This window comes from Candidatus Poriferisodalis sp., from assembly GCF_965208555.1.
Taxonomy (GTDB): Bacteria; Actinomycetota; Acidimicrobiia; order Acidimicrobiales; family Poriferisodalaceae; genus Poriferisodalis.
The window spans coordinates 171,265-284,790 of sequence record NZ_OZ242342.1 but is presented as its reverse complement, the minus strand read 5'-3'; the positions used below and the strand labels follow the sequence as shown (position 1 = coordinate 284,790).

The 113,526-nt window shown below is 66.6% G+C and carries 105 protein-coding genes and 1 pseudogene (2 of these 106 cut by a window edge); 56 read left to right on the top strand and 50 right to left on the bottom strand.

The genetic code is table 11. The annotated features are described in order from the left end of the window. A protein-coding gene (locus ACOGXE_RS01615; RefSeq protein ID WP_419932216.1) for a hypothetical protein crosses the window boundary here: on the top strand, positions 1-644 show its 3' portion. The gene continues 397 nt to the left of window position 1, outside the view; 644 of the gene's 1,041 nt are visible here — the last part of the coding sequence; its start codon lies beyond the left edge, outside the window; it ends in the stop codon at positions 642-644. Continuing rightward, the gene (locus ACOGXE_RS01610) at positions 634-1,458 is read left to right on the top strand and encodes a nucleotidyl transferase AbiEii/AbiGii toxin family protein (RefSeq protein ID WP_419932215.1); all 825 of its coding nucleotides are present in this window, start codon (positions 634-636) and stop codon (positions 1,456-1,458) included. Before ACOGXE_RS01615 ends, ACOGXE_RS01610 begins: the two co-directional genes overlap by 11 nt. A gap of 362 nt (positions 1,459-1,820) precedes the next feature. Here ACOGXE_RS01610 and ACOGXE_RS01605 read toward each other — a convergent pair whose 3' ends face one another. After that, the gene (locus ACOGXE_RS01605) at positions 1,821-2,663 is read right to left on the bottom strand and encodes a phytanoyl-CoA dioxygenase family protein (protein ID WP_419932214.1); all 843 of its coding nucleotides are present in this window, start codon (positions 2,661-2,663) and stop codon (positions 1,821-1,823) included. A 136-nt stretch (positions 2,664-2,799) separates the two neighbouring features. On the opposite strand from ACOGXE_RS01605, the gene ACOGXE_RS01600 reads away from it, so the two are divergent. The 3 genes from ACOGXE_RS01600 (at position 2,800) to ACOGXE_RS01590 (ending at position 6,308) form a co-directional block, all read left to right on the top strand. After that, the gene (locus tag ACOGXE_RS01600) at positions 2,800-4,101 is read left to right on the top strand and encodes a Rieske 2Fe-2S domain-containing protein (protein ID WP_419932213.1); all 1,302 of its coding nucleotides are present in this window, start codon (positions 2,800-2,802) and stop codon (positions 4,099-4,101) included. A 3-nt stretch (positions 4,102-4,104) separates the two neighbouring features. After that, a complete protein-coding gene (locus tag ACOGXE_RS01595; RefSeq protein ID WP_419932212.1) occupies positions 4,105-5,511 on the top strand; it encodes a glutamine synthetase family protein in 1,407 nt (468 codons plus the stop codon). A gap of 113 nt (positions 5,512-5,624) precedes the next feature. Beyond that, positions 5,625-6,308 (top strand): O-methyltransferase, encoded by a 684-nt coding sequence (locus ACOGXE_RS01590; RefSeq protein ID WP_419932211.1) that lies wholly within the window; start codon positions 5,625-5,627, stop codon positions 6,306-6,308. Here the strand turns inward: ACOGXE_RS01590 and ACOGXE_RS01585 are convergent. From ACOGXE_RS01585 to ACOGXE_RS01575, 3 genes are read right to left on the bottom strand one after another with little or no spacing between them, the layout of a single operon-like run. Further along, positions 6,305-7,891: an AMP-binding protein gene (locus ACOGXE_RS01585; RefSeq protein WP_419932210.1), complete on the bottom strand. Its 1,587-nt coding sequence runs from the start codon at positions 7,889-7,891 to the stop codon at positions 6,305-6,307. The two genes, ACOGXE_RS01590 and ACOGXE_RS01585, sit on opposite strands and share 4 nt — an antisense overlap. 12 nt (positions 7,892-7,903) lie before the next feature. Next, positions 7,904-8,434: a nitroreductase/quinone reductase family protein gene (locus ACOGXE_RS01580; RefSeq protein ID WP_419932209.1), complete on the bottom strand. Its 531-nt coding sequence runs from the start codon at positions 8,432-8,434 to the stop codon at positions 7,904-7,906. Positions 8,435-8,452: 18 nt separating this feature from the next. Continuing rightward, positions 8,453-9,622 carry a mandelate racemase/muconate lactonizing enzyme family protein gene (locus tag ACOGXE_RS01575; RefSeq protein WP_419932208.1) on the bottom strand — a complete coding sequence of 390 codons (1,170 nt, stop codon included), beginning with the start codon at positions 9,620-9,622 and terminating at the stop codon, positions 8,453-8,455. A 116-nt stretch (positions 9,623-9,738) separates the two neighbouring features. Between ACOGXE_RS01575 and ACOGXE_RS01570 the strand changes: the two genes are divergently transcribed. After that, positions 9,739-10,500, top strand: coding sequence for an SDR family NAD(P)-dependent oxidoreductase (locus tag ACOGXE_RS01570; protein ID WP_419932207.1), 762 nt, complete (start codon positions 9,739-9,741; stop codon positions 10,498-10,500). Between the two features lie 25 nt (positions 10,501-10,525). On the opposite strand, the gene ACOGXE_RS01565 is transcribed toward ACOGXE_RS01570, so the two are convergent. After that, on the bottom strand, positions 10,526-11,563 hold the full coding sequence (locus tag ACOGXE_RS01565) for an LLM class flavin-dependent oxidoreductase (RefSeq protein WP_419932206.1): 1,038 nt from the start codon (positions 11,561-11,563) through the stop codon (positions 10,526-10,528). Then, entirely contained in the window at positions 11,560-12,072 is a 513-nt protein-coding gene (locus tag ACOGXE_RS01560; RefSeq protein ID WP_419932205.1) for an SRPBCC family protein, read from the bottom strand. Before ACOGXE_RS01560 ends, ACOGXE_RS01565 begins: the two co-directional genes overlap by 4 nt. Before the next feature lie 101 nt (positions 12,073-12,173). On the opposite strand from ACOGXE_RS01560, the gene ACOGXE_RS01555 reads away from it, so the two are divergent. Then, the gene (locus ACOGXE_RS01555) at positions 12,174-13,418 is read left to right on the top strand and encodes a cytochrome P450 (RefSeq protein ID WP_419932204.1); all 1,245 of its coding nucleotides are present in this window, start codon (positions 12,174-12,176) and stop codon (positions 13,416-13,418) included. On the opposite strand, the gene ACOGXE_RS01550 is transcribed toward ACOGXE_RS01555, so the two are convergent. Beyond that, a complete protein-coding gene (locus ACOGXE_RS01550) occupies positions 13,403-14,401 on the bottom strand; it encodes an SDR family NAD(P)-dependent oxidoreductase (protein ID WP_419932203.1) in 999 nt (332 codons plus the stop codon). The genes ACOGXE_RS01555 and ACOGXE_RS01550 overlap by 16 nt on opposite strands. 165 nt (positions 14,402-14,566) lie before the next feature. Continuing rightward, positions 14,567-14,803 carry a type II toxin-antitoxin system HicB family antitoxin gene (locus ACOGXE_RS01545; protein WP_419932202.1) on the bottom strand — a complete coding sequence of 79 codons (237 nt, stop codon included), beginning with the start codon at positions 14,801-14,803 and terminating at the stop codon, positions 14,567-14,569. Between the two features lie 201 nt (positions 14,804-15,004). Here ACOGXE_RS01545 and ACOGXE_RS01540 point away from each other — a divergent pair, with 201 nt between their 5' ends. The 4 genes from ACOGXE_RS01540 (at position 15,005) to ACOGXE_RS01525 (ending at position 19,854) form a co-directional block, all read left to right on the top strand. Further along, entirely contained in the window at positions 15,005-16,180 is a 1,176-nt protein-coding gene (locus tag ACOGXE_RS01540; RefSeq protein ID WP_419932201.1) for a Fic family protein, read from the top strand. Continuing rightward, complete coding sequence (locus ACOGXE_RS01535) at positions 16,177-17,778, top strand: GMC family oxidoreductase (protein WP_419932200.1); 1,602 nt, start codon at positions 16,177-16,179, stop codon at positions 17,776-17,778. Before ACOGXE_RS01540 ends, ACOGXE_RS01535 begins: the two co-directional genes overlap by 4 nt. A 73-nt stretch (positions 17,779-17,851) precedes the next feature. Continuing rightward, a complete protein-coding gene (locus tag ACOGXE_RS01530; RefSeq protein ID WP_323673294.1) occupies positions 17,852-18,835 on the top strand; it encodes a GTP-binding protein in 984 nt (327 codons plus the stop codon). Beyond that, complete coding sequence (locus ACOGXE_RS01525; protein WP_419865046.1) at positions 18,832-19,854, top strand: WD40 repeat domain-containing protein; 1,023 nt, start codon at positions 18,832-18,834, stop codon at positions 19,852-19,854. Before ACOGXE_RS01530 ends, ACOGXE_RS01525 begins: the two co-directional genes overlap by 4 nt. Before the next feature lie 9 nt (positions 19,855-19,863). Here the strand turns inward: ACOGXE_RS01525 and ACOGXE_RS01520 are convergent, their stop codons facing one another. The 4 genes from ACOGXE_RS01520 to ribA are packed head-to-tail and all read right to left on the bottom strand — an operon-like array spanning position 19,864 to position 23,614. Further along, positions 19,864-20,499 carry an alpha/beta hydrolase gene (locus ACOGXE_RS01520; RefSeq protein ID WP_419865045.1) on the bottom strand — a complete coding sequence of 212 codons (636 nt, stop codon included), beginning with the start codon at positions 20,497-20,499 and terminating at the stop codon, positions 19,864-19,866. Between the two features lie 36 nt (positions 20,500-20,535). After that, a complete protein-coding gene (locus tag ACOGXE_RS01515; protein ID WP_419932199.1) occupies positions 20,536-21,714 on the bottom strand; it encodes a M20 family metallopeptidase in 1,179 nt (392 codons plus the stop codon). A gap of 51 nt (positions 21,715-21,765) precedes the next feature. Further along, positions 21,766-22,953: an iron-containing alcohol dehydrogenase family protein gene (locus ACOGXE_RS01510; protein WP_419932198.1), complete on the bottom strand. Its 1,188-nt coding sequence runs from the start codon at positions 22,951-22,953 to the stop codon at positions 21,766-21,768. After that, the gene (gene ribA, locus ACOGXE_RS01505; protein WP_419932197.1) at positions 22,934-23,614 is read right to left on the bottom strand and encodes a GTP cyclohydrolase II; all 681 of its coding nucleotides are present in this window, start codon (positions 23,612-23,614) and stop codon (positions 22,934-22,936) included. Before ribA ends, ACOGXE_RS01510 begins: the two co-directional genes overlap by 20 nt. 119 nt (positions 23,615-23,733) lie before the next feature. Here ribA and ACOGXE_RS01500 point away from each other — a divergent pair, with 119 nt between their 5' ends. Further along, a complete protein-coding gene (locus ACOGXE_RS01500) occupies positions 23,734-24,522 on the top strand; it encodes an alpha/beta hydrolase (protein WP_419933460.1) in 789 nt (262 codons plus the stop codon). Between the two features lie 52 nt (positions 24,523-24,574). After that, positions 24,575-25,018, top strand: a complete 444-nt coding sequence (locus tag ACOGXE_RS01495) for a Fur family transcriptional regulator (RefSeq protein WP_419865041.1) — start codon at positions 24,575-24,577, stop codon at positions 25,016-25,018. A gap of 329 nt (positions 25,019-25,347) precedes the next feature. On the opposite strand, the gene ACOGXE_RS01490 is transcribed toward ACOGXE_RS01495, so the two are convergent. From ACOGXE_RS01490 to ACOGXE_RS01480, 3 genes are read right to left on the bottom strand one after another with little or no spacing between them, the layout of a single operon-like run. Beyond that, complete coding sequence (locus ACOGXE_RS01490; RefSeq protein WP_419932196.1) at positions 25,348-26,127, bottom strand: ABC transporter ATP-binding protein; 780 nt, start codon at positions 26,125-26,127, stop codon at positions 25,348-25,350. 7 nt (positions 26,128-26,134) lie between these two features. Continuing rightward, entirely contained in the window at positions 26,135-27,136 is a 1,002-nt protein-coding gene (locus ACOGXE_RS01485; protein WP_419932195.1) for an ABC transporter substrate-binding protein, read from the bottom strand. Between the two features lie 31 nt (positions 27,137-27,167). After that, positions 27,168-28,247, bottom strand: coding sequence for a FecCD family ABC transporter permease (locus ACOGXE_RS01480; protein ID WP_419932194.1), 1,080 nt, complete (start codon positions 28,245-28,247; stop codon positions 27,168-27,170). Between the two features lie 118 nt (positions 28,248-28,365). On the opposite strand from ACOGXE_RS01480, the gene mog reads away from it, so the two are divergent. From mog to ACOGXE_RS01465, 3 genes are all read left to right on the top strand, one after another. Then, positions 28,366-28,950, top strand: a complete 585-nt coding sequence (gene mog / locus ACOGXE_RS01475) for a molybdopterin adenylyltransferase (protein WP_419932193.1) — start codon at positions 28,366-28,368, stop codon at positions 28,948-28,950. 95 nt (positions 28,951-29,045) lie between these two features. After that, positions 29,046-29,837 (top strand): uridine phosphorylase, encoded by a 792-nt coding sequence (udp, locus tag ACOGXE_RS01470; protein WP_419932192.1) that lies wholly within the window; start codon positions 29,046-29,048, stop codon positions 29,835-29,837. After that, positions 29,834-30,997: an enolase C-terminal domain-like protein gene (locus ACOGXE_RS01465; RefSeq protein ID WP_419932191.1), complete on the top strand. Its 1,164-nt coding sequence runs from the start codon at positions 29,834-29,836 to the stop codon at positions 30,995-30,997. Before udp ends, ACOGXE_RS01465 begins: the two co-directional genes overlap by 4 nt. Positions 30,998-31,016: 19 nt before the next feature. Here ACOGXE_RS01465 and ACOGXE_RS01460 read toward each other — a convergent pair whose 3' ends face one another. From ACOGXE_RS01460 to ACOGXE_RS01420, 9 genes are all read right to left on the bottom strand, one after another. Continuing rightward, a complete protein-coding gene (locus tag ACOGXE_RS01460; protein WP_419932190.1) occupies positions 31,017-31,802 on the bottom strand; it encodes a hypothetical protein in 786 nt (261 codons plus the stop codon). 18 nt (positions 31,803-31,820) lie between these two features. Next, positions 31,821-32,189, bottom strand: a complete 369-nt coding sequence (locus ACOGXE_RS01455) for a hypothetical protein (protein ID WP_419932189.1) — start codon at positions 32,187-32,189, stop codon at positions 31,821-31,823. Positions 32,190-32,275: 86 nt separating this feature from the next. Continuing rightward, positions 32,276-32,941 (bottom strand): maleylpyruvate isomerase N-terminal domain-containing protein, encoded by a 666-nt coding sequence (locus ACOGXE_RS01450; RefSeq protein ID WP_419932188.1) that lies wholly within the window; start codon positions 32,939-32,941, stop codon positions 32,276-32,278. A gap of 54 nt (positions 32,942-32,995) precedes the next feature. Beyond that, on the bottom strand, positions 32,996-34,354 hold the full coding sequence (locus ACOGXE_RS01445) for an LLM class flavin-dependent oxidoreductase (protein WP_419932187.1): 1,359 nt from the start codon (positions 34,352-34,354) through the stop codon (positions 32,996-32,998). A gap of 18 nt (positions 34,355-34,372) precedes the next feature. After that, entirely contained in the window at positions 34,373-34,771 is a 399-nt protein-coding gene (locus ACOGXE_RS01440) for a twitching motility protein PilT (RefSeq protein WP_419932186.1), read from the bottom strand. Then, complete coding sequence (locus tag ACOGXE_RS01435) at positions 34,768-34,992, bottom strand: hypothetical protein (protein WP_419932185.1); 225 nt, start codon at positions 34,990-34,992, stop codon at positions 34,768-34,770. The genes ACOGXE_RS01440 and ACOGXE_RS01435 overlap by 4 nt, the downstream gene beginning before the upstream one ends. Positions 34,993-35,097: 105 nt before the next feature. Continuing rightward, entirely contained in the window at positions 35,098-35,511 is a 414-nt protein-coding gene (locus ACOGXE_RS01430; RefSeq protein ID WP_419932184.1) for a DUF1330 domain-containing protein, read from the bottom strand. Between the two features lie 125 nt (positions 35,512-35,636). After that, a complete protein-coding gene (locus tag ACOGXE_RS01425; protein WP_419932183.1) occupies positions 35,637-36,470 on the bottom strand; it encodes an aspartate dehydrogenase in 834 nt (277 codons plus the stop codon). Continuing rightward, positions 36,467-37,630: an acyl-CoA dehydrogenase family protein gene (locus ACOGXE_RS01420; RefSeq protein ID WP_419932182.1), complete on the bottom strand. Its 1,164-nt coding sequence runs from the start codon at positions 37,628-37,630 to the stop codon at positions 36,467-36,469. Before ACOGXE_RS01420 ends, ACOGXE_RS01425 begins: the two co-directional genes overlap by 4 nt. A gap of 294 nt (positions 37,631-37,924) precedes the next feature. Between ACOGXE_RS01420 and ACOGXE_RS01415 the strand changes: the two genes are divergently transcribed. From ACOGXE_RS01415 to ACOGXE_RS01405, 3 genes are all read left to right on the top strand, one after another. Then, complete coding sequence (locus ACOGXE_RS01415) at positions 37,925-43,963, top strand: alpha-2-macroglobulin family protein (RefSeq protein WP_419932181.1); 6,039 nt, start codon at positions 37,925-37,927, stop codon at positions 43,961-43,963. Between the two features lie 44 nt (positions 43,964-44,007). Then, on the top strand, positions 44,008-44,760 hold the full coding sequence (locus ACOGXE_RS01410) for a maleylpyruvate isomerase family mycothiol-dependent enzyme (protein WP_419932180.1): 753 nt from the start codon (positions 44,008-44,010) through the stop codon (positions 44,758-44,760). Positions 44,761-44,855: 95 nt separating this feature from the next. Next, a complete protein-coding gene (locus tag ACOGXE_RS01405; protein WP_419932179.1) occupies positions 44,856-45,773 on the top strand; it encodes an isocitrate lyase/PEP mutase family protein in 918 nt (305 codons plus the stop codon). 39 nt (positions 45,774-45,812) lie between these two features. Here ACOGXE_RS01405 and cysC read toward each other — a convergent pair whose 3' ends face one another. From cysC to ACOGXE_RS01365, 8 genes are all read right to left on the bottom strand, one after another. Then, on the bottom strand, positions 45,813-46,427 hold the full coding sequence (cysC, locus tag ACOGXE_RS01400; protein WP_419932178.1) for an adenylyl-sulfate kinase: 615 nt from the start codon (positions 46,425-46,427) through the stop codon (positions 45,813-45,815). Then, positions 46,424-48,292 (bottom strand): sulfate adenylyltransferase subunit CysN, encoded by a 1,869-nt coding sequence (gene cysN, locus ACOGXE_RS01395; protein ID WP_419932176.1) that lies wholly within the window; start codon positions 48,290-48,292, stop codon positions 46,424-46,426. The genes cysC and cysN overlap by 4 nt, the downstream gene beginning before the upstream one ends. Then, positions 48,292-49,215 (bottom strand): sulfate adenylyltransferase subunit CysD, encoded by a 924-nt coding sequence (gene cysD / locus ACOGXE_RS01390; RefSeq protein WP_419932175.1) that lies wholly within the window; start codon positions 49,213-49,215, stop codon positions 48,292-48,294. Before cysD ends, cysN begins: the two co-directional genes overlap by 1 nt. Next, complete coding sequence (locus ACOGXE_RS01385) at positions 49,212-51,509, bottom strand: SDR family NAD(P)-dependent oxidoreductase (protein ID WP_419932174.1); 2,298 nt, start codon at positions 51,507-51,509, stop codon at positions 49,212-49,214. The genes cysD and ACOGXE_RS01385 overlap by 4 nt, the downstream gene beginning before the upstream one ends. Before the next feature lie 24 nt (positions 51,510-51,533). Beyond that, positions 51,534-52,730, bottom strand: coding sequence for a DUF1214 domain-containing protein (locus ACOGXE_RS01380; protein ID WP_419932173.1), 1,197 nt, complete (start codon positions 52,728-52,730; stop codon positions 51,534-51,536). A gap of 39 nt (positions 52,731-52,769) precedes the next feature. After that, positions 52,770-53,519, bottom strand: coding sequence for a sulfotransferase family protein (locus ACOGXE_RS01375; protein ID WP_419932172.1), 750 nt, complete (start codon positions 53,517-53,519; stop codon positions 52,770-52,772). Next, a complete protein-coding gene (locus ACOGXE_RS01370; protein ID WP_419932171.1) occupies positions 53,510-54,475 on the bottom strand; it encodes a sterol desaturase family protein in 966 nt (321 codons plus the stop codon). The genes ACOGXE_RS01375 and ACOGXE_RS01370 overlap by 10 nt, the downstream gene beginning before the upstream one ends. Before the next feature lie 79 nt (positions 54,476-54,554). Further along, on the bottom strand, positions 54,555-55,121 hold the full coding sequence (locus ACOGXE_RS01365) for a TetR/AcrR family transcriptional regulator (protein WP_419932170.1): 567 nt from the start codon (positions 55,119-55,121) through the stop codon (positions 54,555-54,557). Between the two features lie 71 nt (positions 55,122-55,192). On the opposite strand from ACOGXE_RS01365, the gene ACOGXE_RS01360 reads away from it, so the two are divergent. The 4 genes from ACOGXE_RS01360 to ACOGXE_RS01345 all read left to right on the top strand — a co-directional run bounded on the left by ACOGXE_RS01360 (position 55,193) and on the right by ACOGXE_RS01345 (position 57,697). Then, a complete protein-coding gene (locus tag ACOGXE_RS01360) occupies positions 55,193-55,648 on the top strand; it encodes a cupin domain-containing protein (protein WP_419932169.1) in 456 nt (151 codons plus the stop codon). Then, positions 55,648-56,037, top strand: a complete 390-nt coding sequence (locus tag ACOGXE_RS01355) for a hypothetical protein (protein ID WP_419932168.1) — start codon at positions 55,648-55,650, stop codon at positions 56,035-56,037. The genes ACOGXE_RS01360 and ACOGXE_RS01355 overlap by 1 nt, the downstream gene beginning before the upstream one ends. Before the next feature lie 15 nt (positions 56,038-56,052). Next, entirely contained in the window at positions 56,053-57,183 is a 1,131-nt protein-coding gene (locus tag ACOGXE_RS01350; RefSeq protein WP_419932167.1) for a methyltransferase domain-containing protein, read from the top strand. 91 nt (positions 57,184-57,274) lie between these two features. Then, positions 57,275-57,697 carry a DUF1330 domain-containing protein gene (locus tag ACOGXE_RS01345; RefSeq protein WP_419932166.1) on the top strand — a complete coding sequence of 141 codons (423 nt, stop codon included), beginning with the start codon at positions 57,275-57,277 and terminating at the stop codon, positions 57,695-57,697. Between the two features lie 30 nt (positions 57,698-57,727). Here ACOGXE_RS01345 and ACOGXE_RS01340 read toward each other — a convergent pair whose 3' ends face one another. Continuing rightward, positions 57,728-58,831 (bottom strand): zinc-binding dehydrogenase, encoded by a 1,104-nt coding sequence (locus tag ACOGXE_RS01340; protein WP_419932165.1) that lies wholly within the window; start codon positions 58,829-58,831, stop codon positions 57,728-57,730. Positions 58,832-58,902: 71 nt separating this feature from the next. On the opposite strand from ACOGXE_RS01340, the gene ACOGXE_RS01335 reads away from it, so the two are divergent. The 3 genes from ACOGXE_RS01335 (at position 58,903) to ACOGXE_RS01325 (ending at position 62,450) form a co-directional block, all read left to right on the top strand. Continuing rightward, complete coding sequence (locus ACOGXE_RS01335; protein ID WP_419932164.1) at positions 58,903-59,304, top strand: heavy metal-responsive transcriptional regulator; 402 nt, start codon at positions 58,903-58,905, stop codon at positions 59,302-59,304. 70 nt (positions 59,305-59,374) lie between these two features. Continuing rightward, a complete protein-coding gene (locus tag ACOGXE_RS01330) occupies positions 59,375-61,531 on the top strand; it encodes a heavy metal translocating P-type ATPase (RefSeq protein WP_419933459.1) in 2,157 nt (718 codons plus the stop codon). Positions 61,532-61,535: 4 nt separating this feature from the next. Next, complete coding sequence (locus ACOGXE_RS01325; protein ID WP_419932163.1) at positions 61,536-62,450, top strand: oxidoreductase; 915 nt, start codon at positions 61,536-61,538, stop codon at positions 62,448-62,450. A gap of 83 nt (positions 62,451-62,533) precedes the next feature. On the opposite strand, the gene ACOGXE_RS01320 is transcribed toward ACOGXE_RS01325, so the two are convergent. Further along, positions 62,534-63,910, bottom strand: coding sequence for a hypothetical protein (locus ACOGXE_RS01320; RefSeq protein WP_419932162.1), 1,377 nt, complete (start codon positions 63,908-63,910; stop codon positions 62,534-62,536). A gap of 88 nt (positions 63,911-63,998) precedes the next feature. Next, a complete protein-coding gene (locus tag ACOGXE_RS01315) occupies positions 63,999-64,409 on the bottom strand; it encodes a rhodanese-like domain-containing protein (protein ID WP_419932161.1) in 411 nt (136 codons plus the stop codon). Between the two features lie 101 nt (positions 64,410-64,510). On the opposite strand from ACOGXE_RS01315, the gene ftrA reads away from it, so the two are divergent. Further along, complete coding sequence (gene ftrA / locus ACOGXE_RS01310) at positions 64,511-65,488, top strand: transcriptional regulator FtrA (protein ID WP_419932160.1); 978 nt, start codon at positions 64,511-64,513, stop codon at positions 65,486-65,488. Here the strand turns inward: ftrA and ACOGXE_RS01305 are convergent. Continuing rightward, a complete protein-coding gene (locus tag ACOGXE_RS01305; RefSeq protein ID WP_419932159.1) occupies positions 65,483-66,250 on the bottom strand; it encodes an SDR family oxidoreductase in 768 nt (255 codons plus the stop codon). The two genes, ftrA and ACOGXE_RS01305, sit on opposite strands and share 6 nt — an antisense overlap. A 211-nt stretch (positions 66,251-66,461) precedes the next feature. Here ACOGXE_RS01305 and ACOGXE_RS01300 point away from each other — a divergent pair, with 211 nt between their 5' ends. Continuing rightward, positions 66,462-66,905, top strand: a complete 444-nt coding sequence (locus ACOGXE_RS01300) for an SRPBCC family protein (RefSeq protein ID WP_419932158.1) — start codon at positions 66,462-66,464, stop codon at positions 66,903-66,905. Positions 66,906-66,918: 13 nt separating this feature from the next. Here ACOGXE_RS01300 and ACOGXE_RS01295 read toward each other — a convergent pair whose 3' ends face one another. From ACOGXE_RS01295 to ACOGXE_RS01285, 3 genes are all read right to left on the bottom strand, one after another. Beyond that, positions 66,919-67,518: a dimethylsulfonioproprionate lyase family protein gene (locus ACOGXE_RS01295; protein ID WP_419932157.1), complete on the bottom strand. Its 600-nt coding sequence runs from the start codon at positions 67,516-67,518 to the stop codon at positions 66,919-66,921. A gap of 79 nt (positions 67,519-67,597) precedes the next feature. Next, positions 67,598-69,940, bottom strand: a complete 2,343-nt coding sequence (locus ACOGXE_RS01290; RefSeq protein ID WP_419932156.1) for an FtsX-like permease family protein — start codon at positions 69,938-69,940, stop codon at positions 67,598-67,600. A gap of 50 nt (positions 69,941-69,990) precedes the next feature. Beyond that, positions 69,991-70,677 (bottom strand): ABC transporter ATP-binding protein, encoded by a 687-nt coding sequence (locus ACOGXE_RS01285; RefSeq protein WP_419932155.1) that lies wholly within the window; start codon positions 70,675-70,677, stop codon positions 69,991-69,993. Between the two features lie 67 nt (positions 70,678-70,744). Here ACOGXE_RS01285 and ACOGXE_RS01280 point away from each other — a divergent pair, with 67 nt between their 5' ends. The 8 genes from ACOGXE_RS01280 to ACOGXE_RS01245 all read left to right on the top strand — a co-directional run bounded on the left by ACOGXE_RS01280 (position 70,745) and on the right by ACOGXE_RS01245 (position 78,199). Then, positions 70,745-71,269 (top strand): PadR family transcriptional regulator, encoded by a 525-nt coding sequence (locus ACOGXE_RS01280; protein ID WP_419932154.1) that lies wholly within the window; start codon positions 70,745-70,747, stop codon positions 71,267-71,269. Then, positions 71,269-71,955, top strand: coding sequence for an ABC transporter ATP-binding protein (locus ACOGXE_RS01275; RefSeq protein ID WP_419932152.1), 687 nt, complete (start codon positions 71,269-71,271; stop codon positions 71,953-71,955). The genes ACOGXE_RS01280 and ACOGXE_RS01275 overlap by 1 nt, the downstream gene beginning before the upstream one ends. A gap of 123 nt (positions 71,956-72,078) precedes the next feature. Next, positions 72,079-72,531, top strand: a complete 453-nt coding sequence (locus ACOGXE_RS01270) for a Fur family transcriptional regulator (protein WP_419932151.1) — start codon at positions 72,079-72,081, stop codon at positions 72,529-72,531. Next, positions 72,528-74,741 carry a catalase/peroxidase HPI gene (katG, locus tag ACOGXE_RS01265; RefSeq protein ID WP_419932150.1) on the top strand — a complete coding sequence of 738 codons (2,214 nt, stop codon included), beginning with the start codon at positions 72,528-72,530 and terminating at the stop codon, positions 74,739-74,741. The genes ACOGXE_RS01270 and katG overlap by 4 nt, the downstream gene beginning before the upstream one ends. Positions 74,742-74,788: 47 nt before the next feature. Continuing rightward, positions 74,789-75,622: a phosphate/phosphite/phosphonate ABC transporter substrate-binding protein gene (locus ACOGXE_RS01260; RefSeq protein WP_419932149.1), complete on the top strand. Its 834-nt coding sequence runs from the start codon at positions 74,789-74,791 to the stop codon at positions 75,620-75,622. 24 nt (positions 75,623-75,646) lie between these two features. Continuing rightward, positions 75,647-76,672: an LLM class flavin-dependent oxidoreductase gene (locus ACOGXE_RS01255; protein WP_419932148.1), complete on the top strand. Its 1,026-nt coding sequence runs from the start codon at positions 75,647-75,649 to the stop codon at positions 76,670-76,672. Between the two features lie 69 nt (positions 76,673-76,741). Next, on the top strand, positions 76,742-77,356 hold the full coding sequence (locus ACOGXE_RS01250; RefSeq protein ID WP_419932147.1) for a hypothetical protein: 615 nt from the start codon (positions 76,742-76,744) through the stop codon (positions 77,354-77,356). A gap of 225 nt (positions 77,357-77,581) precedes the next feature. Continuing rightward, the gene (locus tag ACOGXE_RS01245) at positions 77,582-78,199 is read left to right on the top strand and encodes a hypothetical protein (protein WP_419932146.1); all 618 of its coding nucleotides are present in this window, start codon (positions 77,582-77,584) and stop codon (positions 78,197-78,199) included. Between the two features lie 13 nt (positions 78,200-78,212). Here ACOGXE_RS01245 and ACOGXE_RS01240 read toward each other — a convergent pair whose 3' ends face one another. The 3 genes and pseudogenes from ACOGXE_RS01240 to ACOGXE_RS01230 all read right to left on the bottom strand — a co-directional run bounded on the left by ACOGXE_RS01240 (position 78,213) and on the right by ACOGXE_RS01230 (position 80,312). Continuing rightward, on the bottom strand, positions 78,213-79,118 hold the full coding sequence (locus ACOGXE_RS01240; protein WP_419932145.1) for an aminotransferase class IV: 906 nt from the start codon (positions 79,116-79,118) through the stop codon (positions 78,213-78,215). 12 nt (positions 79,119-79,130) lie between these two features. After that, a pseudogene (locus ACOGXE_RS01235) lies at positions 79,131-80,042 on the bottom strand (redoxin domain-containing protein); the annotation flags it as partial. A gap of 12 nt (positions 80,043-80,054) precedes the next feature. Next, complete coding sequence (locus tag ACOGXE_RS01230; protein ID WP_419932144.1) at positions 80,055-80,312, bottom strand: hypothetical protein; 258 nt, start codon at positions 80,310-80,312, stop codon at positions 80,055-80,057. Between the two features lie 62 nt (positions 80,313-80,374). On the opposite strand from ACOGXE_RS01230, the gene ACOGXE_RS01225 reads away from it, so the two are divergent. After that, a complete protein-coding gene (locus ACOGXE_RS01225; RefSeq protein WP_419932143.1) occupies positions 80,375-82,639 on the top strand; it encodes a xanthine dehydrogenase family protein molybdopterin-binding subunit in 2,265 nt (754 codons plus the stop codon). Between the two features lie 48 nt (positions 82,640-82,687). Here ACOGXE_RS01225 and ACOGXE_RS01220 read toward each other — a convergent pair whose 3' ends face one another. From ACOGXE_RS01220 to ACOGXE_RS01210, 3 genes are read right to left on the bottom strand one after another with little or no spacing between them, the layout of a single operon-like run. Then, entirely contained in the window at positions 82,688-83,899 is a 1,212-nt protein-coding gene (locus ACOGXE_RS01220; RefSeq protein ID WP_419932142.1) for an LLM class flavin-dependent oxidoreductase, read from the bottom strand. Positions 83,900-83,948: 49 nt separating this feature from the next. Beyond that, on the bottom strand, positions 83,949-84,692 hold the full coding sequence (locus tag ACOGXE_RS01215; protein WP_419932141.1) for an SDR family oxidoreductase: 744 nt from the start codon (positions 84,690-84,692) through the stop codon (positions 83,949-83,951). Then, positions 84,682-85,890 (bottom strand): CaiB/BaiF CoA transferase family protein, encoded by a 1,209-nt coding sequence (locus ACOGXE_RS01210; RefSeq protein WP_419932140.1) that lies wholly within the window; start codon positions 85,888-85,890, stop codon positions 84,682-84,684. The genes ACOGXE_RS01215 and ACOGXE_RS01210 overlap by 11 nt, the downstream gene beginning before the upstream one ends. Before the next feature lie 79 nt (positions 85,891-85,969). Between ACOGXE_RS01210 and ACOGXE_RS01205 the strand changes: the two genes are divergently transcribed. From ACOGXE_RS01205 to ACOGXE_RS01175, 7 genes are all read left to right on the top strand, one after another. After that, the gene (locus ACOGXE_RS01205) at positions 85,970-87,187 is read left to right on the top strand and encodes a Rieske 2Fe-2S domain-containing protein (protein WP_419932139.1); all 1,218 of its coding nucleotides are present in this window, start codon (positions 85,970-85,972) and stop codon (positions 87,185-87,187) included. Between the two features lie 43 nt (positions 87,188-87,230). After that, entirely contained in the window at positions 87,231-87,971 is a 741-nt protein-coding gene (locus tag ACOGXE_RS01200) for a class II aldolase/adducin family protein (RefSeq protein WP_419932138.1), read from the top strand. A gap of 20 nt (positions 87,972-87,991) precedes the next feature. Beyond that, positions 87,992-89,371 (top strand): aromatic ring-hydroxylating oxygenase subunit alpha, encoded by a 1,380-nt coding sequence (locus ACOGXE_RS01195; RefSeq protein WP_419932137.1) that lies wholly within the window; start codon positions 87,992-87,994, stop codon positions 89,369-89,371. Beyond that, complete coding sequence (locus ACOGXE_RS01190) at positions 89,368-89,898, top strand: 3-phenylpropionate/cinnamic acid dioxygenase subunit beta (RefSeq protein ID WP_419932136.1); 531 nt, start codon at positions 89,368-89,370, stop codon at positions 89,896-89,898. Before ACOGXE_RS01195 ends, ACOGXE_RS01190 begins: the two co-directional genes overlap by 4 nt. A 34-nt stretch (positions 89,899-89,932) precedes the next feature. Then, positions 89,933-90,709 (top strand): SDR family oxidoreductase, encoded by a 777-nt coding sequence (locus tag ACOGXE_RS01185; protein ID WP_419932135.1) that lies wholly within the window; start codon positions 89,933-89,935, stop codon positions 90,707-90,709. Between the two features lie 73 nt (positions 90,710-90,782). After that, a complete protein-coding gene (locus ACOGXE_RS01180) occupies positions 90,783-91,622 on the top strand; it encodes a TauD/TfdA dioxygenase family protein (RefSeq protein WP_419932134.1) in 840 nt (279 codons plus the stop codon). Positions 91,623-91,716: 94 nt separating this feature from the next. Next, complete coding sequence (locus tag ACOGXE_RS01175; protein ID WP_419932133.1) at positions 91,717-93,978, top strand: arylsulfatase; 2,262 nt, start codon at positions 91,717-91,719, stop codon at positions 93,976-93,978. A gap of 6 nt (positions 93,979-93,984) precedes the next feature. Here the strand turns inward: ACOGXE_RS01175 and ACOGXE_RS01170 are convergent, their stop codons facing one another. Genes ACOGXE_RS01170 through ACOGXE_RS01160 form a run of 3 tightly spaced genes read right to left on the bottom strand, consistent with a single transcriptional unit; the run spans position 93,985 to position 98,378 of the window. Beyond that, a complete protein-coding gene (locus tag ACOGXE_RS01170) occupies positions 93,985-95,886 on the bottom strand; it encodes an alkyl/aryl-sulfatase (RefSeq protein WP_419932132.1) in 1,902 nt (633 codons plus the stop codon). A 17-nt stretch (positions 95,887-95,903) separates the two neighbouring features. After that, positions 95,904-97,142: a cytochrome P450 gene (locus ACOGXE_RS01165; protein WP_419932131.1), complete on the bottom strand. Its 1,239-nt coding sequence runs from the start codon at positions 97,140-97,142 to the stop codon at positions 95,904-95,906. A gap of 54 nt (positions 97,143-97,196) precedes the next feature. Further along, a complete protein-coding gene (locus ACOGXE_RS01160; RefSeq protein ID WP_419932130.1) occupies positions 97,197-98,378 on the bottom strand; it encodes a TetR/AcrR family transcriptional regulator in 1,182 nt (393 codons plus the stop codon). Between the two features lie 64 nt (positions 98,379-98,442). Between ACOGXE_RS01160 and ACOGXE_RS01155 the strand changes: the two genes are divergently transcribed. The 8 genes from ACOGXE_RS01155 (at position 98,443) to ACOGXE_RS01120 (ending at position 109,307) form a co-directional block, all read left to right on the top strand. Next, entirely contained in the window at positions 98,443-99,288 is an 846-nt protein-coding gene (locus ACOGXE_RS01155; RefSeq protein ID WP_419932129.1) for a TauD/TfdA dioxygenase family protein, read from the top strand. A gap of 52 nt (positions 99,289-99,340) precedes the next feature. Continuing rightward, positions 99,341-100,552, top strand: a complete 1,212-nt coding sequence (locus tag ACOGXE_RS01150) for a cytochrome P450 (RefSeq protein WP_419932128.1) — start codon at positions 99,341-99,343, stop codon at positions 100,550-100,552. A 148-nt stretch (positions 100,553-100,700) separates the two neighbouring features. Then, on the top strand, positions 100,701-102,377 hold the full coding sequence (locus tag ACOGXE_RS01145) for an ABC transporter substrate-binding protein (RefSeq protein ID WP_419932127.1): 1,677 nt from the start codon (positions 100,701-100,703) through the stop codon (positions 102,375-102,377). A 141-nt stretch (positions 102,378-102,518) separates the two neighbouring features. Beyond that, positions 102,519-103,463, top strand: coding sequence for an ABC transporter permease (locus ACOGXE_RS01140; RefSeq protein WP_419864947.1), 945 nt, complete (start codon positions 102,519-102,521; stop codon positions 103,461-103,463). Continuing rightward, entirely contained in the window at positions 103,460-105,544 is a 2,085-nt protein-coding gene (locus ACOGXE_RS01135) for a dipeptide/oligopeptide/nickel ABC transporter permease/ATP-binding protein (protein ID WP_419932126.1), read from the top strand. The genes ACOGXE_RS01140 and ACOGXE_RS01135 overlap by 4 nt, the downstream gene beginning before the upstream one ends. Next, entirely contained in the window at positions 105,541-106,617 is a 1,077-nt protein-coding gene (locus tag ACOGXE_RS01130; protein ID WP_419932125.1) for an ABC transporter ATP-binding protein, read from the top strand. The genes ACOGXE_RS01135 and ACOGXE_RS01130 overlap by 4 nt, the downstream gene beginning before the upstream one ends. Continuing rightward, on the top strand, positions 106,610-107,983 hold the full coding sequence (locus ACOGXE_RS01125; RefSeq protein WP_419932124.1) for an arylsulfatase: 1,374 nt from the start codon (positions 106,610-106,612) through the stop codon (positions 107,981-107,983). Before ACOGXE_RS01130 ends, ACOGXE_RS01125 begins: the two co-directional genes overlap by 8 nt. 19 nt (positions 107,984-108,002) lie before the next feature. Then, the gene (locus tag ACOGXE_RS01120) at positions 108,003-109,307 is read left to right on the top strand and encodes a CaiB/BaiF CoA transferase family protein (RefSeq protein ID WP_419932123.1); all 1,305 of its coding nucleotides are present in this window, start codon (positions 108,003-108,005) and stop codon (positions 109,305-109,307) included. Positions 109,308-109,353: 46 nt separating this feature from the next. Here ACOGXE_RS01120 and ACOGXE_RS01115 read toward each other — a convergent pair whose 3' ends face one another. Continuing rightward, positions 109,354-109,749, bottom strand: coding sequence for a nuclear transport factor 2 family protein (locus tag ACOGXE_RS01115; RefSeq protein WP_419932122.1), 396 nt, complete (start codon positions 109,747-109,749; stop codon positions 109,354-109,356). An 82-nt stretch (positions 109,750-109,831) separates the two neighbouring features. Between ACOGXE_RS01115 and ACOGXE_RS01110 the strand changes: the two genes are divergently transcribed. Further along, on the top strand, positions 109,832-110,221 hold the full coding sequence (locus ACOGXE_RS01110) for a RidA family protein (RefSeq protein ID WP_419932121.1): 390 nt from the start codon (positions 109,832-109,834) through the stop codon (positions 110,219-110,221). Between the two features lie 7 nt (positions 110,222-110,228). On the opposite strand, the gene ACOGXE_RS01105 is transcribed toward ACOGXE_RS01110, so the two are convergent. Then, positions 110,229-110,861, bottom strand: a complete 633-nt coding sequence (locus tag ACOGXE_RS01105; RefSeq protein ID WP_419932120.1) for a GNAT family N-acetyltransferase — start codon at positions 110,859-110,861, stop codon at positions 110,229-110,231. Between the two features lie 157 nt (positions 110,862-111,018). Here ACOGXE_RS01105 and ACOGXE_RS01100 point away from each other — a divergent pair, with 157 nt between their 5' ends. From ACOGXE_RS01100 to ACOGXE_RS01090, 3 genes are all read left to right on the top strand, one after another. Next, positions 111,019-111,906: a phytanoyl-CoA dioxygenase family protein gene (locus ACOGXE_RS01100; protein ID WP_419932119.1), complete on the top strand. Its 888-nt coding sequence runs from the start codon at positions 111,019-111,021 to the stop codon at positions 111,904-111,906. 122 nt (positions 111,907-112,028) lie between these two features. After that, entirely contained in the window at positions 112,029-112,448 is a 420-nt protein-coding gene (locus tag ACOGXE_RS01095) for a nitroreductase family deazaflavin-dependent oxidoreductase (protein WP_419932118.1), read from the top strand. Between the two features lie 99 nt (positions 112,449-112,547). Continuing rightward, positions 112,548-113,526: the 5' portion of an aminomethyltransferase family protein gene (locus ACOGXE_RS01090; RefSeq protein WP_419933458.1), read on the top strand. Its footprint extends 212 nt past the window's final position; only the first 979 of its 1,191 coding nucleotides appear in the window; its start codon is at positions 112,548-112,550; the stop codon falls past the right edge of the window.

The following is a 113,526-nucleotide window of genomic DNA, read 5'->3' as shown; positions in this document are numbered from 1 at the left end:
GCAGCCAGGTGGCCAAGGAGGCCGCCATAGCGTGCCTTGCGACGCCTGATCGGGGGCACGGCGTGCGTGAGGTCGCACGCTGGATCGACCGCTCGGCGAGCTCGGTATCCGACGCGATGCGCGGGCTGCGCGACGCCGGGCTGGTTACGGCAAGCGGCAAGCCGCTGTGCCCTGAGCTGTTCTTCGAGCTGCTGGGCGTCTGGCATTCGAGCCCGGTCAGGTTGGCGGCCGTTCCGGACACGACGTCGCAGCGGGTCGTCGAGCGGCTTGGGCTCGGCCTCGAGGACGTCGAAGGCAGCGTGGGGTGGGCGCTGACCGGCACCGTTGGGGCGGCGCTGTGGGGCATCCCGATCGTCGCACGCGGCGACTACCCGCCCGACTTTGTGGTGCCCGACGCGGTTGCGCTGCGCGCAGCACGGCTCATGCTGCGACCAGCCGAGGACCCCGAGACGCGGGGCTGCACGGTCGCGGTGGCGCCGGTGCGACTGGCGTGCCTTCGGCGCGTGGACCGCGGCGGTCTGGGCGGCGTCGGGTGGCCGGTCGTGAACCACATCTTGGCTGCGCTCGATATCGGCCAGGACGCTGCTCGCGGCCTCGAGGCCATCAACCGCTGGCGACCTGAGGGGATCGTGCGTGCCTGGTGACCATGTCGTTCTCCACGACAGCCCGGACGGATCCATCGGAGCGTTCGTCGAGACCCTGGCACAGTTCCCGGCCGAGCCTCAGTGGGCGGTGATCGGCGGCTTTGCGGTCAATGTGCGTATCGCCGGTTTGCATCGAATCACCAACGATGTCGACGCTGTCAGCGCCGATCCGCTGCGGCTGGTGGAGGTTCTGGTCGGGCTCGGCGCGCAGCGCACCAGGACGGCAGAGCTTGTGATGGGATCGGCGGGCACGGAGGTGATGATCGACGTGTTGGCGGACGGCTACGAAACCGAGCTGCCCGCTGAGGCGGGAGCGCGGGCGTTCGCTTTGGCTCGTCGGATGGCCATCAGCGATGCCACGCCTGTTCTTGTCGAGGTCGCGCGTGGCGCCGAGACTGTGGCAGCGGCGACGGTTCCGGTGGCTTCGACGGATTCGCTGATCGCGCTGAAGGCAGCCGCGCTGCCGCGTCGACAGGGCACGAGGACCCATCCGAAAGTGGGTTCGGACATTCACGACATGACGCGCCTGGTGCGGCTCGGCGACGACGATGCGGTGGTCGCGGGCATAGGCGGCTTCAGTGTCGAGCTGCTCGAGACGACTGGCCGTGTGATGGAGTCCTGGTTCGCGTCTGGGGACGCCGTCGAGCACGCTTTCGCTCGGCTGCGTGCGTTCGATCAGTCCGACGAAGCACAAACGGTCACGATTGAGGAGCTCGGCGGGCTTGGCGGGCTTGGCCAACGGATGATCGAGTCGGCGCAAGTCCAGACCCGCGATCGGCGCCAACCCCCGCCTGGACGCAGCCCCGGTCTCTGATCAGGCCCCACGCGACGGGACTCGGTCGACGCAGGCGCCCGGGCGCTGCGTCGAGCGGGTCAGCTTGGCCGGTGGTCGATTGGGCCGCGCCGGCCGACATTTGAGACCCGAGGCGGCCACGGAAACGGAAGGAGCACTTGATGTGGACTATGCGCTGCCAGCAGTGTGCGATGTCCTTGCAGCAGACCCGAGCCGCGATGTGACCGAGTCCCTCAGTGCGGCTGCCGGAGCGCATCGATGCCCTACTGATGGCGACAGCGAGGGGACTTGAACCGGGGGAACATGGGGGAACTACAGACTCAACCCCTATGCTGACCTGCGCAAAGACAGTCCCCCCTCCGACACCCAGGAACAGGGCGCAGCTACAGCGTCGGGGCTCGCTCGGGCGGACGCTCGGCACCCTGGTAGAGAAGTTCGCGGAGTGCCACGCCGGCTCGCTGGTGGAACTCGACGGCGACCGGATCGAAGTCGCTTTGCGGTCGCGGGGTCAGCTCGAAGTTGCCGTAGTCATCGGTCCCGCGGACGAGGGTGGCGAAATCCCAGTCGACGAGGAGCTGCTTGGTCCGGGTCGGCATGTACTGCAACGAGATGCCGATGCGACGGTCGTCGGTGGTGTTCGGCCCCGATCCGTGTGCGAGCCGCACGTTGTGCATGGACATCTGGCCGGGCTCGAGTGCCATCGAGGCCACCTCTCGCTGGGAGACGTCGATCTTGAGCTCCTGGCCCCGCGTCAGCATGTTGTCCGCGTGGTAGGTCTCGTCGTGGGAGAGGAGTTCCCGGTGGCTTCCGGGGAGCACCGACATCGCACCCGCTGCCTCGGAAGCGGGCGAGAGTGCGATCCACGCGCTGACGAGTTCGTCGTTGTCGAGTCCCCAGTACTCGAGGTCCTGGTGCCAGCCGACGTAGCTGGGCGAATTCGCCTCCTTGATCCAGAAGATCGAGTTCCAGCACAGGATGTCGGGGCCGATCAGATCTTCGACCGCGTCGAGCAGGGTCTCGTGGCGCATGAGCTCGTCGATCCACGGCCACAGCAGATGACCGCCGGCACGCTGAGCGCCGCCGAGCGGGCCGCCGCTGCGGGCCTCGTAGGCCTCGAGCTTCGCCCGCGCCTCGGCCGTCTCGCTCGCGGTCAGAAGATCGAGCGGCGCGATATAGCCCCGGTCGCGGTAGTGGTCGACTTGGGCGGCGGTCAGGTGCTTCGGCATAGCGTCCCCTTTCTGCCTGCCCTGGCTGGTCGGTCTGGTTCGTTGCCGAAGCTACCGGTCTTTCGGACGCAGCTCTTAGCATCGGCTGCTAGACGACGGTGAGTCCTCGTATCGCACGACCCGGGGGGAGGCGCGCATGGTCAGTGCCGATGAGAACCGACTCCTGACCCAGAGCGGCCCGGGGACCCCGGGCGGTGACGTGCTTCGCCGGTACTGGCAGCCGGCGGCTCTCACGGAGGAACTCGATGGTGACCGGCCGGTGGTCCCGGTTCGCTTGATGGGCGAGGACCTCGTGCTGTTTCGCGACGACCAAGGTCGACTGGGCATGATCGGGCGCCGATGCCCCCACCGTGGCGTCGATCTGTCGTTTGGCCGGGTCGAGGATGGCGGCCTGCGCTGCCCGTTCCACGGGTGGCTCTTCGATGTGACCGGGGCGTGTCTCGAGACTCCGGCGGAGCCGCCGACATCGACCTTCCACACGAGGGTATGTCAGGTCCACTACCCGGTCACCGAGCGCAACGGCATCGTGTGGGCGTTCTTGGGCGAGGGCGATCCGCCGGAGCTTCCCGGCCTGGACTGCTTCGTGGCGCCGGGCCCGCAGGTGTTCGCGTTCAAGGGCATGTGGGGCTGCAACTGGCTGCAGGCGCACGAGGTCGGCATTGACCCGGCACATGCTGCGTTCTTGCATCGCTTCCTGGGCGCAGAGGACGGCACCTACGGGCTGCAGTTCCGCGACACCATCGCGGACACCGACGTGACCGTCGCCGAGCTGATGCGGGAGGCCTCTGCGCCGGACATCACCATCGAGCCCACGCCGTTCGGGTTCCGGTTCCGGACGCTGCGCCGGTACCAGGACGAGTTCACCCATGTCCGTATCTCGAACTGCATCTTCCCCAATGCGATCACCATCGCGATGAGCCGGGAGATGAGCATCTTCCAGTGGCATGTGCCCATCGACGACCATCGCTGTTACTGGTACTCGATGTTCGTCAGCTACGGCGATCCCGTCGATGCCGAGGTCATGCGAGCACAGCGCATCAGCCAGGTCACCCTGCCGGACTACCGCCCGATCGCCGACAGATCGAACAACTGGGGGTTCGATCCGGTCGAGCAGCGCGAGCGCACCTACACGGGCATGGGCGCCGACATCAACGTTCACGATCAGTGGGCGGTCGAGTCGCCCGGCCCGATCTTCGACCGCACCACCGAGCACCTCAGCCCGACCGATGCTGGCATCCGTACCCATCGCCGCATGTTCTTGGCCGCTCTGCGCCAGCCCGACGCGGACACGCTCATCGGTGCGGCCGACCCCGCTGGGCTCCGAGGCCCCGGCGCCATCGACGGCGTCACCACCGGCGATGATTTCGACGCCGCGTGGCGCGATCTCGAGACCAAGCGACGCGAGGCCTCAGGGTGGGCTCCCGCGCTGGCGGACTGATCGATGCCCGACACCACGAAACCCCAAGATCGCTGGGATGCGGACTGGGCCGACGCCGCGGCGGCAGTGGAGGATCAGGTCCGCGACAAGGGGCTGCGAAGCGTTCGGGTGTCGTTCGCCGATCAGCATGGGCTGTTGCACGGCAAGGTTCTTGACGCGGCGCACGTCCCGCAGGCGCTGCGCAACGGTGTCGCGTTTCCGGGTTCGCTGCTCACCAAGGACACCGGCGGTCAGTACGCGTTCCGCATCTGGGAGCCCGACGGCGGCCCGACGCTCGCCTCGGCCATGGGAGCGCGCGACATGGTCATGGTCCCGGACCCCACTACGTTTCGCGTGCTGCCGTGGCTCGACGGGACCGGATGGCTGCTCAGTGACCTCTACAGCGTTGAGGGTGCTCCGATCGTGCTGTCGACGCGCCGGATCTGTACCGAAGCGCACCGCAAGCTGACCGACCGTGGGATGCGGCTGCGTGCCGGACTGGAGATCGAATTCCATCTCTACCGCCTCGACGAGCGCTCCGGTGAACACCGGCGCATTCACGAGGGGTGGGACCTTCTGGCTGAGGACTATTCCGATCAGATCGAACCGCTGCTCGAGCCGATCCAACGCCATCTCACGGCGCTGGGCCTGCCGCCGCGCACGATCGAGACTGAGCTCGGGCCCAGCCAGGTCGAACTCACCTTCGCACCCGCCGACGGCGTCGAGCTGGCAGATCAGGCGGTCCTCATCCGCGCTGCGGTGAAACAGATCGCGAGGCGGCACGGCCTCCATGCGACGTTCATGTGCAGACCAGAACATGACGACGCCTTCCCGAGCGGCTGGCACCTCCATCAGTCGGTCAGTGCTGTCGACGACGGCCGCAACCTGTTCGCGCCGACGGTGCCCGGCGAGACGCTCTCGGAGATGGCGAGCCATTATCTGGCCGGGCTGCTCGAACATGCCGAGGAGTCCTGCTTGCTCACCACGCCCACCATCACCGGCTACAAGCGCTACCGGCCGCACAAGGTTGCCCCCGACCGGATCGTGTGGAGCCGCCAACACCGCGGTGCCATGCTGCGAGTCATCGACGAGCCCCCGGGGTCCGCGACCAGGATCGAGAACCGCGCCGGCGATCCCGCGGCGAACCCCTACCTCTACCTCGCATCCCAGATCCTCTCGGGACTCGACGGCATCGACTCGAAGATCGAGGCGCCTCCGCCCAGCGAGATGCCGTACGAGGCCGAGGCCGGGCCCCTGCTGCCGCGCACCCTCGGCGATGCCATCGAAGCGTTCGACCGCAGCGCCTTCTACCGCGACACGCTCGGCGACGAGATCGTCGACTACCTCGTCACCCTCAAGCGGTCCGAGTGGGCACGGTTCAGCGGAACCGTGACCGACTGGGAACAACGCGAGTACTACGACACCTTCTAGCCGGGGTAATCAGAGGTGCGGCGACGGCGACGGTGTAGAACCCGGACGTCAAGATCGGCAATGTGCCGAGCGGCCGGCCGATTTGGTCGCTCGGCGCACGGGAGAGGAACCGCATGACGTCGCCCTTGCAAGACCCTGTGCTCGAGGAACTGCTCGATCGGCTGCACGCCGAGAGCGACGCGCAGGCCACCGAGACGTCGGCGTTCTTCACCGAAGCGCGGCGGGAGAGCGGCCGGGACCGGACCCAGCGCGGCTTCGACGACGACATGCGCCGGTACCTCGCTGACAAGCTCGTCGCGCTCGATCGCGACAAGGCCACGTTCTGCTACCAGGTCTGCCGGGCTCTGGGCGCTCGCCGGGTCGTCGAGGCCGGGACGTCCCACGGCGTGTCCACCCTGTACCTGGCTGCTGCGGTGCGAGACAACGGTCATGACGATGGCGTGGTGATCGCTACCGAGTACGAGCCTGACAAAGCTGCCGTTGCCCGGGCCAACTTCGAAGAGGCAGGTCTGGCGAGCTGGATTGAGCTGCGGGAAGGAGATCTGCGCGAGACGCTGGTCGACTGCGGGGGACCGGTCGATTTCCTGCTCGTGGACATCTGGCACGTCGCTCTCGATGCGCTCGAACTGGTCGCCCCAGCCTTGCGCGGCGGCGCAGTCGTCGTCACCGACAACACCATCTCGTCAGCCGAGGGCTACCAGCCCTACTTCGAGTTCCTCAACGACCCCGCCAACAAGCTCCGCACGATGACCCTGCCCTTCACCGGCGGACTCGAATTCACCGTCCGCGTCGGCTAGCCACCGGCGTCGTAGCGCTCGCGCAAGAGGAACTTCTGGATTTTGCCGGACGCATTGAGCGGGAACTGCTCGATGGGGAACCACTGGCGGGGCACCTTGTGGGGTGCGATGCGTTCGCGCAGGAACGCTGTGAGCTCTGCGCCGGACGGGGCGGGGCCGTCCGATCGAATGAAGGCGACGGGTTGCTCGCCCCACTTGGGGTCGGGGACGCCGATGACGGCTGCTTCGGCCACGCCGGGGTGGGTGATCAGGATGTCCTCGATTTCGCGAGGGAAGAGGTTCTCACCGCCGCGGATGATCATGTCCTTGATGCGACCGGTGATGCGGGTGTAGCCGTCGGCATCCATCTCGCCGAGATCGCCGGTATGAAGCCAGCCGTCTGCATCGATGGCCTCGCCGGTGGCCTCGGGCATGTCGTAGTAGCCGCGCATCACGCCCCAGCCACGGCAACAGATCTCGCCCTGGGTGCCGATCGGGACAGGCTTGCCGTCGTCGCCGGCGATCATGGTCTCCCACTGCATGAGCGGAACGCCCAGGGTCTGGGACTTCTGGTAGGTGGTGGAATCGAGATGGCTCATGAAGATCACGCCGCTCGACTCCGTCTGACCCATCACCATGTTGTAAGTGACCCCGAGCTCGGCTTCGATGCGGTCGACCAGTGTCGGGGGGACCGTGGTGCCGCCGGAGGAGAACGCCTCCAGTGACGAGATGTCGCGGGTGGCGAAATCGGGGTGTTCGAGCAAGGCCAGCACCATGGTCGGCACGCCGAGCGCATAGGTGGGGCGCTCTTCTTCGATGAGCTGCAGGATCAGGGCCGGGTCGAAGTCGGCGACCATGATCTGGGCCCCGAAGCTGGCCATGGCGCCCAGCGTGCCCATGACACAGCCGCCGGTATGGAACATGGGCAACGGATTCAGCCAGACCTCGCCCGCTCCGCGCTGGAGGCGTTCGGGGACGAACACGGCCGAGTTGACGAGGCCGTAGTGCGAGAGTTCGGCCCCCTTCGGCAACCCGGTGGTGCCCGACGTGTACTGGATCATCACCGGGTCATGCGGCGAAGGGGTCGGAAGTTCCGCATCGGGGTCGGCGCTGGCCGCAATCTGTGCCCAGTCGTCGAGCCGGATGACGTCTCTCAGGTGCCCGAGCTCGGCACTGAGATCGGTGACGATCGCCTCCAGGTTCTGACCCCGGTAGGTGCCTGCCACCACCGCACCCGCCGATTCGGACTGTTCCAGCACGTACTTGATCTCGTTGGGTCGAAGAACGGGGTTGACCGTGACGAGGGCCAGGCCGGCCAGAGCTGCCGAGAGCTGGACAAAGGTCCACTCGGGCATGTTCGGGCTGACGATTGCGACATGGTCACCCGGTTCGAAACGGGCGAGGAGCGCCCTCGCCCCGCGCTCGGCCTCGGCCTGCAGGTCACGGTAGGTCCACCTCCTGCGAGTCTCCCGATTCGGGGTGCCCTCGATGAGCGCGAGCCGGTCGCCGGCCTCGCTGGCGGCGCGGGCCAGGAGCTGACCGACGGTCCATTCGACGGTCGGCTTGGAGGTGTCCGGCGGGATGTGAGAGATCGTGAAGCTCATGGTCGAACGGCCTCACTCCTGCTCGCTCGTGGGCACCAGCTCGATCAACGGGATCTCTCGGGACGTGCGGTGCTGGTAGTCCGCGAACATGGGGTACTTCTCGACGAGCGCCGGCCACACCACGTTCCGGATCGGTGTGTTGGCCACACGGGCTGTGGCTTCGTACACCTCGGCCATGACCCTCACGTGCACCCGCGAATCAGCCACGAGGTTGCCGAGCCACAGCGGGTCTGCGTCGGCACCCCCGTTCGACGCCACGAGGAAGCGGTGCCCGTCGTGGTCGAAGAACAGCAGGGGATTGCGGCGGGTCTGCCCTGAGCGGCGACCGGTCGTGTACAAAATCAGGATCGGCCGCGGCCCGTCCCAGCCGTCGTCCTCACCAGCGGTGGCGATGTAGCGCCGGCAGTGCTCAGCCGCGAAGCCGACTGCGCTGTCCAACGCCTCGGCATCGATCGCATCCAGCGCGTCTTTGAGCGACAGGCTCGGATCGGGCTCACGGAGCCGGCGTATCCAGCTCCCCAGGTCTGAGTGTTCACGTGCCATGTTCGCTGGCGGTCTCGATCAGGGCTGGACTCGGAACTGGTTGACCAGATCCATGTTGAGCTCGAGGCCCAGGCCGGGTGCGGTCGGCGGCGCCACCCATCCGTCGACGATCTCGGGCATCGCCGGGTGGACGAGGTCGCGGCGCAGAATCGAGGTGACCGGCTCGATGGTACGGAACTCGACCATCGGAATCTGCATGCTCGCGATCTGCATGTGGAGGTTGCAGTAGTCGGAGATGGCCGTGGCGTAGCTGTGGGGCATCAGCAGGGCCCCGGCGAGCTCGCACATCTCCGAGATGCGGGCGATCTCGGTGAAGCCGCCGGCCCGGCTGATGCCGCAGTGCAGCAACGGCACCTTGGCATGGTCGAGCCACTCCTTGGCCTCCCAGCGGCCGGTCGAGAACTCGCCTGCGCCGATGAGCAGCGGGCAGCGGGCCGCGAGCTGGCGGTACCCCTCCATGTCGTCGTGGCGCAGCGGCACCTCGGCGAAGTACACCCGGTGGTCGTCGAGGCGGTTGAGGACCCAGAGCGCCTCCTGCCAGTGGGTCCAGCGATATCCGGGATCGGTGCCCAGCACGATGTCGTCGCCGATCATCGCCCGGAGCTGGCCGACCAGATCGACTACCTGGTGATCGGGCAGCTCGGTGAGCCCGACGAAGGGCAGCTTCATTGCGGTGAAGCCCGACTGCCGGGCAAGGTCGACGATCCCTTCCATCTTGTCCAGGATCACGCCGGTCGGCTCACCCCTGGTGTCGCCCGGATACAGGGTCACGTACGGCCGCGCCCCCGGCTGGCGGGCACCTCCCAGCAGTTGCCAGACCGGCTTGCCGAGCTGCTTGCCGGCGAGGTCATAGAGGGCGATGTCAACGGCCGACAGGGCGTTGATGAGCAGCCCTCGGCGGCCGTGGTAGAAGCTCGAGTGGTAGATGCCGTCATAGATGGCCAGCGCCTCGATCGGGTCCTTGCCGATGACGTGCTCGGTGATGCCGTTGGCCCAGAAGTGCTCGCTCGGGAACTCGATCAGCTCCTTGAGCACGCCGGGAGCGCAGGCGCATTCCCCGAAGCCCATCCGGCCGTCCTCGTCGGTGACGAGCACGAGCAATATGTCCTCGGTGTCGGTCTCGGTGAAGGCGTTCCCTTCCGCGGGCACTGACACGACGATGGCTTCGAGGTCAACGACGGCTGGCATGTGATTCCTCGCTGAGTCGATGGGTGATGCTGGTTGACTGACTGTACGACCGCACACGGCGGGCGGGCTGCCACAGGTGGCTCGCCACTGGCGACCGGTTCTGAGGGAGGAAGCCCATGATTTCTGCCGATCTCGGCCAACGGCGGACCATTGTCACCGGCGGTGCCAGTGGCCTGGGCCTGGCCACTGCTCGCAAGTTCGCCGAGATGGGATCGACCGTGGCCTTGGCCGACCTCGACGGCGACCGGCTCGGTGAAGCAGCCGCGTCGCTGGCTCGGGAGGGGCTCGAGGTGTTCGCTGCGCCCACCGATCTGCGTGACCCGGACGCGGCGCGCCAGATGGTGCGGGCAGCCGCTGCACAGATGGGGGGCCTGGATTACTTGGTGAACATCGCCGGCCACCCGGTGACGCTCACGCGCATCGGGCCCGAGGACCTCGACAGCCAGACCGAAGAGCTCTGGTCCGAAGCGCTGTCGATCAACCTGCTGTCGGCCTTCCGCACCTCGCACGCTGCGGCGCCGTTCCTGAAGGAGTCGAAGGGCGCGATCGTCAACACGGCCTCGATGGCCGGCTGGCGCGGCGGCGGGTCGAGCTCGCCGTACAGCGTGGCCAAGGGCGGCGTCATCACGCTGACCAAGGAGCTCGCCCGCGGCCTCGCTCCCGACGTTCGGGTGAACGCGATCTCGCCGAGCTATGTCCATCCCGACTCCACGAACTTCCCGCTCAAGTGGCCGTCGGTCTTCGAGGACGCGGCAGCGCTGCCCCTGGGGCGTCCCGGCACCGGCGAGGAGTACGCCGACGTGTGCCTGTTCCTGTGCGCCGGGGCCAGCTACATCACCGGCCAGACCATCCACGTCGACGGCGGCTGGAGCGCCTGATCGCGGCGGGTCAGCCTTTGATGCCTCACTCGTGGTTGACGGCACGCACTAGGTCCATGAGTCGTGCGAGCGAGTCCAGCCGGATGGTCGGGTCGTCCGTATCGACCCGAACCCGCAGGGTGCGGATCCCCGACGCGCGGTAGGCGCGGAGTCGCTCGCTCACCTCGGCGTCGCTGCCCAGCAGGTTCGTGCGGAACCCGATCTCGATGGGCACTGCTGCCGCGGCCGCCTCCCGGTCACCGGACTGCCAAAGTCGCTGCACCTCCTCGACTGCGTCGCCGAAGCCTTGCCGGGTGAACGCCTGGTTGTAGAAGTTCGTCGAGGACGACCCCATGGCACCGATGGTGAATGCGTAGCCGTCGGCATGGCGCCGTGCCGCTGCCTCGGGCTCGTCGGAGAAGTCGAGGGTCACCGCAACCGTCAGCTCGATGTCGTCGAGGGATCGCCCCGATGACTCGGCGCCTTCACGAATGTGGTCGGTGAACACGTTGGCCGACTCGGGCAGAAACGCAGTGCCGATCCATCCGTCGGCCTTGGCGCCCGTGAGTCGGAGGTTGGCTGGCCCCATGGACGCGATGTAGATCGGGATGGATGCGCCGGCCACCGGCGAGCGGAGGGACCGGCCCTGGCTGTCAGGCAGGGGAAGCTCGAACACCTTGCCCTCGTAGGTGAGCCGTTCGCCCGAGCAGACCTTGTGGATGATGTCGATGGTCTCGCTGGTGCGGGTGACCGGCCGGTCGAAGCGGACACCGTGCCAGCCCTCCATGACCTGAGGTCCGCTGGTGCCCAGACCGAGCACGAAGCGACCTTCCGACATATTCGCCAGCGCGAGGGCGGACATCGCCAGCATCGCCGGGGAGCGGGCGCCGAGCTGGACGACGCCGGTGGCAAGCCGGACGCGGTCGGTGATCGCAGCGAGATAGCCGAGCGGGGTCAGCGCGTCGTACATCCACGCCTCGGGCATCCACACCGAGTCGACGCCGAGCTGCTCAGCGCTGCGGATGTAGTCGAAGCCCGCGGCATCCAGGCCGGCCGGGAGCACGCCGATGTCGAGATCGGTCACGACGTGCGCGCTTGGCGGGCTTCGGCGAGCTGCTTGTAGCCCTCGACAGTGCGACTCATGTTGGTGTTGTGCTCGCCCATGCGCTTGGCGACGATGTCCTCCTCGCGGTCGGGCATGCGCTCGATGGCCGGGCTGAGACCTGACGGCGCCGGCCCGATCTCGGCGGTGAACCTCAGCATGCTCCCGTCGCCCTCGCCCTCGGGCTCGAGGTCGAAGCGCCAGCGGGCGGCCCGGTAGTCGACATCACCGACCGTCCATTCGAACGAGCGCTCGTGGTCCATCGCTGTGACGGTGCAGGTCGATCTCCACTCGCCGACGACCTTGTGCTCGTTCCGGCCCCGGAACGTCGCCCCGAGAGCCGGGCCGTTGTCGTCCCAGTCGGCGCCTTGGAACTCCTGGGAGAACTCAGCGGGAGCGTTGATGTCACACAGCAGGGGCCACACGACTGACGGCGGTGCATCGATGTGGACCTCGACACTGGTCGTCGGCCCGTCCGCGTACTTCACCATTCCCAACGCCCTTCTCTCGCCTGTCAGATGACAAGCTACGCAACGTGATGGTTCGGGGATCGGGCTGCGGGACGCACGGCGGTGGACCGGAGGAGTGATTGGTGAAGAAGAGAGCCGGTGCGCCGGCACCGAACGACATCTTCAGCGACAACCACCGTTGGGGTGATCTTGACGACTGGAACCGGACAGCGCTCGCGCTTCATGCCGAAGGAGGGATCCATCGCATCGAGCGCGAAGGATTCCGACCGTTCTGGGCAGTGATCGATCACGCTGCGGTCCTGGAGGTGGAGCGCGATCCCGGCCTGTTCACGAATGGCCCTGAGCCCGTGCTGGCGACGAACGCTCAGATCGAAGGGCGCCAGGCGGTGATCAAGTCGCTGATCCACATGGATGCCCCCGACCACGGCAAGTACCGCACGGTGATCGCCGACTGGTTCAAGCCCCGGACGGTGGGCCGGCTCGAGCCGCGCCTCGATGAGCTCAGCGCGAAGGCCATCGCCAAGCTCGAATCCGCACGAGGGGAGATTGACTTCGCGGTGGAGGTCGCGCTGCCGTACCCGCTCGAGGTCATCCTCGCGATCCTGGGACTGCCCGAATCGGATTACCCGAGGATGCTGATGCTGACGCAACAGCTCTTCGGCCAGGAGGATCCCGACCTCCAGCGCGGCGAGGTCAGCCCCGAGGTGCAGGCACAGGTCATCGGCGACTTCAACGCGTATTTCTCGCAGCTCACTGCGTCCCGGCGGGCTGAGAGTACCGACGACCTGGCAAGCGCCATCGCCAACGGCGAGATCGACGGCCGGACACTTCCTGATCTCGAAACGATGGGTCTCTACATCATTGCGGCGACCGCTGGACACGACACCACCTCGAGCGCCATGGCCGGCGGCATGCAGGCACTGATCGAGCACCCCGATCAACTCGCGAAGCTGCAGTCGGCTCCCGACGAGCTGATGGTCAACGCAGTCGAGGAGATGCTCCGCTGGACTGCACCGGTGCGTCACTTCATGCGCACCGCCCAAGCCGACACGGAGATCCTCGGGCAGGAGATCGCCGAGGGGGAGTGGGTGTATCTGTCGTACAAGGCGGCGAACCTCGACCCGAATGTTTTTGACGATCCACTGCGCTTCGACATCGAGCGCGACAACGCCGCCCGCCAGATCTCATTCGGCTACGGCGTCCATTTCTGCCTGGGCGCGCAACTCGCTCGGCTTGAGCTGCGGAACCTGTTCGCCCACGTGCTTCCTCGACTCGCCACGGTCGAGCTGGCTGGAGATCCTGCCACCATGAAGACCACCTTCGTGGGCGGGCACAAGAGCCTGCCGATCCGCTACTCGCTGACCTGATCGCCTCTGTTGGCCGACGAGGGATTGTCCAATCCGACGAGGTCATAGCTCACCGCGACGAGCTGCCTCGCGGTGTCCATGTTCCTGGCGTTCGGGTTCGGCGTGTCCATGGGCCAGCCACCGTTCCGGCACTCCTTGTCGCGGTAGAGAACGCTGCTCTGGCTGAAGTAGGCGCCGGAGTGCCGGGGCGCATCGTCGGATAACAGACAATGGAGTGTCGTCTGGGCCGACTCCGTGTTGCTGTCGGACACGAGCCGGCTGAGAGGCCGCATGATCGCCATTGCGATACGCATCGGCAGGGGGCCGCCTGATCCGAAGTTCGATCGGGCCCATCCGGGGTGGACAGAGAAGGTCGAGACGTCCGCGCCCTCCAGCCGCTGGGCGAGCTCTGCGGCGTAGAGCACCGTCGCCACCTTCGCCTCGCAGTAGGCGCGCATGCCGCTGAAGTCGCGCCGCTCGTAGTTGAGGTCGTCGAGTACCAGCTGCGGCCGGTTCTTGGGGCTTCCCGCGTGCACGACCGAGGACAGGATCGCCATTCGTGACGGTGCGGTCGCCTTGAGCGTGTCGAGGAGGAGTTCGGTCAGCAGGAAGTGGCCGAAGTAGCTCACGGCGATGGTCGACTCGAATCCGTCCGTCGTTCGTTCCAGGTCACGACGCATGTTCACCATGCCGGCATTGCACACGAGCCCGTCGAGACGATCGTGCTCGGCGGTGAATGCAGCCGCGAACTCGCGAACCGAGTGGAGATCGGCGAGGTCGAGCCGCATGACCTCATGCGTTCCGGCGAGGCCGGCGAAGCTACGAGATGCCTCCTCGCCGGCCTCGACCCGTCGGCAGGCCATGACCACATGAGCACCCTGGGTCACCAGCTGACGGGTGGTCTCGAGGCCCACTCCGGAGTTGGCGCCGGTGACGATGTAGGTCGTGCCAGTGAGATCCTTCGAGCGGGTCGCCTCGTCGATTGCGAGTCGTTTTCGGGGCACGGCGGTCTCCCTGTGGTTGATTGTCCGGTGCCGATCCCGTCGATTATGCGTTCACGTCGCCGGAGCGGGGTGCGGGGACTGAGCGTTCAGGCCCGTGAGAACCTCTCGACTGGCAATCGACCTCGCAGCCGAGTGAGTTCAGTTTCCGCGTCAGTTCCCGATACGTCACACCGCAACGACGAGTTCACCCGCAGCGGCAATGGACTCAAGCAGTTCGTCGCCATGCTCGTTGTACGACGCAATGAAGTCCGCCGCGACACCATCGAGGTTGTGCAGCGCCTCCTCAGCGGACTCGCCCCATGCTCGGCACCCCGGCAGCACCGGAACCTCAGCCAGGTACATGTGCTCGGTTTCCTCCGAGGGCTCCTTGAGCGTGTATGGCAACGTGTACGTCTTCGACATCGCCGTCCCCAAGAAGGCCGCTCGCGTATCGGCAAGGGTAATTCGCCCGCTGGTGCTATTCCCATCGCAGCATTTGATCGACCTAAACCATTGCATTCTAAGTTTAGATAATTGGTGATAACCTTACATTGAATGGATCGTGTTGAGGTATGGAGGCAGCCAGTGCCCCGATGGCCGGAAGCCCAGTTGCACAGCGCAACGGTGGAGAACGAGCTGTGGCGATCGTGGGATGACGAGAGCCCGCGCACCATAACGGTCACGCAGACTGTGCCTCCGCACATCGGGGAGCTCGCGATTCCCGCGCTTCAGCGGGCCACGGGCGAGGCGCTGGCTGAAGCGGCGCGGGCAATCAGTGATCTGCGCGACCGCGCCGCGGCGACGACTGGCGTACTCGGTCATCTCAGCGCCGTGCTCATCCGTGCCGACGCAGTCGCCTCCTCGCAGATCGAGCACATCACGACCTCCAGCGAATCGCTGGCGGTAGCACTCGCCGATCTCGACGACGATCCTGATCGGGGCCGTTATCCGGTCCCGACGGAGCTGGTCGCTGCGAACGTCACGGTCGCGCTGAACACTCAACGCGGTACCGATGATCTGAGCGAGGACTGGTTCCACAGTCGCCACCGCAGCCTGCTCGCGGCGGATCCGGAAATGGAGCGGCAGCATCTCGGCGCGTGGCGGGACTGTGCGGTGTGGATCGGTCAGAGTCGCCAGAGCGCAGACTTCGAAGGCCCGCCGTGGGACCAGGTTCCCGGGCTGATGGACGACTTAGTGCGCTTCGCTGCCCGACGCGATGTGCACCCGATCGTGCACGCCGCGATCGCGCACGCACAGTTCGAGACGATCCATCCCTACGTCGATGGCAACGGCCGCATCGGACGGCTGCTGATCCACCGACTGCTCGACTCCGGATCTGCGACGGCGACAACGCCGGTGCCCGTCGCGCACGGACTTCTGCATAACCCGAACGGCTACGTCGGCGGCCTCACCGCATACCGCCGGGGTGACCTCGACGACTGGATCACCGTGTTTGCCTCCGCGGTCAATGACGGTGCACACGCTGCGGTCCGCCTCGTGGCACGCATCGCTGATATCGCTGACACCTATCGCCAGCGCGTCCGCACCCGTCAGGGATCTGCTGTCTCGCAGATTCTCGACGGTCTGCTCGGAACGCCTGCCATCACCGCTGGCGAAGTCCAATCCGCGTACAAACTGACACCGGGTCGCGCCTCGCAGATCCTGCACCAGCTCGCCGACGCTGGCATCTTGCGGCTGAGCGAACACCGTGCCGGCCGATCTCGTGTCTGGGTGGCCCACGAGGTCATCGATGCGATCGATACCATCAACGCCACCATCCCCCGGCGCCATATCCAATGAGCAGCAGCTATGACTACCTCATCGTCGGAGGCGGCACTGCGGGCTGCGTGCTCGCGGCCCGGCTCAGCGAGAACCCCGACGTCTCGGTCCTGCTCATTGAGGCCGGCAAGCGGGATCGTCACCCGCTGATCCACATCCCGGCCGGCTTCGCCAAGCTGACCGCAGGACCCTACGAATGGGGGTTCTCCACCGCTCCCCAGCAGCACTGCGAAGACCGCACCATCCCTTACGCGCAGGGCAAGGTGCTCGGCGGCGGCGGTTCGATCAATGCCCAGGTCTTCACCCGCGGCGCCCCGCAGGACTACGACCGCTGGAGCCAGCAGCACGGCTGCAGCGGCTGGAGCTTCGCCGAAGTTCAGCAGTACTTCGTGCGGTCCGAGGGCAATGCCCGGCTCGGCGGGCCGTGGCATGGGACCGACGGCCCGCTGGGCGTGTCGGACTTCCCCGATCTCCACGCGCTGACCGTCGCGTTCATCGAAGCAGGCAAACAAGCCGGGATACCTGAGACTGACGACTTCAACGGCGAGTCACAGCACGGCGTCGGCGCCTACCAGATCACCAATCGCGATCGGAAGCGCTGCAGCGCCGCTACCGGCTACCTGAAGCCCGTCCAGAACCGTCCGAATCTCACCGTGGAGCTGCACAGCCACGTCCGGCGCCTCATTCTCGACGGCAGCCGCGTCGTCGGCGTCGAGACGGAGGCCGGCGGACGGACCTCGACTCGCCGGGCCGACCGCGAAGTCCTCATGACTGCCGGTGCCATCAACACGCCGAAGATCCTGCTGCTCTCGGGCATCGGCGACCCCTCCGCCCTCGGCGATCTGGGAATCGACACCGTGGTCGAGTCGCCGTACGTGGGCAGGAACCTCCAGGACCACTGCGACCTCGATGTCGTCTACTCACTCAGGGACAAGATCTCCGTTGACCGCCTGCTCCGCTTCGGGCCAGAGAGCGTCCTTGCATTCGTTCGTTATGCCGCCGGCAGGCGCGGCCCGCTGACCTCGACGGTTGTCGAGGGCGGCGCCTTCACCTACGGCGATCCCTCTGCGCCGACGCCCGATCTGCAGTTCCACTTCCTCCCCGCTGCAGGGGCCGAAGCCGGCGTCACGGCCACGAGGCTCGGCTACGGCTGCACTCTCAATACCTACTTCGTGCGGCCGCACAGCCGCGGCTCGGTTCGACTGGCGTCGGCCGACCCGGCAGCACCGCCCCTAATCGATCCGAACTATCTCGCAGAGGACTACGACGTCGACGTCAGCATCGAGGGTGTCCGCCAGACGCGCGAGATCATGACTCAGCCGGCGTTCTCGCGCTACATCGAGGGCGAGCACCATCCGGGTGCGACCTACGGCAGCACCAAGGACGAGCTGATCCGCTACGCACGCGACTTCGGTCGCACTGCCTATCACCCAGTCGGAACCTGCGCGATGGGCTCGGGTGACCTCTCGGTGTGTTCGGCGGATCTCAAGGTCCGCGGCGTGGAGGGACTCCGGGTCTGCGATGCGTCGGTGATGCCCGACCTGGTCAGCTCCAACACCCAAGCAGCAACCGTCATGATTGCTGAGAAGGCGTCAGACCTGATCCGCGCCGACGCCTAGCAGACGCTCAGCAACCCCGCATGCGCTCGCGGCCACCGTGCGCATGGGAATGGGACTCATTACCATTTCCGGCATGGTTGATGAGCGAGTTCCTGTGACGGTGCTGACGGGATTTCTCGGTGCGGGCAAGACAACGTTGCTGAATCACATCCTCACCGAGCAGCACGGCAAGCGAATTGCCGTGATCGAGAACGAGTTCGGCGAGGTCGGCATCGACGACGCCATCGTCCTCGATGCCGAAGAAGAGATCTTCGAGATGAACAACGGCTGCATCTGCTGCACCGTTCGAGGCGATCTGATCCGCATTCTCGGCAATCTGATGCGGCGCAAGGACCGGTTCGACCAGATCCTCATCGAGACGACGGGGCTGGCCGACCCGGCACCGGTGGCTCAGACGTTCTTCGTCGACGATGAGATGTCAGCCCAGTTGCGGCTCGATGCCATCGTCACGGTGGTCGACGCCAAGCATCTGGTTCCGCACCTGGACGAAGAGAAGCCCGAAGGGGTCGAGAACGAAGCCGTCGAGCAGCTGGCGTTCGCTGATCGGGTCGTGCTCAACAAGATCGACCTCGCCGACAACAACGAGTTGGACGAAGTGGAAACCCGCATCCGGCAGATCAACCCACTGCCGCCGATTATCCGGACTCAGCACGGAAAGGTCGACCTTGATGCCATCCTCGAGGTCGGCGCGTTCTCGCTCGATCGTGTGTTGGCCGACGATCCCGAGTTCCTCGACCCCGATGCCGAACACCAGCACGACCTCAGCGTGACATCGGTGGGGATCGAAGCCGATGGCGACCTCGATATCGACCGGCTGAATGAATGGCTGGGCGATCTCCTGCGCACGAAGGGAACCGACATCTTCCGCTCAAAGGGCATCCTGTCGATTGCTGGCTGGGACGAGCGGTATGTGTTCCAGGGCGTCCACATGTTGCTTGACGGCCAGCCTCAAGGAGTGTGGGCAGACGGCGAGGAACGACGCAACCGTCTCGTGTTCATCGGACGCAACCTCGACCGAGAGTCACTGGAGGCCAGCTTCAGGTCCTGCCTGGTATGACCGACGCTGCGACATCACCGATTGCACAGTGGCGGGTGGACGTCGACGACTACGTGCAGGTCCTCGAGGTTTACCGGGACCAAGGCCAGGCGGTGGTGGGATCCCTAGGCGGTGATGCTGCCCTTATCGACATCGACGACGGTGCGGCCACAGCGCTGGAACGCCACGAGATGGGAGTGCTGAGCGCTGCCTGGTCATCCGATGGCAGGCGCCTGGCGGTCGGGGGCCAGGACGGTTGCGTGCGGATCTACGACTGCACCGGAGCTACTCAGGGCGTTGTCGACACATCGGCCTGGGTGACGGCACTGGCCTGGTCGCCGAACGCGCTTGTGCTTGCGATCGGCGCGGGCCGGCACTTGCTCATCACCGACCTCGACGGCGCGCTTCTCCACGACTTCGACGACCAGCCCTCGACGGTGACAGCAGTCGCCTGGTCAGCCGACGGCAGCCGCGTCGGCGCAACCGCATACGGCGGCATCGGTTGGCACGACGTAGTCGGGCCACGGACCGGCCGCCGACGTCGCTTCGACTGGAAGGGATCGCTGCTGTCGCTGGCGATGTCTCCCGACGGGGCATGGGCCTGCGCAGGAGCCCAAGACGCGACCGTGCACCTGTGGCGGCTCTGGAGCGGCAAGGACCTCTCGATGTCGGGCTATCCGTCCAAAATCGAGCGAATCGGATTCCGCCACGACAGCCGATGGCTAGCGGTTGCGTGCCTCGGTGAGCTCACCGTTTGGGACTTCGGCGGCAAGGGACCTGCGGGTACCGCGCCGGCCGCTGCCTCCGGCCATGACAACCACATTGAGGACCTGGATTGGGATCCCTCCGGCAAGTCTGTCGCCACGGGGGGAGGAGATGGCCGCACCATTGTGTGGGCGGCCCCAACCCGCGCCGGTCAGGACCTGTCGCCGTTGACTGCGCTGGAGTCTGATGAGGCGACCAGTCGTCTCCGGTGGGTGAGCGAGGACTGCCTCCTGGTCGGTCGGGCCGACGGAGGCCTGGTCAAACTCGCTCTCTAGAAGGACAGCTCAGAGAACGCCGGCGAGCCACTCGCGGGCGTCGATCATCATCTCGATGGTCTGGCTGTGGGCCATGTCGTAGGCGTGGTGGCGCAGATCCCACCCGCCGTCGCCAAGGGCCGCGATCACCTCTTTGGGTTGCTCCTGGCCGATGAAGATGTCGCGGGTGCCCCACTGGAACAGTGCAGGCCGGCCGTCGCCGCCCGACAGATCGACGTCGAGACCCAGTGCGCTCGGAAGACCGCAGCAGATGGCCCACACGCCGGCGTAGCGCGGCGCACCAGGCCTCCCAACGAGCGCCAGCGACAGGTAACCGCCTTGGCTGAATCCGCCCACGATGCACCGCTCGAGTGGAACGCCTGCCTTGTCGGCCTCCTCGGCGATCAATGACTCGATCATCTCCAGTGACGGCATGAACTGTGAGAGATCCATTTCGAAGGTCTCAAGGTCGATCGACCACCAGCCCGCGCCATCGCCATCGGGCATGTCGATCGGGCCGCGCGGTGCGATCGCGGTGAAGCGCTCGTCTGGATCCACCAACGGCACGTACGACGCGAGGTGGTGCTGCTCGGCGGTATAGCCGTGCATGAGGAAGAGGAGACGGTCGGCGCCGTCGCGATCGATGCGGTACTGGGTCAATGGCATTGCCAGGCTCGCTCCTGTGGTGCTCGTTCGATGAACCTATGCGGCAGCCGTGAACGCGGCACGGATCTCTTCGCGAGTGTCCGCGCTGGCCAGGCAGTCGACCATGGTGAGCGCCAAGGTGAGCGCACCGTCGATAACTGCCTGGTCGCCTTCCTCGCGACCCGTGTACACCTCGAATTCCGGCGTGTGTATCGGGGTGCCCTCGGGGGCGACCTTGATCATCGGGTGGATGGACGGGACGGCGTAGCTGACGTTGCCCATGTCGGTCGATCCGACCACCATCGACCCTTCCTCTGAGGGCAACGGGTGACGCCCGACATCCATGGCGTTGCGCACGTAGACGTCGAGCAGGGGGTGGTTGTCGATCATGTCGTAGAAGGGCGGATCGATCCACTCGGCCTGCATCTCGCACCCAGAAGCGTCGGCGCCTCCCTGCAGGCAACGCTGCACCCGCTCCTTGAGCGTTTCGAGGCTCGCCATCTTGTGGCTGCGCACGTACCACTCGGCGGCAGCGCGCGACGGCACGATGTTGGGCTTGTCGCCCGCGTCGGTGAAGATGCCGTGGATCCGCTCGTCGGGCCGAATGTGCTGGCGCAGCGCGGCGACCGCGTTGTAGCCGAGTACCGCCGCATCGAGAGCGTTGCGGCCCCGGTGCGGTGAGGCAGCAGCGTGGGCCGCCTGGCCGTCATAGGTCACGTGCAGCTGCTGGATAGCGATCGCATGGAACGTGCGGAGGTCGCGATCGGCGGGATGCACCATCATCGCCAGATCGACATCGTCGAAGGCGCCGCGGCGGACCATGAACTCCTTGCCGCCGCCGCCCTCTTCGGCGGGCGTACCGAGGATGGCGACCCGTCCGCCGAGAGCCTTGGCAACCTTCGCCACCGCGATGCCGGCGCCGAGCCCTGCCGAGCCGATGATGTTGTGACCGCACGCATGGCCGATCCCCGGGAGTGCGTCGTACTCGCACAGCACAGCGACCGTCGGGCCGTCAGCTGTGCCGACGCGAGCATCGAACGCCGTCGGCATGTCGTACGCACCACGGGTCACGTCGATCCCGTTGTCTTCTAACACGCCGGTCAGGGCTTCGTGGGCGTGGTGCTCTTCGAAGTTGAGTTCGGGGTTGGCGTGGATCGTGTGCGAGAGATCCAGCAGCGCCGGCGTGAGGCGCTCGATCTCGGCACGAACGATGTTCTTGGCATCCGCGACGTCCATGACGGCGAGATTACCCAGCCTCTCCGAAGCGGGCCGATCGTGCTGGCTCACCTACATCGCCTGTTCGTACAGCGCATGGACTTCTTCCCGGCTCGGGTAGCGCGGCGTATTCAAGATGATGAGGTCGCGCAACGCGTCGGTGGTGAGCCCGTCGATGTCCTGCGTCTTGGCGCCGAGGTCACTGAGACTGCGGTCCGTTCCGACGGTCGCGGACAGCGTCTCGACCGCCTCGACGGCCGCCAGCGGGTCGCGGGCGACGCCGAGCGCTTGGCCCACGTCGGCGTAGCGATCGGAGACCGATTCGAGGTTGAAGCGCATGATGTGAGGGAGCATGGTGGCGAGCGTCTGCCCGTGGGCCGCGCCGAACGTGCCCGAGACGGGGTGACCGGTTGCGTGTACGAGCCCGAGCAGCGGGCCCGACGAGAATGCGCGGCCCGCGAGGTGGGACGCGATCTGCATTGACGCCCGGGCCTGCACATCGCTGCCGACGGCGACGGCCTGGGGGAGCCACTGCCCGGTGAGCCGGATGGCCTGCAGCGCGAGGCCGTCGGCATAGGGGTTCGACGCGGTGGACGTGTAGGCCTCGATGGCGTGCGTCAGCACATCCATGCCGCACACCGCAGTCGCACCCGACGGCAGCCCGACGGTCAAGAGGGGATCCAGCACGACAGCGCGCGGCCGAACGTCGGGATGGCTGAAGGTCAGCTTGCGATGGTCCTCTGTCCGGGTGATCAGGCCGCCGCCGTTGGTTTCCGACGCCGTGCCGGAGGTGGTGGGCACGGCGATCGTGGGCACGCACGGCGCACTGGCCCGAGCCGGGGGCGCCAGGGTTGCGAAGTCGATCCGGTCGGCGTCGTCGAGTTCGGGCGAGAAGGCAAGCGACGAGTCCTCGATGCCTGACGGGGCTGCCATAGCGATGTACTTGCCGCAGTCCATGACCGACCCGCCGCCGACGAGCACTATCACGACGTCCTCGGTGCCGAACCCTCGAAGCGACTCCACCCCGGCGGCGACGTTGGCATCGGTCGGATTGGGGTCGACGTCGTCGAAGACCGTCCACTCGAGGCCATCGGTTGTGAGCGCGTCGATCACCGTGTTGACAATGCCCGCGGCGCGCACGCCCGGGTCGCTCACCACGAAGGCACGGCTGCCGTGCGCCCGTACGTGCTGGGCGAGCTCGGCGACGCTGCCCTCACCCACGTGGGTGGACGGCATGGGTTCAAGCGTGTAGGTGCTCATCTGTCGGGAAACTCCTCTGCTGCTGTGACCACGCCGGGTCATGCCCGTTCGTGGTGGGAAGTTGATGGCCCAGTCGGCGGGCCTTGGTCTCGAGGTATCGGCGGTTGTAGAGGTTCGGCGCGACAGCGAGAGGCACGCGTTCCACGGTGATCCCGTTCTCGCGGAGGCTGTCTGCCTTGTGGGGGTTGTTTGTGAGCAGCTCGACGTCAGTGATGCCGAGGTCACGAAGGATCCAGGCCGCGGGTGCGTAGTCACGCTGATCGGCCTCGAAACCCAGCGTGGTGTTGGCGTCCACGGTGTCGAAGCCGGTGTCCTGGCACTGGTAGGCCCTGATCTTGTTGGCGAGCCCGATCCCGCGGCCCTCCTGATCGAGATAGAGGATCGCGCCGGCCCCTGAGGAGGTCACGTGTTGGATCGCGAGCTCGAGCTGCTGCCCGCAGTCGCACCGCAACGAGCCGAACACGTCGCCGGTGACGCACGAGGAGTGCATACGCACAGGCACCCTCCGACGCGAGTGCGGTTCGCCGAAGACCAAGGCCACGTGCTCGCCTGCGCCCGCTCCGGTGTAGGCGAAGATCGTGAACAGGCCGTGCTTCGTCGGGAGCTGGGCCTCGCCAACCCGTTCCAGGGTGTGCGGGGTTTCGTAGGGTGTCGTGCTCATGTGGGTGTGTTTCGACGATGGAAACCGGACCGGGACTCTAACCGGAATGAGAACGGTTCCTACGAGACTCAGCACGAAGGGCGCCGGTGTGCGGGGGTGCTAGAACCGCGCCCGTGCCGATGTTCGCTGGGTCAGAGGGATCGATTCACTACGAGCGATGGGTGCCCGAAGGCCCCGCGCTCCACATCGCGGTGGTGGTGCACGGCTACGCCGAGTACGCGGCACGCTATGGCCACCTGGCCGAGCGGCTGATGGCCGATGGCGCGGTGATCTACGGCGAGGACCACATGGGGCACGGTCGCAGCGACGGCGAGCGGGCGCTCATCACCGACTTCGAGCACGTGGTCGACGACCTGCGGACGCTCGTCGACATCGCGCAGGCCGAGCATCCTGGGTTGCCGGTGGTGATGATCGGGCACTCGATGGGCGGGCTGCTCACTTCGAGGTTTGCCCAGGAATACCCCGACGATGTCGCCGGCATCGTCCTGCTCGGCGCGGTGATCGGCGACTGGAATTGGGCCCGGGAGGTTCTGGCGCAGCCAGAGCTGCCTCCCGCCACGACCGACTTCTCGGGCATGTCCCGCGACACCGCCGCAGTCGAGGCCTACGCCACCGATCCGCTCATCTACCGGGGCCGGTACAAGCGGCCCTTGCTTGAAGCCGAGGTCGTCGCCCTGGACCGATTCCGGGCCCAAGTCAGCACTCTCACCATGGGGGTGCTGTTCTGCCACGGCACCGATGACCCCTTCGTCGACTACCGCACCTCGCTCGAGGCGGTGCAGTCGATGCCCAGCGAGGACAAAACCATCCGCCTCTACGAAGGCGCTCGCCACGAACTGGTGAATGAGACGAACCGAGACGAGGTGATCGATGAAATCGCCGCATTCGTTGGCCGGATCACCGTCTAGAGACGGCGTAGTGCATTCAAGCCGGCGCAACCGGCCTCGGTAGAATGTGCTGATGGGCGAGCGACTCGCCGAGACTCACGAATTGGTGTCGGCCCGCCTGAATGACGCCGGGCAGCTCTACACCAAGGGTCGGCGAGAACTCGTGGAGCTGCTCGTGCGCGCCGCTCGGCCGGCGACTATCCCCGAGATGCTCGAGCTCCGGCCTCGCCTTACTCAGAGCTCGCTGTACCGCAACATGGCCGACCTCGAAAGCGTGGGCATCGTCCGGCGTGTTGTCGGGATCGATGACCCGACTCGTTACGAGTTCTCCGAGGACATCATCGGCCGTCATCACCACACCATCTGCACCGTGTGCGGCATGGTTGACGACTTCTTCATGCCCGCTGCGGACGAACGCAGCCTCGAGACATCACTCGGCAAGGCGCTGGACACCAGCGGGTTCCAGCCGAGCACCCACCGGCTCGACGTCTTCGGAATCTGCCCCGACTGCACTTGACTTGCGGATGAAGACCTTCGACTGAAGGACCGGAGGCGGCGGCTGCGAGGCACCTTCGACAAGCCACTTGCACAGTGCATCAGTGAGCAGGGCGTCGTTGATGCCACCGAGCCACACCGATGACCCGTCGCCGCGGCGGACAACCACGACGTTGGAGTAGGCGCACTCGTCCACGCAGTCCACCACGCGAGTTCGAGCGACGGCCGAGACAGCGGCGGTCTGCCGATCGTGGTCGGTCTCGGGGTGCTTCCGCTCGGTGCCGCAGCAGCAACCGCGGCAGATCTGGACACGTATGGAGGCAGGGGAAGCCCAGCCGTTCGGCGCGGTGTTCATCGCTTGCTGCCGATCACAGCATGCGGGCCGAACGCGAGGTAGGAGTGCTGCCCGTCCGCAAGTCGTCGCACCTCGATGCCGTAGACGGGTTCGAGCACCTCGCTTCGCAGGACATCCTCGGGACGGCCCTGATGCACGACCCTGCCGTGATCGAGGAGGGCGAGGTGATCGCAGTAGCGGCTGGCGAGGTTGAGGTCGTGGAGCACCACGATGGTGTCGTTCTGGAGCTGCCGTACCAGCGTGAGCACCTCGTGCTGGTAGCGGACATCGAGATGGTTGGTGGGTTCGTCGAGCAGGATCACCGGGCTCTGTTGCGCGATGCACCGGGCGATCATCACCCGCTGGCGCTCCCCGCCGGACAGCTCGTGGAGCTTTCGCTCGGCGAAGCCCGACATGTCCACCAGCTCCAGTCCTTCGAGAGCGATTTTGCGATCGTCGTCGGTGAAGCCCTGATGGTCGCCGCGATGAACGTGGCGGCCGAGCAGCACGAATTCGCCGACCGTGATGTCGACGCCGTCGGCAGCGGCGTCTTGGGTCACCACTGCGATGGCGCGTGCGACTGCGCGTTGCGGCAGCGACTCGATCGCCTTGTCGTCGATGAGAATGGCGCCTCGGTGTGGGCGGAGCATCCCGTACAGGCACCGCAGCAACGATGACTTGCCGCTGCCATTGGGCCCGATGAGGCCGACCACCTGTCCGGGACGCGTACTGAGCTGCGCCCCGGACAGGACATCGTTCGCGCCGAGACGCAGGTCGATGCCGGTGGCCGCAATCATGGAGTCGTCACTCGGTGATCTGGTCGCTGAGCACTGACAGGCCCTCGACCACGAGCGGTGTCGGAGGTTCGGCCCAGTTGAACAGCAGCGGGTAGACCGCACCGTCGGCCACAGCGGTGATGCTGCTGGCGCCCCGCAGCTCGGTGACGAGCGCGCTGATCTCGTCGGGAGTGAGCCCGAAGTCGTCATAGAGCAGGATCAAGATCTCGGGGTCGCGACCGATGACCTCTTCGATCGAGACCTCGGGCACTCGCTCGCTGAGCTCGGCGAAGACATTGGTCATTCCCAGGGCCTCCATCAGCGGGTGCACCATGCCGAGCGAGGAGTAGGCGTAGATGGCGCTGCCGTCGGAAGTGACGTAGAGCGCGGCAGCGGTCTTCCCTTCGGCAACCGGCGCATCTGCCGCCGCGGCCACCGCAGCCTCCAGCGCGGCGGCGTTCGCGTTGGCCACCTCGGTCGTGCCGAAGAGCTGCCCGTACAGGCGGACCTCGCCCAGGATGCTCTCGAACGATGGAAGCGGCGGATTGTCACAGAACGGAGGCATCACATAGAGCTGGATGCCGACATCGCCCAGCGTGTCGTGGGTGAGCGTGGCGGTGTCGTAACCGATGACGATGTCGGGGTCGTGAGCAATGATCTCCTCGACCGAAATCTCGACCCCGCCGGTCGAAGTGGCCTCGGCCACCAATGCTGGGATGGCTTCGAGGACGTCCAGCTCCTCGGCGGTGTAGTACTCCTCGGGGAAGTCCTCGATGCGGGCGATCACTCGGTCCATGGCACCTGCGGCGAACAGCAGCGACGGCGCGGCGGCCTCCATCAACATCACCCGCTCGGGCGCGGCGTCGAGGGTGAACTCCCTGTCGCAGTTGGTGAAGGTCAGCGGGAAGCTGTCGCCTTGGGCGGCTGCGGTGGGGGAGTCATCGCCTCCTCCACACGCTGAGGCCACAAGGGCAACGACGAGCACCAATGCGACCGTTCGAAGCCTGAATGCCGACAGGTTCGTATTCATGAAATTCCCTTTCTGGCGAGCACGGTTGCGCTCAGTTGTTGTGATTGAGCTTGCGGACGAGCGCGACGAGCACCGGCGCGCCGAGCACGCCGGTGACCACGCCGATGGGCAGCTCGCGGGGCTGCAACGCCAGGCGAGCAACAACGTCAGCCCAGACGAGCATGAGGGCACCGAGCGCCGCGGATGCGGGGATCAGGTGGCGGTGGATCGGGCCGATGATCCGCCGCGCGATATGCGGTGCTGCGAGGCCGACGAAGCCGATGCCGCCCGACAGCGACACGGCGAAACCGACGCACAGCGCGACCACGACCACAAGCAGCAGCCGGGTGCGCCCAGGGTCGACCCCGCTCGCCATCGCCGTCTCGTCACCGAGTGCCAGCAGATCGAGTCGCCGGCGCCACCAGAACACCAGGACCATGCCGGTGCCCATGCCGAGGTAGCCGATGGGCAGCGTCGACCAGTCGGCATTCGCCAGCGACCCGAGCAGCCAGAACATCACTGCCCGAGCACCTTCGGCACTCTCGGCGAAGAGGATCATCAGGCTGGTCATGGCGCTCAGCAGGTAGCTGACGGCGACTCCTGCCACGAGCATCCGTGACGGGGTGATCTGCCCTGTAGAGCGGGCGAGCGCCAAAACGAGCGCAAGTGCGCCGAGAGCGCCGAAGAACGCCATCAGCGACACCGATTGGGTGCCCAGCCAGGCGCCGACACCGAACAGGATCGCCGCGGCGGCACCAGTGGATGCCCCCGAGCTCACGCCGAGGATGTACGGCTCTGCGAGCGGATTGCGGACCAGGGCCTGGAGCGTCACGCCCACGACCCCGAGCGTCGAACCCACGATCGCGCCGAGCAGCACTCGGGGCAGGCGCACTTCCCAGATGATCGCGTCGTCAGTTCTCGCCCAGCTCTCTGCATCGAGCAGGCCGAGCGTGTGGTGGGCGATGATCCGCAGGACCGTCGTGGGTGCCACACCGACCGGACCGAGCCCGATGGCGACCACCACCGACGCGAGCGCTATCAGCGCAAGGCCGACAAGGGTGGACCGGCGACTCGGGTCCCACGCGGCGCGGGACGGAGTCTGGGCACGTTCGCCGGCTTCCACAAGCAGCACGGCGGCAATATAACAGGAATGAGTCTTATTCCTATCTCACTTCGGAAACGGTCTCGTCCTTGGTTCGGCCGTCCTTTGGGAATAGCACTCATTCCCAACCGAGCGGTACCGTTTCGGCGTGACCAGCACCTCCGATGGAACGCAGAACCTCTCGACGCACGCGCTGATCGGCATCGTGACGGTTTCGGACAGGGCCAGTCGCGGCGACTACGAAGACCGGGGAGGACCGGCGATTCGTGCCTATCTCGAGCGGGTGCTGGCCTCGGAATGGTCTGCGCAGGCTGCGCTCGTTCCCGACGAGCAGGACCAGGTGGCCCAGGCGATCCGGGAGCTGGCCGCAGCAGGGTGCTGTCTCATCCTCACCACTGGCGGCACGGGCCCGGCACTACGCGACGTCACCCCCGAGGCCACCGAGGCAGCCTGCTCCAAGATGTTGCACGGCTTCGGGGAAGCGATGCGCACCGCATCGCTGAAGGCAGTGCCGACTGCGATCCTGTCGCGTCAGACTGCCGGCATCTGCGACGGCGCCCTGGTGATCAACCTGCCAGGTCAGCCCAAGGCAATCGCAGAGTGCCTCGACGCGGTGTGCGCCGCAGTCCCGTACTGCATCGACCTCATCGGCGGGCCCTACATCTCGACCAATACCGAACATATCGATGCTTTCCGGCCGGCATCAGCCGTCCGCCCAGTCGCAGTCGACTAACTGCAGAGATCGCCGGCAGCGAGTCGTGTCGGCGGGGATCGGTTGCCGGCACGGCGACGGCGGTGTCGTGTGCGGCCGAGAAATAGGGTCGGGTGATGGGTGACGAGCGGGTGATGCACCTAGGCGTGACCGCGACCGATCTGGGCGGAGCCACGCTTGCGATCGTGCCGGGCGATCCCGCGCGGGTGGCGAGGATTGCCGAGACGATGGACGAGCCGGCGCACCTGGCCTCGGTGAGGGAATTCACGACCCATCGAGCGTCGATCGACGGCCAGCCGGTGGTGGTCTGCTCGACTGGTGTCGGCGGGCCGTCGACCTCGGTCGCGGTCGAGGAGCTGGCCCAGCTCGGCGTGCGGACGTTCCTGCGGGTGGGCACCACGGGTTCGATCCAGCCTGATCTGCTGATCGGTGACTTGGTCATCACCCAGGCGGCGGTGCGCCTCGACGGTGCGAGCCGGCATTTCGCTCCGCTGGAGTACCCGGCCGTTTCCTCGTACGAGTGCACCCGTGCCCTAGTCGATGCAGCGGTCGCACTCGACGCCCCCCATCAGGTGGGGATCACGGCGTCGAGCGACACCTTCTACCCCGGCCAGGAGCGCTACGACACGGTGGCCGGGGATGTCGTCGGCTGGCTGCGGGGCAGCCTGGCCGAGTGGCGTCGGATCGGCGTGCTCAACTACGAAATGGAGTCGGCCACCCTGTTCACGATGTGCGCGGCCAACGGCTGGCGGGCCGGGTGCGTCGCCGGAGTAATCGCCCAACGCACCGAGTCGGAGTCCGTGGTCGACGAGGCCCGCATCGCCGCCACCGAGGAGCGTGCTGTCGGCGTGGTCGTTGAAGCCGCCCGCCGCCTGCTTCAACACAATGCCCACCGAGGTGAACCATGAGCAAGATCAACCGCATCGTCGTTCAGGCCTACACGTACCAACTCTGCGACGTCGGTCCGACGATCTGGACGTACTTGCCTGGGGCGGAGACGAGCGTCTCGAAGTTCGTGGTGACGATCGAAACCGACGATGGTCACACGGGCAGCTACGCACCTCACTACGGCGCAACCGAGCACGCAATGGCGCAGGTCTGCGACATGGCGCCGCTGTTGATCGGCAGAGACCCAGAGCAGCGCGAACAGATCTTCGAACTCCTCAAAATCCAGTTCCGGCACTTCGACAAGGTCGGCGTCGCAGCACTCGACACCGCCCTGTGGGACCTCGCCGGCAAGAAGTACACCGCCTCCATCAGCCAGTTGCTGGGCGGGTACCGGGAGCGGTTGCCGACGTACGCGAGCACGACGCCGGGCCAACAGACACCCGGAGGCCTGGACAGCATCGAGAAATACGCAGACTTCGCGGAGGAATGCCAGCAGCGCGGCTTGCCGGCGTACAAGATCCACGGCTTCTTCGACGGTAGCGTGGCCAACGAGATCGGCATTATGACAGCGGTTCGCGATCGTGTCGGGTCCTCGATGAAGCTAATGACCGACCCCGCATCGTCACTGGAGTCATTCATGGATGCCGTGGAGGTCGGTAGGGCGTGCGACGACTTGGGATTCCTCTGGTACGAAGACCCCTACCGCGATGCCTCGTCTAGCGCCGCCGCTCACCAGCGCCTGCGAGAGTTCATCCGCACGCCGATGCTCATTGCCGAGCACATCCGAGGATTCGAGCAGAAGGCCGACTTCGTGCTGGCTCGCGGCACCGACATCATGCACGTCGATCCCGAGTTGGACGGCGGCATCACCGGCACGATGAAGCTGGCCCACTTCTGCGACGCCATCGGCATGGAGGTGCAGCTCCACACGGCCGGCCCGATGCACCGGCACTGCATGTCGGCCATTCCCAACACGCTGTTCTACGAGCTCGGCCTGGTCAATCCCGACACGTCGCAGAACTGCCTGCAGCCGCCGATCTACGCCGACGGTTATGGCGATGGCCTCGACGACGTGGGTGCCGATGGATGCGTCGCCGTACCCACCGGCCCGGGGCTGGGCGTGGAATACGACTGGGACAAGATCAACGCTTGGGAAACGGCAAGGCGTACGTTCGAGTAACTCTGCCCGCCTCTTCGTCTCAGCGACTCGCCTGTTGGGGGTGGGGCTTTGGGGGCTCGGTGCCGAGGCTTCGCCCGCCAGGCTCGGGCGAGCGGCCAGCGGGAACGTGTTGGAACTCGCGGTTCACCCTGCGGACAGCCGGAGCGATGGCTACGGCGTAGCCGATCAGAGCTAGGAGGACTCGGCGAGCTGGCAGGAGCACGAAGCAGATGGCCCACGCCGCGGCGAACCCAATGAGTCGTGGTTTCATCGCGGACACGCGAGCGGATGGCTTGTCGTCGGGTCGGCCGAGTGGGAACCGCTTCGGCTTGATGAACCATCCATGGGCAAACAGCTGAGCCACGAAATACGGCCAGAAGGCCTCTGGAGCGTCGAGCGGCGGATCGGTATCCCAGTCGGCGTCGGTGTCGCTGACTAGCCCGTCTTGGATCCGAGACCACATATGCGAGGCGGTGACTCGACCGGAGGCACCACCGCGATTCTGATGAGTGGGGCGGCAGTGCCACCTGTACAGCACTCGATGGTCTTGGGTGAGGGCCAGAATCCCAGCTTGGAAGATGCCGTTCGGGTGCGAAGACCAGTGCCGCTCCAATATTGCGCTGTCGCCGACGTAGAGATCGAACTGACCATTCTCACGGCAGTCTCCGAGAATCTCATGGTGCGGGTCGCCTACCGCCTGATACTCCAGCTCCCATGTGTTCTGTGCTTCGCTCGCGAGACTCTGGGGCTCGCTGGTGACGGCGAAGATCTCGCCTCCAGCAGCCCGGATCTCCTCGACGACTCCCGACTTGCCAAAGCCGCGCAACTCGCGGCGGCATGGAGGTCACCACAAGCCGCGGTAGAACACCAAAACGACAAACTTGTGCTTGTCGAGCTGGGCGTTGAGCCACCCGGTGCGTACCCCGATCGGCGGGTCGAGCAGCGGCGGGATCAGCGGATCGTCAGCGTCGGCGGCCGACACCCGAAAGCCGTCGGCCGATCGTTCGACCACCACCTGCTCACGGGCACAGACGTCGCCGTCGCACAGCACCAAGCCCAGCTCGAAGGACCCTTCGCGCGCTTGTGCCACGGTGTCTTCGGCGTCGATGACTCCGGTGATCTCGTAGTGCGACGCTTGCGTTGCGTTGATCCACTCGAGAGCAGCCTCCGAAGCAGCCTGCAGCTCCTTGGGGGGTGCTTCGCTCACCTTCATGGGTTGCAGTGTTTCACTCGTCAACGCAGGACCCAAACTGTGGGCCGGTTTTCCCGTGACCCTAGATCGGTGCGGCCTGCAGCGGACTAGAAGACCGGGAAGACTGCCGCGTCGCCTGAGCGTTCTGCCCGGGTGAGGGCATAGAGGACGCCCCAGTCGCCGTTGCGGTCTCGGGCGATGTTCATGCAGATCTCGATGATGATGGCGGCGCCCTCGGGGTCGGTGGCCGGGCGGGGCTGATCGGTGCTGACGGCGAGGTCATCGAGATGCAGGAGCACCTCGATCAGCCGGGTGCGGCAGAAGTCGTCGAGGGTGAGCAACCGGCCGCCCAATGCGGCGACGAGGCGGTCGGCGGGTTCGGCGGCCAGCCGTGTTTCGAGGTCGGCAGCCAGCTGACGGCACTTGTGCACGGTGGCTTCGTGGCCGATGGCCGATTCGGCAGCGGAGACGTCCTTGATCTGGTCGTGGATGGGGGAGTCGACTGCTGCATGAAAGTAGGTGACCGAGGTGAGTAGGTCGCCGTCGGGACGCCGGTCGGGCGGAGTGCGGTCGAGGTAGGCGATGGCGGCGCCGGCCGCACGCACGAGATGGGCGGCGAGCGCGCCGACCGTCATGCCCTCGAGGGCGGAGGGCTGGTCCCATCGCTCCGCCGTGGCGGGCGTGGCGATGAGTTCGGCTGCTTGGCTGACGGCTTCGACGACCAGAGCCCGAACACGGACCGATTCGCTGGGCAGGTCGGTGGCGGTCGTCATGGGATGATCTCGGTTCTTCTCATGGATGGCTGGTCGGCGTTCGTGTCGCTCAGGTCAGCGGGGGCGGGGATAGGTGGGGTGCAGGTGGCGCTGGCCGGCGCCGAAGAAATTCTCCCGGAAGGTAGTGCCCTCATAGCTGGTGCGGAATCGGCCTCGCCGCTGAAGCTCGGGCACCAGCCAGTCGACCACTTGGATGAGACCCCACGGGACCGGCGCTGTCGTCACGTTGAACCCGTCGACGCCGGTGGTCTCCATGAACGCCTCCATCTGGTCGGCAACCGTGGCCGGCGAACCCACGAATCCCAACCCGCCGGCGGTGTCTGAGAGCCGCCGGGCGACATCACCGACGGTCCAAGCCCTGTCGGGGTCTTCCAGCTTCCAGCGCTCGACCTGAGTTCGGATCGCGTTCGCCTCGATGTCGTCGATCGGCGTATCTGGCGGGTGGCCGCCCAGGTCGATTCCCGTCCAGCCGCCGTAGAGCGCCAGATAGCCGTCGACGGAGAACAGCCGTGACCACTCGTCGCGCATGGCCCGGGCTTCGGCGTCGGTCTCTGCGACCACCACCCGTGCTACCTGCAGAGCTCTGATCTGGGAGGGATCGCGCCCAGCCGCAGCGGCACGCTCGCGCAGCGACCTCACCACGGCGGCACCCCGCTCGTTGCCCGGCACCTGCATGAAGACAACCTCGCCGGTGTTGGCTGCGAACTCGACACCGCGCGTCGAGTTGCCCGCCTGGTACAGCACTGGCGTGCGCTGAGGGGAAGGCTCGACCATGTGCGGGCCTTCGACCGTGAACCACTCGCCGGAATGATTGATCTCGTGCACTCTCGCCGGATCGGTATGAGTGTCGGCCTCGGTATCGAGAACGATGGCGCCCTCTTCCCAGCTCTGCTCCCACAGCTTCACGCAGACATCGACGTACTCGTCGGCCCGGTCGTAGCGAGCGTCGTGCGCCAGGATCTCGCCGAGCCCTTGACGCTCGGCATCGGCCAGGTACGAGGTGACGATGTTCCAGCCGACACGGCCTCCGGTGAGGTGGTCGAGCGTCGAGAACAGCCGGGCTGTGTGGTACGGGGCGTGGTGGCTGGTCGAGAAGGTCACTGCGAAGCCGAGGTGCTCGGTGCACGCTGCCAGTGCCGGGATCAGCAGGGTGGGGTCGATGCCGGGAATCTGAACCGCGCCACGCAGCGCAGCCTCGCGGCTCGCCCCGTACACGTCATAGGTGCCCAGCACGTCGGCGAAGAAGATCCCGTCGAAGCAGCCCCGCTCGAGGGTGCGCACGAGGTCCTGCCACCAGCTCAGGGTCCGGTAGCCCCACGACGTCTCATCGGCGGGGTGCTTCCACATCCCCTTGATCTGATGATTCGGGGATGCCTGGATGAAGGCGCTCAGATGCATCTGGCCCTGGTCCATCGGTTGCCGTGCCTCGATCTAGACATGCTCGATCTGGATCTTCGCGCCGAGGGTGTCGGCAAGGTGAGCGATGTCATTCGGATCGGAGGTGAAGACCACGGCGTCGGAGGAGCGGGCGAGCGTGCTGGCTGTCAATGCGACGGATGCGTCGATCACGTCGACGGTTCCGGCACGCCCGCACAGCAAGCCGGCGGCGCGAGCCATCACGCCGTCGAGCGGGACTTCGTCGCAGTGACGCAGTGCCCGCGACAGCAGGGCTTGACGGCTCCCATGGCGCCATGCTTGAGCGACCGCACCGGTGGGCACTTGAATCAGCCTGCGCTCGTCGGCGGCGACGCGCAGCACTGCCCACATCTGTCGATCGTTGCGATCGAGCGCAATCAGCGCTCCCGTGTCGAGAACGAGTGGGGCGGTCACGCCTCTATGCGGGCACGGGCGGCAGCGAGCTCGTCTTCAGAGAACGAACCGTGTTCGGCTTCCCATGCGGACAGCACGTCGCGAAGCCCTCGGCTGGCGAGTCGACGACGTGCTGCGTCGGCGATCCACGAAGACACGTTCTGGGCGTCTGCTTCTGCGGCTTCACGCACGGCCTCAGCGAGCTCGGTTTGGAGCGAGACGGTCACTCGTTCGGTCGCCATGGGATGATCATACAATTTCATACAGCACCCCGTCCGCGCAGCGTCGCCACGGAACGTAGCTGTCCCGAGCCACTTCGCCGTATGACTTTTTGGAGGCCGGCGGCCTCAAACGTTGGCCACCGCCGGTCGGGTCGTCAGCAGGTCCTGGCAGAGCAGGCCAGCGTCTCGATGGCGGTGCATCTCGGGGTAATCCGCATGATTGAGCGTGGCGATGAAAGCCGCCCGGTTGGGGAAGTACATGATCAGCACGGCATCCCAGTCGCCCTGCCCGATGAAATAGCGCTCGCCGTGTCCATAGAGCAGGCAGGTTCCGCCGACCTCGGCCGCTGCAGCCCGGAAGGCATCGACGTAGCGCTGGTAGGCGGCGGCGCCGGGTTCGTCGTTGGCGTGCTCGGGTTCGTCTGGCCCGTAGACGGCCTTGACTCGATACTTCAGCAGGTTGACCTGAGCGATGGGACCGTCATAGGGATCATCGCGGAAGGCACGGAACTGGTCGGCGGTGGGCTGCATTGCAGGCATGGCACCTCGATTGTGGATTCACGAAGTCTGGAACGGCTGCCAAATGCGTAACACCTCGACGCGTGCACCGCTGCTCTCGTCGGCGACGGCGGGCGCCTACCTGATTGCCATCTGCCAGCGGCATTTCAGATCACGATCGCACTCGTCCGATTCTGAATAGCACGGACCAAGCTGAGCGCTGCCATTGCCGACGTCTTGGGGTTGGCCGGCAAGGGGTTGTTGCTGATGGTGACGTCGAGGTCACCGAAGGCACCGTGGGCCGTGATCCGGTGACAGTTCGCCGTTGCAGCCGGATCGGCGACAAGGGTGATCTTCGTCTGATCGGGTCCCACTCCCGCGAGAGCCGTGGTCATGGCCACGTTGGCGTTCTTCGGGAACTTCGTCGCCGTCTCAGCTGCGTTTGCACTGAAGAACTCGTAGGGCTTGTCGAGCTTGTCGAGGTTGCAGAGCGTCTCGGCGGGGGTACCGAGCCAGGCGGGAGGGGGTTTCGAGATCCGGTGTTCGACTGTCTCGAGTCCCAGGCTGCGGGCTGCAGCGAGCGCCTCGACGCCAGCGAGCGCGCCGGGTTGGATGTGGATCTGGGCTCCCTGCCCAATGGCGATGCTCCGCAGGGACGTCAGAACGTCGGCGTCGGCAAGGGCCGAGACCGACGAGACGATGAAATCAGCACCGCACTCGAGGGCGGCAGGTCCCCATTCGGCGACGCTCTCGCGGCCAGCCGCTTCGGCAACCACCTGAGGAGCGATGTCCGTCAGCTCGCCGGGATCAGTGATGAGCCGCGCAGTCTCCGGCGGGTCGACGAGATCGGATCGGCCGCGAGTAGCAACCGCCACGATCTCGACGGGCGCACCCGTGAGCAGACCGGCCGCGGTGCGGGCGATCGCCCCCCAGCCGACGAAAGCGAGCCGCAGTGACTTACGCCCAGCCGTCCCAGCCCTGCCCGGTTTCGCACGCGTCACACCAGGAACCTGCTGGTGGGCTGGTCGAGCAGGAGGCGTCCGTAGTCGGCGTAGCGGATCTCTCGATCGAAGATCAGGTGATTGGATCCGGTCGTGATGTCGCGCAGCGCTCGCTGAATGGGGTTGTCCAGCCGGCTGCCGCTGGCACCGGTGACCGAGCAGATGTCCCTCACGGAATCACGGCACATGTACACGGCGTGGGTCAGGCGCGAGAGCCAGATGCTGCGAGTCTCGAAGGATGCGCTGTTGCGTTGTGCCATCACATCGGCCAGCACGTCGCGGAACATGAGTTCGGCTGCGTCGATCGACAGCGCCGCCCGTGCGGCGATCGCCGGCTTGCCCTGATCCCGTTCGGGGCCGCCGACACCGATCTCATTCGCCGCGATCTTGGCTTTGGTCTGCGAGCGGTATTCCTCCAGTGCCATCTGGGCCGCACCGAGCATGGGGAGCCCGGCAGCGAAACCGAGCACGGGAATGAGCGGCGTGCGATACAACTCTCCTGGGTGAACCCGGGTGGACTCGCCGGCTGCGTTCATCAACCCGACCATCGAGACGACCCGATCGGCGGGTACGAAGACGTCCTCGACGCGGATGTCCCACGAGCCGGTGCCGCACAGGCCCATCACGTACCAGGTGTCGACGGGCTCGACGTCGCCGGGCGGCACGGCGAAGAAGTTCGGCAGGACTCGCCCGTCGCCCTCGTCGACCATCGCTCCCACCAGCACCCAGTCGGCATGGATGATGCCTGTGCCCCATTGCCACTGACCGTCAAGCCGATAGCCGCCTTCGACGGCGGTCGCCCTGCCGCCCCCGGCGTTCAGCGTGGCAGGGGCCAGGATGAACTGACGCTCGGCGAAGACCTCCTTCTGGAAGCTCTCCGGATAGCCGCACATCCAGAAGTTGTGCTCGATGTAGAACGAGATCAGCCAGCCCATCGAGGCGTCAGCGCGAGACAGCGTGAGCGTCACCTCGAAGAAGGTGTCGAGGTCGGCTTCGTGGCCGCCATAGGCCTTCGGAACCATGAGCGCGAACAGCCCGCTGTCGCGGACGGCGTCGATCACCCTGTCGAGAGGGCGCCGGGCCAGCTCCGCCTCGCGAGCGGTCTCGCGCAGCAGCGGAGCGAGCTCGTTCGCAGCGCTGATCAGTTCCGCAGAGCTCATCGGGGGGTTGGACATATTGCGCTCCGGCGGCTCGGCTCAACCCTGCGAGATCGAACGGAACGCCTCGTCGTCGCTCGCCGGGTCGACGCCGGTCACCGTAGCTGGGTTCGCTTGCATGATCGCTGTGATGCGACCGCGGAGCCACTTCGACTCCTCCCGCAGTCCTGACAGACTGCAGGCAGCATGCTTGCTCAGTGCTCTGAGTGCCGAGGAAGGCGGCGGGTGCCGCCTTGGGGCGGTTCACCGGCTCGGGCCGGCCTCGACTGCCGCCCGCGACGGATGGGTTGCCTCACCATGCGCGGGTATCTGAGGCGCTGCCTCGTTGCCGGAATCGTCATGGTGCTGTTGGCCAGTGCTTGCGCGGGCGACGGCGACGCGGGCGAGAACGGCCGGTCCGCCGGCACGCCTGTGCCTGTGGTGAGCGACGGGGACGACCCTTCTGGCACCACGCTGACGGATCGCGACGGGGATGAACGGTCTGGCAGCACGCCGGTAACCGTTCGGGGGGATTCGGCCGGGGGCTTCAGCGCTCCGGGGCGGGGCACATCGCTGACCGTTCGCCTGAGCGAGGGCGAAGCGATCGGCAGCCAGAGCCTGCCGGCAGCGAGGCGCGCCGACAGCGTTGAGCTGGATGCTGCCCAAGTCAGCGCGGTGATCGACCGGCTTCCGCCGTGGGACGACGACGAGAGCGACGCCGTCGACTTCCGTCGTCCGGCCGAGACGCTGCCGCCGCCCCGCGTCGGCGAGACCATTGATCGGCCGTTCCCGGCTGGGTCGGATCTCGACACACCTGGCGTCGACGCCGGGCCGCTCGAGGTGTTGCGCGTGCAGCCTGAGGGCCACGTGGGAATCGCCCCGTTCGTCAGCATCACCTTCAATCAGCCCATGGTGCCGCTGGCCACGGTCAGCCAGATCGACAGCATCGACGTTCCGGTCACCATCACACCCCCGCTGCCGGGGCGGTGGCAGTGGATCGGCACCCGCACGCTGCGTTTCGAGCACGATCCCGACGTACTCGATCGCCTGCCCATGGCGACGTCGTATGCGGTCGAAGCTCCCGCAGGCACGACATCGCAAGCCGGCGGCGAACTGGCCGAGGCGGTTCGCTTCGAGTTCGAGACACCCGCGCCCGGCATGCTGTGGCTCGTCCCCCAGCACGACTCGCTCGATCTGCAACCGGTCTTTCTCGTCGCATTCGATCAGCGCATCGATCCTGGCGCGGCGCTCGGGGCCATCGCGCTGTCGGCCGACGGCGAACGGCAGCAGATCCGCCTCGCCACTGCCGCCGAGATCGACGGCGATGAGTACATCAGGTCCCTGAGAGGGCAAGCGCTCGATGACACATGGGTCGCGTTCCGCCCGACGGCGCCGCTTGAGCCCGACTCACACATCAGGATCGAGGTCGGTCCGCACCTGCCGTCAGCCGAGGGCCCCAACACCACACCCGACTCGTCGATCGCGGAGGGACGCACGTATGCGCCGCTGCGGCTGGAGGGCGACAACTGCGCCTTGTACGGGTGCCGACCGGGAAGTGCGCTCGTCGCTTGGTTCAACAATGCACTGGATGCCGAGACGCTCGATGCTGCCGATATCACCATCATGCCCGCACTGCCGGGTGCCACGGTCTCGGTGCACGACAGCGCCGTCATCATCGCCGGTCCGACCGTGGGCGGCACCGCGTACGAGGTACTGCTTCCCCCGGCGCTAGGCGACGTGTTCGGTCAGACGCTGGGAGCGCCTGAGACCGTCGAATTCCACGTCGACGAAGCCAGACCCGCCCTCGGCTTCGCGGGGGGACTGCTGGCCACCGTGGATCCGCTCGGAGCGCACCAGACGATTCCCGTGATGGTGCGTCAATGGGAGCAGCTGCGGGTGCGCCTCTATGACGTGGAGCCCAGCGACTACGGATCGTTCCTGGACTTTGTGTCTGACTGGCGATGGGGTCGGGACACGAATGAGATCGCTGTGCCGTGGCCGCTGGCAGTCGACGAGATCGTCGATACCGGCATCGACCACGACGGGCTCGTGGAGATTCCCATCGATCTCTCCGGCGCTCTCAACGGCCAGCACGGGCATGTGGTGATGATTGTCAGCGGTGCCGGTGAACTCGCAGGCAGCGAGCGCCGGCATTCGACGATGGCGTGGGTGCAAGACACCGACATCGGCCTCGACGTGATCACCGATGGTCGCGATGCGGCAGTGTGGACCACGGACTTGCGCTCCGGCAACCCACTCGCCGGCGTGAACGTCGCGTTCGAGGGCCGGGCCAGGGAGTTCACCACCGATGGTCACGGCCTTGCGCGCGCCTCGCTCAACCACGGCGCGCATCGGTGGGCCGTCGCCTCGATCGGTGCCGACCGGGCCATCAACACCGCGAGCATCCAGGCGTGGCCGCAGAACGATCAACTCATCTGGTACATCGCGGACGACCGCGGCATCTATCGCCCCGGCGAGACGGTGCACCTGAAGGGCTGGGTGCGAAATCTCGATCTGAGCGGCGACGGCCGCCTCGAGTTCCTCCCTCGCGGGGGGCTGGTCGCCTACAACGCCTCCGGTCCGTTCGGTAACGATCTCGGCAATGGCGAGATCCGCCTGGACGAGCACGGAGGGTTTGATCTCACCGTCGAACTGGCGGAGGAGGCAAACCTCGGCTGGGCCAGCATCGTGCTGAGGTACCTGGGCAGCTCCGAAGATGGCCGGCACCATCATGCGTTTCAGGTCCAGGAATTCCGCCGTCCCGAGTTCGAAGTAGATGCACGACTCGCATCATCGGGCCCCCATCTCGTCGGCGAGCATGCGGTGACAGCGGTCGACGCCACGTATTTCTCCGGCGGACCGCTTCCCGACGCCGAGGTCACCTGGACGGTCACCAGCCGCCAGGGCTCCTACTCACCGCCCAACTGGAACGGGTTCACCTTCGGTGTCTGGCATCCCTGGTGGCACTTCGGGCACTTCGACGAGCCGTGGGTCGAACCGGAGCGCAAGATCTACCTGGGCACGACCGACGCCAGCGGCAGCCACTACCTGCGCATCGACTTTGAGGGCGACGGCGACCAGCTTCCCGTCGCAGTGACCGCCGAAGCGCAGGTGACTGACGTGAATCGCCAGCGATGGGCGTCGGCAGTCAACGTCTTGGTGCATCCTGCCAGCCTCTATGTCGGCATTCGTTCCCCTCGCACGTTCGTGAGGGCCGGAGACGGGCTTGACATCAGTGCTGTGGTGACCGATATCGACGGCAACGCGGTGGCGGGGCGACCATTCGAGATCACCGCGGCGCGCATCGCCCACCGTTACGTCGACGGCCAGTGGACCGAGGTGCATCAGGACGCTGAGACCTGCGAGGCCATGTCGCAGCAGACGCCGGTCGAATGCGAGTTCGCGGCAGACACTGGCGGCCGCTACCGCATCTGGGCCAGTGTCGTCGACGACGCGGGGCGATCCAGCCGCAGCGAGTTGACCCGCTGGGTTGCGGGCGGGAGCAGCGGCGCCCCGAGCCGAGGCGTCGATCTCGAGGTCGCCAACCTGGTTCCCGACGCCGAGACGTACGCCGCGGGCGACACGGCAGAGATCCTCGTCGACTCGCCCTTCGCAACGGCTACCGGTCTGCTGACGATCGTCCACAATCAGATCATCGAGCTCCGCACATTCGAGATCGTTGACCATGCAGCGGTGCTCGAAGTGCCGATCACCGACGACCATGTTCCCCAGCTTGCGGTGCAGGTCGAGATCGTCTCGGTCACCGAGCGAACCGCCGCCGACGGCACACGCTTGGGCGGCGCACCCCCTCGCCCCGCCTATGCCACGGGGCGAGCCCTGCTGCGCGTCCCGCCCATGTTGCGGACGCTTGACGTCGCTGTCGAGCCCGATTCGGCGGTGGTCAAGCCTGGCGCCGCCACGAGCATCGCAGTGCAGGTCAGCGGCCCCGGGGGTACTCCCGTGGAGGGAGCCAACGTGCTGCTCATCGTGGTGGACGAGGCGGTGCTGGCTCTGTCGGGCTACGAGCTGCTCGACCCCATCGACGTCTTCTATCGCCCCCGGACTGCGCACGTGCGTATCGCGCGAAGCAGAGACAGCATCCTGCTCGAGAGCCCGCCAGAACTCCTGCGCTTGATCGAGGACGAAGAGATGGCGGACGATGCGGTGGCCGCGGAGTCGGTTGACGACGATTCCGGTGGGTACGGCGGATCCGGCGCGGCTGGGCTTGCCATTGACGTCCGCGAGAACCTCGACGCGCTGGCGCTGTTTGACCCCGAGGTGACCACCGATGCCGCGGGCCGGATGACCGTCGATTTCGAGCTTCCGGACAACCTCACGCGCTACCGGGTGATGGCGGTGGCGGTCGACGGTGTCGAGCGATTCGGCACCGCCGAATCTGCCATCACAGCCCGATTGCCCCTTGGGGTGCGGCCCTCCGCACCTAGGTTCTTCAACTACGGAGACGAGTTCGAGCTGCCGATCGTCGTTCAGAACCAGACCGACTCGGCGATGACGGTGGATGTGGTGGTGCAGACCTCCAACCTCGAGCTGGTCGGGTCGCCAGGTCGGCGGGTCACGGTGCCTGCGAACGACCGGGTGGAAGTCCGGTTCCCGGCACGGACGGTCTCGCCAGGCACCGCTCGCTTCCGGGCGGCGGCGGTGTCGGGCGACCATGCCGACGCGCAGATCGTCGCCCTGCCCGTGTACACGCCGGCCACCGCTGAGGCATTCGCCACCTATGGCGTGATCGACCAGGGCGCAATCATCCAGTCGATATCTGCGCCGCGAGAGGTGATTCCCCAGTTCGGCGGGCTCGAGATCAACACTTCATCGACCGCGCTCCAAGCCTTGACCGACGCGGTGCTGTATCTCGCCGACTACCGCTACCCCAGCTCCGATGCCTACGCCAGCCGCATCAAGGCCATCTCCGCGCTGCGCGACGTGCTCGGCGCTTTCGAGGCCGAGGGCCTCGCCAGCCCCGACGAGCTCGATGCCACGGTACGCCGTGACATCGCCGAGCTGTCGACTCTCCAGAACAACGACGGGGGATTCGGATGGTGGTCGCGCTACCGCCCCTCGAGCCCTTACCAGTCGATTCAGGCGATGCATGCGCTGACCATTGCCCGCACCGCGGGATTCACGGTGTCCGATCGCGTCATGTCCAACGGGAATTGGTATCTGCGGAGCATCGAAGATCGGATCCCCACCGATTACAGCCAGCGAAGCAAGGACGCGCTGCTGGCCTACGCGCTCCACGTGCGATCGTTGGGCGGCGACCGGGACGTCGAGGCAGCGCTCGCGCTGTGGCAGCGCCGGGGCACGGATCTCGAATCGGATGCCCTTGCCTGGATCTGGCCGGTCGTCGGCGACGATGCCGCGGAGGCGGACATCGAGCGGGTACTCAACAACCGCGTCGTCGAGACTGCGGGGGCAGCAGCGTTCGTCACGGACTACGGCGAAGACGCATACCTTCTGCTGCATTCCAACCGTCGCACCGATGCCATCGTGCTTGATGCTCTGATCACGATGGCGCCCGAATCGGATCTCGTCGCCAAGGTCGTGGCCGGACTGCTGGCCAATCGGGTGAAGGGTCGCTGGCGCAACATCCAAGAGAACTCGTTCATTCTGCTGGCGCTGAATCGCTACTTCGCCGTCTTCGAGGCGGACGATCCCGACTTTGTCGCACGGGTGTGGCTCGGTGAGCTCTACGCCGCAGAGCACCAGTTCTCCGGGCGCAGCACCGATCGCGCCCTCACGCTGGTCCCGATGACGGAGTTGCTGGCAGCAGGCGACACCAATCTCGTCGTCCACAAGGACGGCGAAGGCCGCCTCTACTACCGGCTCGGTCTTCGCTACGCCCCCGACGACCTCAACCTCGATCCGGCGGACCGGGGTTTCGTGGTGCAGCGCGGCTACGCGGCAGTCGACGACCCCGGCGACGTGTGGCGCGACGACGACGGTGTCTGGAATGTGCTGGCCGGGGCTCAGGTGAGGGTCACGGTGACCATAGTCAACGACAGCCGACGCACCAACATGGCGCTGGTCGATCCCCTGCCTGCGGGCTTCGAGCCGCTCAACCCGGCGCTGGCGGTGACCGGCGATGTCGACTCCCGTGGCGGCGGGGCCGCCGATTCATGGTGGAGGCGGACGTGGTACAGCCACCAGAATCTTCGCGACGATCGTGCGGAGGCCTTCTCGTCGTACCTGTGGGCGGGCACTCATGAGTACAGCTACGTCGTCCGGGCGACTACCCCCGGCACCTACATCGTGCCCTCAGCCAAGGCCGAGGAGATCTACGCCCCCGAAGTGTTCGGCCGTTCCGGGACTGACATCGTCGTGGTTCGGCACCAACGGTGAGCGCGCACACTACGAGTGACGGATGCGAACGCGGGGAATGGACGATGCTTGATCATTCCGAACGGGTCGCTGCCGCCCGCTCGGCCATCGACTACATCTGCGGCCGCAGCAACGCCGAGCAGGCAGTGCCGGTGCCGAACTGCCCGGGCTGGACGGTCTACAACGCGGCGTCGCACATCGGCCGGGTGTCCATCGCGTGGGAAGAGATGATGACCTCGGTGCCGGAGGATCCCGAGTCTCGGGCACGCGGTTACGAGCGCGCCGGCCGCAAGCCGACCGGAACCCCTCCGGCAGAACTCGCAGCGTGGGCGCATTCGGCCATCGATCAACTCACCGGTGATCTCGATCGGCGCTGCTACTTCTCGATGACCGGAGGCGAAGGCAATCCGCGGCTGTGGGCCTGGCACGCAGCCTCCGAGCTCGGCATGCACCGGCTTGACGTCGAGGCGGCGCTGGATCACGAGCACTCGATGACGCCGGCGCAGGCGCTCGACGCCGCCCACTACACGTGCCAGTTCTTCCTGCAAGCGATGCGCCGCGTCCTCGAACGAGATCCCGGCGGGCTCACCGCCCGGCTCGTCGATGCCGACGGCGAAGTCGGCAGCGTGACCATCGAGCCGCTGCCCGAGTCCGAGTCGCCTGCATCAGTGGTGATTGAAGGACCACCGGTCCAGGTGCTGCTCGGTCTGTGGGGCCGGCCGCACTCAGGTGTCGAAGTCACCGACGGCGACCCCGCGGTCTGGCAGCAGTGGCGAGCCCTGCCCAGCGAGGCCTTCCAGTTCGGCACCTGGGACTGACGGCTGCGCTTGCACAGTTCGCACTTCTGGCACTCCTGACAGACTGCAACCGGCATGTTTGCGATGCGCCATGAGCGCCAAGGAGTCGACGCACGGTGACGCTGTTCCCGCACCGCGGCGATGCAGCCGCTCGTCTCCGGGAGTTCCTGCTCTCAGCATCGGAGTCGAAGTCGATCGTCCAGGCACCCGGCTGCTTCGACGGGTTGTCGGCCCGGCTGCTGGAGCAAGCCGGGTTCGAGGCCGGATTCCTCGGCGGGTTCTCGGTGGCAGCGGCGAGGCTCGGCCTGCCCGACGTCGGTCTGCTCAGCTACGGCGAGATGGTGGACCAGGCCCGCAGCGTGTGCGCGGCAACCTCGCTGCCGATCATCGGCGACGGCGACACCGGCTACGGCAACCCGATCAACGCCGAGCGGACGTTGCTGGGTTATGCGCAAGCGGGTCTGGCGTGCGTGATGATCGAGGACCAGGTATGGCCGAAGCGCTGCGGCCATACGGCGGGAAAAGAAGTGGTGGACCGCAGCGAGGCGGTGCAACGGATCCGGGCGTGTGTGCGCACCCGCACCGAGCATGGTCTCGACATTCTCGTCATGGCGCGCACCGATGCGGTCGCGACCCACGGATTGGACGAGGCCTTGTGGCGTGCAGAAGCCTTCGCAGAAGCAGGCGCCGACGTCACCTTCGTGGAGGCACTGGAGACCCCCGAACAGATGGAGCGCTACTGCGCTGAAGTGGCCGGCCACAAGACCGTCAACCTCGTCGAGGACGGCAAGACACCGTGGCTGAGCCCAACATCGCTCGCCGAGATCGGATACTCCCTCGTGATCTATCCGGTGTCGCTGCTGCTAGCCGGCATCACGGCAATGGGTGGTGCTGCAGACAAACTCGCATCCGGCGGCGGCGCCGGCGGTCCGCGGGCAACATTCGACGACGCCCGGAATCTCGTCGGCTGGGCCGATTACGAGGAACGCATGCGAACCCTGAGTGCCGAGGACCTCTCTGACCACAGCGACTGAGGGGTCAACAAACGGCTGTCGGCAAGATCCCTCTTGCCGTCACTCCAGGCCGAGTGGCAAGGCGGCGAGGAGCTGGGCGATGCAGGCGTCGAGCGGCTGGGAGGTGTCGACGGTGATCTCGGGGGAGGGCGGCGGTTCGTAGGGGGCCGAGATGCCGCTGAAGTCACCGATCTCGCCGGCGCGGGCCTTCACATACAGGCCCTTGGGGTCGCGGGCTTCGCAGACCTCCAGCGGCGTGTCGACGTACACCTCGCAGAAGGCGCCGTCGGGATGGATCGCGCGCACCTGGTCGCGGTCGGCGACGTAGGGCGAGATGAACGCTGTCAGCACGACGATGCCGGCGTCGGTGAACAGGCGGCACACCTCGCCGATGCGGCGGATGTTCTCGGTGCGGTCCTCCGGCGAGAAGCCGAGGTCACGGTTCAGGCCGAAGCGGATGTTGTCGCCATCGAGCACGTACGCCGCAATGCCGCGCCGCAGCAGTGCTTCCTCCAGAGCGAACGCCAAGGTCGACTTTCCGCTGCCCGACAGGCCGGTGAACCACACCGTCATGGCGCGATGGCCGAAGTGCGCCTCGCGGTCGGCTCCGGTCACCCGCCCTTCAGCCCGCACGATGTTGCGCGACACCGGCTCGTTCTCGGAACCCTCGCTCACGGGGTACTCGGTCCCCGCAGAAAGCCGCGCTCGGTGAGCATGCGCAGGATTGCCTCGACGCACTCGTCCACACTCTGGGCGGACGTGTCGACGCGCAGGTCGGCGTCGGTTGGCCGGTCATAGCGAGCCGATACGCCGGGGAAGCGCGGAATCTCTCCCTGATCGGCCATCGCGTACAGGCCGTGGGGATCACGCTCGCGGCACACCTCGATGGGCGTGTCCACGAACACCTCCACGTAACGATCCGCACCCACGAGATCACGTGCGCGTTGTCGAACCACGTGATCGGGTGCCACCAGCGCGGCGATGGCGATCAGCCCCTGGCCGTTCGCGAGCCGTGCAACCTCTGACACCCGGCGCAGGTTCTCCGAGCGTTCCTGGGTGCTGAACCCCAGGTCACGGGAGATGCCCATGCGGACGTTCTCACCGTCAAGGCGGATCGACACCTTGCCCCGATCAAACAGCTCCCGCTCCAGCGCCGTGGCCAGCGTGGACTTGCCGGCCGCGGTGAGGCCCGTCAGCAGGATGGTGCACGGCTGCTGGCCGAAGCGGATGGCCCGTTCCGCATCGCTGATCTCCGAGCGCTGGCGCACGAGCGCCGCATCGGGCGTGCGGTCCCACGCCGAGGCCGCCCCGATGATCATGCCCGCGGCCACCGTTGCGTTGGTGAGTCGGTCGACGAGCACGAATGAACCCGTCGCCCGGTTGGCGCTGTACGAATCGAACGCGAGCTCCCGGTCAGACGTGATGACGCAGTGCCCGATGTCATTGAGCCCGAGGCCCGGTGCCTGTTCCTGTGAGCCGGTGTTGATGTCGACTCGATGCCGGATGCTGCGAATCGCGCAGTTCGACACCGCGTTGGCCGTCTGGAGCAGGAAGGAGGTGCCCGGCTCGGCCGCGGTTTCGGCCATCCACACCACCATGGCGTCGAGATCGTGTGCCCGCTGCGGCTCGCTGCCGGGGGCCACCAGCAGATCGCCTCGGCTGATGTCGATCTCGTCTGCGAGCGTCACAGTCACCGCCCTCCCCGGCCCGGCGACTTCGAGGTCGCCGTCGAGGGTTGCGATCCGTTCCACGGCCGAGCTGAGTCCCGACGGCAACGCCACCACCTCATCACCCGGCCGGAGCGTTCCTGAGGCGATCGTGCCGGCATACCCACGGAAGCTCGCATCCGGGCGAGCGACCAACTGCACCGGCATGCGGAAGTGCACGGTGTCGACCGCGGTGTCAACGTCGACCGTCTCGAGGTGCTCCAGCAGCGGCGGCCCGTCGAACCAACCCAGATTGTCGCTGGCGTTGACGACGTTGTCGCCCAGCAGCGCCGACATCGGCAGGAAGTACGGCTCGCCGAACCCGAGCGCTTTGGCGAACGAGCGGTAGTTCTCGCAGATCTCGGTGAACCGATCCTGCGACCAGCCGATGAGGTCCATCTTGTTGACCGCCACCACCACCTGGCGGATGCCCAGCAGGCTGGCGATGTGGCTGTGGCGCTTGGTCTGGGGCAGCACACCGTGGCGGGCGTCGATCAGGATGACCGCGAGGTCGCAGGTCGAGGCGCCGGTCGCCATGTTGCGCGTGTACTGGGGGTGCCCAGGGGTATCGGCGATGATGAACTTCCGCCTGGCCGTGGAGAAGTAGCGGTACGCCACGTCAATGGTGATGCCCTGCTCGCGCTCGGCGCGCAGGCCGTCCATCAGCAGCGCCAGGTCGACTTGGTCGCCCGCTGAGCCGTGGGTCGCCGAGTCTGCGGCCAAGCCGGCCAGTACATCCTCGTAGATCAGCTGCGAGTCATGCAGCAGCCGGCCGATCAGGGTCGACTTCCCGTCGTCCACGCTGCCGCAGGTCAACAGGCGCAGCAGATCCATCAGAAGTAGCCCTCGCGCTTCTTCTGCTCCATGGAGCCCGACTGGTCGAAGTCGATCACCCGGCCTTCCCGCTCAGAACGGGTGGCGGCCAGCATCTCGCCGATGATCTCCGGCAGCGTGGTGGCGGCCGACTCGATCGCACCCGACAGCGGGTAGCAGCCCAGCGTGCGGAACCGGACCAACCGCTGCTCGACCGTCTCGCCCTCCTCGAACACGAACCGGTCGTCGTCCACCATGATCAGCACGCCCTCGCGCTCCACCACGGGCCGCTCGGCGGCGAAGTACAGCGGCACGATGGGGATGTTCTCGAGGTGGATGTACTGCCACACGTCGAGTTCGGTCCAGTTGCTCATCGGGAACACCCGGATGGACTCGCCCTTGTTGACCCGGCCGTTGTAGAGGTTCCACAGCTCGGGCCGCTGATTCTTCGGATCCCAGCGATGGTGGGCGTCACGGAAGCTGAAGACCCGCTCCTTGGCCCGTGATTTCTCCTCGTCGCGCCGGGCGCCCCCGAACGCTGCGTCGAACCCGCCCGCGTCCAGCGCCTGCCGCAAGGCCTGGGTCTTCATGATGTCGGTGTAGTTCTTCGAGCCGTGGTCGAACGGGTTGATGCCTTGGGCGACCCCGTCGGCGTTGGTGTGGACGATCAGCTCGAAGCCGATCTCGGCGGCCATCCGCTGCCGGAATGAGATCATCTCCCGAAACTTCCACGTCGTGTCCACATGCAGGAGCGGGAACGGGATGCGGCCGGGGAAGAACGCCTTGCGGGCCAGGTGCAGCAGCACCGAGGAGTCCTTGCCGATCGAGTAGAGCATGACGGGCCGCTCGCATTGGGCAACCACCTCGCGCATGATGTGGATCGCCTCGGCCTCCAGCTGCTCCAGATGGGTCAACCGCAGCTCCGCCGGCAGGGTTGGGCTCATCGGATACCTCGCGACTCCTCGAGGAGGACTTGGCTCGCGTCCCACAGCTTGGTGCCATTCGCTGGGTCCGATGCGCGTTCGGATACCTGCTTGCGGTGCATCAGGTGCAGGTAGAGACCGGTGGAGCCGCCGGCCTCGGGAGCGCAGCAGAGGTAGATGACCGGGTCGATGGCATCCGCAGGCGACCGGAACAGCCGTCGCAGCACCGGATCGACGATCGGCTTCAGCATCGGCGGGGCCTCGCGGGCGATGTTCGTTGCGACGCCGCCCGGGCACAGCGAGTGCACGGCGACCTCTACGCCGTCGCCGGGATTGAGGCGGCGTGACAGCTCGGTGGCGTACGTGCAGAGCGCCAGCTTGCTCAGGCCGTAGTGCCGCATGGCGTCCTTCATGCCGTACGGGGTGAAGGCGCCGAGACGCTCGATGTCGAGGTCAGCGCTGGAGCGGTGCGCTTCTGAGGAGACGAACACGATCCTCGGGGTGTCGCCGCCGGCCCGCGACGGGTCGATCACGCCGTCGGCCAACCAACGGTCGATCATGACGCGGTTCGCCAGGAAATGGACGGCGAGCATGGTGTCATAGCCCTGCGGAGACTGCCTCGCGACAGGGGTCATGAGGCCGGCGTTCATGAGTGCGATGTCGAGGCGGGCGCCGCGGTCACGCAGCTCATCGCAGCAGCGATGAACCGACCGGAGATCGGCGATGTCCACCTCGACCAGCTCGACGCTTTCCGAGCCGGACTCCCGCTTGATCTCGTCGCAGATTGTGTCGTGACCCGGGCGGCACGCCAGGATCATCCTGCCGCCACGCCGGGCGAGCTCGACGGCGGCAGCCCTGCCCAGCCCGCTGTTGGCACCGGTCACCAGGCACGTCTTGCCGTCGATCCGAACGTCGTCGGGGACCGGTTCGACATCGGGGGCCTTCGGGTTGCGCAGGTCGCGGACGGCGGTCACCAAGGCTCCGACGAAGCCGCTGTCTCCGAGCCCACGTTCCGGCTGCTCCTCGGCTACAGGCTGCACGTCGTCACGCTGCTCGGCGGAGCGGCCCTGGTCGCTCTCAATGGGGATTGCGTAGGCCTCGCGGTAGGCCGCGAACGTCTCGTCGACCGTGTCGTCGGTCAAGCCGAAGTCCTCGAGCCGGTAGTCGTGCCTGCCGAAGCGGTTCTTCGGGTTCGCCTCCAGGTACTGCGTGGTCGCCCCCGATGCGCGTTCGTCGAAGGGGATTCCTGCGTGCTCGCAGATGCGCCGGACCTCGGCGATCGGGTCGGCCATGAGGTCGTAGTACGACACGTCGATGAACTGTTCGGGCGGGGACTCGGCTCGAACTGCCGTCGCCCGCTCCACCATCCGGTGCGTCTTGGCACACCAGTGGCGGCCGATCTCGGCCGGACCGACCTGATCGCTGAACATGCCGCGCCCGTGGGCGACCATGCTGCAGAACGAGGCGAGCGCGATGCGCGGATCTCGATGGGTCTGCACAACAGTGGCGCCCTCGAACACGCGCAGGAGCACGTCGAGATGCTCGAGGTGGTGCGGGGTCTTGAGCACCCACCTACCGCCGGGCCGCTGCCACGACAGCACCTGCAGCACCCGCCGGAGATACTCGTACGCCGGGGTCTGGTCCTGGGATTCCAGCCAGCGGGCGTAGGTCGGCACATGCATCGTCGCCTCGGCCGACTGGCTCATGAAGCACAGGTCCAGCAGCAGGACGTCTTCCTCTGGCTCGTCATGGCCGATCGGGTGGATGGCCATGAACTCGGGCGCCAGGTACGAAATCGACCTCTGAGCGAGCACCGCCTGCCGCTTGCGTGCCCGTTCGGCGCGGTCGCTGTCTGGGGCGCCCGGCACCGGCATCAGGGCCTCGGCGCCGGAGAGGCCGCGGAAGTCCGGATGGGAGATCAGCAGCCGATGCAGCAGGGTGGTGCCGGTGCGCTGCAGGCCAGTGATCACGATGATGTTGCCAAGGTCGATGTCGGCGATCTCGGGATGTCGCTGCAGCAGCTCTTCGATCCGCAGCCGCTGCGTCAGCGCCCCGGTGAGGCGGGACCGCTGAATCAGGCGGCCGGTCGCGCTCAGGCGGGCTTCGGCGTTGATCGAGGTGACCAGCACCTCCAGCGCCTCGGCGTGACCGTCGTCGCCGAAGTCGCTGAGGCCGGTCTTGCGGCGCGCAGCCTCACGCAGCGCCTCAGCGTCCAAGCGGTCAGACAGACCAAGATTCGAACCGGCCCGGCCGAGCCGGTTGAGGAGCCTGACCGGGGCGGGGCGGAAGGGGTGCTCGTAGTCGGTCGAGGTCACCGCGCCGCTCCAGTGCCTGCGGGATCAGCCACGGTGCAGTCCCGCAAGGCTGGCGTGCTTGACCACCCGGCAGCCAGGCTGGGGGTGCTCGGCGGCACGTACCCAGCGGAAGCACATCGTTCCCGAAGTGTGCCCTGCGGTGTCGATCCAGTTCGGCAGGCCGGGATCGGCGTGGGCTACCACTATCCGCACAGAGCCGTCGGCCTCGTAGCTGGCGAGGTGATTGTTGGTGTGGATGGTGTAGTGGCGGTAGTCCAGCGACTCCATCCAGTAGTTGTTGAGCTGGAAGTTCCAGAGCTCGCAGTCGGGCGGCGTGGCCTCGATCACCAGCGCTTCGTCAGGCTCGAGCGCCCAGTGGCTGTGGTAGTAGGCGATGTTGGGGTCCCCGCCGGCCGCGAGTGACACGTCCGGGTCGAACCGGGGCAGCTCGTTGGTGTGTTTCTGGAAGTCGCGCGCCCATTTCGCGAACAGCAGGGGCGCTCCCATCACCAGCGAGCCGGCGTTGCGGAGCCCGTCATCGAGCGCCTTCGCCGTCAGATGGGACGCACGAGCCTCGACGGGAGCGCAGTTGATGCGCTCGATGGTGAGCTCGGCAGGAGTCTCGGCGTTGCGGTCGCCGTAGGTCTGGCGCACCACGAGCACGCCTGTCTCAGCAGTCATCGGCAGCCAGTTGCCCTCGTGCGGCGTGCTGCTGAGCACCAATTCGAAGTGCCCGTCCGCGTCCATGTCGATGTCGTCGGATTCGAGGTAGCCGGTGGGGGGCAGGCCGCCGCCTTGGCCGTAGTGGCCGGCCTGGGTGCCGAAGCTCAGGTAGGCGATGTCGTTGCGGCGGCCGGTGATCCTGTACTCGTAGTTCCCGTCCAGCCTGGCCGTCAGGTAGAAGTTGTCGGGGTTGTCTGCGCCCATCTTGGTGGTCTCGCCGACTACACGGTGCAGCACCGGCGCCTTCGGGTCGGCGTGCTCGACGAAGGCCATCAGGCCTGCTCGGGCGATGCGGCTCAGGTACCGGTAACCCTCGGCTTGGTCGAACGCATTCCGCGGCGTTCCGGGAAATTGCAGTGCAGCCCCCGCCGCCTTGAGCGAATCGCAGAACTCGTCCCACGACTGCCCGCTGGTGATCCGCTGGTCAGCCACGTCGTCGGGCGACTTGCCCCGGAGCTTCCACACCCACCCAGAGATGCCCCGAATCCCCGCGAGCAGACCGATGACGAACCTTCGCATGGCGTACGTCTACTGACTGGAGCGGGCCGACGGCAACGCTCAGTGGTTCTGCTGCGGCGCCGGCCGGAGCCGGTGGGCCGCCATGGCGTCGTAGAGCGGCAGGCTGCGTTCGTACATCTCATTCAGGCGCGGCGTCTCGGCGAGCGGCGGGTACTCGGTGCGCGGCGGCGCGATGCCGGTGCTTCGGCGCAGGTTGTCGTGCCACGGGCCAGTGCCCTCGCCGTACCAGCTCACCTCAGTGCGTTCGCCCGATTCCCACGACAGCGCCTCGGCAATGAACTCGATACCCACTGCTGCGCAGAAGGCCCGGATAGTTCCGTCGGGATCGCCGGTCAGGTCGGCGGCGTCGATGACCGGCGGGGGAGCACCGTCACGGTCTGCAATCCGGCCGAACAGCCGGTGCAGCGACTCGAACCCGACCTCTTCCCACGTGCAGTCAGGCCAGTGATGACCTAGGCCTTGGATCACCCGTCTCGGCTCGCGGATCAGGAACGTGTTGGTCATCGCTGCGAGCTTGGCCTCGTCGAGATCGTGCTCGACCGAATAGGCGAAGTCCTTGATGAACACGTTGCCCTGCCCGGCCAGCGCGGTGATCTCACTCCAGAACGCGGCGTAGGTGTGACCCGGTCGCGCCGAGACGTGCGCGTCTCGCTGCGATCGGCGGTCCTCGCCGTAGTAGTAGAGCTCGTTCCAGGGCTCGTGGAAGCACTCGAAATCGCCTCGCTGGCGCATCATCCATTCGAATGCGGTGGACACTGAGCGGGGCGTCGCCCACAGCGTCACGAACATCGAGACCGGTGAGTCAGTACGGCAGCGCCTTCGGGTGTTCCATCGTGCCAGGCACCGATCATCTCATCGAGCGGCGACTCGTAACCGCCATAGTTGCATTCGATGAACCGGTGATGGATCTGGTGGTGGAAGTCGCCCAGCTCGAACCTGGCCTGACGACCGGTCCGAGGGCCCAGCAGAAGGGCGTCGTAGCCGGTGTGAGACAGGGGTGCCCCGAGACCGTGGTGCATCATCATGAAATACAGGTGCAGCGGGTGCGACGGCAACAGGAACAGCAGCACCACGTCGGAGAACAGCACGAGATGCTCGGCGGGGTGCATCGACAGCCCTGACCACGGACTGACGTTGGTGTTTCGGTGGTGCCACGAGTGGACGTGACGGTAGGCGGGGCCGACGTGCAGCAGCCGATGATGGGCCGAGAAGTACAAAATCGACCACCAGGGGATGATCACCAGGAACGCCACGAACCAGACGGGGTTGGCGTCAAAGGAGATGAGGCGTGCGTGCCCGTTGGCGTACGCCCACAGGATCAGCGACTCGAACCCCGTCCAGATGACTACGGCCGGCACCAGGGTGAGGAACATGTTCTCGCGCACTTGGTTCCCGAACAGGAACACGCGTCGGTTTCGGCCGAACGGCCGGGCGTCATAGCGCAGGCCGGCGCCCTGGTGCCGCAGGACGTAGAACCAGACATGGAGCCCGCCGGCGACGAGCGTCACCAAGACCAGATTGCGCAGCCAGATCTCGAAGATCCAACCGAAGGCGAAGCTCTTCGTGCGCTCTGGCGACGGCATGAACCACGCCCAGACCCCGAGCGTCACCGCCAGCATGAAAAAGCGGGACCGCAGCGGCAGCCACGTGCGCATGAGGTGCTTCGTTATGGCAGCCGGCCGCGGAGGCCAGTGCAGGAACGGCGCTGAGCGCAAGGGCAGTTCGGGTGTGTAGTTCCACATCATGCGACAGTCGTCAGTATTGGACAGATGTCCAAAACAGTCAAGGCTGCCCGTCCACGCTGACCTGTCGTCTGCGGTGCGTTCAGTCGCCGAGGGCGAGGGTGATGCAGTGCTCGATGCAGCGGTTGAGTTCGTCGCGATCGGGCGAGATGACCCACCTCAGCCACATGCCGTTCTCGGTGATCATGACGTCTGTGGCCCGGCAGTCAACCTCATCCTCGCTCATCGACGGGCGAGCCCCGGCGATCAGCGCACTCAGCCGTTCGAGGTAGTGCTGGTGCAGCGCCTCGTTGATCGCCGCGATGTCGGGGCGCGACGGCGCAGCGGCCCACAACGTCAGGCGCAGCGGCAGGAAGTCCGAGTCCATGATCTCGGGCGAGAACGCCGCTCGGATGAACGCGGTGACTCGGGCGTCGGGGTCGTCGACATCGCTCACGGCAAACAGCGACACCTCGACCATGCGGTCGACCAGGAGCTGGAAGGCGCCGTTGACGAGGTCGTCCTTGTCGTCGAAGTGGTACTGGATGGAGCCGAGGGCCGCATTGGCCTCGTCGGCCACTCCGCGCATGGTCAATCCCTCGAGCCCGCTGCGGGCCATCACCGCCAAGGCAGCTTCGAGCAGCTGCTGGCGGGTCTGTGAGCCGGGCACCCAAGCGAGTGTATGTTCGGCTCCGAGACGGCCGGCAGGCAGCGTTGCCGGGGTCGGAACGGCGGTGCGCGATGGGGGAATCGCACGACGGCGGGCCCGATGTCAATGAGCCCAAGATCAATGAGCACGGTGCACAGGTCACCGAGCGGCGCATCTTCGGCTGGGATGAACTCGGCACGACTCGCTGGGACTCCGAACAGGTCGAGGCGCAGATCCTGACCGGCGAGCACATGCACATGATCCGCGCCGTCTACGAGCCGGGTGCGATCTACGAGATGCACAGCCACCCCCACGAACAGTTCAGCCTGCTGCTGTCCGGCCGCATGCGCCTGACAGTGGGCGAGGAGACCCGCGAAATCGGGCCCGGCGATGGCTGGTATGCGCCGGGCGGTGTGCCCCACGGCGGCGTGGTCCTCGGCGACGAGCCGGCTGTCTTCATCGATGTCTATTCGCCAGCCACCACCTGGATTCTTGACGTGTTCGCTGAAGGACGACGGGTCGGCGAAGATTCTGGAAAGCTGGTGTGATGGGCGAGCCCACAGCGCCGCAGGCCCAGCCGGTGGAGGGACGGAGCTTCCCGACCACGGCGCGCGGTGCGAGGCCGACGTTCTTCGACGATGACGGTGCGACCGATGCCGTTCTGGCCATCGTGACGGCGCTCGCGGCTGAGGTTTGGGCGCTGCGTGAGCGGCAGTCCACGCTGGAAGCCGTGCTGGCGCACGCCGGCATCGATGCCGCCGCTGCGATCGAGTCGTACCGGCCCGATGCCGACGAGACGGCCGCCCGTGCTGCGGATGCAGCAGCATTTGCCGGGCGCGTGTACCGCGTGTTCGAGGAGATGCGCGAGGAGGCGCTGGCCGGCGACACAGAGGACCGCTATCTCGGGGTCGTCGATCGGGCCTTCGCAGAGCTCTAGAGGGGAAACAGCCAGATGAGCCAGCAAACACATCCGCTTCTGCCCGCCGAGACGCACGACGAGACCGCCCGGGAGAGCTTCGTCCAGGCGCTGAAGTCGCACATCGCAACCCGGGTCAGCCCCGGCGTGCGAGAGATCTACGACCGGCGGGTCCGCGGACAGTGGGTCGACGATCACGGCGCAGAGCCCGCCGACCGTCACGAAGTCCGCGAAGCGCTCAGCTCCGACACCTACTACCGGCTGTGGAGCTCGGTGCGCCGATCCAGCCAGCATCTGCTGTGGAGCTCGGTCAGCGATGCCATCAGCCGCCAAGCCCCCGAGCTTGCCGAGCGTGCCCGCGCAGCCGAAGCGGGGCTCGGGTCGTTGCGCCTCGACCCCGATCTGGAGATCCCCTGGTACAACGCTGAGGTCGACATCCATGCGATGCCAGGCGGCTACAGGGGCGAGTACATGGACGACGACGTGTCGGTGGGGGCGCTATTCGACCGGGGCGTCTACGTGTACGCCATGGGCCAGATGGGCGCCCTCAACGACGACTACGGGCAGTCCGTCTGCAAGAACTTCCTGGCGGTCTCGTACCCCGAGTTCTCGCCCCGCCGGATTCTCGACATGGGCTGCACCTCCGGCAATTCGACGCTGCCCTATGTGGACGCGTTTCCCGACGCCGAGGTCCACGCCATTGACCTGGGCGCGCCGGTGCTGCGGTACGCCCACGCGAGGGCCGAGTCGCTCGGACGGGCCGTGCACTTCTCCCAGCAGAATGCTGAGTGCACCGATTTTCCCGACGGCCATTTCGATCTGATCGTGTCGCACATTGTGATCCACGAGATGTCGCCGGCAGCGCTGCGCAGGGCCCTGGCCGAGTGCCGCCGGCTGCTGGCCCCTGGCGGGCTCATGGTGCACGCCGACTTCGCCGGGTACGCCGGGGTCGACCCCGTCACCCAGGCGATGATCGACTGGGACACCTACTACAACCACGAGCCGTTCTGGGGCCCGATGCGCGACATGGACCTCGTGGCAGAGTCGGTCAGTGCCGGCTTCGACGACGGCGCCGTCGAGCTCACATCAGTGCCGACGGGGCGGGTGCTGCAGACAGGCAAGCAGCAGAAGACGGGGCAGCTCACGTTGCTCGTCGGTCGAACCTGACCTGCTTGTGACGAAGCAGTCCAGCCCGCCCGCTCGGTCTGTGCAGCCTCACGTAGTTGACTGATGGAGCCGACGACAGGAGGGTGACCTGATGGAGGTCGTCAACGAAGTGATGCCCACGAGGCCCGAGCGCATCGACGAGATGATGCAGCCCGGTCCCGACGGGCCGATCTACATGGTCAACCTGCTGAAGTTCAAGGACAAGGCCGAGTACGAAGACGGCCGCGAGACCGATCTGACCGGGTACGAGGCATACCAGCTCTATGGCCGGGCGGTGTCGCGGATCATCCAGGACTACGGCGGCGAGATCCAGTTCGCAGCGGACGTGACGTTCCTGTCGCTCGGCCAGGTCGAGGAGCTCTGGGACGAGATCGCCATCGCCAAGTACCCCAACCGGGGGGCGCTGCTGGCGATGTCGTCGTCGCAGGAGTGGCAGGAGGCGGCTGTGCACCGCACGGCCGGGCTCGCCGGTCAGCTCAACATCGAGACGGTCGCCCAGTTCGTCCGGCAGTGATGGTCGGCCCGGGCGTGTCCGGCGAGCGGCTCAGTCGTAGACGATGACGGTGCGGCCCTCGGTGCCGCTGAGCATGGCGTCGAGAGCCTGCTGCACGTCGTCGATGCGAACCCGCTTGGAGATGAGGCGGTCGACGGGCAACCGGCCGGCGAGGTAGGCAGCGCACAGGTCCTCGATGGCCTGTCCGGCGTCGGTTGCGGCGAAGTAGCTGCCCTTGACCGACTTGTGGCCTCGTGTCAGCTCGGCGCAGTTGAACGGCGTCGTCTCGGCGGTGCCCCCGATGCCCACCAGGACGAGGACACCGCCGGGTCTCACCCCGTCGATCCAGAATTGCTGGAGGCCGGGATGGCCGATGGCTTCGAACAGGACATCGGCGCCGCGACCGCCGGTCAGCTCTCGCACCGCCTCGATGGCGCCGCCGTCGCTCAGGACGAAATCCGTCGCACCGAGAGCGAGCGCCAAGTCGCGCTTTGCGGGCTCCCGGTCCACTGCGATGATGCGCTCGGCACCCGCCAGTGCCGCTCCCATGATCACGCTCAGGCCGACGCCGCCCGCTCCCACTACAGCGACCCGGTCGCCGGGGCCGACGTTGCCTTGGTGGAGGGCCGCTCCCACGCCGGTGGATACAGCGCAGCCGATCAGCGCAGCGACCTCGAACGGCACCGCGGGGTCGAGCACCGAGCAGCACGCCTGGGGGACGACCATGTGGTCGGCCCAGGTTGAGATGCCTGAGTAGTGATGGATCATCTGGTTGCCGCGTGACAGCCGGCTCGTGCCGTCCATCAAGAACCCGGCCCACAGCGGCCCGACGATCTCGCGGCACAGGTGATGCTGGCCGCGTTCGCAGTAGAAGCAGGCCTTGCAGCTCGGGATCCAGTTGAGCGCCACCCGGTCGCCGACCTGCACCTGGGTGACGTCGGGCCCGAGCGCTACGACCTCGCCTGCGCCCTCGTGTCCCAGCACGCACGGCAGATCGCCGGGGTGACGGCCGGTGACGACGTGCTGGTCGCTGTGGCAGACACCTGATGCCGCCATCTTCACCAGCACCTCGCCGGCTCGGGGCTCGTCGAGGTCCAGCGTGTCGACGCTCACCGGCCCGCCGACGCTGTTGAGCACGACTGCAGTGATCTTCATTGCCCGTCCTTCGTGGCGGGGTTCCCTTCGGCTGGAAGGTTCAATCGGGAAGGTCAGGTACGGTCGTGCAGATGAGGATCGGAGAGCTGGGAGATCGCTGCGGGGTGAGCACGAAGACGATTCGATACTACGAGTCGATCGGATTGCTGGATGAACCCGAACGCACGGCAAGCGGCTATCGCTCCTACGACGCTGATGCCGTCGGGCGGCTGCGGTTCATCCGGGATGCGCAGGCGACTGGCCTGACCCTGGCCGAGATCTCGTCGGTGCTCGAGCTCAAGAGCGCGGGCGAGCGGTCATGCGCGCACACCACGGCGCTGATCGAGGCCCATGTGGATGCCATCGACGCCCAGATCTCCCAGCTTCGCTCCGCTCGCACGGAACTGGCCGCACTGCTGAGGCGGTCCCGGGGGCTCGACCCGGCATCGTGCACCGACCCCAACCGCTGCCAGGTGATCAGCCGAGCCCGCTAAACAACTTGACTTTCCAGTCGACTGGAATCTTTAGAGTGCGTATGTGACCACGGGCACCGCCCGCGCCGAGATGGCGATCGACGGGATGACCTGTGCTGCCTGCGCCAGCCGGATCCAGAACCGGCTCGATGGGTTGGATGCTGTGGTGGCGGCGCAGGTGAACTTCGCCACGGGGCGGGCCACGATCACGCACGACGGATCGCTCGACGAGTCGTTGGTCGCGACCGAGATCGCAGCGCTGGGCTACTCGGTCATCGCTGCCGGCGACAGCGAGGCGGCCGAGAAGCGGCGCCAATCGGACCTGCTGGCCCGGTTGGTCATCGGTGCGGTGCTGACGGTGCCGTCGCTGCTGATCTCGATGATGCCAGCGCTGCAGTTCGACGGATGGGAATGGTTGGTCGCCGTGTTGGCGGCCGTCGTGATTGTGGGATCTGGATGGCCGTTTCATCGAGCGGCGGCGTTGAACCTGAGCCATGGCGCCACCACGATGGACACGCTCGTGTCGATGGGATCGCTGTCGGCGCTGGCGTGGTCGCTGGCGGTGTCCATCGCCGACATCGGCGACGGCCATGTGTACTTCGAAACCGGCGCAGTGATCGTCACGCTGATCTTGCTGGGCAAATGGCTGGAGCTTCGGGCTAAGCGCCGTTCCGGTGACGCCATCCGGGCGCTCGCCGACTTGGGCGTGCGGACGGCCCGACTGGTCGATGGCCGCGAAATTGCGCTTGCCGACCTGGCGGTCGGCATGCGGTTCGTTGTCCGGCCGGGCGAGAGGATCGCCACCGACGGCGTGGTTGTGGAGGGACGATCCGCGGTCGATGCGTCGATGGTGACCGGCGAGCCCGTGCCGGTGGAGGTGGGGCCCGGCGATGAGGTGATCGGCGCCACGATCAACGCAAATGGAGCGCTCGTCGTCGAGGCGACGAAGGTCGGCGCCGAAACGGCACTGGCTCAGATCATCCGCCTGGTGAACGAAGCGCAGGGCAGTGGTGCAGAAGTGCAACGGCTGGCCGATCGGGTGTCGGCGGTGTTCGTGCCCATCGCCATTGCCACGGCCGTCGTCACCTTGGTTGCGTGGCTGCTCCTGGGCAACGACGCCGGAGCAGCGTTCAGCGCCGCGGTGGCGGTGCTGATCATCGCTTGCCCCTGCGCTCTCGGGCTGGCGACGCCGCTGGGAATCCTCGTCGGAACTGGTCGGGGCGCTCAGCTCGGCGTCATCATCAAGGGCGGCGAGATCCTCGAGGACACGCGCTCGGTGGATGTCGTGCTGATGGACAAGACCGGCACGCTCACTGAAGGTGCGATGACACTCACCGGCGTTCATGCAGGTGAACTTCCGAGCGCCGAGCGTGATGAAGTGCATCGACTGGCTGCATCGGCCGAGTCATTGTCGTCACATCCGATCGCTCAGGCGATCGCCGGATCTGTCGGGGGCGCTGTCGATGAGCCTGTCGACGGTTCGATAAGCCCGTTGGCAGATGTGGAAGCGTTCGAGATCACGCCGGGCGCGGGTGTGACGGCGACGATTCGCGGCGTCGAGATTCGGGTGGGTCGCCGCAGCCTGTTCGACGCCGTGCCGCCAGACGTCGCGGCTTTGGCCGCCAACGCCGAGACCACAGGTGCAACGGCCGTGCTTGCTGGCCGCGGAGGTATCGCGGAGATCGTCCTGGAGGTGGCCGACCGAATCAAGCCGACCTCGGTGGAGGCAGTCGTGGCGCTCCGCCGTCAGGGTCTGGCGGTCACACTCCTCACCGGCGACAACGAGCGCACCGCGCGCACCATCGCTGCCCAGGCGGGCATCGAATCGGTGATCGCCGAGGTGTATCCCGACGACAAGGCCGCCGCCGTGCAGCGGCTCCAGACCGGCGGCAAGCGGGTGGCCATGGTGGGGGACGGCATCAATGACGCCCCGGCGCTGGCGCAGGCCGATCTCGGCATCGCTGTCGGCACCGGCACCGACGTGGCCATTGAGGCGTCTGATCTCACCGTGGTCAGCGGTGACCTGCGAGCCGTCGCCGATGCGATAGCGCTGTCACGCCGGACACTGTCGACGATCAAGGGCAACCTGTTCTGGGCCTTCGCCTACAACGCCGCGGCAATCCCGCTTGCAGCGTTGGGCATCTTGAACCCCATGATCGCCGCCGGTGCGATGGGCGTCTCGTCGCTGTTCGTAGTGACCAACAGCCTGCGTCTCCGGCGCTTTCGGGGATACCGCCAGACTGTCTGATTAAGTGACCGTCAACAAGTGGACAGAGGAAGACATCCCCGACCAGTCCGGGCGCGTGGCGATCGTGACCGGCGCCAATTCGGGGAACGGGCTGGAAACGGCCCGGGCGTTGGCCGGTCGGGGTGCTCACGTGGTGCTCGCAGTGCGGGATCTCGCCAAGGGCGAAGCAGCGGTTGTCGACATCGAGGCAAACCACCCAGCTGCTCACCTGGAACTGGTGGAGCTCGACTTGGCATTGCTGAACTCGGTGCGCAGCGCCGCCGCCGACATCCGGGAGCGATACGGACGCATCGACCTGCTCGTGAACAATGCAGGGGTCTTTCACACACCCCGCCGGCAGACAACGGACGGGTTTGAGATCCGGTTCGGCACGAATCACCTTGGGCACTTTGCGCTGACGGGCTTGCTGCTGGATCGGCTTGTCGGCACTCCGGGATCACGGATCGTCACGGTCAGCAGCAACGCGCACCGCTATCGCGCCCGCATCGACTTCGACCGCTTCGGGCTAGAGCAGGGTCGCAGCCAGTCAGCCGCCTACGGTCGTTCGAAGCTGGCGAACCTGCTGTTCACCTACGAGCTGCAGCGTCGGCTGGAGGTTGCTGGCTCGCCCGCCGTGGCGCTGGCGGCTCATCCTGGCTGGGCCGAGACAGAAATCCTGCGCCACTTCCGGGGCATCCGATTCATTGAGCCGTTGATTGGCCCCTTGCGCAACAGTGCTGCAACGGGTGCTCTCGCCACGCTGCGGGCCGCCACCGATCCAGCCGCTGCCGGAGGAGAGTTCTACGGCTCGGATGGCTGGTTCGAGATGCGCGGCCATCCAGTGCTCGTGGGTTCCAGCGACCGTTCCCGCGACGCCCAGCTGCAGTGGCGCGTGTGGGATGCGTCCGAGGACGTCACCGCAGTGACCTTCCCCATCTGACTCCAGCCGGCGAATGAAGCGAGCGTGACGATTGGCTCGCTGGCAACGGCGAGCCGACATGCGTGTTTGAATCGCGTTGGAAGCTATTCGCCGCGATCGTCGTTGAAGCAGACTTGGGCGATGTCGTCGGGGATGGTGAAGTTGTCCGCCGTGATGTCGATGCCGTGGTCGGCGAGGCAGTCGATCTGCTCATCGCTGACCTCGAACGAGCCCATGGGGGTCTCGGTGGCGAAGTCGGAGCTGTCCTCCTGCAGCGCCCGTTCCGCCAGAACCGCCGCTGTCTCCCGTAGGCGGCGTGCAGGGTCGTGCTCGGCCCAGGCAGCGTCCAATGCGTCGCCGATCTCGCCTACCGGCTCGACGAGTTGTTCCAGCATCTGGGCGGGAGTCGTGCGGTCACTCAGCCGGGTGGCGATGTCGTCGATCGGTGTGCCGAGGCGTTGGGCCAGGGCCAGCAAGGTGGCACCGCTGCTGTAGAAGCGACCGAACCCGAAGAACGAGGTGATGCCGTCGAGTTGTGCGGCGGCATCGGCGTCCAGGTCGTCGTAGAACATGAGCTCTCCGGCATGATTCGCCGAGGCGTAGGTGCTGCCGAGAGTGTCCCCGATCAGATGCTCGAGGTAGCGCGCCGAGCCTTCGATTCGTTCCTGCTGCTCGTCGAGGCCGACGCTCGGGCTGGCCTCGTGGCGGGCTGCGCGAACGGCGGTGAACTGGCGGGCCAGGCGTTCGGCTTCTGCTGCACTGGCTGCTTCGTGCGCGCTGATCAGGATGCGTCCTTCCAGCAGCACAAGTTCGAGACTTGCCTGGGAGAGGTCGTATCCCTCGAGGCTGTGGACGGTTGCATCTTCGGACCAGTTGTCGAACTGGAAGCGATGGAATGTCTCGTGTGCGAGCAGTGCTGAGAACGCTGGCGAGTCCGGCTCAGTGGCCGGGTCGCCTTGCTGGCCGATCAGCACGAAGGTGGAGGTGCCGCCGATGTCGGCGTAGAAGTCGAATGGCGCCATTGCGAACAGCGCATCGGGATCGGTCGGTTCCACGACGACAGCGGCCTCGTGGCCACCGACGTCCTGTCTCAGGATGGGGCTGCCCAGCGGATCCGGGTTCGGGTGGTTGAACGCCACCACGGCCGAGATGGCACCCTCGCGGTCAACGGAGACCAGCACTGCTGGTATGGCCGCGAGTTCATAGCCAGGCCACGCCCCGGTCGACGCCGAGACAGCGGCGTGCCATCTGTCGATCAGCAACTGCGCAGATGCCGAGGGCGACTCGGGCGCTTCGGAGGCAGCAGTGTCGTTCGCGGCAACCGCCGAGTCGGTTGGCGCCGCCGCTGTCGCTGCATCGCTCTGCGACGGCGGCGAAGTCACTGGGCCGGTGTTTTCCTCGGGACTGCTGCACGCGGCGACGAGTGCGAGCGTTAGCGACGCAAGCACGGCACCCGCGCGTGCAGCATTGCCATATGCCACGTGCGCAAGTATCACAGGCGCTCATGCAGCTTCGATGCCTGAGCGGCCGATCCGCGATGCTGAGTTGTCCGCTCGCTGGCTGAGGAGCTCAGCTGGTGACGAGGTCGAAGCCTTCTTCGAGCCAGCCGGCCTTGCCGCCGATCATCTTCTTGACCGGACGGCCAAGGCGTGCGAGCCGAGCGCCGGCCTTGTCAGCAGCATTGCAGTGGGGTCCGGCGCAGTACACGACGAACAGCGTCTGTGGCGGGTAAGCCGCCAGGGCCTCCTCGGTGATCGTTGCGTGGTACATGTGGACGGCACCGCGTATGTGGCCAGCGTCGAAGCCCGCCTGGTCGTCGTTGACGTGGAGCAGGACGAAGTCCGGCGAGCCGTGCTTCATTGACTCGTGCACGTCCCAGCAGTCGGTTTCGCACGCGAGCAGGCGCTCGAAATGCTCTGCGGCGGCCTGCGGGGAAGCGGTAGGAATCTCAGTCACGTGGCTCGTTGTCGTCATGCTCATGGGGTATCTGGATCCTCTCGTACAGCCCGGCCGGACAGTGTGTCCTCAGACGCGGCAACTCATCGTGGGCAGAAATGCCTCTCTTCGCTAAATTCCTGCCAATGAGCGCGCCGTTGAACCGCAGCGTGGTGGCCGTTGCGTATGACGGGCTGTGCGCCTTCGAATTCGGCGTCGCAACGGAGCTCTTCGGACTGGCCCGACCGGAGCTGGAGGCCGATTGGTACGAGTTCGAGGTCGTCTCGGCTGACGCCGGGCCATTGCGCACGCTCGGCGGCGCAACGGTCACAGCACCTGTCGAACTGGGACGAGTCGAGGCGGCAGGCACAGTCGTGCTCCCCGGCTGGCGCGATCCGGCTGAGCCCCCGCCGCGGGCGCTCGTCGATGCACTCCGTGCTGCGCACGACGGGGGAGCGCGGCTGTTCTCGATCTGCTCGGGCGTGTTTGTTCTCGCAGCGACAGGGCTGCTCGATCACCGACAAGCCACCACTCACTGGCGCTACGCCGACCGTCTCCAAGCCGACTATCCGCTGATCGACGTGCAGCCTGATGTGCTGTACATCGACAACGGCACAACTCTTACCTCAGCGGGAAGCGCGGCGGGCATCGACGCCGGCTTGCACCTCATCCGTCGTGACTACGGACCCACTGTTGCCAATCAGGTGGCTCGGCGCCTCGTCGTTCCGCCACACCGCGACGGCGGCCAGGCGCAGTTCGTTACCCATCCCGTCCCGGAAGGACGCGAGGTTGCGCTCAGTACAACCCTGGACTGGGCGCTCGGTCGGCTGCACGAGCCGCTCACGGTCAGAGATCTCGCTGCCCATGCCCATATGAGCCCTCGTACCTTTGCTCGACGATTTGCGGAGGCCACTGGTCAGACACCTCACCGATGGCTGACACTGCACCGGGTGCGGCGCGCCCAAGATCTCCTCGAGAGCACATCGATCGGGATGGATGCCGTTGCTGCGCGCTCGGGTTTGGGCAGCGCCGCCAACCTCCGGCATCACTTCGAACGCGAGACTCGAACTGCGCCCAGCCGATACCGGGCAGCCTTCCGGGCCGAGCCTTCCGCCACCTCATGATCGGTCGAAGCCTCCCTCGGCATCGATGACCTGGCCTCTGATCCAGGCGCCGCTTTCGGTTACCAAGAATTCGACGAGGTTGGCGATGTCATCGGGGGCGCCCCACCGCTGATCGGGAAATCGCTGACGCACTCCTCGATACATGCCGATTGTGGCGTAACCGGTGTCTACGGGACCCGGGTTGATGCAGTTGACCACGATCCGTGAAGCTGCGAGTGCGTGGTTGATCGAAGCCGTCATCTGGTGCAGCGCTCCCTTGGACACGGCGTAAGCGATCTCGTCGTCCATAGGCGCCAAGTGCTGGCCGCTGGTGAACCAGATCATCCGTCCGACTGGAGGCGCCGGAGGCGGAACCGTCTGGTGAACCTGTGCGAATCGCTGGGCGAGTACGACGATGCTGCGCACGTTGACGGCCCAGCAGCGGTCCAGCTCCGCCGCGTCGACATCTGAGAGTGATTGCAACGAGCTGCGCGCATGGGCAGCGATGACGATGTCCAACTGTCCCTGCCGGTCGATGACTTCATCGACCAAGGAACTGACGGTCTCGGCTTGCTCCAGATCGTGGCGACGGACGGCGAACGGCATCCGAGAGAGCGATCGCTCACCCCAAGGCCTCTCGGCGTCGTGCGCCGGCCACCCGGTCGCGTCCACAGTGGCGCCGAGGTCGTGCAGCCGTCGTGCGAGGGCGGCCGCGATGCCTGCATCGCGGGACACGCCCGTGACCAATGCGACGCGGCCTGAGAGTGGTCCGGCTGTGCTCATGGCGGGACATCCTCTCGATGCTCTCGGGTTGAGATTGCGCGCCCGTGGAGGCGGGCCGTCGTTGACCCTTGTCGACCGGGCTTGAAATGGTGCCAGTCGGCCTCGACGGAAGTCGAATGAAATTCCTTGGGGCGGGTGTCGGTACGATCTCGCTGGTCTGATTGGCGAACCTGATCCGACGACAGGCAACGACGCGACAGGAGAGCACCTGATGGTTGAGACCGCCGCCAGTACCAGCATCGACATTGCGGCCAGTGCAGAGACCGTGTACGGGATCTTGACGGATCTGTCTCGTGTCAGCGAGTTCAGCCCTGAGTGCTACAAGTCCGAGTGGGAGGACGGCTCGACGGGTCCTGAGGTCGGCGCGAAGTTCCGGGGCTACAACCAGGCCGGCGACATGAAGTGGGATGCCGGCTGTGTCGTCGTGGCAGCCGAACCCGGTCGGGAATGGGCCTTTGAGGTGCCTGCTCAGGACGGTCGCCGCACGCTATGGCGCTATGAGATCGACGCGACTGAGGGGGGTTGCCGGGTCACCGAGAGCTTCGACTCGCCGATCCTCGACCAGGAGTTCTTCCAGAAGATGAACCGCCACAGCCTCCTGGTGCAGAACATCGCCCAGTCGCTGGAGAACCTCAAGGCAGTCGCCGAGGCCTGAGGCGGGATTCGCCTTAGGTCAGCGTGGCGTCGGCCACCACGGCGCCCGCCCAGCAGTAGAGGAGCACCGTCGGGGTTGCGCCGAAATCCTGCTGGTGCGGCTGCCAGGGCTCGTGATGCACGGCATCGCCAGGCTTGGTGATGCGACACACACCCTCGCTGCTGAACGACGGCTGGCCCGCAAGCACGTGGTACAGCTCTTCGGCCTCGTGATGGTGACTGGGGTAGTGCAAGTTCGGACCCCACACCGCGACGCCGACTCGCACCGATTGGTGCTCGACAATCGAGTTGGGACCGATCAATTGCACGTAGCCGTAGTTGTCGTGGAATTCCTGGCTCAGCACGCCGCGGTAGCCGGCGGTCTGGATCCACGGCAGTGCCGGTGCGAGCGAGAGAAACTCTTCGAGCACGGCATCGACGGCGTCGTCGCCGGAGAGCTCGACAGCGTCGAGATGCCGCAGCACAGGCAAGCGGCGAACTTCGACCACGGCCGGGCTGCGGGCTTCGTCGAGCGCGTCGAGCACCGTGGCAACCATCGGATACTCGGGGACGACCGGACGGCTGCGATGGAATTCAGCGATTCGCCGCAGCAGCTCATCGATGACACCGGACATTTGTGCATTGTCCCAGCCGCAGCCAGTCAGCAGTGTGCATGTCGTCGCATCAGATGAGCAGTGCGCCGCGGTCCGCAGCTCAGCGGGCGAGTGCAGTGAGGATGTCGAGACGGTTCGCCCGGCGGCAGGGAAGAACTGCGCCCGCTGCGGCGATGGCGAGCCCGGTCGTGATGGCGGCGACGAAGGCGACGAGGCTGAAGGCGTAGTCGACATCGAACGCGGTCATGTCCCGCAGGGTGCGCACAAGAATGGCGTGATAGGCAGAACCGGCGAGTGCGCCGAGCAGCGCTCCGGTCAGGCCGATTGAAAGTGCTTCGGCCGCGACGCTGGTGACGATGCGCCGTTTGGTGGCGCCTATGGCTCTGAGCGCCGCGAACTCGTTGGTGCGCTCAAGCGTGGACGCCAGCAGTGTGTTGAGGAGCGCGATGGCGGCGCAAATGACGATGACCAGCAGCATCATTGCGATGAGGGCGAGGATCTGGTCAGCAGACTGGCGGGCATCTGCGAGGAACTGCTCGCCAGTGAAGATCTGCACGCCGTGTCCCGCTGTGATCTGGTCGAGTTGCTGTCGGACAGCATTCGGGTCGGCGCCAGTCTCCAGTTGGATCTCATATCGGGCGAAGCTGTCGTTGCCGTAGTGAGCGGCGAAGAGATCGTGGGAGATGTTGATCATGCCGCCGCTGCCCGGGGCGATTGCATCGGTGATCGCGACGATTGGCAGTTGCAGGGCAGGCGTCGCGCCCGGGACGTCGATGATGTCGCCGACTTCGTAGCCGAACGTGAGCGCGGTTTGCTTGATCACGATGGCCCCATCTCCTGAGGCCATCGCCGAGCGTGCGTCTGCGGGGGCGAGTCGCGAGTAGGCGTACGCGCTATCTCCATAGACGCCATGGACACCGACGATGTGGGGCCCTGACTCGGTCGGGATCCAAGTGCTAGCGGCGATCGAGCGCACGCCATCGACGGACTCCAACTCGGGCTTCCATTCCGTTGGCAGGCCAACGAGGGCGATGTTGTCGCCGCCGGTCGTGCCGATCCAGAAGTCGCTGTACAGAGTCGTGGACAGGTTCTCGTTGGTGGTGTCGCGCAGGTTGATTGCCAGGCCCGTGGTGGTGACGGCGATAGCGACCGCGACCATCACCACGGCAGTTGTGCCCCACACGCGCCGGGGGGATCGTTTGAGTGCCGTGGCTGCGCGCTCACCGCTCGCGCCAAGTCTCCCAGCGACGCGAACCGCCATCCCCGTGATGAACGGCGCGGCGCCCGCGGTGATGCACAGGAGCCCTGCCATGGACGCCGCGAACGCCAGCCGGCCACTCGGGATCACGTGGAGAAGACAGCCGACAGCGATGAGCCACCAACGACGGGCGACATGATGCTCAGCGGGTCGCACTTCGGGGCGGAGCGCTTCGAGCGGCTCGATGCGAAGCGCTCGCCGAGCCGGAACGACAGCTGATGCCATGGCAGTGGCGACGCCCACAAACCATGCGATGACGAGCAGCGTTGCTGGCACCGAGGTCTGCAGGGGTGTTCCGATGGCGCGGGCGAATGCGTCGGGCACCGTGGCGATCACGGAGCTAGCCATGGCCGCTCCCAGCACCAGGCCAAGCGCAGAGCCCACAGCCCCGAGCGCTGCGGCTTCGGCGAGCACGCCGCTGAGGATCGTTTGGCGGCTGCCACCGAGCGCTCGCAGCGAAGCGATTTCGTGGCGCCGGTCGAGAACGGTCATGTTCATCGTGTTGAACAGGAGGAATCCCCCCACAACGAGTCCCATGGCTCCCAAGATCGAGAGCAGGGTGAACAAGACGCCGATGGTGTTTCGGGCTTGGGTGACCCGGTTGGCTGCCGCACGGATGTGCGCATCTCCTGCGGCGATCGCGAGGGCGGCCGGGTCAGGCCGCCCGTAGACGAGCAACGTGTCGGTGCCGGTGCGTCCACGGAGACCGAGCGCTGTCTCGAGGTCGGCGACTGCCACGCGCCCGCCATAGCGGTCTCGCAGGCTGGGGTCGGCTCGGCCGGCGATCTCACCGACAGCGGATTCACCCGCGGGTCCGGTGAACACGTGACGACCTGAGGGCGGCAACTCCGACCCAGTTCGGATGCCGGTAGTAGCGGCCAGCGCTTGTGCAGGCCGAGTCGTGAGACCGTCACCGTCTTCCAGCGCGAGCAGCCATGCCTGTACGTCGCCGACCATCACGGGTGTTTCGACGAAGCGGCGAACGCCGCTGACTTGCTCCACGTTGGCGATCGCCGTTCGGGCAGCGTCGAGCTCCGCGGAGGCAACGGTGACTTCGTATCGCGCTCCGCCGAGCAACGCCACCGTGGCATCGGCCGTTGCGGTCGCAGAAGTCAGCAGCGACGACATCCCAACGATGAGGCCGACGCCCGAGGCGATCCCCAAGATCGATACTGCCGTGCGCATGCGGTGATCCCGAAGGCGACGAAGGTGAAGCAGTCGGAATCGGTCCAACCTCATGCGGGCACCGGGCCCTCAGCGATGCGGCCGTCACGCAGGTTGAGGACCCTGGCTTCGGCGCTCGTTGCTATGGCCGGTTCATGAGTAACGACCACGAGGCTTCGCCCCCGGTCGACGGTGAGGCTCCGCAGCAGCGACAGGATGCTTGCTGAATTGGATTGATCGAGCGCCCCGGTCGGCTCGTCGGCGAAGACCACCTGGGGGTCCGGCATGAGCGAGCGGGCGATGGCGACGCGCTGCTGTTCGCCGCCCGACAATTCGTCAGGCGGATGGTCCCACCGATCGGCCAGACCGACCTCGTCGAGCAGCGCCAATGCCCTTGCGCGCTGTGTGCGAAGCGGCCGTCCGTCCAACAACTCGGCGGTGGCGACGTTTTCCCAGGCGGACAAGCCCGGCAAGAGCAGGAATGACTGGAACACGAATCCGAACACGCGGCGGCGGAATCCAGAGCGCTCGTCATCGGACAGCGTGGCGGTGTCGACGCCGTCGATGCGCAGCGTCCCGGCCGTGGGGGAGTCGATGAGCCCGAGGAGGTGGAGCAACGTTGACTTGCCGGAGCCGCTGGGTCCGGTCACGGTGAGGAACTCACCCGGGCGGATGTCGAGCGACACGTCGTCGAGGGCGACGATGTCGTGGGAGCCGCGTTGGTGGACACGTCTCAGGTTCGTGGCGTGGAGGTTCATCGGCATCTATTCTATGTGTGTATACCGTGCGTGTGTATAGACGATGAACTTGTGCCACACTCGTGTCGTGAGCGTGCAGCACGCCCTCCTCGGGTTCATGGAAGTCACTCCTCGACATGGCTACGACCTGAAGCGCTCGTACGACACCTTGTTCTCAGGGATGCGACCGCTGCGGTTCGGTCAGATCTACGCGACACTGTCTCGGCTTGAGCGCGATGGTCTCGTCGAGCTTGCCGAGACGGCTCCCGGTCAGGGACCCGAACGCAAGACGTACTCGATCACCGCTGAGGGTGTCACTGACCTGGAGCGCTGGTATGGCGAACCGGAGCCTGCCCAGTCGCCCATCGACAGTGCACTGTTTCTGAAGGTGACGCTGGCATTGCTGTCGGGAAGGGATGCGGGCCAGATCATCGAGGCACAGCGCGAGCGGCATGCCGACCGGATGCGGGAGCTCACCAAAGCCAAGGAGATTGCTGACGAGCACGACCGAGCGTTGCTCGACTACGCCCTGTTTCACCTTGAGGCAGACCTGCGTTGGATGGACCACACGGCCCAGCGGCTTGGTGAGCTCCGAAGTGCACTCACCCAGTGATGCCGGTTGTCGAGGCTGTCGGAGTCACCCGAGTCTTCGGCACGGACGGGATGGTCACCGCCCTTGATGATGTGTCGGTCAGCATCGCTCCCGGCGAATTCGTCGCCATCCAGGGGCCGAGTGGGTGTGGCAAATCCACCCTGATCCATCTGTTGGGCGGTCTTGACACGCCGACGGCGGGCACGATCCGCTTCGGCGGCGTCGACCTCGCCACTCTGACCGACAACGAGCGAACGCTGCTGCGTCGCAGCAGGATCGGCGTCGTCTTACCGATCGTCGAACTGGTCCCGACGCTGACGACGTGGGAGAACGTGGCGATCTCACTGTTGCTCGACGGCCGAACGATGGCCGAAGGTCGGGCCCGGGCCGCCGAACTGCTTAACGCGGTCAAGCTCTCGGACCGCGGCAACACCGTCGCCTCGCGACTCTCGACTGGAGAGGCTCAGCGCGTCGCTGTTGCTCGGGCGCTCTACAACGAACCGCATCTGCTCCTTGCCGACGAGCCGACATCGTTCTTGGACAGCGTGCGATCCGATGAGATTGTCGGGCTACTGCGGTCTCTCGCTGATGGTGGCCGCACCATCGTCATGGCAACTCACGATGTTCGCGCCGCTGCCTTCGCAGACCGCTCGATTCGCTTGCTCGATGGCCGAGTCGTAGAGCTCAACGTCGTTCGAGACGCGTAGCGGCCAGTCAGCAGTGCACATGTCGCTGCTTGACGGCAGTGTGCGGGGAGCCCGTCATGACGGCGTGCGTTTCAAGCGCATTACTGATTTTGGATTAGGTCTAAAATCAGATAGAATGCAGATATGTCCCAGGACACTGTGCAGCTCTTGCGAGACCGCGGGATACAGGTGACCGCACAGCGGCTGGCTGTATTCGACGCCGTGGCGACGCGGCCGCATGCGACTGCTGACGATCTGGTCGACGATGTGCGTGCCAGTATCGGGTCAGTATCCAGACAGGCAGTATTCGACGCCTTGGCCATGTTGACCGAAGAGGGTCTGATCCGGCGCATCCAGCCGGCACGGTCGGCGGCCCGATACGAGGACCGGGTCGACGACAACCACCACCACCTGGTGTGCCGGGGCTGCGGCCGGATGGTCGACGTCGACTGCGCCGTGGGCTACCGGCCTTGCTTGGAGGCCGCCGACGACAACGGCTTCACGATCGACGAGGCCGAGGTCATCTACTGGGGCATGTGTCCTGAATGCCAGGCAATCCCGACAACAGCTCACCGAACAGCCAAGGAGCAGCCATGAGCGACACGACCGCAACCGAATCAGCCCCGGCATCCGGCGGATGCCCAGTGCTGCACGAGCAGGCCAACATGGGCTCGCTGGCGAACCAGCAGTGGTGGCCCGAGCAGCTGAACCTGCGCCCGCTCAACAAGAACTCGCCGAAGATCGACCCGACCGACGAGGGTTTCGACTACGCCGCTGAATTCAAGACGCTCGATCTCGCTGCGGTGAAGGCCGACCTCGCCGAGGTCATGACCGACTCGCAGGATTGGTGGCCGGCCGACTTCGGCCACTACGGGCCGCTGATGATCCGCATGGCATGGCACAGCGCCGGCACCTACCGCATCCACGATGGCCGGGGCGGCGGCGGTTCGGGCACCCACCGCTTCGCGCCGCTCAACAGCTGGCCCGACAATGCCAACCTCGACAAGGCACGCCGGCTGCTGTGGCCCGTCAAGCAGAAGTACGGCCGGAAGATCTCCTGGGCCGACCTGATGATCCTGGCCGGCAACGTGGCGCTGGAGACGATGGGCTTCAAGACCTTCGGCTTCGGCGGGGGCCGTGAGGACGTGTGGGAGCCCGAGGAGGACATCTACTGGGGCCCCGAGAACGTGTGGCTCGACGACGAGCGCTACAGCGGTGACCGGGACCTCGCCAACCCGCTCGGTGCCGTGCAGATGGGTCTGATCTATGTGAATCCCGAGGGGCCGAACGGCACGCCTGACCCGCTCGCAGCAGCACGGGACATCCGCGAGACGTTTGCCCGCATGGCCATGGACGACGAGGAGACCGTGGCACTGATCGCCGGCGGTCACACCTTCGGCAAGACGCATGGCGCCGCTGATGGCGATGCCCACGTCGGCCCCGAACCCGAAGGCGCAAGCCTCGAAGAGCAGGGCCTCGGCTGGACGAGCACGTTCGGCAGCGGCAAGGCCGGCGACTCGATCACCAGCGGCCTCGAAGGCATCTGGACGCCGACGCCTGTGACGTGGGACAACACGTTCTTCGAGGTGCTGTTCGGCTACGAGTGGGAACTGTCCCAGAGCCCCGCAGGCGCCTACCAGTGGGTGCCGACCGATCCCGATGCGGCAGGCACCGTTCCCGATCCGCACGATCCGTCCAAGCGCCACGCGCCGGTGATGCTCACCACCGACCTGTCGCTGCGGGTGGACCCCATCTACGAGCCCATCTCGCGGCGGTTCCTCGAGCATCCCGACGAGTTCGCGGACGCATTCGCCCGGGCGTGGTTCAAGCTCACCCACCGCGACATGGGACCGGTTTCGCGCTACTTGGGGCCAGAAATCCCCGACGAGCAGCTGATCTGGCAAGACCCGGTCCCCGTAGTCGACCACGAGCTGGTCGACGACGCCGACATCGCAGCGCTCAAGACGGCGATTCTCGAATCGGGTCTGTCGGTTTCCGAACTGGTGAAGGCGGCCTGGGCATCGGCGTCCACGTTCCGCGACAGCGACCTGCGAGGTGGCGCCAACGGCGCGCGTCTCCGGCTTGCGCCGCAGAACGGCTGGGAGGCCAACGACCCGGCCGAGCTGGCGGCCGTGCTCACGGCGCTCGAAGGAGTCCAGGCAGCGTTCAACAGTGCACAGAACGGCTCGAAGCGAGTGTCTATGGCAGACCTGATCGTCCTCGGCGGGTGCGCTGGCGTCGAGCAGGCGGCACGCGCCGCCGGCCACGACATCGTGGTGCCATTCTCGCCGGGCCGCACCGATGCCTCGGCAGACCAGACCGATGCAGAGTCCTTCGCGGTGCTCGAGCCCACTGCTGACGGGTTCCGCAACTACTGGCGGGACGCCGACAAGCGCCGGCCAGAGGTGATGCTGGTGGATCGGTCGAGCCTGCTGTCGCTGACGGCGCCGGAGATGACGGTGCTGGTCGGCGGCCTGCGAGTGCTCGGCGCCAACACCGGCGGTTCGTCGCTGGGCGTGCTCACCGATCGTGCCGGAGCGCTGACCAACGACTTCTTCGTGAACCTGCTCGACATGGGCACCGAGTGGCAGGTGTCCGACACCGAGCACACCTACGAAGGCCGTGACCGCGGCACCGGCGACCTCAAGTGGACAGCCACCGCTGTCGACCTTGTCTTCGGCTCCAACTCGCAGCTGCGGGCGATCGCCGAGGTCTACGGCGCCGACGACGCCCAAGCCAAGTTCGTGGCCGACTTTGTGGCCGCATGGACAAAGGTCATGGACCTCGACCGGTTCGACCTCGCCTGAGTCCGCCGCCTCGGGCGGCACTACGTTGGGCGGCGGGGGATGAGTCCATGACAGAACGCCCGCGGCCGCTCATGATCGGCGCTACAGCGGCCGACCCGAAACGGGCCGTCTTCATCTGGAACGCCATCCGCAAGTACTTCAACGAGGCCGGACTCGAGACGGAGTACGCGCTGTACTCCACCTATGACGCGCTGTGCGCGGCGGTGCTGGACGGCCATGTGGACATCGCGTGGAACGCCCCGATGGCTCACGCGCAATTGCTGCTGCGGTCGCCGGGCACATGCCGGACGCTGGCGATGCGGGACACAGATGAGGACGTCCACTCGCTGATCGTGGCCCGAGCCGACGCTGCCATTGCCGATCTCGACGACCTGCGCGGGCGGCGTCTCGCCCTGGGTGTGGACATCTCCAGCGAGCTCTGCCTTCTGCCGGCAGCTCAGCTTGCCGAAGACGGCTTCGACATCAGGACAGACTGCGAGCTCGTCGAGCTCGAGGCCACCGAGTACTCCAACCTGCAGATGTGGGTGGACGACCGGACGATCTTCGGCGCCGTCATGGACGGCCGAGCTGACGCGGGCGTCATCTTCGAGCCGTGGCTCGGCTACCTGCTGCGGCGCCACGAGCTGGCGCCCGACGACGTCGTCGAGGTGTGGCGCACACGCCCGTACTGCCACTGCGCCTTCACCTCCGGCCCGAGCCTGAGCGACACTGACAGCCAACGGTTCGTCGAGCTGCTGGTGGCCATGGATCCCGAAGATCCCGACATCGCCGAGATGATGCGCATGGAGCATCTCACCAAGTGGGTGCGAGCCGCCGATGACGGCTGGGCCGACCTCATGAACGCCGTCGAGAAAGCCGACCTCGTCGGCAAGATCTTCTAAGTCGTACCCAGGAGGGAACCAGTCATGTCGAACCCCGCGCTCGGACTGCTGCTTGGATTCGAGGACTCGATGGCCGACTTCGTCGAACTTGCCAGCGAAGGCGAGGCAGCGGGGATGGAGTCGATGTACACCGTGGAGGCCGGCCGTAGTGCTTTCGTGTCCGCGGCTGCCGTGATCGCTGCCACCGAGCGGGTCACCGTGGGCACCTACATCGCCAACGCCTACGCCCGCGAGCCGTGGCTGACCGCGATCGCGGCCCGGGATCTCGACGAGATGAGCGGCGGGCGGTTCACGCTCGGCCTCGGCACTGGCAACCGCCACTTCAACGACTGGTACATGGGCGTCGACGATTTCCGGCCGCTCGGCAAGCTGCGCGACTACATCCAAATCGTGCGCAGCGCTGTGGCCGGCCGGGCGGGGGAGCCGGTGCGCTACGAGGGCGATCATCACCGCATCCGCTGGCGGGCCTCCTGGGAGCCGACGCGGCCGTCGATCCCCGTCTACCTGTCGGCCTCTGGACCCAAGATGGTCCGCCTCGCGGGCGAGGTGGCCGACGGCGTCGGCGTCGGCGTGATGTCTTCGGTTGAGTTCATGCGCGACATCGTCAGGCCTGCCGTACAGCAGGCCGCCGGCGAGGCAGGTCGGGATCCCGACAGCGTTGGCTTTCTGATGGGGTCGTTCGTGAGCGTCAATGACGATGAAGAACTCGCTCGCAACGCCGCCAAGGCGACCATCTGCGGGCTGTTCCACCCCGTGCCGCACCCGTACTACGACTCGCAGCTGCGCCAACTCGGCTTCGACGAGTTTGCGGACGCCGCAACCCGGCTGATGCCTCAAGGCCAGATTCGGGAGGCGATCGGCCTGGTGCCCGACGAGGTCGTCGACGCCATGACCATTACCGGGACGCCCGCCCAATGCGCCGACCGCATTTCCGACTACAGCGGCCTGACAGCGGAGATCATCCTGTTCCGGGTGCCGCAGCGCACCGATCCGCCGGGACTGGCCGGCTACGACTCACTGTTCGAGGTGGTCTCGCTCGCCGGAGCGTGAGGTCGTTGCCGCGCAGCCACTGGATTCGCGCCAGGGCTAGCGTCGGGACCGGTCGTCGAAAGGGATCCGATGCTGTCTGATCGAAGCCTGGGATGGCTTCGCTACCTCGACCGCAAGGCCCACACCCCTGACGACTGGTCGCGCAGCGGCCAGCCGCACCCGCACTGGGACGACCGATCCGATCCGCCCATGGCCAGTTGGCATCGCTTCGACCTGACCGACTCGTCGTACGCGCTCGGCCTGATGGCCCACCGCACCCCGGCATGGACCGAGCGCTACGTGGCCATTCTGGACCAGCTGATCGAACGACACACCGGCTGGTGGTCAGCCTCCGACTGGCTGACGCAATTCGGCCCAGACCCTGACCGGGCCAAGTATCCCGACGCCTACCGGCCCTTCATCCCACGAGAGCTGTGGGGCGACTACGACGTGCCCGGCTGGACTGCCAACGGCATCGAGCCATGGGGTGTCCAGATGGATCCCGTCGCCGCTGATGGGATGCTCTTCTACAAGGGCTTCTTCCTGGTGCTGCTGGGCATCCGCGAGATGATTGCCGCCGAAAGCCGCTGGAACGAGCCGTTCGACATGATCCGCGACGGCGAGCACACGTTCACGTGGACCCATTCGGAGATCGCTGCTCACCTGCGACAGCAGTGGCTGGCCGCTCCGATCGGCTGCCACTGAGAGAACACCAAGATCTGGCCATTCTGACTGTCCGGAGCTGGCCTCGGTCTGAGGCTTCACGACAACCGATACGGCACCGACCACCACGCTGCGGCATTTGACCCGTGGTGGGAGTACGCCCGCGAGCACTACCTGGATCTCGTCGGCGACGCCGAGCCCACGACCACCACCTTCTATTACGACCCTCTGGTCGACGCGGATCATCGCTTGCCGGTGCGAGCTGCCTTGACGACATCGTTCTACGTGGCTCCCCAGCGGCCCGAGGAGGCCCGGCGTCTGTTTGACGCGGCATGCCGGTCTGCTCGCTTCGATCAGGACATCGAGCTGCCGGTGATAGCCGGTCGAGGGCTCCCGTCGTCACTGGTGCTGGCCCGCGAGTGGGGGATGACTGATCTGGAGGAACGGCTGGCATCGGCCATCGAGGTGTCGTACGAGCCGACCTGGGACCACAATCGGGGGGAGTTCACCTGGGGCATGGGACTCGATGAGGAACACCCACGCGGCCAGTTCAACGCCTTCCTGGCCGCCGCAGAGGCGTCAGGGCCCGGACGGTGGACGGCGCTCTCGGCGGCGCCCCCCGAGCGGTGTCCCCAAGTGGTGGGTGTCGACTTTCCCCGCGTCGGCATGCGGCAAGCCGAGTGGATCGGCGACACGCTCCGGCTCAGCCTCGCGCCGCTTCATGCCGACCCGACGCAACGCACGACATTCCGCGTAAAGGGTGCCGAGCCTGGGTCATGGCAGATCACCGGGCCTGAGGGCGCCTCAGTTTCAGTCACAGACGAAGGACTGATCGTCGCGGCACCGCTTGTGGATGCCGAACTCGAAGTCTCGCCCTCGGTCTGACTGCGCGGTCCGGTCAGTAGTCGATCGGTGTCGTCCAGCGGGGGTCGTCGTGGGCGTCCCAGTAGGCCTGCCGCAGCTGCATCGTGATCGGTCCGGGCGTGCCGTCGCCGAGCGGCCGGCCGTCGATCGTCGTGACCGGCATGACTCCGCCCGCCGTGCTGGTCATGAACGCTTCGTTGGCCCGGCTGGCGTCGGCGGCCGGGACGGGGGCCACATGGGCAGTCAGTCCCTGTTCGGCGGCCAAGTCGAGGACCGTCCGGCGAGTGATGCCCTCCAGCACCCCGGCGTCGGGCGTGTACAGCTGGCCATCGGCAACGAGGAAGAGGTTGAAGCCGGGACCCTCGGTGAGGTTCCCGTCGAGATCGGGCAGCACGACCACGCTGCCGCCGCGTTCGTGGGCCTCGAAAGCGCCGCGGGTCAGGTCGCCCCAGTGGAAGTTCTTGACCGTCGGGTCCACCGATGCCGTCGGGATGCGCACGGTGTCCTGGGCAATGATCAGGTGCGAGCCCGCCTCCTGCTTGTCGGGCTCGACGATCCAGATGTACGGGATGGCATAGGCGTAGAACCGGTTCTGGAACGACCACGGGCTGCGGCTGTCGCGGCTCGGTTGACCGCGCGTCGTGATCATGTCGACGTAGGACTCGCGCAGTCCCGACTTGCGCACGCACTCGGTGAGGATCTCAGCAATCTGCTCACGGTCGAGCTCCAAGCTCATCTGGAGGCTCTTCATGCTGTGCTCGAACCGGTCCAGGTGCGCGTCGAGCCGGAAGAACTTGCCGTTCCACACGGCGACGACGTCGTAGGTCACATCCGAGCGGCTGAAGCCCACGTCGAGCAGCGAGATCTTGGCGTCACGGATGGGCACGTACTCGCCGCCAACCCAAGCGCAGCCCCGGCTGAAGGGATTCTCATCGGACATCGAACTCTCCTGTCATTGGTCGTCAACGACGGAGTCGTCCGCGGCGCGGCGGTCAATCAGTCGCTGGAAATGCTGTGCGCCGTTCATGGCCGGCACTCGGCCCACTCCGGGGCCCATGTCGCCGAGCACCGGGAAGCCGGCCTCCACGCGGAAGCTGAACGGCATGGATTCAGGAAGGAAACACTCGGTGTCGTCGCAGGCCTGCCAGCGAACCCGACCGCTGATCGTGACGAAGCGGCCTTGGTCGTCCTTCTGCATGTGCCGTGCGTTCTGCGTCACGGGCAGACGCAGCACCACATCCCCCTCGTACACCTGCAGCGTCTCGCCGGAACCGCTGAGGGTCAAGGGAGCAGTGGGCGGCGTCACCGGCTCGTAAGACAGGATGCCCTCATTGTCGTCGAGCTCGATCGCTGCGGCCACCAGCCCGTCGGGCACCGGCTCGCTGTACAGATGCTTCCCTTCGGGAACCCGGAACGTGGCGACGATCTGGCGGGTGACGCCCATCGGCAGCCGATCGCCATCGATCCGCACGTCCGCCGAGACCCGGCCGGCAGACGCTTCGCCGCACGGGTCCGCAACCTCGAACTCCTGACCGAGCGCCGCCGCCAGCAGCTGTTCGGGGCCCGAACGCACGGCGAAGTTGTGCTCGAAGAACTTGGCCACGATGACCCCGTCGGCATCGATGACGTACGAACCGGGAAAGGGAAGGCCGTACCAGGGGTGATCATCGGGCGGGATCAGCGTGTTCAGGATCCCGAACGACCTGATCACCTCGCTGTCGGGATCCGACAGCATCGTGAACGTCGTGTGATGCGCCTTGGCGTAGTCGGCCAGCGCATCGGGCTCGTCGTAGCTCAGTGCGTACAGCCGGACGCCCGCTGCCCGGAAGGCATCCATGCCTCGTTCCAGCTCGACCAGCTGGGTTCGGCACGGCGGTCACCACACCGCCGAGCGGTAGAAGACCACCACGGCAGGTTGGCCGGCCCGGTCGGCATGCACGTCGACCAGGCTCCCTGACTGATCGGTTGCAACGATGTCCGGCAAGCGCGATCCCACCTCGGGGCCGGTCGGGAACTCGCCCAGCGGGATACGGCGACTCCCGTTGCCGGGCGGCTCGGGCATGTTGAAGCCCTCCGCGTCCTCGAAGTAGGGACCGTCCGAGGGTCCGCCTCGGGTGTCCACCTGGATGTCCATCGCCTGCTCCGATCGTGCGACGTGCGGTGCCGATCATTGCACGCCGGGGCTACGTTGCGGCCGTGGCAGACACTCCATTCAGCGGCCGGCGCGAGGACGAACCGCTGCTGCGCGGCCAGAGCACCTACATCGACGGGCTCGACGTTGCCGAGCTGGCGGGCGCAGCACAGGCCGTGTTCGTGCGGTCAGCAGAGGCACATGCACGTCTTGCCTCTGTCGATGTCACAGAGGCCCGGACGGCGGACGGCGTGATCGCCGTGTACCTCGGGCCCGAGGTGGACGGCTGGCCGTTCCCGCCCCGGCTGCCGTCGATGAACCGGGACCTGTGGCGGCCGCTCATGGCCTATGACACTGTTCGCTTCGTCGGCGAGCCCATCGCCCTGGTGATCGCCGAGACCCGTGCTGCTGCGATGGACGCCGCCGAGCTGGTGATCGTCGACTACGAGCCGTTGCCGCCCGTCGTCAACCTTGATGCCAGCCTCCGCGGCGGGACCCTGCTGCATGAGCACGCCGGCACCAACGTCGCCCTGGCTTGGGAGCTCGATCCGATCCCCGACGAGGTCTGGGATGGCTGCGATGTGACCCTCGAGTTCGACCTGACGCATCCACGGCTCGGCCCCCACCCGATCGAACCGCTTGCCGGTGCATCGAGTTGGGGCGCCGACGGGCGCTGCACAGCGTGGGTGTGCTCGCAACGGCCCGCAGGCGCCAAGCACGTCATCGAGACGCTGCTGGGCCTCGAACCGGGAACGGTGCGAGCCATCTCGCCCGATGTCGGCGGCGGCTTCGGTGCCAAAGGGGGATGGGGCTGCTACCCCGAAGATGTCGCTGTGGCATGGGCGGCCCGCGAGATCGGCCGGCCGATCCGCTGGGCGCAGACCCGCTCCGAGGCATCCCTGGCCATGGGCCATGGGCGGGCGTCACGTCACCGTGTCCGCATCGGCGGCAACCGCGACGGCACGATCGCGGCGTACGCCGTCGACGCGCTGCAGGACAGCGGCGCGTACCCGGCGATGGGCACCAACGTCACCAACAACCTGCGCAACAGCGGCACCGGCGTCTACGACATCGCGCACGCCTCGCTTCGAGGAACGTCGGTGGTCACCAACACGACACCCACGGTGGCGTTCCGGGGCGCAGGCCGACCCGAGGCGGCCTGTTCCATCGAACGGGCAGTCGACCGATTCGCCCAGGCCATCGGCCGTGACCCACTGGATGTCCGCCTCGCCAACCTCGTGCCGCCCGACCGCTTTCCGTACCGCACCGCTGTCGGCGCCACCTACGACAGCGGCGACTACCCCAGAGCGCTGCGATTGGCTGCAGAGCTGGCCGACTACGCCGGTCTGCGCGCCGAGCAGGCCGAACGGCGGGCAGACGGCGGCAGCGAAACGCTGCTGGGCATCGGCGTGAGCTGCACCACCGAGGTCACCGGCGGCGGCGAGGGGGAGCGGGCGACCGCTCTGCTGCTCGAAGACGGCACCGTCGACGTGGTCGTGGGCACCTCACCTCACGGTCAGGGGCACGAAACCACCTTCGCACCGGTCGTGGCCGCCCAACTCGGTCTCGATGTCGACCGGATCATCATTTCCCACGACGACTCCGATCGTTCGCCCATCGGCGGGGGGACCATCGGATCTCGCTCGGCGCAGCTCGGCGGTTCGGCGGCCCACGGAGCCGCTGTCGACCTGGTGGCTGCGGCCCGCGAACGCGCGGCCGAGTTGCTCGAAGCCGACCCTGACGATGTCGTGCTCGACACCGACCGCGGGCTGTTCCACGTGGCGGGCACCCCGGCCCGCTCGCTCGGCTGGGTTGACCTGGCCGGCCATGGCGAGCTCAGCGTCGACCACCACTTCCGGCCCGAAGGCGGGGCCGGGTCGTTCTCGTTCGGCGCATGTGTGGCCGCCGTGGAGGTCGACGCCGCGACTGGCGAGGTGCAGGTGCGGCGCTTGCTGAGCGTCGACGACGCCGGCGTGATCCTGCAGCCGGTGCTGGCCCATGGGCAGGTGCACGGCGGCTTGGCGCTGGCAGTGGGCGCTGCGCTGTACGAGGAGATGTTCTACGACGACGACGGCATCCCGATGACGGTCGGGCTCGCCGACTACGCCATGCCGTCCGCAGCGGAGCTGCCGTTCTTCGAGAGCCACGAGACCGTGACGCCGTCACCGCTCAATCCGCTGGGTGCCAAAGGGCTCGGCGAGTCCGGGACGGTGGTGGCGACGCCTGCCATCCACAGTGCAGTACTCGACGCCTTGGCCCCGTTCGGGGTCGAGCATCTGGACCTGCCGTTGACTCCCGAGCGAGTCTGGCGCGCCCTGCAATCAGGATGAGTCGACGTTTCGGACTGGAGGCGATTGACCGCGTGCGCAGCGCGACCCTCAGTCGCTGTCCGCGCCGACGCGGGGCGTGAAGCCCGACTTGGGCGTGCCGGCACCCTTCAGTGCGGCGGCGGCTCGTTCGTTCTCGAAGATCTTCGACAGGATGGCCTGTCCTGCCCGGTCGAAGTACTCCCGGTTGTCGATCACGAACTGATTCGATTCCTGCATCGATGCGAGCTGGCCGTTGACCGCAGGCATGACGTGGCGTGCCACCAGGTCCCAGCTGCGGAACATGGCCTCGGGATCCGCCCAGTCGTTGACGAAGCCCATCATCACGCCGAAGCCGCCGGTGATCTCCTGCATCCGCAGGATGTTCTCGATGAGGTCGTCGGGAGTGCCGATGACGCCGGCGGCGGAATCGGGATCGGCGTAGAAGTCGATGGCGTCGGCGGTCGATGCGAGGTGCTCGAGGCCCGGACGCTGCAGGGTGTCGACGTTGTACTCGTTGTGCCAGCGAAGCAGGCCGTGCTCGACGTCTCGCCGGGCCTGATCGCGGGTCTGTGCCACATGGAAGTTGAACATCACCCGCCAGTCGTCCCGGCTCACGGACTGGTCGTGCTTGGCAGCGGACTCTTCGGCGAAGCTCCACTGCAACGGCAGTGAGGCCAAGCCCTCAGTTGACATCGAGCCGATCGACAGCACTCCGATGCCGTACTTGCCGGCCAGCGTCATACCCGACGGGCTGATCATCGACGCCGTCACCATCGGCACCTTGTGCTGGTAGGGCAAAATCTGCAGCTTCGCGTCGTACAGCGAGAACCAGTCGCACTCGTAGGTGAACCGCTCGCCGCCGGCCAGCAGCCGCTGGATGACCGGGATGGCCTCGTCCTGACGATCGCGCAGCAGCATCGGATCGATGCCCAAGGTGTGGGCGTCCGACGGCAGCGCCCCCGGACCGGTCCCCAGCATCGCCCGCCCCATGCTCATCTGGTCGAGCTGCACGATGCGCTGGGCGACGTTGAAGGGATGGTGGTAGGGGATGGACGTGACGCCCGTGCCGAGCTTGATGCGGCCGGTGCGCACCGCTGCGGCGGCCAGAAACATCTCGGGCGAGCCGATCGTCTCCCAGCCGGTCGAGTGATGCTCGCCGCACCAGAACTCGTCGTATCCGAGGCGGTCGAGGTGCGTAACCAGGTCCAGGTCGCGCTGCAGCTGCAGCGCGGGGCTCTCGCCAGGCAGATGGTGCGGCGCAAGGAATGCAGCGAACTTCACCGTCGGGACCCTACCGAAGCCCGGCCATCGCCGAATGGGCTGTCCGGCACTAGCTGATGCTGCGGCCCCCGTCGACGTCGAGGCAGACGCCGGTGAGGAAGCCGGCCTCGTCGGAGGCCAAGTACATCACCGCGTTGGCGACGTCGGTCGGGTCGGACATGCGGCCCATCGGGATGCCCTCGATGACTGCTTCTCTCATCTCGTCTGGCATCTTGTCCAAGCCGGTCGCCCGCTCGAAGAAGCGGGTCTCCGAGGCCACCGGTGCGACGCAGTTGACGCGGATGTCGGGCGCGAACTCCTCGGCCAGGCCCCGCGTCAGCATGATCGTCGCTGCCTTCGACGTGTTGTACGGGGTCAGGCCCGGCCGGGGTCGCTTGCCGCCGATCGACGCAGTGCTCACGATGGAACTGCCGGGCGGCATGTGCGGGGTGAAGTGCTTCGCGGCGAAGTAGACGCTGCGTGTGTTGACCGCCCACATGAGGTCGAACTCCTCAGTGGGGATGTCCAGCGTGGACCCCATCTGGTGAGCGAATCCTGCGTTGGCGGCCACGATGTCGATGCCGCCCCAGGTGTCCGTCATCAGTTGGGCCAGTTCGGCGTGGGCGTCCTCGTCGGTGACGTCGAGCCGGAAGGTCAGCGCCCCGTCGAGTTCTGCAGCAACCGCTTCGGCGCCCTCGAGGTCGATGTCGGTCACCATGACTCGGGCGCCTCGCTCGGCGAAGCCTTGGCTGATCGCCCTGCCGAAGCCCGACGCGCCGCCGGTCACGATCACTCGCTTGCCGTCAAACCTCATCGTCGATCCCTCCTGCTGTGCTCAGGATGCCTGAGCCGATGAGGCTGTCGATCGTCTCGCCGTCGTAGCCGACTTCAGCGAGGATCTCCCGACCGTGTTCGCCAATCCTCGGAGCCGGCCGCCGGACGCTTGGCGGCGTCTCGGAGAACTGCTCGGGCGGCGGAATGGACCGGTACGGGCCCGCCACCGGATGCTTGGCGACCGGAAGCTGGGATACGAGTTCATCGAGCGTCGCCGCTTCGGTGGCCGGAATGCCGTGCTCTGCGCACAGCTCGAGCCATTCCGCAGTCGTGCGCTGGTCCAGCACCGACGCGACGTCTCGATAGAGGCTGTCGCTGTGGGTGACGCGCTCGATGGGAGTGGCGAAACGCTCGTCGGCGGCGAGATCGTGCCGTCCCCCTGCTTCGAACAGTGCGACGTAGTGCGCGTGGTCGTAGGGAAGGATGTTGATCCAGCCATCGGCGGTCCGCTGGGGCTTGCGTTCGGGCGTGAGGATGCGGGCATACCCAGCGCTCGCCACTGGGGGTTCGGAGATGGCGCCCGCACCATGCTCGGCGAGCACGAAGGCGCGCATCACATCGATCATCGAGATCTCGATGCACTGCCCTTGGCCGGTCAGAGCCCGGTGGTACAGCGCCGCGGTCACCGAGTTGGCGATCGTCAGTCCACAGAACTTGTCGGCGACGAGGCTGGGCAGCAGCATCGGCTCGGCGCCCATGCGCCTGAACAGGTCGCCGATGCCGCTGGCGGACTGGATGATGTCGTCGTACGCGGGAGCGTCGGCCTGGTCACTGGAGGACGGGTAGCCATGTGCCCGGCAGAACACGATGTCGTTGCGAACCGTCCGCACTGCCTCGTAGTTCAGGCCGAGCCGTCCCAGCGGTCCCGGACGGAGGTTGGTGATCATCACGTCGCAGGTTGCGGCGATGTCCAAGAACGCCTGCCGACCACGCGGATGCTTGAGATCCATCGCGATGCTGCGCTTGTTGCGCAGCAGGTTGAGGGCGACGCCGGAGAATTCCGGAGTCGGGCCGGCACCCATGCTGCGGTTGCGATCGCCTGCTGCCGATTCGACGAAGATGACGTCGGCGCCGAGATCGCCGAGCGTCCGAGTAGCGGCCGGGCCCATGAGCACCGACGAGAGGTCGACAACGCGCACCCCGGCCAGCGGCCCCGTCGCCTTCTCGCTCTCGCTCATCTCGAATTCGTCCTGTCAGCCGGCAGCGTGCTCAAATGTCAGCAGGCGCACGGATGGTACAAACAAGGCGGGGTGACCGATGGGCCAGCTCAGCGAGCGACCGGTGAACATCGATGTCGGCACCGGGTACGAACTGCCCGAACCCCACTCGGCACCGGACCTCGTCGAGGTCGAGCGCGGGACGCCGGCGGGTGAGCTGCTGCGCCGCTACTGGCATCCGTTCGCGCTCGCGACCGATGCCTCCGACGTTCCCAAACCGGTGAGGGTGTTGGGGGAGGATCTCATTCTGTTCCGCGATGGCAGCGGCCGGCCAGGGCTCGTGCACCACCGTTGCTGCCATCGCGGGACGTCGCTGTACTACGGCAAGGTCGAGGAACGCGGCATCCGGTGCTGCTACCACGGATGGCTCTTCGACATCGAGGGCAACACGCTCGAGATGCCCTGCGAACCTGACCGAGGGCAGCATCTCGAGCGCTACCGGCAGCCGTGGTACCCGCTGGTGGACTACCACGGGATGCTGTTCACCTACATGGGCCCGCCGCAGCTCAAGCCGGCATTCCCGACGTACGACATCCTCTCCGACGTCGCCGAGGGATGGGAAGTGGTGGCCGACGACAACAACATCGGCCTGCACGGCGACCCGACGCCATGCAACTGGTTTCAGACGCACGAGAACGTCATGGACCCGTTCCACGTGTACGTGCTGCACGCAGGGTTCTCGGGCAACCAATTCGTTGCCGAGATGCAGTCATTGCCCGAAGTGAGCTGGCATTTCACACCGCATGGCGTCAAGTCGCACCAGGATCGAGAGCTCGACGACGGTCGGTTCTTTCACCGGGTCACCGAAGTGCTGATGCCCAACGTGCGGATCGTGGCGAGTCCCTTCGTCGAACACGAAGGGCAGGCCACCAGCGTCGCGTGGACGCTGCCGATCTCGCAGACCGAGACCAAGATCTTCACCATCCTCAAGCGGCCCATCGGCAGCCCTGCCCGGCGCGCCTCCTACGGCGGCAAGCGATGGGAGGAATTGACCGAGACAGAGCACCAGCAGATGCCCGGCGACTACGAGGCCATGGTGGGTCAAGGGCCGGTCACTCTGCACTCGGAAGAACGCCTGGCCAGCTCCGACCGGGGCGTGGTGATGTTCCGGCACCGGTTCCGCGAGTGCCTCGAGCAGATGGCGGCGGGCGACGATCCGCCTGCTGTCTCGTACAACGCCCAGGTCCAAGAGGCCCGGTACGAGGTGCGAGCCGGCAACTACATCGGCGACCGGGACGAAGTGATCAACCGCGGCTGAAGGTGCGGATCTGGCGACCGCAGCACGGATATAGCTTCGACGCATGAGCGATGGCCTGGACGGGCTCCGGCGTGACGTCGCGCTCGGGTGCCGGGTGATGGCGCATCGGGGCTTGGTCGAGAACATCCTGGGGCACATCAGCCTTCGCATCGACGGCGGACGGGCGCTGGTGCGGTGCCGCGGACCTCGCGAGCGCGGGCTTCGGTTCACCGTGCCAGACGATGTGCGCGTCGTCGACATGGATGCAGGTGAGATTGCCGACGATCGCGCTGGGGACTACGCGGTGCCGAGCGAGCTGCCAATCCACACGTCAGTGCTGGCGGCCCATCCCGACGTCGAGTGCGTTGTGCATGCCCACCCGCCAGATGTCGTGGTGGCCAGCCTGGCGGGGTTCGCGTTGGAGCCGATCTTCGGCGCCTATGACATCCCGGCTGCCCATCTGGCTGCCGCCGGCATCCCAGTGCACCCACGGTCGGCATTGATCCGCACGGCCGAACTGGCCGGGGAGATGGTCGCGTCGCTCGGCGAGGCCCCGGCGCTCGTGCTGAGGGGCCACGGCGTGGTGACGACCGGCGCAGACGTTGCCGACGCAGTGCTGCGCGCACTGCAGGTCGACACGCTCGCACGCATCCACCTGCGTGTGCGCGCCGTGGGATCCGTCCCCGGAGCCATACCGGATGCCGACTTGGGCGAGCTGCCGGACTTGGGAAGTGCGTTCAACCATGAGACCCTGTGGAGACACCACCTGGCCGCCCTAGAGCAGGACGGCCTCGGGTTGACGTAGGACGCGAGTGAGGAATCTCGATGGAACCCGACGTCATTGACCAGGTCACGGCCTCGGTGCGACAGGGCCTCATCCCCGCCTACCTCTACAACGACGCCGAGGTGCACGAACTGGAGCGGACCCGGCTGTTCGGGCGAGCCTGGACGTTCCTGGCCCACGAGTCCGAGATCGCCCACCCGAATGACTACGTGGTGCGCAACATCGGGGATGACTCGTTCCTGGTGACCCGCGATGGCGACGGCCAGCTCCACGTCATGTTCAACATGTGCGTCCACCGGGGCATGCAGGTCTGCCGGGCCGAGCGCGGCAACGCCCGCACCTTCCGGTGCCCGTATCACGCCTGGACGTACAAGAACGACGGTCAGCTCGCCGGGCTGCCGTTCCACGTCGACGCCTATGGCGGCGAAGTGGGGTTCATCAAGGAAGGGCAGGCGCTGCTGCAGGCGCCGTCCGTGGCGACCCGCAACGGCATGATCTTCGCCAGCCTCGACCCCGACGCCCCCGACTTCGAGACATGGCTCGGCGACTTCGCCTTCTACCTCGACTTCTACACGGGCCAGAGCGACGCCGGGATGGAGTTCCGCGGCCCGCAGCGCTGGCGCGTCGAGGCCAACTGGAAGATCGGCGCCGAGAACTTCATGGGCGACAGCTACCACACGCCTCACACCCACGCGAGCGTGGTCGACATCGAGCTGTTCGGCGAGCCGAAGCCCTACAAGCGCAAAGAAGGCGTGCTCTGGCATGCCGGGCCCGCAGGCGGCACCACGTACAAGCTGCCGCCCGGCAGCGACTTCAGGTCGGGGCTGTCCTATGTCGGCTACCCCGACGAGATGATCGACGCCATGGAAGCCAAGCTGAGCGCGGTCCAGCGGGCGCTGGCGGCGGAGCCCGGCTTCATGCCATCGGCTTCGACGCTGTTCCCGAACCTGAGCTTCGTGCACAACTGGCCTCAGACCGATGCCGACGGGCGGATCACGCCGTTCATCTCGGTGCGCCTGTGGCAGCCTGTCGGACCGGGCGAGACCGAGGTGTACTCCTGGTTCTGCGTCGCGGCCGACGCCCCGGAGGACTACAAGGCTGCCTCGTACAAGGCGTACCTGATGTGCTTCGGGTCATCGGGCATGTTCGAGCAGGACGACGTCGAGAACTGGGTATCGATCACGACGATGGCCAAGGGATCGATGGCCCGGAACCTGCTGCTCAACAACCGCATGGGCCTGACGCTCGACGGCGATCCGATCGTCAACCAGTTCGCGGATTTTGGCGGTCCGGGCACGGCGTATCAGGGCTTCGGCGAGCACAACCAGCGCCACTGGTTCTCCATGTGGGCCGACCTAGTGGCCCGGCCGGCGCCTGCTCGCGAGCCGATCGCCTTCGGCATGGGGGAGACCCCCGCGTGAGCACGGCGCGCTCGGGGGCGCCGCTTCCCTACAGCGACCCTCGGCACCAATCGGCCGAGCAGTTCCTGACCGAGGAGGCCCACCTGCTCGACACCTCGGAGTTCGAGGCATGGCTCGGGCTGATGCATCCGCAGATCCGGTACCGGATGCCCGTGCGGGTGACGGCGGTCAAGGCCACCGACGAGGCCGACGTGCAAACCATGGACCACTTCGACGAGGACTGGTACTCGCTGTCGAAGCGGGTGCAGCGCTTCGGCACCGACTACGCCTGGACCGAGGACCCTCAAAGCCGGATCCGTCATCATGTGTCGAACGTGCGGACCTTCGAAGGCGACGACGGGGACTTGGTCGTCGAGTCGGCGGTGCTGCTGTACCGCTCGCGGGGCGATCGCATGGCGCCGAGCCTGCTGTCGGCCGGTCGAAGGGATGTACTGGTCTCGACCCCGGACGGTTTGCGCCTGCGCTCGCGGGACATCGAGATCGACGAGTCGGTGCTGCGCACACAGAATCTGGCGATCTTCCTGTGAAGCCGCCGTGTGACGCCGCCGCGGAGGCCCCGAGATGAGCAGGCTGGCTGGCAACCGGGCCTTGATCGTCGGGGCGGGATCGGGCATTGGCCGGGGAGTCCACGATTCCTTCTTGGCCGAAGGAGCCAGCGTCGGCTCGCTTGAGATCGATTCGCGCAAGTGCGAGGCGCTGGTTGAGGCATCGGCCGGACCCGTGATCTGCGGCGATGCCACGAGTGCAGCCGACAATGACGCGGCCGTCGCGGCGATGCAGGACGCCTACGGCGGCATCGACACGCTGGTGAGCTGCGTCGGACTGTTCGACTACTACCTGGGACTTGAGGAGTTGCCGCCCGACGTCCTCGACGACGCCTTCGTCGAGGTCATGGACGTCAACGTGCGCTCGATGCTGCTGGCGGTGCGAGCCAGCATCGAGCCGCTCCGAGCCAGCAAGGGCTCGGTGATTTTGACCGGCTCCACCAGCAGCTTTGTGCCAGGGCGCGGGGGCGTCCTGTACGTGGCGAGCAAGTTCGCCGTGCGCGGCTGCGTGGTGTCGTTGGCCCATGAGCTGGCACCTGACATCCGGGTGAATGGCGTTGCTCCCGGCGGTACGCACAGCACCGACCTGCGAGGTCTGCGCTCGCTCGGGCTAGGTGACCGATCGCTCGGCTCCGAACCCGACCGGCTCGAGTCCATCCGGCGGCGCAGCCCACTGGACGTCGCACTCGGCCCTGCCGACCACGCGGAGTGCTACGTGTTCCTCGCCTCCGACGCGTCACGCGGCATGACCGGCCGCTTCATCCACAGCGACGGCGGCGCCAACCTCGGTTGAGGCTGCCCGACTGGCGAAGCCCGCGCTGCGCCGACGTTTGACGGTGTGGGGCGATCTCGGTAAACCATCACCCATGGGGATCGACATCAAACCGACCGGTGCTGCACTCGGGGCGTTCGTCTCCGGGCTTGAGTTGGGCAAACTCGACGCCGACGCATCCGGCACGCTGATTGAGGCCCTCGGCGAGCACGGCGTGCTGTTCTTCCGCGATCAGGACCTGTCACCCGAAGCGCACATCGCATTCGCCGAGTCGCTCGGGGAGATCGACGTCAACGCGTATTTCTCACCCAACGAGACGTACCCCCAGATTGCCGAGGTCCGCACACGCCCAGAGAACACCTACGTGATCGGCGAGGCGTGGCACACCGATCACTCTTACGAGGAGGCGCCAGCACTCGGCTCGATCCTCGTCGCCCGGCAGTTGCCGTCGCACGGTGGTGACACTGCCTTCAGCTCGATGTACGCCGCCTACGACGCGCTGTCCGACGGCATGAAAGAGACGCTGCGCGGGCTGCGCGCCGTGCACTCGTCGTACGAGGCCTTCGGCATCGGATTGTCGAAGCTGCCCGAAGCGGAGCGGTCCGAGCGATTCCAAGAGGGGTATCGGTTCGGTCCCGATGTCTCCCATCCGGTGGTGATCTCCCATCCGGTGAGCGGCCGGCCGGTGCTGTATGTCAACCGTTCGTTCACGACTCGCTTCGACGGATGGACTGCTGCGGAGAGCCGACCCCTGCTCGAGTACTTGTTCGAGCACGGTTCGAGCGTCGAGTTCACGTACCGCTTCTCGTGGGAGCCTGGATCGGTCGCCATCTGGGACAACCGCTGCACCTGGCACAAGGCGCTCAACGACTACCGCGGCGAGACCCGTCTCATGCACCGCATCACCGTGAAGGGCTGTCCGATCGCAGCCTGAGCCCTGCCCCATGCTCGACGCCTGTCGCTGCCGGCGTCGCCGCATGAGGTCGCATGAAGCGTCGTTCTGGGAGCGTGCCTGCTAGACGGAGGCGATGCGAGACCGCGAACGCCCCGGAACCACCGCCGCAGAGCTGAGCCCCGCGTGGGAGACGCGACCGTCAGCCCCTGCGGAGGCGCCGAATGTCGTTGTGATCGTGTTCGACGACACGGGCTTTGCCCACTTCGGGTGCTACGGCAGCGACATCGACACCCCCAACATCGATCGGCTTGCGGCGGGCGGCCTTCGCTACACCAACTTCCACACCACAGCGCTGTGCTCGCCGACACGGGCGTGCCTGCTCAGCGGTCGCAATCACCACTCGGTCGGCATGCGGTTCCTGTCGAACGTGGACACGGGCTTCTCGAACTGCCGCGGCGTGATCGCGCCGTCGGCGTCCACGTTCGCAGAGGTATTGGGAAGCTACGGCTACGCAACCTTCGCCTTGGGCAAGTGGCACCTCGCGAACCTGGCCGACTGCGGACCCGCCGGTCCATTCGACCACTGGCCGCTGGGGCGCGGCTTCGACCGCTTCTACGGGTTCCTCGGCGGCGCCACCGACCAGTTCTCGCCTGAGCTGGTTATCGACAACCACCCCGTCGACCCACCGAGCGAGCCCGACTACCACCTCTCAGAAGACCTCGTCGATCAGGCCATCTCGATGATCGCCGCCCAGCAGGCCACAGCACCGTCGCGGAGGTTCCTGACGTACCTCGCCTTCGGAGCGACGCACTCGCCGCACCAGGCACCGCAGGCGTACCTGGACAAGTACCGGGGCCGCTACGACGAGGGCTGGGATGTCACGCGGGATCGCTGGTTCGCCCGCCAGCGGGAGCTGGGCGTGGTTCCGGCCGGCGCCGAGCTGTCGCCGCGCAACCCGGGCGTGCAGCCGTGGGACGAGCTCGACGCCGACCAGCGGCGGCTGTACAGCCGCATGCAGGAAACGTTCGCCGCGTTCCTGGATCACACGGACGACCAGATCGGCCGGCTGGTGGACTACCTGAACCGAGCCGACCTGCTGGACGACACGTTGATCGTGCTGCTGTCCGACAACGGCGCCTCGCAGGAAGGCGGCCGCCACGGACTGACCAACGAGAACATCTTCTTCAACCGCCAGCGGCTCGACGTCGCCGACATGGTGCCGTTCATCGATCAGATCGGCGGGCCGAACCTCTACAACAACTACCCGTGGGGCTGGGCGCAAGCCGGCAACACGCCGCTGCGTTTCTACAAGCAGAACACCTACGAAGGCGGCATCCGCGATCCGCTGATCGTGCACTGGCCGTCAGGCATCGCCGACGCCGGGGGCATCCGCGACCAGTACCACCACGTGATCGACCTGATGCCCACCATCCTGGACGTGGTCGGCGTGGAGGCTCCGGCTGTTCACAACGGCATCGCGCAACAGCCCGTCGAGGGAATCTCCATGCGGCCCACGTTCGACCCGGCGAATGCTGAGACGCCGTCGGCCCGCACCACGCAGTACTACGAGATGCTGGGCCATCGGGCGATCTACCACGACGGATGGAAGGCGGTGACCCTCCACCGCCAGGGAGTGCCGTTCTCTGAGGATGAATGGGCGCTCTACGACACCCGCAACGACTTCGCCGAGATCCATGACCTCTCCGAGGCCCACCCGGACAAGCTGCGCGAGCTGATCGAGCTGTGGTGGGACCAAGCCGGCACCTACAACGTGCTGCCGCTGGACGATCGAGGCGTGGAGCTGTTCGTGCTGCGCCGGCCCGGCCCAGACGCATCGGCGACCCGGCTGCGCTACCCGGCGGGCATGCCGCATCTCGAGCGGTTCAAGTGCCCGGATGTGCGGAACCGTTCGTTCGAGATCGCCGTGGAAGCGGACACCTCAGCGGGAACCGACGGAGTGCTGGTGGCGTACGGGTCGCGGACCGGTGGGCTCGTGCTGTATGTCGACAGCGGGGTGCTGTGCTTCGAGTACAACAATCTGGGACGTTCCTTCGGCGTGCGTGCCAGCGAACCGGTGCCGAGCGGGGAAGTCGTGCTGGGCGTCCGTTATGCGAAGAGCGCTGAGCACACGGGAACGGCAACCGTGTGGCAGCGCACTGACGGCGAGCCGGCACGAGAGCTCGGATCGGTCGACATGGAGACGATGCCGTTCCGGCAGTCGCTGTACGGCATGGACGTCGGGCGCGATCTCGGCCCCACCGTCACCGCCGCGTACGCCGGTCCCAATGACTTCCAGGGGGTGCTGCGACACGTCGAGTTCCGGTTGGACAACGACCGTGACGACCTTCGTGCAGCTGCCGAGGTCGAAGCCCGCAACGCACTCGTCGACCAGTAGCCGCGATCAGGGCTCGATGAGCGCGGCCGTCGTGAACACGGTCAGGCTGGCCAACAGCGACTGCAGCAGCGCCCGATCTCCGACGATCTCGACCCCGTCGAGGGCGCTGGCGTCATTGAGCGCAGCGGCCAGCGTGGCCCGGTCGGTACGCACCGAGGCCGCGGCGCCGCCATCGACGGCGTCGCGGCGGTGGTGTACTGCCGAACGGCCGACGCCGAGCACGTGATCCTCGTCGAGGTCGGTGAAGCGGAAGTTGAACGTCGCCGGCCCTGCCGTGAACGCGTCGGGATCGAAGCGGATACCGATCACGTCGAAGAGGTGCTCGGGGCGCATGGCCTGCGACATGTCCCGGGTGGGGATGCGGCCCCAGTCAGGGGAGCCCTCCCGCAGTTCCTTCGCGCCCATCAGGTAGGCGTTTCGCCAGGTGGCCGACTCTGACTGGTAGCCGAGTTGTTCCAGCGCTTCGGCCTGCAGGCTGCGGGCCTCGGCGTTCGCAGGGTCGGCGAACACCAGGTGATTCACGACCTGGGCCACCCAGCGGTACTCGCCCCGCTCGAAGCACTCGCGCGCCTTGGCCAGCACGGCATCGGCGCCGCCCATGAACTCGACGTAGTTGGCACCTGCTTCGACCGGCGGGAGCGGGTCGAGGTTGGCCGGATTGCCGTCATACCAGCCGAGATAGCGGTTGTAGACCGAGCGGCAGTTGTGCGAGACCGTGCCGTAGTAGCCCTGCACATGGGACTGATCGAACTCAGCCGGCAATCGCAGCCGGGCGGCGATCTCGGTCGGCCGCAGGCCTTGATTGGCAAGACGCATCGTCTGGTCGTGCATCCAGCGGTACACGTCACGCTGCATCGTCAGGAAGCCCCGCACGTCCGTATTCCCGAAACGGGGCCAGTGATGGCTGGCGAACATCACGTCGGTGCTGTCACCCCAGAGGTCCAGCGCCTCCTGGATGTACTTGCTCCACGCGAGGGCGTCACGGGTCTGTGCACCGCGGATCGGATACAGGTTGTGCAGCGTGTGCGTGCAGTTCTCGGCCATGCACAGCAGGCGCTTGTCGGGGAAGAAGAAGTTCATCTCCGCGGGCGCTTCGGCGTCAGGCGTGTTCTGGAACACGATCCGGATGCCGCTCAGCACGCGCTCCTCGCCGGTCTCGTAGATGGTGTCGGTGGGAGCGATCAGGTCGGAGCGTGCCAAGCCCATCGTGGAGCCCAGCCCGCAATCGACGTGGCCGAGCGGGCCCGGCGACAACAGCGGCCCGAACTGGTAGGCGGCCCGCCGTCCCATGATCGGCCCGGCGATGACGAACTCGCTCACGACTTCTTCGAGGAACCCGTCGGGTGCCACGATCTGCACATCGCCGTTGGCCACGGCCTCTGCATCTGTCACGCCGAGCACGCCGCCGAAGTGGTCGGCGTGGGAATGCGTGTAGATGATCGAATTCACCGGTCGGGTGCCGAGCGTCCGGTTGGCGAGGTCCAGCGCTGCGGCTGCGGCGGGGGCGTTCGTCAGCGGATCGATGACCAGCCAGCCGTCGGTGCCGGCCAGGAACGTGATGTTGGCGATGTCGTAGCCCCGCACCTGCCAGACGCCGTCGGCGACCTCGAAGAGCCCGTGATGGACGTTGAGCCGCGCCTGCCGCCACAGGCTCGGGTGCACCGACGGGGGCGCTGCTTCCGACTCGGAGACGAAGGCATGGCGGGCGACATCGAACACCACGTGGTCACCCAGGGTGACGCGGCCGTCGTCAAGCTGGGCGACGAGGCCTCGGGCGGCTCGTTCGAAGTCACCGGGGTCGTCGAAGGAGACTGCGGCGGCAGAATTGGCCGCAGCGGTGAAGCCAGTCGGGGCTCTTGGCTGCAGTGCGCCTGCCTCTTCGCGTTGGTCGTCCGGGCGGGTGGCCATGTTGTCGCTGCGCAGATTCAGCGGGCTGTCGGGAACTGGATCGGCAGGTAGCGAGGACCGCGGACCTGTCCGCCGGCCCAGGTGACCGCGTGTGGTTCGCTCACCTCGAAGTCGGGAATGCGCTCGAACCAAGTGCGCAGCGCAATATCCATTTCCATACGGGCCAAGTTCGATCCGGCGCAGCGATGAATGCCGACGCCGAATGCGACATGGCGGTTGTGAGGCCGATCCAAGATCACCTCGTCGGGGCGCTCGAACATCTCCGGGTCGCGGTTTGCGCCCGGGAAGTTCATGAGCACCTTGCTGCCCTGGGGAATCGTGACGCCCCCGTAGTCGATGTCGGTCGCGGCTCGGCGCCCCATGGTCACTGGTGCGTAGAAGCGCAGCAGCTCCTCGATGGCCGACGGCCACAGATCAGGCTCGGCCGCCATGCGCTCGCGGTCAGCGGGGTGGGTGCCGAAATGCCACAGCGCTGAGCCGATCGAGCTCCAGGTGGTGTCGATGCCCGCGATGAGCTGCAGGTTGAGCATGCCCACCACCATGACCGGGTCAATGGGGTTGCCTTCGTCGTCGGTTCCCGCCAGCAGTGCCGAGACGAAGCCGTCGTCGGGATTGGCCTGCCGTTCTTCGACGACTTCGTAGAAGAACTGCCGTATGACCTTGCGGTACTTGATGCGAAGCTCGGGATTCGTCAGCCCGAGTTCCAGCAAGCAGCGGATCCAGTGCGTGAATTCCTCGACGCGGCTCTCGTCGATGCCCAGCAGGTGGGCTATGACCCGGGGCGGGATCTGCTGTGCGTACTGCCCGGCACCGTCCACCTTGCCGTCGTCGATGAACTCGGAGATCAGCCGGTTAGCGAGCTCGGTGGTGTACGCGCGGTGCGACTCCACCGCCTTGGGCGCGAAGTGCGGCAGCAGCAGCCGGCGGGTCCAGCCGTGGACCGGTGGATCCTCGGAAATCGGAGCGGCGTTCGTGCCGTACTTCTCGAAGGTCGGATCGGCGAGCAGATCCTCGATGACCTCCGGCGGCGGCGAGGTCACCAGGGGATCGCTGCTGGACAACTCAGGGACCATCTTCGCAAGCGCCTGAACGTCCGCGTAGCGCGTCGGCAAGAACGAACCGCCCCAGCGTTCTGTGTGCGCGATCGGGCAGCGTCCCCGCAGCTCATCCCAGACAGGCGCTGGATCACGCACGTAACCGGGGTCGAAGATGTCGTAGTCAGTGTCCCAGTCGTCGACGGGTGCTGTATCGGTCATGGGGCAGTATCCCTTCTTGATTGCCGGTTCAGTCTTCCAGGGTGCGTTGGGGAGTCATCGTGCCGGATACTCCTCGAAGCTGAGCATGCGGGCGAGCAGGGTCGCCGCCTGCGGCTCGAGCTCGATCAGGTTCCGACCGAGTGCGGTAGCGAACAGGGGCTCGAACAGCGACCACGCCAACTGGGCGGCGGCGACGAGCAGGAAGCGGCAGCGTTCGGGGGCTGCCGGTTCGCCATGCCGGCTGCGATGGCGGTCGAGCAGGGCGCCGACAACGGGGAAGTGATCGCCGGTTGCAGCCAGTTTCGTGTCGAGTGCGATGTGTGTGAGCGCTCGGACATAGCCGGGATGTGCCCGCGCGGAGAAGAAGTCCGGGATCAGTCCGGGACCCGATTCGGCTTCGTAGTAATGGTCTCGAAGCTGCCGGGACGCTTGGGCCAGCACTTCGCTTGCCGAGCCGAAGTAGTGATGGATCAGCCCGTAGTTCACGCCGGCACGGGTGGCGAGCCGGCGCCCGGAGATGGAGGACGGCGTCCTGCTGGCAAGCAAGTCGACGGCTGCAGCCACGAGGCGTTGTTCTGCCTGTGGCCGGCCCGTCGCACGGGATCGTGCCGACGCTTGGGGTCCGCGAGCGTGCAGCCGCCTGGAGGTGAATCTGCCGCCGGTGAACGGCCCGCGGCCTGCGTGCAGATGCTCGATCATCAGCACCAGTTCCCGGTCGACAAGATCTGCGTTGTCGTCGAGACCGGCCGAGCGCACCAGCGGCGTGCGGTGGATGCTGACGCCGAGCTGCATGGCACATGACAGCGCTACCAATGTGTCGAGGGCATCGGAATTCAGCTCGGGGCGCAACGCGTTCAACCCATCGCGGTAGCGGTCGATGATCGGATGTTCCGGCCGCAGATCGAGTGTCGCCTGATCAAGCTGGATCTGGGTCAGCACCCGCACGAACGAGTCGTGCCGCATCACGGTGCCCGGGGTGGGCACCGCAGCGCCGGGCGGGAAGGCATCGGCGACGAATGCGTCGCTGAGACGGTCGAGCACCTGCCGGCACAATTCGCGCTTGGAACCGAAGTGCCGGTGGATCTGTGCGTAGTTGACCCCGGCTGCTGATGCGATGCGCCGACCTGAGACAGCGGAGGGCGGCTCGGCCGAGAGCAACTCAGTCGCGGCGTCGATCAGCGCGGTCGCGGGATGGAGCTCCGAGCTGAGATCCTGGTCGGCGTCAAGTGCAGCCACACGGCTAATCTACGCCCAGAGCGCTGCGACGGAGCGCCGCGCGTAGCTGCAAAGGGGAGCCGACGTGCGCATCAACGCCGTGCAGTCGAAGGATTACGATCGGATCCGGGTCGAACCGCTGACCGGCACCATCGGCGCGGAAATCTCCGGTGTCGACCTGCGCGAACTCGACGACGAGCTGATCTCCGAGCTTCATGACGCCTGGATGGCCCACAAGGTGCTGTTCTTCCGCGACCAGGAGCTGACCCAGGCCCAGCACGTGGCCTACGGCAGGGCTTTCGGCGAGCTTGAGGTCCATCCGTTCGCGCGCAATGTGCCCGAACACCCCGAGATTCTTGTGCTCGAGTCCACTGCCGACAGCTTTCAGGCCGCCGAGACGTGGCATTCGGATGTGACCTTTCGCGAGTGCCCGCCTCTCGGCTCGATCCTGATGGGACGGGTCATCCCTGCATATGGCGGGGATACGTGCTGGGCGAACATGGAGCTTGCATACGAACAGCTGCCCGACGACGTCAAGAGCCAGATCGAGGGGCGCTACGCGATCCACTCGTTCGTGAAGGCTTTCGGACGCGGCATGAGCGAGAACGAGCGCGAAGAGGCCCGCCAGAAGTATCCCGACCAGAAACACCCTGTCGTTCGCACCCATCCCGTCACCGGCGCCAAGAGCCTGTACGTCAACCGGACCTTCACGCTTACCATCGACGGGATGACGCCTGACGAGAGCCGTGCGCTGCGCCGGCGCTTGTACGCCCAAGCGTCCGAGCCTGAGTTCCAGTGCCGCTTCCGCTGGCGTCCCAGTTCGATCGCCCAGTGGGACAACCGCTGCACCCAGCACTACGCGGTGCCTGATCATGGTGGTTTGCACCGGCGGATGGAGCGGGTAACCCTGCTCGGCGACCGGCCGACCTGAACCCGCCTGAACACGGGTCCTGAATTCGGATCTTGCGAATCGGAGCGCAGCGATGACCTACACGGACGACGCGACGTCTGCTATTCCGCCAGTCGAGGACTTTGCCACCGACTGGGATTTCAACGATCCGGCGTGGGTGAACGATCCGTTCCCCATCTGGGACGAACTGCGCGGTCGCTGTCCGATGGGTCGTTCGGAACGGTTCAACGAGGGCGTGTGGCTGCCGCTGAACTACGACGACATCGTCGACATCGCGAACGACCCCGAGACCTTCTCCAACGTTCACCACGGCATCCGTCGCGGCGGCACCGTCGACCGGGGACACTTCCCGCCGATCAACTCCGATCCCCCCGATCACCTCGAGATTCGCCGCACCCTGCTGCCTTTCTTCGCGCCGAAACGGATCGAGAGCTGGCGAAGCCACATCGCTGCCGACTGTGAGGCGCGGGCCGCAGCCATTGCCGAGCGAGGTCACGGCGACGCCGCGGTCGACTACAGCCAGCACATCCCGGTGGGTGCGATCGCAGCGATCCTGGGCATCGACCCGGCTGACGGCGATCAATTCCGGTCCTGGATCTTTGACATCCTGTCGGTCGGCCCAAACGACGGTGCGGTGCTCCAGCAGGCGATCTTCGAGGTGCGCGAGTACATGGCCAAGGCCATGGCTGCACGGCGCGTCGAACCCAGCGACGACCTCATCAGCCACCTCGTGACCACCTCGATGGGCGGCGAACCGCTGCCTGATCACCTCATCGAGCGGATGCTGGTGCTGCAACTCATCGCCGGCATCGACACCACGTGGAGTTCCATCGGTGCGGCGCTGTGGCATCTCGCCGTGAATGACGAGGATCGCCGCCGTCTGGTCGCCGAGCCCGAGCTGCTGCCCACCGCCATGGAGGAATTCCTCCGGGCGTATGCGCCGGTGAACGTGGCGCGGCGGGTGGCCGCCGACACCGAGGTCAACGGCGTCCAGATGCACGCAGGGGACCACGTGATGATGACGTTCCCCATCGCGTGCCGTGACCCCGAGCGATTCGACCGGGCAGACGAGGTTGTCATCGACCGCACAGAGAATCGACACATCGCTTTCGGTGCCGGCATTCACCGCTGCATCGGCTCGAATCTGGCCCGCCTCGAGATGGAGATTTCACTTGAGACCTGGCTGCGCCACATGCCCGAGTACTCGATCTCACCGGGGGCCGAAGTCACCTGGTCCACCGGGCAGATCCGCGGACCACGGTCGATCCCCATCGTCGTCGACTGACTCCTCGACCGTCACGAATCCGTAGCACAGTGCGGAGCGCGACCGGACGCGGCTTCACTAGTGTGCAGCCAATTGGCTAGCGCCGTGGATTTCAGGGGCGGCGCCTGATTCCTGGGAGGGCAAGCTCGTGACAGGGCTTACACGGCGCGTGAGGCGCCTCATGATGGTGCTGGCGGCGTTCGCGCTGGCAGCGAGCGCGTGCGGAGGCGGCGACTCGGACTCTGGATCTGGGACTGCCTCGGCGACGACGGCTGCAACGGCAACCACCGCCGCGGCGGCGCCTGCGCCAGCGACGACTCAGGCGCAGACCCAGGTGACGATCGCCGCGGTGGAACAGACCACCACGACCCAAGGCGCAGTGACAACGACAGCAGCGCCGATTCCGCCGCCCGAAGGCACGCTGCGCATGGTCGAGTTCTCGCCGGTGACGAGCTTCAATCCCGCCGCCAGCCAGACTGCCCAGAGCGCCTACCACTACCCGACCTATGACACGCTGACCCGCCAGCGCAACGATCTGAGCCTGGAGCCGTCGCTGGCCACGTCGTGGACTCAGCCGTCGTCGAATGTCTGGCGCTTCACGGTCCGAGATGACGTGGTGTTCCACGATGGGGCCGAGTTCAACGCCCAGGTGGCAGTGGACAACATGCACTACCACGCCAACTTCCAGGGCAATCCGAACGCAGCGACGTGGGCAGCCTTCGTCGATGCCCGGGTAGTCGACGACACCACCTTCGAGGTCGAATTCTCGGTGCCGGCGCCGCAGTTCCCGCTGGAGATGTCGATGGTGATGGGCATGATGATCAGCCCGAACGCTCTTGACGGTCGTGATCTCACCCGCGATCCGCAGGGCTCGGGGCCGTGGATCTGGTCCGATGCCGACAGTCAGGCCGGTGTCACCGAGGTGTACAACCTCAACCCGAACTACTGGAATCCGGCCGATCAGGGTGTCGAAACCGTGACGGTGACCGCCGTTCCCGACAACAACGCACGTCTGAATGCGCTGCTGACCGGTGAGACCGACATCATGTCCACCACGCGTGACGCACAGATCGACGCAGGGACCGAAGCCGGGAACGTGCTGATCTCGGTTCCCAACTTCTTCGCCTATCTCATCGTCACCGACCGCGCCGGCGAGTTCGATTCCCCGCTGGGCGACGAACGGGTGCGCCGGGCGATCCTGCTGTCGCTGGACCGCGATGCCTACGCCGACGCGATGCACTTCGGCAAGGCAGACAGCCTCGGCGGCATCTACCCGCCGGCGTTCAGCCAGTTCAACGTGCCCGAGCTGGACACCAAGTACAGCTACGACCCCGACGAGGCCCGGCGCCTGCTGGCCGAAGCCGGCTACCCCGACGGCGTCACCATCCGGATGCCGATCATGCCGGCCATCAACCCGATCGTGGAGTTCGTGGTGCAGATGCTCGGTGCCTCGGGCATCACCATCGAGCTGATCCAGATCAACAACGGCGAGCTGGGCCCGGGAACCGCTACCGCTCAGTGGGGCATCTCGTGGTTCCGCGACCTGCTCGTGCACCCGGCACGTGACCTCGGCAAGTTCATGGGCGAGACCGGACGCTTCAACGCATTCCGCCTCGGCGACCTCGACGATCTCGAGGCCACGCTGGTGGATGCGCTCAATGCCCCGTCTGTCGAGGAGGGCTACGACCTGTACGCCGAGGTCATGGAAGGCTTGATCGACCGTGGCGTGGTGCTGCCGCTGGCCCACGGCGGCCAGAACGCCCTGTATGCCCCGTATGTGTCCGGCGTCACGCTGGGCCTGAACATGCAGGCGCCCATGCCGTACGGCGTCCGCCTCAACAACTAGAGGCGGCACGCCCGACGACCTCAAGTCGTCGGCTAGTTTCCGCAGCCTTGACGACTGGTCTCAAGATGGCGAACTGACGTGGCGGCCGAGCCCAACCGGCTCGGCCGCCACGGACGCCGCGACAGCGCAGGGGGGTGCTAGGTGTTTCGACTGCTGGTCAGCCGGATCCTCGCGGCGATCCCGCTGATGCTGATGGTGGCCACGCTGGTCTTCTTCCTGGCCCAGCTCAATCCGGTCGATCCGGCGGCCACGATCATGGGCGACGACGCCGACCTGGAGTCGCTCGCCCAAAAGCGCGCCGAACTTGGCATCGACCGTCCGCTGATGGTGCAGTACTGGGACTGGCTCAACAGCGCCGTGGTCGGCGACCTCGGCACCAACTGGTTCAACGGCGAGAAGATCACCACCGAGCTGCGCGACCGCATCCCGGTGACGTTGTCGATGGTGTTCGGATCCCTGATCGTGGCGCTGGCCATCGGCAGTGCGTTCGGTGTGCTGGCTGCGCTCAAGGCCGGGAGATGGCCTGATCGCACCATCACGGTCGCGTCATCGCTGGGGCTCGCCGTGCCGAATTTCTGGATCGGCCTGGTGCTCGCGTACTACGTCGGGGTGAAGCTGCAGTGGCTGCCGGCCATCTGGCCCACGACCCGGCCGGAGACATTCTTCGCATGGGTCGAAGCGTTGATCCTGCCGTGCGTGGCGCTGGGCATCTCCGCATCTGCGGCGATTGCCCGCCAGGCCCGCTCGTCGATGATCGGCGTGCTCCAGCGTGACTACGTGCGCACAGCGCTGGCCAAGGGGCTCCCTGTGCGGCGGGTGGTGTCACGTCATGCCATTCGCAATGCGGCGATCCCGGTCGTGACGCTGGCGGGCTTCCAGACATCGGCGCTGATCGGCGGCTCGATCTTCGTGGAGTTCGTCTTCAACGTGCCGGGTCTCGGCAGATTCGGTGTCGACGCCATACTGCGCCAGAACATGCCGGCCCTGCTCGGGTTCGTGATGGTGACCGCGGCGGTGGTGGTGGTCGTCAACATCGTGCTGGATCTCAGCTACGCCTGGCTGAACCCGAAGGTGAGGCCGGAATGAGCGACACCCTGGCGGGACTGGGCGGCACTGCCGATTCGGGTGACGTCACCGGACAGTCGCCCGTGGCCCAGGAGTCGGGAACGCAAGCCACCCGCAGCCGATTCTGGTCTCGCCTGCTGCGCAACAAGGTGGCGATGGCAGGGGCCCTCTACCTCGTCGTCGTGGTGATCGCAGCGATTTTCGCCCCGTTGCTCACGTCTCACGACGAGATCCTTGCGACCCGATTCCAAGACATCTTGTTCAGCCCCGGCGAGGCCGGCTACCTGCTCGGCACCGACCACGTCGGGCGGGACATCCTGACCCGCATCTTCTTCGGGGCGCGCTATGCCCTGATCGCCGGTGTCGAAGCGGTGCTGGTGGCGCTGGTCATCGGCGTGCCGCTCGGGCTGGCCATCGGCTACTTCCGCGGCTGGGCCGACCGCATCGCCATGCGGTTCGTGGAGATCGTCGTGGCCGTGCCTGCGGTTGTGATGGCGATGGCGATCATCACCGGGCTGGGCACGGGGCTCACCAACGCCATGCTGGCGATCGGCCTCGTGTTCTCGATGATCATCACTCGGCTGGTGCGGGCGGAGGTCTTCGCTGCCCGTGAGGAGTTCTACGTCGACGGTGCGCGCGCTGCCGGCGCAGGCGACCGGAGAGTGATGTGGCGTCACATCCTCCCCAACGTCGCGCCGCCGCTCATCGTGCAAACCACCTTGCTGTTCGCTCAAGCGGTCTTGGCCGAGGCGGCCCTCAGCTTCCTGGGGATCGGTGCCGACGCCACCCAGGCGAGCTGGGGACGCATGCTGCGCGATGCGGAGATCAGCATCGATCGCACGATCTGGCCGGCCATCCCGCCGGGCATCGCCATTTTCCTCACGGTGGTGGCCTTCAACGTCTTCGGCGACGGGCTGCGCGACGCCTTCGCCCGCGAGGCCCGTGGCGGGCGAGTGGGCGTCGGCGACGTCATTCCCAAGGAGCGCAGCGCTGCCGCCCCGCCCCGACCGCCGGAGGACACCGACGACCCCCTGCTCAGCCTGCGAGGGCTGGACATCGTCTTCCCCAAGCCGGGCGAAGGCACCGACATGACCGTCGTGCGCAACGTGAACCTCGACATCGGCCGGGGCGAAGTGATGGCGCTGGTGGGCGAGTCGGGCTCGGGCAAGACCATCACCGGGCTGTCGCTGATGGGCCTGGTGCCCGACCCCGGACAAGCCAGTGCCGAGTCGATCATGCTCGACGGCCGCGAGCTGGTTCGCATGGACTTCGACGACCTGCGTCACATCCGGGGCCGCGAGATCGGAATCATCTTCCAGGAGCCCTCAGCCGCGCTGAACCCCGCATACACGGTCGGCCGGCAGGTGGCCGAGCCGTTGCGGGTGCATCTCGACATGACCCGGAAACAGGCCCGCGAGCGAGTCATCGAGCTGTTCGCCGAGGTCGGCATTCCCGACCCGCACAAGCGCATCGACGCCTACCCGCACCAGTTCTCGGGCGGCATGGCGCAGCGGGTGATGATCGCCATGGCCCTGTCGTGCGAGCCGAAGCTGCTCATCGCAGACGAGCCCACCACGGCGCTCGACGTCACCGTGCAGGGCCAGATGCTCGACCTCATCGGCGATCTCGCACGCAGCCGGGGTGTCTCGGTGCTGCTGATCACCCATGATCTCGGCGTGGTGGCCGACCTGGCCGACCGGGTGGCCGTGATGTACGCCGGCGAGATCGTGGAGACCGGCCGTCTCGCCGATGTCTTCGCTACGCCTCGGCATCCCTACACCGAGGGGCTGATCGCGGCGATTCCTCGCAATGAGCCCAGGGTCGGCGACCTGCCGACGATCCCGGGTGTGGTGCCCCCACCGTGGGAATGGCCGGACCGCTGCCACTTCGCCGACCGCTGTCCCTACGAGGCGATCGAATGCCGCCGGGGCCCTGTTGAGCTGCGGCCCTTGGGCGCATCGCTCACCCGCTGCGAACGCAGCCACGATCTCGAGCTGCAGGGCGTCCAGCGATCCGCTGTCGTGGGCATCGCCGGGTGGGAGCAGTCGGCCGCTGCGACGTTGCCCGGCCGGCCGGCCAGCGAGGGGGGCGAGCCGACGTGAGCGAGTCGCTCCTCGACATCGACGATCTGACGATCGTGTTCCCGGGAGGGCGCGGTGCCTTGCCGTGGCAACGCCTGCCTGACGTGCGGGCGGTTCAGCACGTGTCGTTGAAGATCGACGCCGGCGACACGCTCGGGCTGGTAGGGGAATCGGGATCGGGCAAGACCACGCTCGGCCGCGCCGTGCTTCGCTTCCTGCGGCCGCAGAGCGGCTCGATCCGGCTCGGCGACTTCGATGTCACCGGCTTCGGCCGGCGCGTGCCCACCGCGTACCGCAAGACCGTGCAGGTGGTGTTTCAAGACCCAGTCGGGTCGCTGAACCCCTCGATGGTGGTGGGCGCGATCATTGCCGAGCCCCTGCGCATTCATTTCGACATGGACTCGCGCGCTGCGCGAGAGCGGGCCGGCGAACTGCTCACCCAGGTCGGTCTACAACGCCATCACCTCGACCGGTATCCCCATGAATTCTCGGGCGGCCAGCGTCAGCGGATCGCCGTCGCCCGCGCCTTGGCAACCGAGCCGGACCTGCTGGTGCTCGACGAGCCGGTTTCGGCACTCGACGTGTCCACCCAGAGCCAGGTCATCAACCTGCTGGAACGGCTGCAGCGCGAGACCGGCGCGGCGTACCTGTTCATTGCGCACGATCTGGCGGTGGTGCGTCACACGTGTCACCGCATTGCGGTCATGTATCACAGCCGGATCGTCGAGCTGGGTGAATCCGATGACATCTGCGAGCGGCCGGCGCACCCGTACACCGAGCTGCTGCTGGCCTCGATTCCCGACCCAGACCCTGCCGTGCAGCACGTCAAGTCGCAGCGCCGGCGTGAACTGGCCCAGGGCGTGGCCGGCGCCAGCGGCAGGGCGCCGGCCGACAGCTGCCCATTCGCCGAACGGTGCCCGCACGCCATGGACGTGTGCCGGGAATCGTTCCCCGAACCCGTGCCGACCGCCACGGGCGGGACTGTGTGGTGCCACCTGCACACGACCGGACCCAAGCTCGGCGGCCGTCCCGTGAGCGAGTTGGCAGCCGATGCGCTGGTCGCTGAAGCGCCGGCGTCTGCAGCCGATGGCTGAGCAATCCGGCGCCGCTTCCCGCCGCCCGAACATCCTGTTCGTGTTCGTCGACAATCTCGGATACGGCGAGCTGGGCTGCTACGGCGGGGGAGCGGTGCGCGGTGTTCCGACACCCAACATCGACGAGCTGGCCGCGGAGGGAATGCGCCTCACCAACATGAACATGGAGGCGCAGTGCACGCCGTCCCGCTCCGCGGTGATGACCGGCCGCCTCCCGATCCGTTCAGGCACGGTCCGGATCCCGCTGCCTGGCCAGCCCAGCGGATTGACGCGCTGGGAGGTCACCCTGGCAGAGCTCGTGTCCTCGGTGGGCTACCGCTGCGCGCACTTCGGGAAATGGCATCTCGGCGACGGGCCCGGTCGCCAACCCCACGAACGGGGTTTCGACGAGTGGTGGGGCCTCGCTGAAACGCATGACTCTTCGCTGTGGTCGACCGCTGCCGGCTACGACCCCGAGATCGTCCCGCCAGAACGGCTCCTCGAGGGACGGAGGGGTGAGGCTTCCGTGACGGTGGCCGACTACGACGCCGCTGCGCGTGCCCTGTTCGACGCTGAGGCCTTCGATCGGGGCGAGAGCTTCATGCGGCGATGTGCTGCCGAGGGACAGCCATTCTTCCTGTACCTGCCGCTGGCGTTCCCGCACTTCCCGACGCTGCCGCACCCTGACTACGCCGGTGTCACTGGGCTCGGTGACTTTGCGGACGCCTTCCGGGAGACCGACGACCGCGTTGGCCGCTTTGTGGAGGTGCTCGACGAGCTGGGCATCGCAGGCGACACCCTGGTGATCTTCACGAGCGACAACGGCGCGGAAGACGTTCTTCCGTGGCGGGGCTGGACCGGCCCGTGGGGCGGTTCGTACTTCACCGCGATGGAGGGAAGCCTGCGGGTGCCCTTCATCGCGCGCTGGCCGGGCAGGATCCCGGCGGGAGCCATGACCAACGAGCTGGCGCACGCCACCGACATCTTCACCACTCTGGCGACTGCGGCCGGGGCCGACCTGCCCGCCGACCGGCCCATCGACGGCATCGACCTGATGCCGTTGCTGGACGGCACGTCAGACAGATCGGGACGCGAGTCGGTGCTGTGCTTCGTAGCCGACCGGCTGCACGCGGTGAAGTGGCGCAACTGGAAGCTGCACTTCATCTGGCAGGAATTCATGGGCGATCCGCCCGTCGAATTGAGCATCCCGAGGGCGTTCAACCTCTACGACGATCCCCGCGAGCGTCACGATGTGTTCCTGCCGTCGAACACTTGGGTCCAGCGGCCGGTGATGGCCGCGGTCGCTGAGTTCTGGGACAGCGTTGCTGTGCATCCATTGATCCCGGTGGGAACGCCTGACCCGTACGAGCCCCCGGCCGCTTGCTGACGAGTGGAGCCTGCAGCCGATGAACGCGCCCGCCGAGCCCGAAGCGAGCGACGCTGGTGGCGGGATCTTGGCCGGGATCAGAGTGGTGGAGTTCGCCCAGAATGCTGCGATCCCGCATTGCGGCCGATTGCTGGCGGGCATGGGTGCCGAGGTCGTCAAGGTCGAGCCGCCCGGCGGCGATGCCATGCGTTCGCTTGCGTCGCTCGCTCCGATGGAGGCGAAGGCGTACGCCCTCATCAATCCAGGCAAACGGGCGATAGTGCTCGACCTGCAGCATCCCGATTCAGCTGCGGTCGTCGACCGGCTCTTCGCTTGGGCGGACGTGGCGCTGGTGGCCTTGAAGCCGGGCGACCTCAAGCGGTACGGCATCGAATTCGAGCACGCCGCAGCGGTCAACCCGCGGCTCGTCTACTTGGCGCATACCGCGTTCGGGCCGGAGGGCTCCGACGCCCACCTCGGCGGGTATGACGTGCTGGTACAGGCCCGCAGCGGCGCCGGATTCATCATGAATCGGGCTGAGCACGGCGTGCCGTCGGCGACCCGACCCGCAGTGAACGACTTCGGCACCGGCATGGTCTCGGCGCTGGGCGTGGTGGCCGCGCTGCGCCACCGCGACCTGACCGGCACGGGTCAGCGGGTCGACAGCTCGTTGCTGGGCACGGCGATGTCGCTGGCCACGCCGATGATCGGCGACTTCGAGAGCGATGCCGAGGTGCTGGCCGAGCTGAAGCAGGATCTGGCGGCAGCCCGGACCGCCGGTGTGGATTTCGTCGACCAGCGGCGCATCTACGAAGACCGGATCATTCCCGGCGCGGGCACGTTCCGGATCTACTTCCGCACCTACATGACGGCAGACGGGATGATCACCGTGGCGGGCCTGAGCCCGGCGCTGCGGGACAAGTTTCACGAGGTGACCGGCTTGCCGAGAGTCGACCTTCGCCGGCCTGATACGGATGAACTCACAGACCTCGTTGACGCTGCCGAGGCGCTGTTCCGGACTCGCACCACCGCTGAGTGGCTGGCCGCGCTGCGCGGCGTCGAGTTCCCGTGCGGGCCGTACCACATGCCGTATGAGGCGCTGGAAGACGAGCAAGTCCGCGCCAACGACTACGCGGTGGACATCGAGCACCCGGCCTTCGGGCGCTACACCACCTCGGGCATGCCGCTGCGTTTCAGCGAGGCCGCGAGTCCGACGCTCGGGGCGTCGCCGCAATATGGGGAGCACACGCGCGAGGTGCTCGCCGAGATCGGCATCGACCAGTCTGAGATCGACCGCTTGGTCACCGAGTCTGTGGTTGCCGACGAGCCACCGCCGACCGGCTGATCCCGCCCGTCGCGACGCTGCCCTTCGCGGATTCGGCGGTCGTCAATCAGACCGCCGGTCCGAGGCCGTCGATCTTCCAGAAGGTGCGCTTGGCGGCGATTCGGCCGTCTCGCAGCGGGTACAGGTCCACCGCGTGCGAGCGGAACTTCTCACCCCGTGAATCGGTGCCCGACACGACGAACGTCTGCACGATCAGATCGTCGCCGGCCATGCGCTCGTCGACGTCTTCATAGGTGACGCCGCTCCACTCGAGCTTGCGTCGGCGGAACTCCTCGGCCATGGCCGCGGGACCTCGGAGCACACTGCCAGCCGGCTCATCTGGAGACGCTCCGGCGTGCAGCTCCCACACAAAGTCCTCGGTGACTGTTCTCGCCAGGCCCTCCGCATCACAGCGGAACATGGCCCGCTTGAAGTCTGCGAAGAATGCCGGCAGCTCGTCCATGGGACGATCCTGCCACGATGCGCCACCGCCAGCACTGGTGTGAGCTGCAGCTCGCATTCGGCGCCACGGTTAGTCTCCGGCCATGGTCGGCAAGGTCATTCGTTCAGAAGCGCTCATCGAGGCACACCCGGTTCCGGAGCTGATCCGGAGCGGGGCCTTCGCCCCGGCGGTCAGGGCGGGGCCGTCGATCTATGTCTCGGGCTGCATCGCCAACGATCTCAGCAAATCCATGGGCGGTCAGACCGAGGAGATCTTCGACTACATACAGCTGGCGCTCGCCGAAGAGGGCTTTTCGATGGCCGATGTGGTGAAGCTGCAGGCGTTCATCACCGATATCGATCAGTACGGCGAGTACAGCGCAGCCCGCAAGAAGTACTTCCCCCACGAGCCGCCGGCGAGCACCACCGTGATTGCCGGGATCATCATTCCTGGGGCGCTTATCGAGATCGAAGCGGTCGCCTACAAGGAATAGACGCCGCTCATCTGAGGTCGAGCGCCATGCGCTGTTCCATCGGCACGCCGTTGCTGTGGGGGATCGGCGCGACGGTCTGCGCCAGCACGTCGAACCCGAACGCCTCGTAGAACTTGACGGCGGGATTGTCCGACAGCACGTCGAGGTGGACGACCCGGTATCCCTCGTCGGTGGCCCGCTCGATGGCGTCCTTCATCAGTGCGGCGCCGATGCCTTGGCCGTGCAGATCTGGTCGGACGGACAGGGCGTGGATGTAGTAGGCGCTGGCCGGGATGACGACATTGAGGTAGCTGGCCAGATACGTACGCCGACCGAGCTCGGCGAGATCATCGGCTGTCGCGATCCCGTCCTCGATGATCGGCGGCCACAGCGGGCGCAGTGTCTTCTTGCGGCGCTCGAACTCCGGGCCGGCGAACCCGATCTCGATGCCCAGCACGTCGTCGCCGTCCAGAGCGAGGGTGGTCTCGTCATACCCGAACAGCGTCCCAGCGGCCAGCCACGAGTCGCCCACCAACCTGTCGAACACTGGGCGGGAGCCGAACTGGTAGTCATAGGAAGCCGGCCCGGTGTTGTGCGCCAGCTCGACCACCTCGTCGGTGAACTGCGCCGCCCGGTCTCGATCCACAGTGACGATCTCCATCGGCTGCCTCCACAGGTCGGGTTGGTACTTCGGTCTTGCACGCTATTCCCTGTGCGATCACGGCATCCGAGGTGCTGCACGGGATCGTCGCGGCCCCTCGCGGGAGCAGTAGTTTCTGGGGAAACGGCCACTCTGTGCTTGTCGGGAGAAGATTGCCGTGAGCTTGACCGCCACCCGCCAGCTTCGGAGGATTCCTGCTTCAGCGGGGCTTGAGCCGATTCTTGAGGCGATGCGCGATGACGGTGGGGTCATCGTCGAGGGCATGTTCGGCGCGGAAACGATTGCCCAGATGCGGGAGGCGGCCGACGACTACGCCCGCGGTGTCGAGCCCGGCGGGGCCACGCAGGGGCTCGGCGACGACGGCAAGCTCTTCGTCGGGTCGAACACGATCCGCTTCTCGAGCCTGGCCAGGCTGACGCCCGCATTCTTCGACGTTCTCGACAACGAGCTCTACGCCCAAATCGCCGATGCGGTGCTGCTGCCGATCTGCGGCTCGTACTGGCTGAACACCGCGCAGGTGATGTACATCGGGCCAGGCGAGCCCGCCCAGTTTCTGCACCGCGATGCCAACAACTGGTGGGCATTCGTGAAGGCGACATGGCCCGATTCGCCCGAGGTCACGGTCAGCGCCATGATCGGCTTGGAAGATGTGACCGAGGAGCTGGGCGCTACCCGGGTGGTGCCTGGCAGCCATCGGCTGTCGGAGCTCAACCGGTACGAAGAGCGGGAGTCGGTTCCGGCCGAGCTGGGGCCTGGCGATGCGCTGGTGTATTCGGGCTACGTGCTGCACGGTGGCGGCGCCAACCAGACCGAAGACCGGTGGCGCCGGGCCTTCCACGTGAGCTTCGTTGCCGGGTGGCTGACGCCTGAAGAGGCCAGCCCGATGGACTTCAGCCTGGGCGAGCTCTCCGGCCAGAGCGAGCGCGTGCAACGGCTGCTCGGGCACGCCTCCTACGATCCCCGCCCGTACAACGGCGGCGGGCTGTGGCTGCGCCATGTCCGCGAGATGCAAGACGTCATCGGCTCGAACGGGGGCGGGGTCTGATCCCTTCGGCGCAGTCGACAGCCCGGACCAATCGCTGCACGCAGCGCTAGCTTCCTCATGGCCGCGATGCGGCAGCCACCACCCGACGAGCCTTGAGCTCGCTCGACACACGGGAGCACCCGATGGATTTTCTGGAAATGAACGCAGGCGTGATCAAGGAATTCCGCGAGAACGGGGGCAACTGCAGCGGCTGGCTCAAAGGGGCGCCGATGATCCTCGTGACCATGACCGGCGCCAAGTCCGGCAGGGAACTGTGCTCACCGCTCGTCTACTCCACTGACGGCGACGACATCGTGGTCATCGCCTCCAAGGGCGGTGCCCCAGAGAATCCGCAGTGGTACTACAACCTCGTCGCCAATCCCGCCGTCACGGTTGAAGTCGGCACCGATACGTGGGAGGCCATGGCGGTGCTCACCGAAGGTGACGAGCGCAAGCGGCTGTTCGATGCTCAGGCTGCTCTGATGCCGCAGTTCGCCGAGTACGAAAAGAGCGCAACCGAGCACGGCCGCGAGATCCCGGTCTTCCGCCTCGTCCGCAACTAGTCCACGATTGCGGAAGGGCCGCCGGCCCCGACGTTCACGGACGGCGCAGCGCTGTCCCTTGTCTGACCGCACGCCGTCGCGCATGCTGTTCCAGTGAAGATGCCACCGCTGAGGTACGTGGCGAAAGCGCTGTCCACCGAGGGCGTTCCCCCGAGCGAGTTGGGCATGTCCATGGCTCCGCACCCGCTGATGTACCAGGAACTGGCACACGATCCCGAATACCAGATCTACAACGGTCGTTTGACACCTGTGCGGTTCGCCGATGTCTCAGCCACCGAGATGTACTGGAAGGTGCGCCGGGAGGTGATTTTGCGGCACACCGGCGAGCTGCCCATCGAGCTTGCAGGCCCCGATGCCGAGCGCCTGGCGAACCGGGTGTTTCCCAGAAATGTGTCCAAGCTGCGCGTCGGACGGTGTGCGTACCAATTCGCCTGCTACCACGACGGCGGCATGATCAACGACGGGGTCATGCTGCGCCTTGCCCGCGATCGATTCTGGATGGCGCAGGCGAACGGCGACCTCTACAGCTGGTACCGGGCCCACGCTGCCAATCTCGATGTGGAGGTGCGCGATCCCGATGTCTGGGTGAGCCAGGTGCAGGGGCCTCGTTCGCTCGAAGTGCTCGCCGCCGTCGTCGACGGCGAGCCGCCTGAGCCGTTCCGCTACTTCGACTTAGCGGAGGTCTCGATCGCCGGCCAGCCGGTGGTGATCACCCGATCGGGCTTCACCAATGAGCTGGGCTGGGAGTTCTACCTCACCTCCGACATCGACCGTGAAGCGGTCGGCGATCGCATTCTCGACGTCGGCCAAGCCTTCGGCATGATCGTCACCTCGGCGCAGGTGTTCAGAGCACGCCGCATCGAGGCCGGTCTGCTCAATGCCGGCTCTGACTTCGACCCGACCGTCAACCCGTTCGAAGCCGGTCTCGGACGCTTCGTGGATCTCGACAAGCCTGACTTCGTGGGCAAGGCGGCGTTGGTAGCTGCCGATCGGGCGTGCCGCACCTGGGGCTTGCAGACGCAGGGTGACATAGCGCAGCTCGGCCGCACGCTCAGCCGCAACGGCGAGCCGGTCGGCA

Bases quoted from the DNA above. Each gene is read 5' to 3' on its own strand.
- ACOGXE_RS01605 (WP_419932214.1), bottom strand. From the start codon at position 2,663: ATGCCGAAGCACCTGACCGCCGCCCAAGTCGACCACTACCGCGACCGG.
- ACOGXE_RS01600 (WP_419932213.1), top strand. From the start codon at position 2,800: ATGGTCAGTGCCGATGAGAACCGACTCCTGACCCAGAGCGGCCCGGGG.
- ACOGXE_RS01595 (WP_419932212.1), top strand. From the start codon at position 4,105: ATGCCCGACACCACGAAACCCCAAGATCGCTGGGATGCGGACTGGGCC.
- ACOGXE_RS01590 (WP_419932211.1), top strand. From the start codon at position 5,625: ATGACGTCGCCCTTGCAAGACCCTGTGCTCGAGGAACTGCTCGATCGG.
- ACOGXE_RS01585 (WP_419932210.1), bottom strand. From the start codon at position 7,891: ATGAGCTTCACGATCTCTCACATCCCGCCGGACACCTCCAAGCCGACC.
- ACOGXE_RS01580 (WP_419932209.1), bottom strand. From the start codon at position 8,434: ATGGCACGTGAACACTCAGACCTGGGGAGCTGGATACGCCGGCTCCGT.
- ACOGXE_RS01575 (WP_419932208.1), bottom strand. From the start codon at position 9,622: ATGCCAGCCGTCGTTGACCTCGAAGCCATCGTCGTGTCAGTGCCCGCG.
- ACOGXE_RS01570 (WP_419932207.1), top strand. From the start codon at position 9,739: ATGATTTCTGCCGATCTCGGCCAACGGCGGACCATTGTCACCGGCGGT.
- ACOGXE_RS01560 (WP_419932205.1), bottom strand. From the start codon at position 12,072: ATGGTGAAGTACGCGGACGGGCCGACGACCAGTGTCGAGGTCCACATC.
- ACOGXE_RS01545 (WP_419932202.1), bottom strand. From the start codon at position 14,803: ATGTCGAAGACGTACACGTTGCCATACACGCTCAAGGAGCCCTCGGAG.
- ACOGXE_RS01535 (WP_419932200.1), top strand. From the start codon at position 16,177: ATGAGCAGCAGCTATGACTACCTCATCGTCGGAGGCGGCACTGCGGGC.
- ACOGXE_RS01530 (WP_323673294.1), top strand. From the start codon at position 17,852: ATGGTTGATGAGCGAGTTCCTGTGACGGTGCTGACGGGATTTCTCGGT.
- ACOGXE_RS01525 (WP_419865046.1), top strand. From the start codon at position 18,832: ATGACCGACGCTGCGACATCACCGATTGCACAGTGGCGGGTGGACGTC.
- ACOGXE_RS01520 (WP_419865045.1), bottom strand. From the start codon at position 20,499: ATGCCATTGACCCAGTACCGCATCGATCGCGACGGCGCCGACCGTCTC.
- ACOGXE_RS01515 (WP_419932199.1), bottom strand. From the start codon at position 21,714: ATGGACGTCGCGGATGCCAAGAACATCGTTCGTGCCGAGATCGAGCGC.
- ACOGXE_RS01510 (WP_419932198.1), bottom strand. From the start codon at position 22,953: ATGAGCACCTACACGCTTGAACCCATGCCGTCCACCCACGTGGGTGAG.
- ribA (WP_419932197.1), bottom strand. From the start codon at position 23,614: ATGAGCACGACACCCTACGAAACCCCGCACACCCTGGAACGGGTTGGC.
- ACOGXE_RS01500 (WP_419933460.1), top strand. From the start codon at position 23,734: ATGTTCGCTGGGTCAGAGGGATCGATTCACTACGAGCGATGGGTGCCC.
- ACOGXE_RS01495 (WP_419865041.1), top strand. From the start codon at position 24,575: ATGGGCGAGCGACTCGCCGAGACTCACGAATTGGTGTCGGCCCGCCTG.
- ACOGXE_RS01490 (WP_419932196.1), bottom strand. From the start codon at position 26,127: ATGATTGCGGCCACCGGCATCGACCTGCGTCTCGGCGCGAACGATGTC.
- ACOGXE_RS01485 (WP_419932195.1), bottom strand. From the start codon at position 27,136: ATGAATACGAACCTGTCGGCATTCAGGCTTCGAACGGTCGCATTGGTG.
- udp (WP_419932192.1), top strand. From the start codon at position 29,046: ATGGGTGACGAGCGGGTGATGCACCTAGGCGTGACCGCGACCGATCTG.
- ACOGXE_RS01465 (WP_419932191.1), top strand. From the start codon at position 29,834: ATGAGCAAGATCAACCGCATCGTCGTTCAGGCCTACACGTACCAACTC.
- ACOGXE_RS01455 (WP_419932189.1), bottom strand. From the start codon at position 32,189: ATGAAGGTGAGCGAAGCACCCCCCAAGGAGCTGCAGGCTGCTTCGGAG.
- ACOGXE_RS01450 (WP_419932188.1), bottom strand. From the start codon at position 32,941: ATGACGACCGCCACCGACCTGCCCAGCGAATCGGTCCGTGTTCGGGCT.
- ACOGXE_RS01445 (WP_419932187.1), bottom strand. From the start codon at position 34,354: ATGGACCAGGGCCAGATGCATCTGAGCGCCTTCATCCAGGCATCCCCG.
- ACOGXE_RS01435 (WP_419932185.1), bottom strand. From the start codon at position 34,992: ATGGCGACCGAACGAGTGACCGTCTCGCTCCAAACCGAGCTCGCTGAG.
- ACOGXE_RS01430 (WP_419932184.1), bottom strand. From the start codon at position 35,511: ATGCCTGCAATGCAGCCCACCGCCGACCAGTTCCGTGCCTTCCGCGAT.
- ACOGXE_RS01420 (WP_419932182.1), bottom strand. From the start codon at position 37,630: ATGAGCTCTGCGGAACTGATCAGCGCTGCGAACGAGCTCGCTCCGCTG.
- ACOGXE_RS01415 (WP_419932181.1), top strand. From the start codon at position 37,925: ATGCGCGGGTATCTGAGGCGCTGCCTCGTTGCCGGAATCGTCATGGTG.
- ACOGXE_RS01410 (WP_419932180.1), top strand. From the start codon at position 44,008: ATGCTTGATCATTCCGAACGGGTCGCTGCCGCCCGCTCGGCCATCGAC.
- cysN (WP_419932176.1), bottom strand. From the start codon at position 48,292: ATGGATCTGCTGCGCCTGTTGACCTGCGGCAGCGTGGACGACGGGAAG.
- cysD (WP_419932175.1), bottom strand. From the start codon at position 49,215: ATGAGCCCAACCCTGCCGGCGGAGCTGCGGTTGACCCATCTGGAGCAG.
- ACOGXE_RS01380 (WP_419932173.1), bottom strand. From the start codon at position 52,730: ATGCGAAGGTTCGTCATCGGTCTGCTCGCGGGGATTCGGGGCATCTCT.
- ACOGXE_RS01375 (WP_419932172.1), bottom strand. From the start codon at position 53,519: ATGTTCGTGACGCTGTGGGCGACGCCCCGCTCAGTGTCCACCGCATTC.
- ACOGXE_RS01370 (WP_419932171.1), bottom strand. From the start codon at position 54,475: ATGATGTGGAACTACACACCCGAACTGCCCTTGCGCTCAGCGCCGTTC.
- ACOGXE_RS01360 (WP_419932169.1), top strand. From the start codon at position 55,193: ATGGGGGAATCGCACGACGGCGGGCCCGATGTCAATGAGCCCAAGATC.
- ACOGXE_RS01355 (WP_419932168.1), top strand. From the start codon at position 55,648: ATGGGCGAGCCCACAGCGCCGCAGGCCCAGCCGGTGGAGGGACGGAGC.
- ACOGXE_RS01350 (WP_419932167.1), top strand. From the start codon at position 56,053: ATGAGCCAGCAAACACATCCGCTTCTGCCCGCCGAGACGCACGACGAG.
- ACOGXE_RS01345 (WP_419932166.1), top strand. From the start codon at position 57,275: ATGGAGGTCGTCAACGAAGTGATGCCCACGAGGCCCGAGCGCATCGAC.
- ACOGXE_RS01340 (WP_419932165.1), bottom strand. From the start codon at position 58,831: ATGAAGATCACTGCAGTCGTGCTCAACAGCGTCGGCGGGCCGGTGAGC.
- ACOGXE_RS01335 (WP_419932164.1), top strand. From the start codon at position 58,903: ATGAGGATCGGAGAGCTGGGAGATCGCTGCGGGGTGAGCACGAAGACG.
- ACOGXE_RS01330 (WP_419933459.1), top strand. From the start codon at position 59,375: ATGGCGATCGACGGGATGACCTGTGCTGCCTGCGCCAGCCGGATCCAG.
- ACOGXE_RS01315 (WP_419932161.1), bottom strand. From the start codon at position 64,409: ATGAGCATGACGACAACGAGCCACGTGACTGAGATTCCTACCGCTTCC.
- ftrA (WP_419932160.1), top strand. From the start codon at position 64,511: ATGAGCGCGCCGTTGAACCGCAGCGTGGTGGCCGTTGCGTATGACGGG.
- ACOGXE_RS01305 (WP_419932159.1), bottom strand. From the start codon at position 66,250: ATGAGCACAGCCGGACCACTCTCAGGCCGCGTCGCATTGGTCACGGGC.
- ACOGXE_RS01300 (WP_419932158.1), top strand. From the start codon at position 66,462: ATGGTTGAGACCGCCGCCAGTACCAGCATCGACATTGCGGCCAGTGCA.
- ACOGXE_RS01295 (WP_419932157.1), bottom strand. From the start codon at position 67,518: ATGTCCGGTGTCATCGATGAGCTGCTGCGGCGAATCGCTGAATTCCAT.
- ACOGXE_RS01290 (WP_419932156.1), bottom strand. From the start codon at position 69,940: ATGCGCACGGCAGTATCGATCTTGGGGATCGCCTCGGGCGTCGGCCTC.
- ACOGXE_RS01285 (WP_419932155.1), bottom strand. From the start codon at position 70,677: ATGAACCTCCACGCCACGAACCTGAGACGTGTCCACCAACGCGGCTCC.
- ACOGXE_RS01275 (WP_419932152.1), top strand. From the start codon at position 71,269: ATGCCGGTTGTCGAGGCTGTCGGAGTCACCCGAGTCTTCGGCACGGAC.
- ACOGXE_RS01270 (WP_419932151.1), top strand. From the start codon at position 72,079: ATGTCCCAGGACACTGTGCAGCTCTTGCGAGACCGCGGGATACAGGTG.
- katG (WP_419932150.1), top strand. From the start codon at position 72,528: ATGAGCGACACGACCGCAACCGAATCAGCCCCGGCATCCGGCGGATGC.
- ACOGXE_RS01260 (WP_419932149.1), top strand. From the start codon at position 74,789: ATGACAGAACGCCCGCGGCCGCTCATGATCGGCGCTACAGCGGCCGAC.
- ACOGXE_RS01255 (WP_419932148.1), top strand. From the start codon at position 75,647: ATGTCGAACCCCGCGCTCGGACTGCTGCTTGGATTCGAGGACTCGATG.
- ACOGXE_RS01250 (WP_419932147.1), top strand. From the start codon at position 76,742: ATGCTGTCTGATCGAAGCCTGGGATGGCTTCGCTACCTCGACCGCAAG.
- ACOGXE_RS01240 (WP_419932145.1), bottom strand. From the start codon at position 79,118: ATGTCCGATGAGAATCCCTTCAGCCGGGGCTGCGCTTGGGTTGGCGGC.
- ACOGXE_RS01230 (WP_419932144.1), bottom strand. From the start codon at position 80,312: ATGGACATCCAGGTGGACACCCGAGGCGGACCCTCGGACGGTCCCTAC.
- ACOGXE_RS01215 (WP_419932141.1), bottom strand. From the start codon at position 84,692: ATGAGGTTTGACGGCAAGCGAGTGATCGTGACCGGCGGCGCGTCGGGC.
- ACOGXE_RS01210 (WP_419932140.1), bottom strand. From the start codon at position 85,890: ATGAGCGAGAGCGAGAAGGCGACGGGGCCGCTGGCCGGGGTGCGCGTT.
- ACOGXE_RS01205 (WP_419932139.1), top strand. From the start codon at position 85,970: ATGGGCCAGCTCAGCGAGCGACCGGTGAACATCGATGTCGGCACCGGG.
- ACOGXE_RS01200 (WP_419932138.1), top strand. From the start codon at position 87,231: ATGAGCGATGGCCTGGACGGGCTCCGGCGTGACGTCGCGCTCGGGTGC.
- ACOGXE_RS01195 (WP_419932137.1), top strand. From the start codon at position 87,992: ATGGAACCCGACGTCATTGACCAGGTCACGGCCTCGGTGCGACAGGGC.
- ACOGXE_RS01185 (WP_419932135.1), top strand. From the start codon at position 89,933: ATGAGCAGGCTGGCTGGCAACCGGGCCTTGATCGTCGGGGCGGGATCG.
- ACOGXE_RS01180 (WP_419932134.1), top strand. From the start codon at position 90,783: ATGGGGATCGACATCAAACCGACCGGTGCTGCACTCGGGGCGTTCGTC.
- ACOGXE_RS01175 (WP_419932133.1), top strand. From the start codon at position 91,717: ATGCGAGACCGCGAACGCCCCGGAACCACCGCCGCAGAGCTGAGCCCC.
- ACOGXE_RS01170 (WP_419932132.1), bottom strand. From the start codon at position 95,886: ATGGCCACCCGCCCGGACGACCAACGCGAAGAGGCAGGCGCACTGCAG.
- ACOGXE_RS01165 (WP_419932131.1), bottom strand. From the start codon at position 97,142: ATGACCGATACAGCACCCGTCGACGACTGGGACACTGACTACGACATC.
- ACOGXE_RS01150 (WP_419932128.1), top strand. From the start codon at position 99,341: ATGACCTACACGGACGACGCGACGTCTGCTATTCCGCCAGTCGAGGAC.
- ACOGXE_RS01135 (WP_419932126.1), top strand. From the start codon at position 103,460: ATGAGCGACACCCTGGCGGGACTGGGCGGCACTGCCGATTCGGGTGAC.
- ACOGXE_RS01125 (WP_419932124.1), top strand. From the start codon at position 106,610: ATGGCTGAGCAATCCGGCGCCGCTTCCCGCCGCCCGAACATCCTGTTC.
- ACOGXE_RS01120 (WP_419932123.1), top strand. From the start codon at position 108,003: ATGAACGCGCCCGCCGAGCCCGAAGCGAGCGACGCTGGTGGCGGGATC.
- ACOGXE_RS01115 (WP_419932122.1), bottom strand. From the start codon at position 109,749: ATGGACGAGCTGCCGGCATTCTTCGCAGACTTCAAGCGGGCCATGTTC.
- ACOGXE_RS01110 (WP_419932121.1), top strand. From the start codon at position 109,832: ATGGTCGGCAAGGTCATTCGTTCAGAAGCGCTCATCGAGGCACACCCG.
- ACOGXE_RS01105 (WP_419932120.1), bottom strand. From the start codon at position 110,861: ATGGAGATCGTCACTGTGGATCGAGACCGGGCGGCGCAGTTCACCGAC.
- ACOGXE_RS01095 (WP_419932118.1), top strand. From the start codon at position 112,029: ATGGATTTTCTGGAAATGAACGCAGGCGTGATCAAGGAATTCCGCGAG.